The sequence below is a fragment of the Limnohabitans sp. genome (assembly GCF_031539105.1).
In the GTDB taxonomy this organism is placed as follows: Bacteria; Pseudomonadota; Gammaproteobacteria; order Burkholderiales; family Burkholderiaceae_C; genus Limnohabitans.
In genome coordinates this window covers 115088-200661 of record NZ_JAVKLM010000042.1, presented here as the reverse complement: position 1 = coordinate 200661, position 85574 = coordinate 115088, and the positions used below count along the sequence as shown (strand labels likewise).

The 85574-nt window shown below is 53.5% G+C and carries 84 protein-coding genes and 1 pseudogene (1 of these 85 cut by a window edge); 22 read left to right on the top strand and 63 right to left on the bottom strand.

All coding sequences use genetic code 11. The features are described from left to right. The first annotated feature begins 127 nt into the window (after positions 1 to 127). Positions 128 to 2134 carry an N-6 DNA methylase gene (locus tag RMR24_RS12210; protein ID WP_310615352.1) on the top strand — a complete coding sequence of 669 codons (2007 nt, stop codon included), beginning with the start codon at positions 128 to 130 and terminating at the stop codon, positions 2132 to 2134. Then, the gene (locus tag RMR24_RS12205; RefSeq protein WP_310615351.1) at positions 2131 to 2601 is read left to right on the top strand and encodes a hypothetical protein; all 471 of its coding nucleotides are present in this window, start codon (positions 2131 to 2133) and stop codon (positions 2599 to 2601) included. The genes RMR24_RS12210 and RMR24_RS12205 overlap by 4 nt, the downstream gene beginning before the upstream one ends. A 7-nt stretch (positions 2602 to 2608) precedes the next feature. Here the strand turns inward: RMR24_RS12205 and RMR24_RS12200 are convergent, their stop codons facing one another. From RMR24_RS12200 to RMR24_RS12185, 4 genes are all read right to left on the bottom strand, one after another. Further along, positions 2609 to 2977 carry a hypothetical protein gene (locus tag RMR24_RS12200; RefSeq protein WP_310615350.1) on the bottom strand — a complete coding sequence of 123 codons (369 nt, stop codon included), beginning with the start codon at positions 2975 to 2977 and terminating at the stop codon, positions 2609 to 2611. A 19-nt stretch (positions 2978 to 2996) separates the two neighbouring features. Next, positions 2997 to 3422, bottom strand: a complete 426-nt coding sequence (locus tag RMR24_RS12195; RefSeq protein ID WP_310615349.1) for a helix-turn-helix domain-containing protein — start codon at positions 3420 to 3422, stop codon at positions 2997 to 2999. Positions 3423 to 3647: 225 nt separating this feature from the next. Continuing rightward, positions 3648 to 4934, bottom strand: coding sequence for a hypothetical protein (locus RMR24_RS12190; RefSeq protein ID WP_310615348.1), 1287 nt, complete (start codon positions 4932 to 4934; stop codon positions 3648 to 3650). Then, positions 4927 to 5703 carry a SprT-like domain-containing protein gene (locus tag RMR24_RS12185; protein WP_310615347.1) on the bottom strand — a complete coding sequence of 259 codons (777 nt, stop codon included), beginning with the start codon at positions 5701 to 5703 and terminating at the stop codon, positions 4927 to 4929. The genes RMR24_RS12190 and RMR24_RS12185 overlap by 8 nt, the downstream gene beginning before the upstream one ends. 72 nt (positions 5704 to 5775) lie before the next feature. Between RMR24_RS12185 and RMR24_RS12180 the strand changes: the two genes are divergently transcribed. Further along, a complete protein-coding gene (locus RMR24_RS12180; protein ID WP_310615346.1) occupies positions 5776 to 6528 on the top strand; it encodes a phage Gp37/Gp68 family protein in 753 nt (250 codons plus the stop codon). On the opposite strand, the gene tcmP is transcribed toward RMR24_RS12180, so the two are convergent. Beyond that, positions 6525 to 7349, bottom strand: a complete 825-nt coding sequence (gene tcmP, locus RMR24_RS12175; RefSeq protein WP_310615345.1) for a three-Cys-motif partner protein TcmP — start codon at positions 7347 to 7349, stop codon at positions 6525 to 6527. The genes RMR24_RS12180 and tcmP overlap by 4 nt on opposite strands. Before the next feature lie 125 nt (positions 7350 to 7474). Here tcmP and RMR24_RS12170 point away from each other — a divergent pair, with 125 nt between their 5' ends. Next, positions 7475 to 7879, top strand: a complete 405-nt coding sequence (locus RMR24_RS12170; RefSeq protein ID WP_310615344.1) for a hypothetical protein — start codon at positions 7475 to 7477, stop codon at positions 7877 to 7879. 353 nt (positions 7880 to 8232) lie between these two features. Here the strand turns inward: RMR24_RS12170 and RMR24_RS12165 are convergent, their stop codons facing one another. The 24 genes from RMR24_RS12165 to RMR24_RS12050 form a co-directional block, all read right to left on the bottom strand. Further along, positions 8233 to 10563 (bottom strand): helicase-related protein, encoded by a 2331-nt coding sequence (locus tag RMR24_RS12165; protein WP_310615343.1) that lies wholly within the window; start codon positions 10561 to 10563, stop codon positions 8233 to 8235. A gap of 106 nt (positions 10564 to 10669) precedes the next feature. Continuing rightward, positions 10670 to 11410: a hypothetical protein gene (locus tag RMR24_RS12160; RefSeq protein ID WP_310615342.1), complete on the bottom strand. Its 741-nt coding sequence runs from the start codon at positions 11408 to 11410 to the stop codon at positions 10670 to 10672. Continuing rightward, entirely contained in the window at positions 11400 to 11792 is a 393-nt protein-coding gene (locus tag RMR24_RS12155; RefSeq protein ID WP_310615341.1) for a hypothetical protein, read from the bottom strand. The genes RMR24_RS12160 and RMR24_RS12155 overlap by 11 nt, the downstream gene beginning before the upstream one ends. Before the next feature lie 89 nt (positions 11793 to 11881). Further along, a complete protein-coding gene (locus RMR24_RS12150; protein ID WP_310615340.1) occupies positions 11882 to 12217 on the bottom strand; it encodes a hypothetical protein in 336 nt (111 codons plus the stop codon). Positions 12218 to 12285: 68 nt separating this feature from the next. Then, complete coding sequence (locus tag RMR24_RS12145; protein WP_310615339.1) at positions 12286 to 13392, bottom strand: DUF6094 domain-containing protein; 1107 nt, start codon at positions 13390 to 13392, stop codon at positions 12286 to 12288. A 62-nt stretch (positions 13393 to 13454) separates the two neighbouring features. After that, on the bottom strand, positions 13455 to 14027 hold the full coding sequence (locus RMR24_RS12140) for a DUF3275 family protein (RefSeq protein WP_310615338.1): 573 nt from the start codon (positions 14025 to 14027) through the stop codon (positions 13455 to 13457). A gap of 112 nt (positions 14028 to 14139) precedes the next feature. Next, complete coding sequence (locus RMR24_RS12135; RefSeq protein ID WP_310615337.1) at positions 14140 to 14439, bottom strand: hypothetical protein; 300 nt, start codon at positions 14437 to 14439, stop codon at positions 14140 to 14142. A gap of 729 nt (positions 14440 to 15168) precedes the next feature. Next, positions 15169 to 15444: a hypothetical protein gene (locus RMR24_RS12130; protein ID WP_310615336.1), complete on the bottom strand. Its 276-nt coding sequence runs from the start codon at positions 15442 to 15444 to the stop codon at positions 15169 to 15171. 77 nt (positions 15445 to 15521) lie between these two features. Next, the gene (locus RMR24_RS12125) at positions 15522 to 15998 is read right to left on the bottom strand and encodes a DUF3577 domain-containing protein (protein WP_310615335.1); all 477 of its coding nucleotides are present in this window, start codon (positions 15996 to 15998) and stop codon (positions 15522 to 15524) included. 579 nt (positions 15999 to 16577) lie between these two features. After that, entirely contained in the window at positions 16578 to 16907 is a 330-nt protein-coding gene (locus tag RMR24_RS12120; RefSeq protein WP_310615334.1) for a hypothetical protein, read from the bottom strand. Between the two features lie 130 nt (positions 16908 to 17037). After that, on the bottom strand, positions 17038 to 17430 hold the full coding sequence (locus RMR24_RS12115) for a hypothetical protein (protein ID WP_310615333.1): 393 nt from the start codon (positions 17428 to 17430) through the stop codon (positions 17038 to 17040). 33 nt (positions 17431 to 17463) lie between these two features. Then, positions 17464 to 17784 carry a hypothetical protein gene (locus RMR24_RS12110; protein WP_310615332.1) on the bottom strand — a complete coding sequence of 107 codons (321 nt, stop codon included), beginning with the start codon at positions 17782 to 17784 and terminating at the stop codon, positions 17464 to 17466. Further along, positions 17781 to 20033 (bottom strand): DNA topoisomerase III, encoded by a 2253-nt coding sequence (locus tag RMR24_RS12105; RefSeq protein WP_310615331.1) that lies wholly within the window; start codon positions 20031 to 20033, stop codon positions 17781 to 17783. Before RMR24_RS12105 ends, RMR24_RS12110 begins: the two co-directional genes overlap by 4 nt. 225 nt (positions 20034 to 20258) lie before the next feature. Beyond that, positions 20259 to 20648, bottom strand: a complete 390-nt coding sequence (locus RMR24_RS12100) for a hypothetical protein (protein WP_310615330.1) — start codon at positions 20646 to 20648, stop codon at positions 20259 to 20261. Then, on the bottom strand, positions 20645 to 21139 hold the full coding sequence (locus tag RMR24_RS12095; RefSeq protein ID WP_310615329.1) for a hypothetical protein: 495 nt from the start codon (positions 21137 to 21139) through the stop codon (positions 20645 to 20647). The genes RMR24_RS12100 and RMR24_RS12095 overlap by 4 nt, the downstream gene beginning before the upstream one ends. After that, positions 21136 to 21327, bottom strand: a complete 192-nt coding sequence (locus RMR24_RS12090) for a hypothetical protein (RefSeq protein ID WP_310615328.1) — start codon at positions 21325 to 21327, stop codon at positions 21136 to 21138. Before RMR24_RS12090 ends, RMR24_RS12095 begins: the two co-directional genes overlap by 4 nt. 45 nt (positions 21328 to 21372) lie before the next feature. Next, positions 21373 to 21792, bottom strand: coding sequence for a single-stranded DNA-binding protein (locus RMR24_RS12085; RefSeq protein ID WP_310615327.1), 420 nt, complete (start codon positions 21790 to 21792; stop codon positions 21373 to 21375). Between the two features lie 25 nt (positions 21793 to 21817). Further along, a complete protein-coding gene (locus tag RMR24_RS12080; RefSeq protein WP_310615326.1) occupies positions 21818 to 22267 on the bottom strand; it encodes a hypothetical protein in 450 nt (149 codons plus the stop codon). Between the two features lie 269 nt (positions 22268 to 22536). Beyond that, positions 22537 to 22974 carry a hypothetical protein gene (locus RMR24_RS12075; RefSeq protein WP_310615325.1) on the bottom strand — a complete coding sequence of 146 codons (438 nt, stop codon included), beginning with the start codon at positions 22972 to 22974 and terminating at the stop codon, positions 22537 to 22539. Between the two features lie 17 nt (positions 22975 to 22991). Further along, positions 22992 to 23432 carry a hypothetical protein gene (locus RMR24_RS12070; RefSeq protein WP_310615324.1) on the bottom strand — a complete coding sequence of 147 codons (441 nt, stop codon included), beginning with the start codon at positions 23430 to 23432 and terminating at the stop codon, positions 22992 to 22994. A gap of 112 nt (positions 23433 to 23544) precedes the next feature. Then, positions 23545 to 23958 carry a hypothetical protein gene (locus tag RMR24_RS12065; protein WP_310615323.1) on the bottom strand — a complete coding sequence of 138 codons (414 nt, stop codon included), beginning with the start codon at positions 23956 to 23958 and terminating at the stop codon, positions 23545 to 23547. Positions 23959 to 23980: 22 nt separating this feature from the next. Beyond that, entirely contained in the window at positions 23981 to 25120 is a 1140-nt protein-coding gene (locus RMR24_RS12060; RefSeq protein WP_310615322.1) for a PFL_4669 family integrating conjugative element protein, read from the bottom strand. 5 nt (positions 25121 to 25125) lie between these two features. Continuing rightward, complete coding sequence (locus RMR24_RS12055) at positions 25126 to 27129, bottom strand: hypothetical protein (RefSeq protein WP_310615321.1); 2004 nt, start codon at positions 27127 to 27129, stop codon at positions 25126 to 25128. A gap of 13 nt (positions 27130 to 27142) precedes the next feature. Next, positions 27143 to 27556 carry a hypothetical protein gene (locus tag RMR24_RS12050; protein ID WP_310615320.1) on the bottom strand — a complete coding sequence of 138 codons (414 nt, stop codon included), beginning with the start codon at positions 27554 to 27556 and terminating at the stop codon, positions 27143 to 27145. A gap of 130 nt (positions 27557 to 27686) precedes the next feature. Here RMR24_RS12050 and RMR24_RS12045 point away from each other — a divergent pair, with 130 nt between their 5' ends. Then, positions 27687 to 27872, top strand: coding sequence for a hypothetical protein (locus RMR24_RS12045; protein ID WP_310615319.1), 186 nt, complete (start codon positions 27687 to 27689; stop codon positions 27870 to 27872). Here RMR24_RS12045 and RMR24_RS12040 read toward each other — a convergent pair. The 9 genes and pseudogenes from RMR24_RS12040 to mltG form a co-directional block, all read right to left on the bottom strand. Further along, the gene (locus tag RMR24_RS12040) at positions 27841 to 28356 is read right to left on the bottom strand and encodes a hypothetical protein (protein WP_310615318.1); all 516 of its coding nucleotides are present in this window, start codon (positions 28354 to 28356) and stop codon (positions 27841 to 27843) included. The two genes, RMR24_RS12045 and RMR24_RS12040, sit on opposite strands and share 32 nt — an antisense overlap. Positions 28357 to 28421: 65 nt before the next feature. Beyond that, the gene (locus RMR24_RS12035; protein ID WP_310615317.1) at positions 28422 to 30086 is read right to left on the bottom strand and encodes a hypothetical protein; all 1665 of its coding nucleotides are present in this window, start codon (positions 30084 to 30086) and stop codon (positions 28422 to 28424) included. Next, a complete protein-coding gene (locus RMR24_RS12030) occupies positions 30083 to 30982 on the bottom strand; it encodes a ParA family protein (RefSeq protein ID WP_310615316.1) in 900 nt (299 codons plus the stop codon). The genes RMR24_RS12035 and RMR24_RS12030 overlap by 4 nt, the downstream gene beginning before the upstream one ends. A gap of 148 nt (positions 30983 to 31130) precedes the next feature. Then, a complete protein-coding gene (locus RMR24_RS12025; protein ID WP_310615315.1) occupies positions 31131 to 31631 on the bottom strand; it encodes an ankyrin repeat domain-containing protein in 501 nt (166 codons plus the stop codon). Between the two features lie 21 nt (positions 31632 to 31652). Beyond that, positions 31653 to 31811, bottom strand: a pseudogene (locus tag RMR24_RS13550) (hypothetical protein); the annotation flags it as partial. After that, positions 31808 to 32602, bottom strand: coding sequence for a TatD family hydrolase (locus RMR24_RS12020; protein ID WP_310615314.1), 795 nt, complete (start codon positions 32600 to 32602; stop codon positions 31808 to 31810). The gene RMR24_RS12020 and the pseudogene RMR24_RS13550, both read right to left, overlap by 4 nt. Positions 32603 to 32610: 8 nt before the next feature. Continuing rightward, positions 32611 to 33630 (bottom strand): DNA polymerase III subunit delta', encoded by a 1020-nt coding sequence (locus tag RMR24_RS12015; RefSeq protein ID WP_310615313.1) that lies wholly within the window; start codon positions 33628 to 33630, stop codon positions 32611 to 32613. A gap of 13 nt (positions 33631 to 33643) precedes the next feature. After that, the gene (tmk, locus tag RMR24_RS12010) at positions 33644 to 34285 is read right to left on the bottom strand and encodes a dTMP kinase (protein ID WP_310615312.1); all 642 of its coding nucleotides are present in this window, start codon (positions 34283 to 34285) and stop codon (positions 33644 to 33646) included. Between the two features lie 6 nt (positions 34286 to 34291). After that, the gene (mltG, locus tag RMR24_RS12005) at positions 34292 to 35290 is read right to left on the bottom strand and encodes an endolytic transglycosylase MltG (protein WP_310615311.1); all 999 of its coding nucleotides are present in this window, start codon (positions 35288 to 35290) and stop codon (positions 34292 to 34294) included. 50 nt (positions 35291 to 35340) lie between these two features. On the opposite strand from mltG, the gene RMR24_RS12000 reads away from it, so the two are divergent. Then, positions 35341 to 36306, top strand: coding sequence for a folate-binding protein (locus tag RMR24_RS12000; protein WP_310615310.1), 966 nt, complete (start codon positions 35341 to 35343; stop codon positions 36304 to 36306). Here the strand turns inward: RMR24_RS12000 and RMR24_RS11995 are convergent. Both RMR24_RS11995 and RMR24_RS11990 read right to left on the bottom strand, forming a co-directional pair. Further along, complete coding sequence (locus RMR24_RS11995; RefSeq protein ID WP_310615309.1) at positions 36303 to 36737, bottom strand: GNAT family N-acetyltransferase; 435 nt, start codon at positions 36735 to 36737, stop codon at positions 36303 to 36305. The genes RMR24_RS12000 and RMR24_RS11995 overlap by 4 nt on opposite strands. Before the next feature lie 10 nt (positions 36738 to 36747). Next, entirely contained in the window at positions 36748 to 37701 is a 954-nt protein-coding gene (locus RMR24_RS11990; RefSeq protein WP_310615308.1) for an alpha/beta hydrolase, read from the bottom strand. Between the two features lie 15 nt (positions 37702 to 37716). Between RMR24_RS11990 and RMR24_RS11985 the strand changes: the two genes are divergently transcribed. Continuing rightward, positions 37717 to 38874 carry an iron-containing alcohol dehydrogenase gene (locus tag RMR24_RS11985; protein WP_310615307.1) on the top strand — a complete coding sequence of 386 codons (1158 nt, stop codon included), beginning with the start codon at positions 37717 to 37719 and terminating at the stop codon, positions 38872 to 38874. A 17-nt stretch (positions 38875 to 38891) separates the two neighbouring features. On the opposite strand, the gene RMR24_RS11980 is transcribed toward RMR24_RS11985, so the two are convergent. Genes RMR24_RS11980 through RMR24_RS11970 form a run of 3 tightly spaced genes read right to left on the bottom strand, consistent with a single transcriptional unit; the run spans position 38892 to position 43391 of the window. Then, entirely contained in the window at positions 38892 to 39866 is a 975-nt protein-coding gene (locus RMR24_RS11980; protein WP_310615306.1) for a rhodanese-related sulfurtransferase, read from the bottom strand. Between the two features lie 46 nt (positions 39867 to 39912). Then, positions 39913 to 40986: a phospholipase gene (locus RMR24_RS11975; RefSeq protein WP_310615305.1), complete on the bottom strand. Its 1074-nt coding sequence runs from the start codon at positions 40984 to 40986 to the stop codon at positions 39913 to 39915. A 14-nt stretch (positions 40987 to 41000) separates the two neighbouring features. Continuing rightward, on the bottom strand, positions 41001 to 43391 hold the full coding sequence (locus tag RMR24_RS11970; RefSeq protein ID WP_310615304.1) for a Tex family protein: 2391 nt from the start codon (positions 43389 to 43391) through the stop codon (positions 41001 to 41003). A 166-nt stretch (positions 43392 to 43557) separates the two neighbouring features. Between RMR24_RS11970 and RMR24_RS11965 the strand changes: the two genes are divergently transcribed. Beyond that, complete coding sequence (locus RMR24_RS11965) at positions 43558 to 44559, top strand: tripartite tricarboxylate transporter substrate binding protein (RefSeq protein WP_310615303.1); 1002 nt, start codon at positions 43558 to 43560, stop codon at positions 44557 to 44559. 23 nt (positions 44560 to 44582) lie between these two features. Here RMR24_RS11965 and RMR24_RS11960 read toward each other — a convergent pair whose 3' ends face one another. Genes RMR24_RS11960 through RMR24_RS11945 form a run of 4 tightly spaced genes read right to left on the bottom strand, consistent with a single transcriptional unit; the run spans position 44583 to position 49992 of the window. Then, a complete protein-coding gene (locus RMR24_RS11960) occupies positions 44583 to 45005 on the bottom strand; it encodes a PaaI family thioesterase (protein WP_310615302.1) in 423 nt (140 codons plus the stop codon). Positions 45006 to 45024: 19 nt separating this feature from the next. Further along, positions 45025 to 46200 (bottom strand): acetyl-CoA C-acyltransferase, encoded by a 1176-nt coding sequence (locus RMR24_RS11955; protein WP_310615301.1) that lies wholly within the window; start codon positions 46198 to 46200, stop codon positions 45025 to 45027. A gap of 20 nt (positions 46201 to 46220) precedes the next feature. Next, entirely contained in the window at positions 46221 to 48320 is a 2100-nt protein-coding gene (locus RMR24_RS11950; protein ID WP_310615300.1) for a 3-hydroxyacyl-CoA dehydrogenase NAD-binding domain-containing protein, read from the bottom strand. 31 nt (positions 48321 to 48351) lie between these two features. After that, on the bottom strand, positions 48352 to 49992 hold the full coding sequence (locus RMR24_RS11945; RefSeq protein ID WP_310615299.1) for a 3-(methylthio)propionyl-CoA ligase: 1641 nt from the start codon (positions 49990 to 49992) through the stop codon (positions 48352 to 48354). Positions 49993 to 50110: 118 nt separating this feature from the next. Here RMR24_RS11945 and RMR24_RS11940 point away from each other — a divergent pair, with 118 nt between their 5' ends. From RMR24_RS11940 to RMR24_RS11915, 6 genes are all read left to right on the top strand, one after another. Beyond that, on the top strand, positions 50111 to 51622 hold the full coding sequence (locus RMR24_RS11940; RefSeq protein ID WP_405023339.1) for a protein adenylyltransferase SelO: 1512 nt from the start codon (positions 50111 to 50113) through the stop codon (positions 51620 to 51622). Further along, positions 51619 to 52026, top strand: coding sequence for a peptide-methionine (R)-S-oxide reductase MsrB (gene msrB / locus RMR24_RS11935; protein ID WP_310615297.1), 408 nt, complete (start codon positions 51619 to 51621; stop codon positions 52024 to 52026). The genes RMR24_RS11940 and msrB overlap by 4 nt, the downstream gene beginning before the upstream one ends. An 8-nt stretch (positions 52027 to 52034) precedes the next feature. Continuing rightward, positions 52035 to 52580 carry a septation protein A gene (locus RMR24_RS11930; protein ID WP_310615296.1) on the top strand — a complete coding sequence of 182 codons (546 nt, stop codon included), beginning with the start codon at positions 52035 to 52037 and terminating at the stop codon, positions 52578 to 52580. Then, positions 52577 to 52846, top strand: a complete 270-nt coding sequence (locus tag RMR24_RS11925) for a BolA family protein (RefSeq protein ID WP_310615295.1) — start codon at positions 52577 to 52579, stop codon at positions 52844 to 52846. The genes RMR24_RS11930 and RMR24_RS11925 overlap by 4 nt, the downstream gene beginning before the upstream one ends. 8 nt (positions 52847 to 52854) lie before the next feature. After that, complete coding sequence (locus tag RMR24_RS11920; protein ID WP_310615294.1) at positions 52855 to 53637, top strand: peptidylprolyl isomerase; 783 nt, start codon at positions 52855 to 52857, stop codon at positions 53635 to 53637. A 65-nt stretch (positions 53638 to 53702) separates the two neighbouring features. Next, positions 53703 to 55697, top strand: a complete 1995-nt coding sequence (locus tag RMR24_RS11915; protein WP_310615293.1) for a U32 family peptidase — start codon at positions 53703 to 53705, stop codon at positions 55695 to 55697. Here the strand turns inward: RMR24_RS11915 and purL are convergent, their stop codons facing one another. After that, positions 55698 to 59729, bottom strand: coding sequence for a phosphoribosylformylglycinamidine synthase (gene purL, locus RMR24_RS11910; RefSeq protein ID WP_310615292.1), 4032 nt, complete (start codon positions 59727 to 59729; stop codon positions 55698 to 55700). It lies immediately after the preceding gene. A 156-nt stretch (positions 59730 to 59885) separates the two neighbouring features. Between purL and map the strand changes: the two genes are divergently transcribed. Together map and RMR24_RS11900 are read left to right on the top strand one after the other, a co-directional pair. Further along, entirely contained in the window at positions 59886 to 60698 is an 813-nt protein-coding gene (gene map, locus RMR24_RS11905; protein ID WP_310615355.1) for a type I methionyl aminopeptidase, read from the top strand. Positions 60699 to 60709: 11 nt separating this feature from the next. Beyond that, a complete protein-coding gene (locus RMR24_RS11900) occupies positions 60710 to 63307 on the top strand; it encodes a [protein-PII] uridylyltransferase (protein WP_310615291.1) in 2598 nt (865 codons plus the stop codon). Here the strand turns inward: RMR24_RS11900 and def are convergent. The 5 genes from def to RMR24_RS11875 are packed head-to-tail and all read right to left on the bottom strand — an operon-like array spanning position 63304 to position 71246. Continuing rightward, positions 63304 to 63840 carry a peptide deformylase gene (gene def / locus RMR24_RS11895; RefSeq protein WP_310615290.1) on the bottom strand — a complete coding sequence of 179 codons (537 nt, stop codon included), beginning with the start codon at positions 63838 to 63840 and terminating at the stop codon, positions 63304 to 63306. The two genes, RMR24_RS11900 and def, sit on opposite strands and share 4 nt — an antisense overlap. After that, positions 63837 to 65984: an NAD-dependent DNA ligase LigA gene (gene ligA / locus RMR24_RS11890; RefSeq protein ID WP_310615289.1), complete on the bottom strand. Its 2148-nt coding sequence runs from the start codon at positions 65982 to 65984 to the stop codon at positions 63837 to 63839. Before ligA ends, def begins: the two co-directional genes overlap by 4 nt. Positions 65985 to 66001: 17 nt before the next feature. Further along, complete coding sequence (locus RMR24_RS11885; RefSeq protein WP_310615288.1) at positions 66002 to 67342, bottom strand: cell division protein ZipA C-terminal FtsZ-binding domain-containing protein; 1341 nt, start codon at positions 67340 to 67342, stop codon at positions 66002 to 66004. Between the two features lie 15 nt (positions 67343 to 67357). Then, a complete protein-coding gene (gene smc / locus RMR24_RS11880; RefSeq protein ID WP_310615287.1) occupies positions 67358 to 70870 on the bottom strand; it encodes a chromosome segregation protein SMC in 3513 nt (1170 codons plus the stop codon). Between the two features lie 28 nt (positions 70871 to 70898). Next, a complete protein-coding gene (locus RMR24_RS11875) occupies positions 70899 to 71246 on the bottom strand; it encodes an Hpt domain-containing protein (RefSeq protein WP_310615286.1) in 348 nt (115 codons plus the stop codon). A gap of 41 nt (positions 71247 to 71287) precedes the next feature. Here RMR24_RS11875 and dapC point away from each other — a divergent pair, with 41 nt between their 5' ends. Genes dapC through RMR24_RS11850 form a run of 5 tightly spaced genes read left to right on the top strand, consistent with a single transcriptional unit; the run spans position 71288 to position 77539 of the window. Continuing rightward, the gene (gene dapC, locus RMR24_RS11870) at positions 71288 to 72499 is read left to right on the top strand and encodes a succinyldiaminopimelate transaminase (RefSeq protein WP_310615285.1); all 1212 of its coding nucleotides are present in this window, start codon (positions 71288 to 71290) and stop codon (positions 72497 to 72499) included. Between the two features lie 32 nt (positions 72500 to 72531). Next, complete coding sequence (gene dapD, locus RMR24_RS11865; protein ID WP_310615284.1) at positions 72532 to 73368, top strand: 2,3,4,5-tetrahydropyridine-2,6-dicarboxylate N-succinyltransferase; 837 nt, start codon at positions 72532 to 72534, stop codon at positions 73366 to 73368. Between the two features lie 21 nt (positions 73369 to 73389). Then, positions 73390 to 74568, top strand: a complete 1179-nt coding sequence (dapE, locus tag RMR24_RS11860; protein WP_310615283.1) for a succinyl-diaminopimelate desuccinylase — start codon at positions 73390 to 73392, stop codon at positions 74566 to 74568. Positions 74569 to 74576: 8 nt separating this feature from the next. Continuing rightward, positions 74577 to 75473: a 50S ribosomal protein L3 N(5)-glutamine methyltransferase gene (prmB, locus tag RMR24_RS11855; RefSeq protein WP_310615282.1), complete on the top strand. Its 897-nt coding sequence runs from the start codon at positions 74577 to 74579 to the stop codon at positions 75471 to 75473. After that, positions 75470 to 77539 (top strand): ATP-binding cassette domain-containing protein, encoded by a 2070-nt coding sequence (locus tag RMR24_RS11850; RefSeq protein WP_310615281.1) that lies wholly within the window; start codon positions 75470 to 75472, stop codon positions 77537 to 77539. Before prmB ends, RMR24_RS11850 begins: the two co-directional genes overlap by 4 nt. On the opposite strand, the gene RMR24_RS11845 is transcribed toward RMR24_RS11850, so the two are convergent. From RMR24_RS11845 to RMR24_RS11815, 7 genes are all read right to left on the bottom strand, one after another. Then, positions 77536 to 78339, bottom strand: coding sequence for a hypothetical protein (locus RMR24_RS11845; RefSeq protein ID WP_310615280.1), 804 nt, complete (start codon positions 78337 to 78339; stop codon positions 77536 to 77538). The genes RMR24_RS11850 and RMR24_RS11845 overlap by 4 nt on opposite strands. After that, a complete protein-coding gene (locus tag RMR24_RS11840; RefSeq protein ID WP_310615279.1) occupies positions 78333 to 78848 on the bottom strand; it encodes a hypothetical protein in 516 nt (171 codons plus the stop codon). The genes RMR24_RS11845 and RMR24_RS11840 overlap by 7 nt, the downstream gene beginning before the upstream one ends. 533 nt (positions 78849 to 79381) lie before the next feature. Beyond that, complete coding sequence (locus tag RMR24_RS11835; protein ID WP_310615278.1) at positions 79382 to 79570, bottom strand: hypothetical protein; 189 nt, start codon at positions 79568 to 79570, stop codon at positions 79382 to 79384. Positions 79571 to 79632: 62 nt separating this feature from the next. Then, positions 79633 to 80628 (bottom strand): ShlB/FhaC/HecB family hemolysin secretion/activation protein, encoded by a 996-nt coding sequence (locus RMR24_RS11830; protein WP_310615354.1) that lies wholly within the window; start codon positions 80626 to 80628, stop codon positions 79633 to 79635. Positions 80629 to 80637: 9 nt separating this feature from the next. Next, the gene (locus tag RMR24_RS11825) at positions 80638 to 80967 is read right to left on the bottom strand and encodes a hypothetical protein (protein ID WP_310615277.1); all 330 of its coding nucleotides are present in this window, start codon (positions 80965 to 80967) and stop codon (positions 80638 to 80640) included. Positions 80968 to 81062: 95 nt separating this feature from the next. Next, positions 81063 to 81515 (bottom strand): POTRA domain-containing protein, encoded by a 453-nt coding sequence (locus tag RMR24_RS11820; RefSeq protein ID WP_310615276.1) that lies wholly within the window; start codon positions 81513 to 81515, stop codon positions 81063 to 81065. Positions 81516 to 81583: 68 nt separating this feature from the next. Then, positions 81584 to 82057 carry a hypothetical protein gene (locus tag RMR24_RS11815; RefSeq protein ID WP_310615275.1) on the bottom strand — a complete coding sequence of 158 codons (474 nt, stop codon included), beginning with the start codon at positions 82055 to 82057 and terminating at the stop codon, positions 81584 to 81586. An 80-nt stretch (positions 82058 to 82137) separates the two neighbouring features. On the opposite strand from RMR24_RS11815, the gene RMR24_RS11810 reads away from it, so the two are divergent. Beyond that, entirely contained in the window at positions 82138 to 82419 is a 282-nt protein-coding gene (locus RMR24_RS11810) for a tetratricopeptide repeat protein (protein WP_310615274.1), read from the top strand. Positions 82420 to 82615: 196 nt separating this feature from the next. Here the strand turns inward: RMR24_RS11810 and RMR24_RS11805 are convergent, their stop codons facing one another. The 3 genes from RMR24_RS11805 to RMR24_RS11795 all read right to left on the bottom strand — a co-directional run. Continuing rightward, complete coding sequence (locus RMR24_RS11805) at positions 82616 to 84427, bottom strand: ShlB/FhaC/HecB family hemolysin secretion/activation protein (RefSeq protein ID WP_310615273.1); 1812 nt, start codon at positions 84425 to 84427, stop codon at positions 82616 to 82618. A gap of 97 nt (positions 84428 to 84524) precedes the next feature. After that, on the bottom strand, positions 84525 to 84869 hold the full coding sequence (locus RMR24_RS11800) for a POTRA domain-containing protein (RefSeq protein WP_310615272.1): 345 nt from the start codon (positions 84867 to 84869) through the stop codon (positions 84525 to 84527). Between the two features lie 93 nt (positions 84870 to 84962). After that, positions 84963 to 85574: the 3' end of a glycosyltransferase gene (locus RMR24_RS11795; RefSeq protein ID WP_310615271.1), read on the bottom strand. 630 nt of this gene lie beyond the right edge of the window; the window shows 612 of its 1242 coding nt (coding positions 631-1242); the start codon falls outside the window, past its right edge; its stop codon occupies positions 84963 to 84965.

Sequence of the window (85574 nt, the reverse complement as noted above, 5' to 3'; positions counted from 1 at the left end):
TTTGAATTGTTTTAAGCGTGAGTCAACGGGTGAACAGGTTTGCGCCAATTAAATGTTTGTTGTGTTTTGGCATCAAAATTTTGCAAAACCGAAGAAATAACTTGACATCAAGAAGATGACGGAAAAAATGACTGCCAAGCCAAGCCAAGCCAAGCCAAGCCAAGCCAAGCCAAGCCAAGCCAAGCCAAGCCAAGCCAAGCCAAGCCAAGCCAAGCAGCGCAACGAGCGTAAAACCGAAAACGTAGTACGTGATGCTCTAGCAAAGCAAGGCTATCGCGATCCTCAATCTGATGTTCAAGTCGAAGAACAAAAGAGCAACATTGAGGCCGTTAAGCGATTACTCAAATCTGCCAGTAAAACAGGTGGTGGTGGAAATGGTGCTCCTGAGTTCATCATCAGCTCGCCCACATCGCCCGATTTCTTAGTCATTGTCGAGTGCAAGGCTTCCATTACAGATCATGTCAGCGATTGCGTTGCTGTCATGTGCAAAGGGGCGCTCGATACAGAAGTCAGTGAAGTTAAATTCAAACGAATTCAACGCTACGCAGTAGATGGCGCATTGCACTATGCACAGGCTTTATCGCGAGAGTTCAACGTCATTTCAATAGGCGTTAGCGGTGAAACGGCGAAATCAGCGCGCATATCCACGTATCTGTGGCCCAAAGGGGGGCATAAGCCCAAAGAGCTAAAAGCAAAGGATGGGGCCGCTCTGGGCGACTTCATTCCGTGGCTTGATTACGTTGAGCACGCCACATTTGACCCTACGGTTCAAAAACTTCGCTTCGATGAGTTGATGGATTTTGCAAGTGAGTTGCATGAGTTCATGCGTGATCACGCCAAATTGACTGAGAGTGAAAAGCCGCTACTTGTTAGTGGCACTTTGATTGCCTTGCGCAATCCCGCTTTTGCTGCTTCATATGGGCTGTATACCCCAGCACAAATCCAAAAAGAGTGGATGCGCGTCATTCATGATGAGATAAAACATGCCGACATTCCGTTGGCCAAAAAAGACAACATGACTCAGCCTTATTCAAGCATCGCGGTCCATCCCGAGCTTGGAAAAGCAACCAAGGCATACCCTAAAGGGGTTTTGCATGAGCTGATTGATCAGCTCAATGCAAAAGTTTGGCCATTCATCAGTGTCTATCACGACTTCGATGTGGTCGGTCAGTTCTATGGCGAGTTTCTCAAATACACAGGTGGAGACAAAAAAGCTCTCGGTATCGTACTCACACCTCGACACATTACCGAGCTGTTCGCCTTGCTTGCGAATGTCAAGAAGACAAGCAAGGTCTTAGATCTATGCGCAGGCACAGGTGGATTTTTGATTGCAGCCATGCACCGAATGTTCAAGGCTGCAAGAACCAAAAAAGAAAAGGCACAGATACGTCAACATGGATTGGTTGGTGTTGAGCAGCAACCCAATATGTTTGCACTCGCAGCATCAAACATGATTCTGCGAGGTGATGGCAAGGCGAACTTGTATCAAGGAAGTTGCTTTGATTCTGCAATCGCCTCGGCTTTAAAACAGCATGGTTGTGACGTGGGAATGATTAATCCGCCATACAGCCAAAGCGATAGCGATTTTCATGAGCTTAAATTCGTATCTCACATGCTTGATTGTCTGCAGGTCGGAGGAACAGGCATTGCCATCGTGCCAATGTCATGTGCAATTTCAGCATCCACTCTACGTGCAGAGCTGCTTTCCTCACACACTTTAGAGGCTGTTGTTTCCATGCCTGGTGAGTTGTTCTACCCAGTTGGTGTTGTGACCTGCATCATGATTTTTACGGCACATCACCCACACGCCACTGAAGCTCGTAAGACTTGGTTTGGTTTTTGGAAAACAGACGGTTTTGTTAAAACAAAACACAGAGGTCGATGTGACCTCAATGAGGCGTGGCCACAAATTAGAGATCACTGGGTTGAGTCTTATCGCAACAAGGAGGTCCACGCTGGTGAGAGCGTTCTTCAATACGTGACAGCGGATGATGAGTGGTGTGCTGAGGCCTACATGGAGACGGACTACAGAAAGATTGATCGAGCCGCTTTTGAGCAAACTGCAAAAGACTATGTTGTGTATCGGCTCATCGGCGTTGATCAAAACGCATCAACCTTGGATGATGAATCATGAAACTTATTGCACTGTCTGAATTGTTCGATATTACCTATGGCGTCAATCTTGAACTCAATCGTATGGTGTTGAGTTTGACAGGCCTACCATTTGTAGGTCGCTCTGATCGTAACAATGGTGTCACAGCGCGTGTTGAGAAAATTGAAGGAGTCACGCCTAACCCAGCTGGAACCATTTCAGTTGCAGGCGGTGGTTCTGTCTTGGCTGCTTTTTTGCAGCCGGAGCCTTACTACTCGGGGCGTGATCTTTTTTACTTAACTCCGCTTGTTGAGATGACTGACAGCCAGAAGCTCTACTACTGTGCTTGCATTCGAGCGAATCGCTATCGGTATAGCTATGGCAGACAAGCCAACAAGACTTTGAAAAGTCTGATGGTGCCGCGAGTTAAATCAGCCCCAGTGTGGGTAAACACTGGGCTAGAGCGTGTGGTCAATGACTTTTCTAAGCGCGTATTTGAAATTTGCTGACAACGCATCATTCACGAGCTATGACACTGGCTTGATCCATTTGAATAAGCGACAGCAATCCAGCAAGAGAATTTAAAGTTTCAGCGAGCTGTGCGAAGTCCCTTGCGATTAATGAAGCTATTCCAGTGCGATATCCCAGCACATCAATGTAAAAGAGTGGATTGCCATTTTCAGGTTTATCGTTTTTATAGATCACGATTGCGGCATTTGAGGGTGTCCGTTCAATTTCACTAGAAATTTCTGACAAATAGCCAGCAGTGGCTAGGAGCGCATAGAAATCGCTATCGGTATCGCTAGTGTCTGTGGGAATTGGATCTTTCACAGATACTAATTTTCCGTTTACCAGTTCCCAGCAGTATTGTTCATTGGTTTTCAATTTTTTTTCCAATCAGCAGTTAGTCACTTAAGGCTTGATGCGCTTGCTTTTTTGTTAGTTTGCGTACAGCGGCGATTGCAGGCAATTGACTTGATCGAGGGCGGGATTTCTCTTGCTCCCAGTGGTATACCGATTGAGCAGATACACCCACGAGCTTGCCCATATCTGCCGCAGTCAAATCTAATTTTTTGCGCAATGTAGCGAAACCACCAGCTCTAAAACGCAGTGACTGTTTTTCAGCCGGTTCGTTGCTAACCACAGTCTTCGGTTTTTGTTTCAACAGACGTGCGACAGACGTTTCAAGCGCAGAAATTCGGCGTTTAAGTGATGCAATTTCGGAGCGATATTGCGCCGAAGATTTCTTAACTTGTTTTGAATCTGTGCGAGCCTCTTTGCGAGCTATGCGTGCAATTTCATTTTTCAACTGATAGGCAAACGTTGTCATTCAAAGCTTTCAAGTTTTTGTGATTGGAGCGCATTCTGCGCAAATAAACATACTTTGTCCAATCAAACGCTTGAATGAACCAAGTGCACGTTGCTTGTGCTGGCCACATTTGTAGCAGCTCATAGTGGAAATATTGGCAGATCCACCAAACGGTGAACCACCTTGTTTGGATTTGTACCTCAATCCATTTGTTGAAATTTTGGTGATTTCTTCTCTGCTCATCATTTACTCCGTAACAGCAGTTTTTGGTTCGTGCCTACTCTGTGGGAAGTTCACGCTGCGCGTGATTGGCCATCCCCATAAACGAGCTTGTGCCGTACTCGCATTTTTCTGCGCACTATTTGAATTAAGGTTTGATGCAAACCATTGATTTGCAAGCACTACAACCTGAATTTTTTCATCTCCAGCGCTCCATGCTGTGACAATCCAAGGCCACATTAAAAGCTCTTCATAGCAAAAAATGACAGCCAATGATGTTGACCCAACTTTGATCAGTCCACTGTCAAACCAGCGCATGGGCATATGTCCGGCCGATCTCCAAGGATGCCAGCCGCCCACAGGCATCGGAATTCTTGCATGGACTGTTCTAACAGAGTTTGCTTCAAAAAGGATTGCGCTGTTCGATTGCTCATGGTCTGTATCAACGATGTCAAATCCCACGATAAGCCCATTGTCAGGGCTGGTGCTCGCGGTCGTCATGCTTTTCCACAGCCATTCGATGTTGGTTTGCCACACACCGCCCACACTTTCAGGTAAGACCACTAGGTTTGGAGAATCAGCAGCACCTAATGCGCGACTGGCAAGATTAACCAATTCAAGTTGACGATTGAAGTGCTCTGATTTGCTTGTCGGGTAGCGTGGCAGCTGCGTATCAATATTTTTGACTGCTAGATCCCCCGTGTTTTGGTTTTGTTCCCACGCAATATTTGCGACTACGGATGTTACGAATAGCAACGCAGTTGCAAAAGCTGAGGCAACTCTAATTTTTTTGTTGTCTGCTAAAAAAATCAATGCAGTGAATGGCCATGAAACGATGCAAAATATCAATCCATAAAATCTTAGATTCGGAAAAAGCCACCCAGCGCTCAATAGTGGAGAAGGGGCGTTGAAAGCTGCTAATGGAGGCAAATTTGTTACTGTCAATAGGGCAATCAAGCTAATGCACCTTGGTGCAAGTGACCTTGTCCACGTAACGGACCAGATCAGTGTCAACACGCAGATGTAGACCGTGAGCACACCAAAGCCTAGTGACTGCGACCAATCTGTGATTCGTTGCGCAGCGATGGGCAAGTCAATCCACGCAACAAAATGGTACGCCCCAATCAAAGCAACGACTTGACTGCGCGACGTACACGTTAACCAAACAAATGGGATCAACCAAGTCAATAACATTTGACTAGGTGTTTGGTCTAAGTGCCAAGCGCAATATGCGATGGCGGCTCCCACACTCATCATCAGCAGGATGCTCTGAGAGTTCTTCGAATTCAAAAACATTTTGGAGCGTTCAACCATTTGAACCAACGTTCATCAATGAGGCCATCAGGTGGACGTTGCAATCGCCGCATATCAGGTTAAGCGTTGGCTTGCCCCATGCCTGCGCTCGGCACTCAGGACATACATATTTCAATCTGTTAGATGAGTTCTCTGCGCGAATAACCAATCCAAGTGAACTGTTGACACTTGCTGGTGCCGGTGAGTGAATTTGACTAGGGGAGGGGACAGATTCGTTCGGAATATGAGAATGCTCCAATGGGCTTTGGTCGCTATCCCATTTTGGGGGCTGTGTTGCTGGATACCTGTCGTACCAACTGATTCGAAATTTAGTCGCTAAAAGTTCACGGCAAGCCTTGAGAAATGGTCCTTCAACAATGTAGTGATCCATTTGATCACCCGTAGTTTTTCCACCAGGTTGTGCAGTGCTTGAAGGATGCAGACCTATTGACAACATCTTGTCGGCCCATTCTTGATTGTGATATTTGCCCCTGCCTGGCTTGCCATGGTGTTGTTGCCATAAGTGAACCATCTCATGGACCTTCGTAGAAAGGACTTCCTCGATTGACTGAATCGCAAAGTATTCGGGATTCAAAGCGATCTCATCGGTCTTGTGTCCATGCTCATCCACAAAGCGATCAGGGCTGTAGTAGCCCATGGTTCGTTTGTTTCGTTGTAATGTGATCAAACATGCAGGCAAAGTCTCACCAAACAAACGTTGGTTGAACCAGTCATAGGCAATCTGAAGCTCTCTGTAGGTTTGCTCAGTCGGACTTCCTAAATATTTCATTCACAAATTGTATTGCACAATACAATTATTGATGTAAAATTCACCAATCGGTTTTGAAACGAGGGGAACAACATGGCAAGTCAATCGACAATTGAATGGACGGAACAGACTTGGAATCCAACGACTGGTTGTACCAAAGTTTCACCTGGCTGCAAACACTGCTACGCAGAGGTGATGGCTCGCCGATTGACCGCAATGGGGGCAAGTGGTTACGAAAATGGTTTTGAGTTAACGCCACATCCAAGCCGTTTGGATCAGCCGAAAAAGCGCAAAAAGCCAACGACCTACTTCGTTAACTCAATGAGTGATTTGTTTCACGAGGAGGTTGACGATGATTTTTTGGATCAAGTGTTTAACGTAATCCGATCCACGCCGCAGCACACCTATCAAATTTTGACGAAAAGAGCCGAGAGACTTCCTAAATATTTCTCAAGTCGTCAGTGCCCATCAAATGTTTGGCTTGGGGTATCAGTTGAAGACAAAAAATATGGTGTCCCGCGCATTGAGCATCTCAAAAAAGTTAAGGCACACATACGATTTTTATCGGTAGAGCCACTTCTTGAAGACCTTGGGAGCCTCAACCTCAATGGCATTGATTGGGTCATTGTGGGTGGCGAATCTGGGCACAAAGCACGTCCGATGATGGAAGACTGGGCGCTTGGCGTCCAAAAGCAAGCGGAAAAAGCAGGTTCCGCTTTTTTCTTTAAGCAGTGGGGGGGGTGGGGTGCTGATGGAGTGCGGCGTCACAAAAAAGCAAACGGCCGCACTCTTGGCGGTCGGACTTGGGACTCGTACCCAGTGATTCAAATAGCCGCTGCTACTTAACCAAATAAGCTTCCTTGCCCCTCAGGGTTGGAAGCGACTTCCCAGAAATCGTGAGCAAGTTCGTGTTTGGCTGCCAACAATAACCAATACAAGGGCTGATTTTTTTCACCCGTTATCAGTTTATGTTGTTGAGATGGCCAAACCCCCAAGGATTCGATTTTCGAACGCCAAAACTCAACGATGCGGCGGCGAATTTCAATGGGCGGGGCCAGCGTATCGACTGCCTCTCGCCAACCAGGTGCAAGAATGTCAAACGTAGACTCATCTGCCTTTAGGTTGCTCTCTAAATTTCTTTGCAAATCCATAGCACTTAAATGGACCAGCATATCCATTCTATTGCATGATGCAAGTTGCTGGATGATTTCAAAGTTCAGCGCTAAGTTAAAGGGGTCTACAAACGCAAAATGCAAACCGTGCGGATAGCGTTGTTTGATTTCTTTAACGATTTCGATAACGGCTTCATGAGCTGGAAGGCAATAGCCTGTAACGGGGGCTCCAAGTTTTTGAAGTTTCTCAGTACAAGCTGCTAATAAGTCGGAGTTTGAGTCGTTGATAAATATTTGCGAAAATGGGGCTCCACCTTCAACGCTAGCCTTCCAAGCGACGACCGCACTCCCATCGACGAGTTCGCTAGACCCACGAATTGAGGCTTGTCCTGAGCCACAAAAAAGATCTATATACGTAGCGCCGCCTCTGCCAAGAGGGGGCAAATATTTTTGTCGTGTTTTTCGTGCTGTATTGATATATCGTTGCAAATACGCATGTTTTTCTCGGACCCAAGGTCCGACGATGCTTTGTTCATGATTGTTCTTTGTGTTCATGCCAAGGTGTCGAATTTTTAACGATGAATATTGCGAAACAAATTTATACTATCATCGTTTTAACTAATTACTCATCATATGTTTGATGAAATGCATTCTTATGCACTGATTTACCAAGGAAACTCATGCTCACGAAAAATTTTATTTTCTTACTCTCAGTCACCGTTGCTCTTAGTGGTTGTGTCGCAGCTGCGTTTGTTCCCAGTGCAGGTATTTTGGGCGCAAATGCTGGTGGCGTAGGAACCGCTGACGAGCTGAAACTCACTGAAATTACGGCTAAAAACTTTGGTGTCGATAAAACTCAAATTTCAGTATCAAATTTACAGAAAGACTCTTCTGCTCTAGGTGGATCATCAATTTATTACGATGTCGAGATCACAACCAAAGGGCAGAAGAAGAACCTTAAATGCATGGTTTCCAGCAGTTTTGGAGTTACATCATTACCGTTGTGCGCCAAACCAGGTGAATCATTGACCGGTGGTGGCTCTGATAGCTGTAACGCGCTTTTGAAAGCTGCTGGGAAGTGCTAAATATTTAGTGCGTATTCTGGCTACTCATGGTCGGCACACGTATTGGAGTTCTACTTTCTCATAGGCTTCAATGCTGTTTAGTTCTTTTTTCACAAAAACCACATCGGCATTGCCACATACTTTATGGATGGTTCTCAGGCAATCTGATTGTGGGGAACACGCAGTCGTGTGAATCACTCGACCTGCGCTATCTCTTTCTGCAAAAAGCGAGCACCCTGCGAACAAAATAGAAACAAGGATCAGAGACGCGAAAGACTTTTTCATATAGGGAAAAATTAATTTATTCGTATTAACTATAGCAGCTCGCCCATCAAAAAATCCCCCAAGCCTTTCGACTTGGGGGGGGGGGAGAATCAGCTAACTAGCTGCTTGGCCAAGGCAACTTCAATTGAGTCACCATCTTGATTTAATACCTCTAATCCCGTTTCGGGCATGTCTCCCGAAGTAGATTGAGAAACTGCGATTTTCTTGGCCATGAGAGTCAGACATTGCTCTTGTGCACTGCCTTCGTACCCCAAAAATATGACTTCTACAGCCACCTTCTGACCAATGCGCCAACTTCGACGTGCCGCTTGCTGCAATGTATAGACGTTGTAACCCGTCTGCATGAACACGATGGTTGGAAATTCCAGCATGTCCAAGCCCGTTTTGACAAGCTCAGGATTGGTGATGATGACATCAACCCCACGTTCAACCTGATCGGCCAACCAGTCTTCACGCTTTGCAGCTTCGACCGTAGCTCGTAGCACTGCGACTTTAAAGCCTGCCTGCTCCAACATAACTTTGAGTCGTGCCGTGGTATCACGTCCACCTGTGTAGGTGGTGTAAACCAAGACTCGACGTCCGCGTTGACGCTGTTGCCTACAGATTTCTAGTAGCTTGCGCTCTTTAGGCATAAGCTCAACATCACTGTAGAGACTAGGTGCCGAAGCCAGCATGGTTTTACGGTGTGGGTGATAGACGTTTTCCTCGCGGAAACAGCAATCAGGCCACGCTAACAGCACGTTGAGCACCACGCCTAGAAGCGAATGATCTCCAGCACGCAGCGAGTCGTTCAAAATTCGGCGCAGCGTTGAAGCTAACCGCATTTCGTAGACTTGCTTTTGCATCTCATCCATAGCGATTGGAATGAAGATCTCCTCATAAGGCGGCAACACATTCCCGCCAATGTCTTTGAGTTTCAAAAACGCGGTATAGGGCACCACATAACGCATGATGCCCTTAGGTCCAAAGCCTGGCCCCTTGGTGATGCTGGTTTTATCACGGTTGCCACGCGCTGTGCGATGCGAACCTTCGTCACGCTCTTTCTGCGTTTCAATCAAAACACCGTGAGCAGCCATGAAGGCATTGCTCGCTGGCCCAATTGAATTGCGCTCGTTGTAGCTGAAACCATCCTCAATCATCATCTTGGGATTGAGGCGATAAAACAGATGAAACAAGTCATCTGCATAGCCGCCCATCAAAGTACCGGTGAGCAAAATGGTCTTGCTTGCACAAGCGGCCAACACACCCATGGCTTGCCCTTGAGCTGAACCCTCGTTCTTGTACTCATGACCTTCATCTACCAACAATGTGCCAAAGAAGCCTTTGGGCAAATACCGTTTAATGAACTCGGTGGGCTGGTAGCCCCCCTGACCAAAGCTAATTTCGTTGTTCCCAAGGAACCTCTCCATACGCTTGGCTTGTCGATCAGAAAACAACAGCTCGCCGTCTTCGTCCATCAAGTTGATGAAATTGTGAAAGTTGTCTTCCAGCATGTTGGCCAACATGGCTTCGCCAAAATTTTTAACCAAACGTTCAGCGGTTTTGTCGCCGATGCTTGGAATTTGACGAAGCGCATCGAGGACACGATCGCGTTGAGACTTCTCAGGAGCCTTGCCTCGTGTCAAAGTCCACAAGGGCTCGTGGCAATGGTTACAGGACATACGCCGACGATTGAGGTAATCGTCAGCTAGGTATACCTGCAAGGGGGCGTTTTCATCGTCATGCACAGTCTCTCCGCAATGGCCGCAAGCGGCCACCCGCAAAACTTGATAGTCACCTTCTTCACGACTGGTGCCAACGATTCGGGTGACGTAGGAGGGTTTCCAATCAAAGCCCATGCGCATGCGCACGCGCCCCAGGATGAAAAACTCAGGATGCTCAGGCTTATCCCGCATTGAGCGGATTTGCAAGAGCTTTCGCAATGTGTCAGGACCATTCAAAATCCAAACTCGTGCATGTGGCACCGTCTGAATAATTTCACGTCGCCACTTGTAGACCAAGTGAGGGGGTGAAATCACCAAAGTGCGAACAAAGCCCTCTTTGTGCAAAACAGCGGCTGTTGCAATGCCCATGAGAGTCTTGCCCGTGCCCATTTCGCCGTTGATAACGGCTCCGGACTCACCTGAACCGATCAACAACTCACCTATGGCGTGAACTACCTCGCTTTGAGCAGGGAACGGCTTGCGAAGCAAACTGTCGAGTAGCTGATCCCATTCAAGCCGACGAACCTCTTGGTAAATCGGTGGGTTTTGCTCTTGAACAGCATCCAGTAGGCCTTCGCCAAACTGACGAATGAAATCCGGCAGAGTGATGATTTGCTCCAAAGCTTGTCCGTCTGCATTACCGCTTGACTGGTTTTTTGAAGGGCTAATCTCAATTGCTTCGAGCACATCGACTTCGGGTGTTGCATATGCATTCATGGGGAAATCTCCAAAATTACGCGAAGACATCCCCTTGCGGGGATGCGTCCCCGCTAGGGTGGTTAAAAAATGTCCTGTAAACCGTCTAAACGGCCTTCAGGCAGGGTTACATGGCCAAAGCCATGGGGTTATGTGCAGGCAATGCGCCTGATGTAGTTGGAGGCACTTTTTGAGATCCAAGGTCTAAGCGTCCGGTACGCACCAGGTCTGTGACGATCTGGGCAAACTTGGATTGATCCAAAGTAACCTTCAAAACTATGAAGTCCCCGACAGGCTCAGAGAGCAGTGGATTGATGTCTTCGTGGCCACGTTGACCCATTCGCAGCAGCATGCTGTGCTCAATTGCCGCGATCACAGGATCGCGCCAGTGAGGCAACAGCGGGATGCTGGCCAAGTGGCTAATCGCTGCCCACAAACGAGTCTTGATCTTGTCCACCATCTCAGGATCGAGTTGATGGGCTTTCGTGACTTGAATGTTTGGCAACTTGGGGACTTGCTCAATTACCCATGCCACATCAGCGCCTTTTACAGGGGCCAAAATGACAGGGTTATAAAGCCACAAGTGATTCAAATTTCCGTACACGCACTTGGGCAGTCGCCCACTTAACTTGTCCAGATCTTTGACATTTCCAATAAAGACTTTTTGCGACCGCGCTTCGTTATATTGCGGCTTAAGCGTTAGCTCCTGCAAGCCATCTTGGTGCTGAGCGCCGAGTTGCATGCGAGCAAGAAGTTCCTTGATAGCAGTATCGCGCCCGTAGGCACTTAGCATCAACAAACGACCAGCTTCATCACGTATACAAGCGTCTACAAAGATGCCTTGGCAACGTTCAACTTCATAAAGCATTCGAAGCCTCCTGTTCCATGCCTTGCTTGGCCTGATTTTGTGCTTCGTAGTGCTTTTGAATTTCACATTTAAGTGCATCAAGAAAGCCTGGTGTTGTAAACACTTGGTTGTGTTGATCACGCACCACGACTTCTGTAATTCGCTTTGGCAAGTTGTGGATTAACGTCTTTGAAAAGTCACCAGCGATGCCGTATGAAAGTACATGACGTTCAAAACCACCTTCAACTTGGAATACAGAAGCTTGGGTTCGAAGACCTTTGCCTGGTGCCATTGGTTTGTAGGTTGAAATTTTGAGCACCTGCTTGGCGTTCACTTCAATGCGCGTTAATGCTTTCCATCCATTGCGCTTGTCCTTATGGACGTTAATTTCAAAATTTTCCATGGTTGCTCTCCTAAAAATACGAGAACATCCCCCATGCGGGACGTTCCCGCTGGGGTTGAAAAAAGTCAGTAAATGACGTGTCGTGAAAATTAGTGCCCTGGCGCTCTTATCCAATCATGAAAGATTTGAATGAAACGTTCTAGCACTTGGTCGCTACCTGTGAGTGATGAGTCCTGATCAATTAGCCATTCACCCAGTGGTTCAATGATTTCGTAATAAAGAACACCTGGATAAATTTCATTCACTCTTTCTGGCTGGTTCAAATACTTGGAAATGAGTTCAGCACATTCAGCGGCAAAGTAAACAAAGCCAGTGTGACCGTTCCAGGCCTCATAGTCTTTGCTGTGAGTAGGGTGCTGCAAAGCTCCCGCATACAAAAAGGCGCATATCTGCGCGCAATCCAATAAATTGGCTGCTGTGTTCATGGTGGATCTCCTAAATAAGCGAAACCACCCCCATGCGGGATAGTCCCGCAAGGGTTAAAAATTTCTAATCACTGAATCGTGACTAGATTTCCGAACATCGGTCCTGGTGTGAACTCAATCGCACGAATGACTGGAACGAACTTGTCGGTGAATGTACGGATTTCGCGCATGTCACCGTCTTTGCCCGTCTCTTCAAACGTCACTTTTAAAGCACGATCTTTGTGCGTGTCGCCCTTGACCAGCAGCATGCGGCCATCGGGTGAGCGCACAACTCCTGAAATCTGACCTGCGGCAAGCGCCAACGCTAAATGCCAATCACGAAGTGCACGCAAAGGACGTCGATGCTTTTGAACACGGCCACCAAAGTGTTGTTCAAATTGCGGCCAAAGGGTAGATCGGTGCATTCGCTCGATTTCATGAGCTAAACCATCTGTTTCGATGCGATGAGCAACGAACTGGATGGAATCTAAGACACAGTTTGGCACCTGATAGCAAGGCCAAGTCCAGTGATCTGGTAACTCGGGAGGAAGAGTTCCTGTACCCATGGCTTCAAGTTGACTGGCCAGCTCGGGATCGAGGCGATCAGCTTTTCGTTTGACACCAAACAAGACACATTGCTTAAATTTTTGCTCTGGTGCCATGAATACTCGCACATCACGATAGCTCTTGGCAATCAAGGCAGAAAATTCAGCATCAAAAACGTAGTGAGGCACAATTAAAATCAGCACACCTTCAGGCATGAGCCATGGATGTGACAGCCTGTAAAAATGCTTCTCAAGACGTTTTTTTCCACCAGTTGCAGCATCAAGCTGCGCTTGATCTGAAACCATGTCTCCGTATGGTGGATTAAGTAGCAGCAATCCAAATTGACGTACCTTTATTGCCATTTCAGCAATGTCGGCATGAGCAACTACGTCAAGCCATTGCCGAGCATTTTGTGATCGCTCCGCGTTGTATTCCACCCCAAAAGACTGGGGCTTTGCTCCAAGCTCTTGTAAGTGGTTTTTTACTTCAGCTAGTGCTGCACCTTCACCGCAACAAGGGTCAAGGATTGCTAGCTTTTGATCGAGAGAGGCATCAAGCGCTTGCAAGATGCGTCCCATAGTGACTTCATCTGTTGGGAAATATCCGTTCTTGATGAAATTGTGTGCGAGGCGCGAAAACATAAGTGCCATTGAAATCTCCTTCTGGGTTTTGAATGGAGATGCCCTAACGGCATCTCCGTTAGGGGGTGGGATTAATCTTGGACTATTGTCCAAACTTGATCTTGCGCATTGAAGCGATAGCCAGCTTCTTTAAGGCGGTCACGCTGCCTACGGAATTGCTCCCGATCAACCGTGGGGTCTAGCGCGATTTGAGCGCACTGGATAAAGGCAGAGTACAACTCGATACCAAAAAGTTCCATGTCATCGTTTTCAGTTGACTCAGATCGTTTCTTGGCAATAGGGCGAACAACTTCTTGTATCGGCGCAGACTGCGAAGTGTTTTGAAATTTTTCATCAACAGGATCTGGTTCAGCTTGCGTCGATGGAAGGTCTTGCGGTGGCGCATCAGTTTCATCAGCGATGATGAAACCACCTTCTGCAATTTTGGCGATAAGTTCTGTGAAAAATCCACCACGCCATGGCACGCCCTTGGTGTAAATTTTTTCAACAAGAAAATCACCTTCATAACTCCCACGCTTGAATTGATCAAGCGCTGGATCTTTGACTTTGAAGTCTCCAATTGAAGTTTTCAAAGTTCCTACACAAAAAAGGCCATTACGACCTTTGATTTCTTCGACGATGAGTCGGCCTGCAAATTTTTGCATGTGATCTCCAAAGTAAAAAATGGAGACCCCCGTGAGGAGAGTCCCCACGGGGTTGATGAATTGGTCAAACGACCAAAAGGTGATTTTTGAATGTATTTAGTAAGGCAAAAATTTACAGCCAACGCCCTGGCGTTATGCCTGTAAATTGAGCTTTAACTTCACTATCAAACAATGGGAGCATTTTTGTATGGTGAGAGTACACATACTTGAAGAGCCAATGAACAATATCAATACGTGAATCTTTGATTTCTTGTATTGCTTTTGCATATGCACGACTTTCACAGCATTCGGAGGCAATTTGCCACAGATCGCTAGAAACCGCATCTACATCATTGGTTTGAATCGCTTCAATTTTGAAATTTTCAAAATCTTTTAAAGCCAATGCTTGTGCACTATGAGATTGAGTCAACATGAAAGTTCTCCTAAAAAGAAAAAGGGGAACGTCACGCCCCTATGGGGAATGAAACATTCCCCAGGGGATTAACAAAAAAACAGAACATTCCTGACTCTTGCGAGCGCCGTCGAGTCTTGCATCTTGCGATGTAGAGGACTTGGAATCTAACGGCTGAAGGGTGCTGCTTGCGCAGCGTACATTGCGGTTTCCCGCGATGAATTCTTTGATCTGCTCTGCATAGTTTTCACGAATTAAAGACTATGCAGAACAGTCGCGTTCAACGCGACGGTCCTGATCGTTCAAGGGACCGAGTTAAGGGGTGGTCGGACACCCGAGAAGGAGATTGGCCGCTATCGGCCTTGCAATGAACTCTTGGGTGCATTGCAAGGCCGATAAGACCTTGGAATAGGTGCTACGGTTCTTGACGTCGTAGCGGGAGGGCGAGCCGAGACTTACTGTTACGGGAACAAACGCGCTGTGGCGCTGGGTGTGTTTGCTTGTTGATGGTGGACATCAACAATGAACTCGAAAGGGAGCTGTCAATGTGCTCAAGAAAATCCAGCATGATTTGCATCACGGCAGTCAGTCTTTCGACTTTGGACCTAACTGCTTTAAGGTTGCTGGCAAGCCAGCGTCGCCCATTCGTTTAGCCAGTGAACGGGCAAGCCTGACAAGGAACTGTGAAAAACTTTTTGCAAAACTCACTACCTACAAGGTAATGAGCAATGCGAAAGGTTTTAGCTTTCGTTACCCAAAGTGTTTCAATGCGGCTAACATGATGCCGTTAGCGGCAATGACAAAAGTCACCAGCTTCCAAGTAAGCTCGTTGATCGCTTTATGAAAACTGACTTCCAGACGGTGCTCAAGTTGAGCAGCGTCAGCTTTTGTGAACAATTGGTTTTGAATTGAATCATGGCTTGACTGAATTGCGGCTTCAACCTGCCGCTCAACGTTTCGAGCAGCTTCAGGTTTGACACCGGCATCCGTCAAAGCTTCAAAAAGATTGATTTGCATAGTGGACATAAGAATACTCCAAAAAGCAGAAATGAGGAATTCCGACTCCCTCAAGGCCGAAGCCTTGAGGAAATGCGGAGAGGGGTTTAGCCTTCAGTGCCGGTTTTGGCTGGTTGTTCGTCTTGCTGTTTAGGCAATTCGTAAACCAGATTCCAACCTGCTTGATCGTCGCCGTCATTTTTGTTTTTGACCCACGCATGAGTCACATAAAGGAGGCGGCCTTTCATCGTTAAACCTGTCTCACCGGCGCGAGCGCCAGATTGATGTTTAAAGGAGTCGATGTAAGCATCACCGATGTTGAAACGAACCATCACGCGTTTGTTTTGGTCGTTTGCATCGGCTTGGATCAGTTGCAAAACCTGTTCGGCTTGCTCGCTGACTGCTTTGACGTCATAGGGGACGTATTGAACGCCATCTTTAACGCCTTTTTCACCAAACATCGCGCTAATGGACGCTGCAAAAAATGCAGGACCTTTGCGCACTGGAACATTACGAACGCGGCGAATGTAGCCGATGCCAGTAGTGTGCAGATTGATGAAGTTGCTAGTAGATTGATTTGACATGGAAGTTCTCCTAAAAAGAAAAAAGGGGAACGCCATGCCCCAACGGGGAATGAAACATTCCCCAAGGGGTTAACAAAACAACAGAACATTCCTGACTCTTGCGAGCGCCGTCAAGTCTTACGACTTTGGAACCAAACGGCTGAAGGGTGCTCCTTGCGAAGCGTACTTGGGTGCTGATGACTCAGCGGGACAAGTGCGCGAATTCTGCACCAAAAAAACACCGATTTCTAGTCTTTAAGCCATGCTTTTTCAAAGACAAATGGCGCTGTCAAACGAATTGTGTGAACTTTAAAAATCACCACCTTCGGATACATAACCTCTGGCGTTTAAATTTTTTTTGTTGTCAAGAAAAATAATTGACATGGCTTGGCCTAAAAAAGTGAAAAAAGGCCAAAAACCCTGTTTTTGAGATGGTGAGTCTGTTCGAAAAAATGAAAAGATTAAATCTCAACTTGTAAAGGAGAAAGAAATGTTGAACGTAGTTTTGAGGATCTTGGCCTGTTTCTTGGTTTTTTCTATCATCATGCTTTTTGGCCCACGCTTTGTTTTGTTTTCGCTTGAGTTTCTCAAATTTCAGATTTAACAGGGAAAACCTACCCATGCTCGATCGCATGGGTAATGATTTTTTGCTGTTTCAACCAAGTCGTGAACATGCAAACGATGGGTGACGTTGGTGGTCCAATTTACTTCGATGAGATCTTCGGATTTCACCTCCAGTGGCCATTCATCACTGGTTAGTTCATTTGGCTTTTTTGTTACCTGGTGTTCAAAGTCAACTTCACGCCAAAAACCATCACACAGGCGAACTCGACCACGGCCGAGTTCGTTGTGCTGGACTATTGCGCCAGGTGGGCATGCGCGTTGCGCAAAAAGTTTGGAAGCATCAACAACGTTAAAGGGTAGGGACATATACACAGCTTTCGTGGATAAGTTAGGGTTATGCAGCCGCTTGACCGCATAGATACTGAGCTTCAGTACTTTGCTTAAAAATCAAGCATGAATTTTTCGGGCGCGTCCCTACCGCGTTAGAGACTCTAGTTTAACTCTGTTCCGAAGAAGTGGGAGTAGTGTTTTGAATAATGAAGAAACGCCTTTGAAAAATCAGCATGGCTTGTGATGCATGGGCATTCATCAACGCAACGAATTGCTCAGTAGGTAAAACTCTTTTTGTTCGCTTGTCAATGGTATTCAGTTCGATGAAGACCAACCCGAGTTTTTCAAACTCTCTCATCCGCAACCTGACACCTCTTTCGGTCGCAATGTCTGAACTAACCAGTTGCTTCAATGACGTTCGATCAATTTGATGGCCATTTAAGTGTGCACGCACAATTCCAAAATAAAGCGCTCGGCCTGTAACAGTTTGAAACGCTACATGGCTTTGAATTTCCCACTCGTAGATTTCAGCTAGAGCACATAAAAAATCTAAATTCATCGTGCCCACTAATCGGCTAACGAATGGGCATCTTTAACTTCTTTGGATACTTATTCCTCGATCAGTACATTGAATAAATTTTCGAGCGTCAGAAAACAATGACAACTGCGGATTGAGCACATGACCTTGGATTGGTGTGCAGTTTAATGTCAGGCCATAAACAACACGATTTTTCAAAATGCGATGACGCAAGTGTTGTCGGTGAGCAAGATTTTTAAGCGATCGACGAAGCTCTGAGCGCGAGAAACATTGCAATTCATTTTCCAGCTCTTCAACGGTCCACCAGCCGCCTTCATCACGAAGGCATAACCATGCGGCTGTTGAAGCCTCGCCCCAATGCCCGAAGCCTTTCATACAGGTTTTGTATTTTTACAATCGGGATACCCGCTGCAACCGTAGAACGGTCCACGTCCACCTTGTCGCAGTTTCATCGGTTTACCGCAGGCATCACAAACCACGGCCGTTGAATTTTTACCAGAATTTGGGATGGATTTTTCAGCAGGCAACGATTGTTGTGCACGTTCACCAGGTTTGCCATTTGCATCAGGGAGAGTTGTTTTGCATGTCGGATAACCAGAACAGCCCCAAAACGCACTAGAAGGGCCTTGGCGAAGCTTTAATGCCTTCCCGCATGCCTTGCATGCATACACAGGTGAATTCGCGTCTACGGGGCTGCCATTTGCATTGGTAGAAGATGTTGGACGCGAATCAGGGCGCTGAGGCATTGCTTTCGCTTGAACTTTAATTCGCTCGATGAGCTTTGCCAACCATGTTCCAAGATTGCGTTCGAACTGCTCCAATGTCACGGTGCCCGATTCAATTTGTCCCAGCTGATCTTCCCAAAGTGCAGTCAATACGGGGTCTGCCATTTCAGGCGCCACTTTCTCCATCAATTCGATCAAGTGCATGCCTTTATCGGTGGGTACGATCGCTTTACCTTCGTTCGCGATGTAGCTACGCTTGAACAGGCCTTCAATAATTGCCGACCGCGTGGCATCAGTTCCAATGCCTGCCTTTTCTTTGGTCTGCATGATTTTTTTCAAACGTGGGTCTTCAATCACTTTGTCGATGGACTCCATCGCCCCTAGTAGCGTGCCTTCGGTGTAGCGCTTGGGTGGTTTTGTTTTTTCGGTGGCCACATCAGCCAGTCGATTGATGCCTTGCATACCGACTTGGCAGCTGGGCAATGAAACTTCTTGATCTTCAACTTCATTGCCTTCATCGTCATACTTTTTCGACTTAGAAGGCTTGGTCTTGAATTGCTCCATGCCTTCGTATGCCAGTTGCCAACCTTGCACAAGAGGAATCTTGCCTTTTGCTTCAAATCTCTCTGCTTCGCAAACCAATTTGATGACCGTTTGGTTGTACTCAAAAGCCCCCAAGAACTGAGCTATGAATCGACGACGAATCAAGTCATAGATCAATACCTCAGTCTTCGACATATCGGCCATGCGTACATGTGCATTCCCCGTGGGAATGATCGCGTGGTGAGCTGTGACCTTAGTGTCGTTGTAAACACGACCTGGCTTGCTCAAATCGGCCAATTGTGTGAGCTTTGATAGGGATGAATCAATTTTTGCAACGGCTTGCAAAACACTTTGTGCGTCACCATGCATCGACAGCGGTAAGTATTCGCAATCACTACGGGGGTAAGTTGTCGCCTTGTGTTTTTCATAGAGTGCTTGGCACGCATCTAAGACTGCTTGTGCTTTCAGTCCGTAACGAGCAGATGCCTCACGCTGCAAACTGCCCAAGCTGTAGAGCAGGGGGGCTAGTTTGCGTTCACGAGTTGTTTCAACATCCGTCAAACGACCCGTCTTATGCAGTACCTTTGCCGCCACCGATTTGACGTAGGCTTGGTCTATACAATGCCCATCTGCATCGAGCTTATCTTTAGAGACAAGCCAAACCATCGGAACCATGGAGCCTTGAATTTCAAACGAAGTTTTCAGCACAAAATGTGTTTTAGGTTTGAAATTGGCGATCGCACGCTCACGTCGAACGATCAACCCAAGCACCGGTGTTTGAACGCGACCACAGTGCAAAACACCGTCACGACCGCCCGTTCCAAATGCTTTGGTTAGAGCCATCGTGAGGTTCATGCCAGCAAGCCAATCAGCACGCGAGCGTCCCATTCCTGAAAAATACATGGGTAATGTTTTTTCACCAGGCATGAGCTTGCCCAACGCTTTGCGCACAGAGGCATCATCAAACGCGCTTAACCATAAACGCTTGACTGGTCCACGATAGCCGTTGAGTGTCAAAACTTCACGAGCAATCACTTCACCTTCGCGGTCAGCATCGGTGGCGATGATGACTTCCGTTGCTTGCTTCAGCGCCTTGGCCACGCACTGGTATTGCTCTCTCGTTGAAGATTTGATGGCCATGTGCCACTGCTGCGGCACGACAGGCAACAGATCAATGTTCCAGCTCTTGAGTTCAGGGTTGTAGTGTTCGGGAGGTGACTGCTCCAGCAAATGACCAATACACCAGGTCACAGCTACATCAGGTCCACTGGTACACCCGTTGCCGCGTTGAGTTGCTCCAACAAATTTAGCAATGTCTTTGGCTTGGGAGGGTTTTTCGCAAATAAATAGACGCATGATTAGTTCTTTGCATGCAAATTGTTACAAGAGGGTGGGCGTTCCAGTCCATTGGCAGAATGTGGGTTCTTCACATCCAAAACCACCAAGTTAAAAAAGGAACGCCCATGAAAAACGAACTTCTGCTCCAGCTGCTTTTGGAAAAGATGGAAGCAATCCAAAAAGTTGTAGAAAACTTGATTGATCATGTCGCTTTGGATGAGTTTCAAGATGATTGGACCGAAGCTAAATTTCGCGGACAAGCTCAATTAATTCTGGATGCTCTGCCTTTTGAAGAAATTCGCAAACATCTAAAACCGTAACTCCCATTGTTTCCAACCATCCTGAGTTAAATTGAGGAAGTGATCGTTGCTTGTAAACAGCCTGCTTTGCTTTTTGGTTTAAGAGAAGTAACAAGACAGTTTTCAATCGAACATCTTCAGAAAACCCAAGAACGCCTTGCGAGTCAATGGCTGCATACGCGTTGACCTCTTCAAAGATGTAGGTCGCAATTGGGGAAGTCAGGTTCATTTGCATCTCATGTCGAACTGCAAGCAAAGTTGCATCGAAATTGTTTAATGCACTCAGAAGCAAAGCCTTGCGTCCCACACTCATTTGTGTATGCAATGAATTCATTTTTTAAATCCTAGAGTTTTCAACTCTGATGGATACCATTGAGGGTTAATTGCCTCATCGACTAGATTGGTCATCTCTGCAATTGCATCATTGATTTTTGGTTTAGATAACTTGCTGGGCAGCAACCAATGTTTCGAATACAAAGTAGAGCAAGGATGTAACTCTAAAAAATATCTCAGCTCGCGTGGTCGACGTCCTAGAATTTCTTTATCCAATCCTCGGTAACTTGGAAATCCTGCTCTGAGCCACCACGCATAACCGTGCATGGTCGCCATAACAGCGGCCAAATGGAGTCGATAAGCTATTCTTTGTGATGGGGCTCTGAACGAAACATAGGGCAGTTCAGGGAAGCTCAAAGAATTTTCCCCATGCCCAGCACAAGCTCTTTCTGGTTGCAATCCCATTGCATGAATTGCGTCGACCAATTCAGAAATACCATGCTCAACGTGTCCGGATGAAATCAAACTCGTTATGTGAGTTTTATTCATCATGATTTGCTTGCTTTCGATTCATTGAACATCTTCTCGGCTGTGATTTCCACAGGCTCAACCAAATCACCATCAACAAGCATTGCTCCATCACTGCGCGTTTCAACGACAACGATGCCGCCACAGATTGGAATTTCACGTCGATCAATGATGGTGAGTTCAGGTTGCCCCACCGTGCCAGATGAAGGCACGGTGGGTTCTTGTGGAGTCGTTTTCATATGACTCAACTGTTAGGTTTAGGCTGCTGGTGCTGCCGATTGGTCTTGCTTCGCACGCATATTGATTGACTCAATACGGTTGAGCTTCAATGCCACGTCTTCGGCGTTGCAACGCATCTCGGCACCATCTTTCTTACCAGAAGCGCGATCTTCATCAGACACAGTCCATGTGTGCAGATAGAGACTGCCTTCGATTTGCAATCGCATGCCGCTTCGCAAAGTTTTCATGACATGCTCGCCAAGACGTTCATTCCAAATCGTGATGCCGACAGGCTTTGTTTTTTCTGCGTCTTGAACCAACTCATCGTCGGGACCGCGCTTCCATGAATCACTCATCACACGCATTTCAGTGATTCGCACTTGTTTGCCACCTACTGCCACCATGCGTTGGCTTGGTGCTTCGAGTAAATTACCGTCGATTACTGCTTCAATTGCCATTTGGTCTTCTCCTAAAAAACGCAGATCAACCCAACCGAGATTCGGCTGTTGCAATTGGTCTGCTACTTGCACCGGATCTGTTGGTGCGAGATTTGGTCAAGTGGTTGCTCAGCCACTTAATCGTTTGCTGGAAAACAATGTCCAGCGTGTTGAGTTCAAGGCTGCGTAAGTTCTGAGCCTCGTAGTGTTTTTTGATCGCCAAGGGCAGGGCGTTGAGTTCGATTTGGATGTCACACCACAGGACATGCTTAAAAACTCGACCTTGCTTCAGTCGCCAGCGAAGCACCCAGTTGCCCCGTGAGTAGCGATGCAGCTCCAAGAAGATGGACGACCCTTTGACCTTGGATAGTTCCTTGAGGCGCTCCATTTCGGCATGGACCATCTTTTGTTGCGCTTCTGCTTGACGCAGTACGGCCAGAAATGCCCCACGACCTTGCAGCGCCGCCATGCCTTGAAGTGTTGGATCAGTTTGCATAGACATGCTCCAAATTGGGGCGGGAAATCCCTTCGAGTATCATTTTTATGGGTGTGTTTCGTGAAACACGCCCAGTGCAAGCGAAGCACACCCCTTCCAAATGTTTCAACCAAACGAAGGGATTTCCCATGAAAGCAAAAAATGTCATCCACCAAAGTTGTCCTGCCTGCGGTGCAGGAGTTGACTGGGATGCGAAAACCCAAGCCTGTAGCAGGTGCCTGTGCGGCACGGGGAGCAAGGCATCACACCTTGTCTCACCCAAACTTGTTTTAGTCATTGCCATGCTCACCGTCGTGGGTTTGGCTTGCTGGCCAAGTTGGGGATAGGTCAATTGCGCCAATGAGTTGAACGGTCTTGGTGCGAATAGTTGAGGGCAGCACCAGACCTTCCGCTTGGCCTAAAAGCAAATACCCGCCATCGGATTCATGCCAACCAGTAGGAGCAGCTTTTGCTGACAAGGTTGGAAAATATCCCTGCATTGACCATTTGAAGCTACCGGCCTGATTCAGGTCGAACCAAGTGCGCCACACTCGCAGTGCTTGTTCACGCGGCATCGTGAAACAAATTCGTGGCTCCATGCAAAGGTGGCCAAGACAGATTTGTCCTGGTTGTTCCACGAACACGTGCCCCCCAAGATTTCGAATAACCATGCGCAGAGAACGCATGACACCTTGATCTACAGCGGGTTGATTAAATAGTTTCATCATCAAATACTCCCTTACCCTTAAAGGCCTTTAAGTGCACTCACAGACTGACAACACGCTGTTCCCGTAGAGTTGACAGTGGCACTAGTTGCATTAAAAAATGGGTGGCAGAGGTCAAAGAACTGACTAGCCAAAAAGGGAGCACAAGTACCGATGCTGGGTGAGCTACCAAAAACCGCAACACCCCAGCACAGTTCGCTTCGAAAGAAGCTCCCATCCTGTCCTTGATCAGAGGCAGGCAGCAGTCCTGACGTTCCTTGACCTCCACCAAAACTCATCCATTTCACAAATTGAAACCAAAGGGAAAACCCTTGGTTTTGAACATCTGCTAAATTGGCGGGGGAAGTCGAGAAGCTGAACGGGGCATGGACCGCCCCTGCTGTGTCAGTAAAGGAACAATTGCCGGTTTGCTGCTTTCCGGTGGATTGAATAAGCAGAACCACACCGATCTTCGTAGCCATAGCCCTTATCCAACTCTGGCGCACGTTGACGGTTCGCTGCGCAAGCAGCACACGGCGGCACTGAAGTGCCCCCTGACATAACTTAAGCTTCAAGACTTTCCCCATAACTTTTTTAAGCTCGGCTTAAGCCAGGCAATTTGTTGTTCACAGCAACAAGCCTGTGAGACAAAGCCACCCAGTTCAAACGAAACTTGCGCGGCATGTTGCGCACTACCTGCGCTTGTTCGATCAAGTCATCGACGGTTAGGGTTCTGATTGATCGCTGTATTGAACGGTCAGTACCAATTTCTGTACCGTATTGATCGTGATAGTCTGTTGACGACATCTTGCGAAACACATCCAAACCACGCGTTTTATGAAATGAGAGCAAGTCCCAAAGGATGGTTGCCTCAGCCAATTGGCCATCGCAAACGAAGATCAGCTTGACGAAGGTTTCGCTGCTGAGATCAGCTTTAGCGAATTCGTCCCATGGAATTGCCGCAGTAAGCGGTTGATCGTCGTTCGTTGTTTCAGTGTTTGTGTTCATCACGTTTCTTTCGGTTGAGTTGTTAAACAAGACCATCTGTGACTGGAGTTGGCCCAGTCACAGATGGATTGATTTCAGTTGTTGAGGCAGCTGGAGTTGAAGTTGGGTTGGAGAGTTGACGCAACAATTCGACTTCGGCACCACTCAAACGTTCGTTTCGTAGCGAATGCCTTGGGCTTAGTTCGCCCACAAAGATTGGTTGCGGCAGCGCACCGAGTAGTTGATGCGCAGCTTCGACACGTTTTTTGGCGTCTTCATCGGCTTGCTCTAACCAGTCAGCTCGGCTTAAGCCAAGCATTTGTTTTTGCATCAGTGTCCTAACGGCACCGTTTGCGTTTTCAAACATGGAGCGAATTTCTCGCTTCATTTGCAGCAGAGCAATATGCGTTTCAGCTTTGCTAACCAAGTCACGTCGCGCAGCAGACTTGACAACGCGCACGCAGTGATCGAACAAGACGATCAGTGTGGACATCGTGTAACCGTAGGGACTGCGATATCCGAGGCTTACTGTTTGCGGATTGCTTGAAGCCAAGATGCTGTAGCTCAAGCCTTTTGCTCGCATTTCGTCCAACTTGGTTTTATGAGTGCGCTCAATTTTTTCGATGAGTGCTTTGATTTTTGCCACACGTTGATCTGTTTCGACCAGTTTCAGATCTGCATAGGGGTTGTCATTCGCGGTCAATAAAAAGAGTTGACGCAAGGCTGTTGCAGCACGTCGCGCACCTGGCACGCCAAATCGAGTTGTTGAACCAGGCTCAGGTGCTACACCCAAATACAGTCGCATTGCCTCAACCGTATGCAGTGTCATGGTGTCTTCCTCATCAACTGACAGGGCACCAATTTGTGTGGCCTTCGTTGCTTGATTGGTGGGAACTTCTAGGTTCGCTTCTTGCCGCGCATGATGAGTGCGACGCATGGAATCCAATTGGGCCAGCCGATCAAGGTACAACGTGTAACGCGCATAGAGTGGATCAGTCTCGCTTGGGTTATCACTTTCAACCAACTGAGCTACTGCCATTGATTCAGCTTCAATGTCATAGCCATCAGGAAATGGTGAGCTTTCAATCGTTGCGAATTGAATGCCTGTTGCTTCAGAACTTGTTGCATCAACTGAATCAGCTTTTTTCTTGCGTGACGTTTTTGGTTTTTGAGTCGTTGCCATGGGTGTTACCTTTTGATGATTGGCTGAGCCAAGTTTGAAGATGGCTTCTTCACACTCAAAGATCGCTTGTCCGACACCCATGCGGCTGTTGATGGTTGAGTAGTTGAAGAGTCCGAGATTGGTGAAAAAGACTGGCCTTTAATTGCTTGTCGCAAAGCTAGAAGTTTTTGGCGTTCAGCAATAACAGCCGAAGAGGGCGGGGCAAGAGGCGCAGAACTTTGTACGTCAGCATTGATGTTGTTAGCGACTTGTGCCTTCAGCAACCTTTGCTCATGTGCAAGATGCGCTTCGCGGCGCAAACGCTCATCGTGTGCAACTTCAAGAATTAATCCGCCTGGGAGTGTTGAATCCTGTTTAATGAGGAATCGCAGATACGCCACAGGTGATTTGACTTTGCCAGTCAATCTGATGTTTCCTGCCATCTCATCAATCAACTCTTGTTTGCGCACGTCACCGTTGACTTGTTGAATCAAACGTTGACATTGAGACAATGTTTCTGCATTCAGATCTTTTGGCCAAAACAAATCTTGATTCACCACAACCACAGCAGGAGGCGTTGTAGTGGTGGTGGTAGTCTTGTTATGTGTAGTCAAATCCGCGCGCGCATGTGGATCTGCTAAATCCATCCTTAGGTCTGTGCGATTTACAGCCAACTGGTCTGCTAAATCCAGCTTTCTGATCTGCGAAAAACCACCAACTGGATTTACCGTTTCGGTAAAACTGTATGGGTGGTTATCGCACACGCCATCACTGACGACTAAATTCCTTTCATTAATTTCGCTCTTTAGTGCCGCGCGACAAATTGTCGTACTGGGTGCGCCACACTCAGTACGACAATTTGTCGCGCTCGTGAGTAACTCTTTACTGCCGACGTTAGGGGTGGTCGGCAAAACTTGCCGACTGGATGCGCCACACTCAGTTGGCAGAATTTGCCGACTTGTGGATAACTGTTCAACTGAACCACTGGATGGATGGTTTTCACACACAACATCATTTCTGGCTAAATTAACGCCATTGACTTTGCCGCCTAAGTGAGTGCGAATATTTTTCGTACTGAGTGCGCCACACTCAGTGCGAATATTTTTCGTACTCTGATTTACACCATTAAGTAGAACGCCAAGTAACCCACTGGCTGTGCCAGTTCGTTGAGCCTTGGCAAGCAAGTTCTTTTCGAGTGTCTGAACCAACTTATTCATGTCCACACGCAAGAACTGACGTTTCTTAGGATGTGTTTGAATTGCTGTTTCAATGAGGCCTTCTAGGCATAACTTTTGCTTGCAGTCTCGCTGCTGCGCAATAGTCAATCCAGTCTCTTCAAACCAAGTTGTTGGTGACAAGTGAAACCACTCTGCTTCCCATGGGATTGATGGGTTGAGGGTAGGGGAGGGGTTGCTCTTGATCTTGTTTGCTTGAGCCGTTTGTATGTTGCGTTGCACGGCCAATGCTTTCGTGAGAAAGATTGCCGAGGTCAGCGATGGCGTTATTTCAGTGAAAACACGATAAAACGCTAGGTTGTGGCCGAGCAGTGTTCGAAGTTGCTGACGAGCATGTTCTGAGCGTGATCTCAAATCGAGTAGCGAAAGCTGAACTGGCGTGTCTAGAAGACGCGATAGGCCCATGCCAAGCTCCTCAGGTACAAGTCGATAACAATTGCGTGCTGGTGAGCCTATACGGGCTTCCTGCATCAATCCTGCATCAAGTAAATGTGACCTAGCAGACTCTTGTTCGTAACGTGACAGGGCTGTCTCGCCTTGCCATTGTTCTCGGGTCTTAAAAATCCATCCGCCATGGTGTTCAATGTTCACACCAACACGCGTCCAGTACACAAGCTGAGACAAGAACAAAGCAGCTTTGGCATCCCCTGTTAGCTTGGCTAAATTTACGCTGTAGGCAATGGGTCTTTCACCAGCCAAAGCACTTGTAAATGCGGCGCTTACAGCGGCATAGCCATCAACTAAAGAACTTTGCCTTGATGAATCAATGGGGCTAGTGCTTGATGAGGGCATCATGAAATATGTCCAGTCAGTGCACAGCTTTTTGAGCTGATTGGCTCATACGTCGTTGAGCAATCTCAATTAGACGTTTTGAAATTCGCTCAAAATTGACGCGAATCTCAAATCGAGCTGGGTAACCCGTGCGGTGTTCTTCGAACAAGCCCAACTCACGTAACGTTTTGCGTGCAGTAGCTTGTTCTTTACGAGAAAGGCCTGTCCGGTCTTCCCAACCTTGCGCTGAGACTTCCATCCAGCCATGCTCATTCATTGCACCTAGCACCTCTTGCTGTTCAAGGCAAGCGGATAGCAACAATGCAGCTGTAGCAGAACCGGTTAGATCGACAAACACTCGATGAAATGCGATTGGCGGCTGCGCCACCATCATTGCGAGAGAACCATTTTTTTGCAGCTCTGCCGCTAAATCAAAGTCAGATGTTCCCATCGCAACCTCCATGAAGTGATTTATGTGAAGGGTGGGAAATCTCTCCTGTATCATCAAAAACGGGTGAGGTCTTTTTGCGGAGACTCACCCATTTTTTTTGACCCCATGAAAACTTAAGGAGAGATTTCCCATGAAAAATGCGCAACCCGAACAAGCGCAAGCAGAAACTGAAGAGCTGTATGCTTTGCAGAATTTGCTGACTAATACCCTCAATTTGTTTATTGATGGACTCAATGAAAATCAAGTCTCGGACTTGATGACCGTTCTGGCTATTCAAAACAAAATCAGTCGTATGCATTTAGGCCCCCTGATGTAAGGTTTTGAGCGTCGAGGGGTTGGGTCCCTTCGATCACAATGGCCGTATAAAGGCTTGAGAGAGGCCACTGTGGAAATTCTTCGCCTAGTGCTACCCAGCGTTCGGTTTCGTGCTGGTAGCTTGCTTGGATATGCTTCCAGGCATCAAAAATTTGAATCAACTCGGTCGATGGGATGACCGTGATGTTTGTTGCTGGCAAGGGTGCTTTCAATTCATTGCGAATGATTTGAACGTGGCGACGCGTGACCGTCTTGAACAACGCTTGCAGCATTGGGAAATGCGCTTGTCGCGCAATGCAATATTGGAGTGCGGCGTAGTCCCATTTCTGCTCACCAGCGTTTCGTTGAATGTGCTGAAACTCAGTCAAATCGACGAAAACTTTCACCCGAGACAACGTTCTACCGCTTGGGTCGCTGGTGAGTGCATGTTTGATTGATGCACGCACATCATCATCAATTTCTTGGTCTGTTTGGACCAATTCCATGAGGGCGAGCTTCACCACGGCAGGTGAGTTCGCCAACCTAAAACTTTTACTTTGAGGATTGGTCTTCATTGGCGCCCCCCGTTAATTTTGGCCAGGTTGTACGAGCGACATGCCCCTACCAAAGCGATCGCGGCCTCTCCAAGTGGGTGAGTTGGATCTGTCAAGATGCCAAATGCGAAATCAACTTCGAGTAACGACTCACCACCAAGACTCTCAGCCACAGCCAAGGTCCAGAGATCTTCATTGCCCATGACATGCCTAAAACCAGCTTCACCGGTTTCTGGCAAGACTGGCTGACCGTAAGCATCTGTTGTATCCAACATGCTCACGTTCAACTGACCCGAGAGGTTGGCCAAGAACCACCACGCTTGGACTGGTAATTCCTCACGACCATCGCCAAGAACACCTGCCAAAGGTATTTCCATGAAGTAGCCATAGGGCATGCTTGGTGCGTCTGTGACGTAGCTCGTCACGGCAGCTATATCGGCAATTTCTAACAAATACCCACGTACCTGCTGAAATGCAGAGTCAAGAAATGAGACACCTGGCAATTCCTCTTGCGGTGGCACATCGTCTCCCGCGTCGTTTTCTCTACTGCCAGCCAAGCCATCAGGCTTGAGGCCGTGAGCGACACGTAACGTGTTTGGAGATTGAGTGCGCAGAGGCGGAGGAGGGGGCGTGTAATCATCCTCACTGTCATCGCTATCTGGTTCAGAAGAAGCCGCAGCACTGTTTGCCGGAACACCTCCGCCTAACGTTGCCGCTAGATTTGCAAGGCCTTGATCTGTGGCCGTAGATGCTGGATGCGCAGTTTGAGCAGTTTGACGTGGGGACATCAAATCAGCCAATTCAGCTTTAGGATTTGTTTCAAGAGCTGAGATCATTACCTCCAGCTCATCAACGGTGTAACCTAATTCTTGCGCTGCATTCGCTTGCAAATGATCATTCAGATCATCTGCTTTGTACTCAGTGTGAAGTGAGGGATACAGTGTGACCCAGTGTTTGTAAGCAACAGAAAAATCGTCTTCAGTTCTGCCTGCATGCTTGAGCCACAAAGCTTGCAAGTTGGCGTACACAGGCCGTAATAACCGAAGAACGTGCTCACGCGCTACTTTTTGAACTTGCGATCCAAGACCAGACAGCTTTTCAACACTGAACTCGTAAAGTTGCAGTGTTTGGTTGCTAGTCGCAAGCCCTTTTTGCTTCAAATACTGTTCAAACTCGCGAGAGCTTAGGGTTTGACCTGTTTCATGCTCACGCTCAAAACGCATCTTTGTGATGCCTTTGGCCGTATCCCAAAACGTCATGTTCGCTCGCTGAATGTTTTCAGCAAGGTGAGCAGCCAAAATGTCGCTCTCTGTGGTGTACGGCTTATAGACAAAGTCGTAAAACTCAAATTTCTCAGGCTCTTCCAGGCTGAGAATCTTTAAAGCTTTGAGGCGTGTACCTCCACCGGAGTGCAATACGTGACGAGGGTTAGAAGGGCGTTGCGTGACCGTCAGCAACTGACTAATTCCGTCGGCTCTGATTGAGCCCAAAAGCCCTTCAAAGTCAGCATGCTCCTCAGTACGGGGGTTTCCCTCGTAAGCATCAACATCAGCTACGCGCAGACGAATGATTTTTGTGCCATCTGAAATGGCAGGAGTTTGTGGCACCGGCTGCTGCGATTGACCACGGGCACGTGCCTTGGCCATGATTTCATCAGCAGTCAGCTTTTTAGGGGTGCTCATTGAACCACCTCATTTGATTCAATGTTTCCGTCTGCCCACACACCTTTAAGGTGTGGCAGCAGCTCATAGACCACTTGGTGCATGACTTCGTAGCCTGAATTCGACTTGCCATTACTTGGCCGGTCAAATTGATGGACAGGGCACTGATTGGTAGTTGCTTCTGCGTATGCGGCACCACGCGGCACAAATGTGTCTAAAACGCTTATGTCGGGGTGTGCGTGAATGTTTGCGTGTGGACGAAACTCGCCGCGCAGTGCCTCGGCGATCATTCGTGCATTTTTTGTACGCGGCACGTCATTCAGAAGCACGCGAACTGGGCCGGTGCCCAGTTCTGGCGATTGCTTACGCAAGACATTGAGGGACTCCAGCAGCGGCATAAGATCGCTGTAGAAGGCCGTATGGGTCAGGAAATCTGGCCTGAAGCTGGCAACCATGAAGTCGCCAGCCATCGCAGCCAAGCCTGTGAGTGTCCCCGTTGAACCTTGTGAGTCGATCACGACAACATCAAAGTTGTCCTGCACATAAGCGCCCTTCATGGCGTTTTTCAGCATGAAAATGCCGTCGAGTCTGGTTTGCAACCAGTTTTCGACGGGCACCGACTTGTTATCTGGGGCTTTTAGGTTTGCAGCAAGGATGCTCAAGCCTGGAATGGACGTTGCAGCAACATCTTCGGCCAAAATATGGCCACCACGGTAAAGCACTTCGGCCAAACCTGTTGCGCGAGGTTCGCCTGCAAGTGGGTAGTACATGGTCATTGATGCTTGCGGATCAGCATCAACAACAAGTACGCGCAGCTTTAAGGCGGCAAGCAAACCTGAGAGGTTTGCGACGAATGTGGTTTTACCGACGCCACCTTTGGTGGACACCACAGAAATTACGATTGTTTTGTTCGGCATCATTTTTCTCCTTGACCAGACCATGACCTTTATTGACCTGAGTGGAGTTCTGAGCTGCCGCTTCTTACCCTGCGTCTACTTCATACGATGTATATTATGTAAAGTTAAGAAATCAACGAAAACCGCATTACTCTGCGGATCTTGCTGCTTACCTAACTGCGCTCTCTTCTTTGATGGGGTTTTGAATAAACCAAGCTTCGGTGAATGCACGAATGTAGAAGGCACTCTGCTGATGGTCTTTGGTCAAGGCCATATCTAGGGCTGAGACGTTTGCGCTGTTGACCAAGACGGGATCGGCACCTTCTTCTAGCAACAACTTCACAGCGAGCGGCGACGCATAGTAAGCCGCCATCATCAAGGGCGTCGTTCCATTGGCAGACTCGCTGTCAATGTAGGCTTCGTTGTCCAACAACAAGCGCATCATCTCGCGGTGTCCCCGCGTTGCTGCGTAATGCAGTGGCGTCCAGCCCGGTTTGTTAACGTCTGCACCGCGCTGAATGAGAACTTTGGCCAAATCTAACTGGTTGTTGATCGCCGCCAACATGAGCGGCGTCTCACCTTGGCTGTTTGGCGTGTTGACTTGTGTCTGTGGGTGCTTGGCCAAAACCATTGCAGACTTAGGCGATTCGGATTGAATGGCAAGCAGCAAGCCAGCTACACCTTTTTCGTTGGGCGTGTTTGGGTCAAATCCACGTACCAAAAGCTTTTCAACGACTTCAGGTCTGTCAAAGTGAAGTGCCGTTATAAAGTCATCATATGAACCTGCATTGGATAAAGAATATCCAATAAAAACATATAGATAAAAGAAATACTTAAAGTACTTTCTCATTTTAAAACTGCGCTGAAAAGTTGGTCGAAGTTACGACTGGTGGTCTCGGCCACAGCCTCCACCGTCATGCCTTTGATTTCGGCAATTTGTTTGGCCACAAACGGCACATAAGACGGATTGTTGGTCTTGCCGCGGTGAGGCATGGGTGCCAAATAAGGGCTGTCCGTTTCAATCAAAATGCGGTCCATCGGCACAAACGCCGCCACATCGCGCAAGTCTTGCGCGTTCTTGAAGGTCAAGATGCCTGAAAACGAGATGTACAGGCCTAGGTCCAAGCCCGCACGGGCCACGTCCGCGGTTTCGGTGAAGCAGTGAAACACGCCCCCTGCACTGCCGGCTGAGCCATCTTCGCCCTGCTCTTTCAAAATTGCCACGGTGTCTGCTGACGAGCTGCGGGTGTGGATGACCAAAGGCAGCTGGGTTTGCTGCGCTGCTTGGATGTGGACGCGAAAGCGGTTGCGTTGCCATTCCATGTCGGCCACGGTGCGCTCGCCCAAGCGGTAGTAGTCAAGCCCAGTTTCGCCAATGCCCACCACTTTGGGCAGTTTGGCTCGGGTCAGCAGGTCATCCAACGTAGGCTCTTGCACGCCTTCGTTGTCGGGGTGTACGCCCACAGTGGCCCAAAAGTTGTCGAACTGCGTGGCGAGACCGTGTACTTCAGGAAAACGCTCGAGCGTGGTGCTAATGACCAAGGCACGTGTGACTTGGGCCTTGGCCATGTCGTCGCGGATGGTGTGGATGTTTTCAACCAGCTCTGGAAAATTCAGGTGGCAATGGGAATCGGTGAACATAGTTTTCTTTAGTCTTTGGCGCGCAAAGCCGTTTGTGCACGAGTCACCAAGGCTTCAAACATCAAACCTGCGTTGTATGGGTGCTCTGAGGTGCGTGCTGCATCCATGAGATCTTTAGACCATTGGGTGAGCGAGCTAACTGTGCCTGCAGTGGGTAAATCAGCCGCTAAAAAGAAACGTGGCTCAGCACCTGTGCGCACGGCCAGCAAATCGTGACACAGCTTTTGCAGCATGGCGATGGCCTGCGTTGGCGTGGCGTCAGACACCGCACCCACATCGCCACGCAACACAGCTTTGGGCAAACTTGCCCAATGTGCGGCTTTGAGGCCTGCGTTGGCAAGCTCTAGCGCATCTTCGGGGCGGCCGCCTGCGGCGCGCAGCAACACGGCCGCGTCTGCGACGGGCACGCCTTGGTTTTGAAGCCAACTTAAAGATTCGGCCTCGGTCGGCCAAACCATGGTGTGGGTTTGACAGCGGCTGCGAATGGTGGGCAGCAGCTGGTGTGCGGCTTCGCTGGCCAGCACAAAGCGACATTCGCCTGGCGGCTCTTCTAGGGTTTTGAGGATGGTGTTGGCCGTGACGTGGTTCATGCGTTCGGCTGGATACACAAACACCACTTTGGTGGAGCCGCCCGATCGGGTTTGCTGGCTGAAAGCCACCATATCGCGAGCGGCTTCGACGCGAATTTCTTTACTGGGCTTGCGCTTTTTGTCGTCGAGGTCTTTTTGGGTTTTCTCGTCGAGGGGCCAGCTCAGCTCTAATGCCAGGGCTTCGGGCATCAGTGTGCGCAGGTCGGCATGGGTGCGCACATCCACGGCATGGCAGCTGCGGCATTGGTAGCAAGCGCCCTGCTTTGTGGGTGCTTCGCACAGCCAAGCGCGTGCCAGTTCTAGGCCGAGTGTGTATTGCCCCAAGCCAGATGGACCCTGCAACAGCCAAGCGTGGCCGCGACGCTCTAGCAGCGTGGTGAGCTGGCCTTGCAGCCAAGGGCTCAAGACGGGCTTCGCGTGTGTGGTGGTTTCGGTCATATTGCGCTAGCGCTCAAGTTGAACTGAGCCAGCCGCGCTGCACAAAGTTTTGGTGAAGTTGCTGCCACACAGCTTCACGGGTTTGGACAGCGTCTAGGCGCACAAAGCGCTGTGCATCGGCCGTTGCACGGGCAGCGTAGCCATCAGACACTTTTTGGAAGAACTCAACAGGCTGCGCCTCAAAGCGGTCGGGCACACGCGCACCAGCAAGGCGCACGGCGGCGATGGCTGGGTCAAGCTCAAACCACACGGTCACATCGGGTTGGCGAATGCCGTTTGGAATGGCTTGAACCCATTGTTCGAGTTGATGCAACACACCCAAATCAAACCCACGGCCGCTGCCTTGGTAGGCAAAGGTGGCATCGGTGAAACGGTCGCACAGCACCACATCGCCGCGCGCCAAGGCGGGCTCAATCACGTGTTGCAAATGGTCGCGACGAGCGGCGAAGATCAGCAGGGCTTCGGTGAGTGAATCCATTGCGTCGTGCAGCACCATCTCGCGCAGCTTCTCAGCCAGAGGTGTGCCGCCTGGCTCACGGCTGAGCGTGACTTGGCGGCCCTGCGCTTTGAACGCGGCGGCCAAGCCATCGATGTGCGTGGACTTGCCTGCGCCGTCGATGCCCTCAAAACTGATGAACAGACCTGTTTTTGTCATAGTCCGTTATTTTGCCTGTTGGCGTTGGTAGCGGTTGACCCCCGCGTTGTGCTCGTCCAGCGTAGCGCTGAAGTGGCTGGTGCCATCGCCTTTGGCCACAAAGTACAGGGCGTTGCTGGGTGCTGGCTGCACAGCAGCTTTGAGGGCGTTACGCCCGGGCATGGCGATGGGGGTAGGTGGCAAGCCTTTGCGGGTGTAAGTGTTCCAGGGGTGGTCGGTGCGGAGGTCTGCACGTCGCAAGTTGCCGTCGAAGGTGTCAAACATGCCATAAATCACGGTGGGGTCGGTTTGCAGGGGCATGCCAATGGCTAAACGGTTGTGAAACACGCGACTGATGGTGGTGCGGTCGCTCTCTCGGCCAGTCTCTTTTTCGATGATGCTGGCTAAGATGAGCGCGTCCCCAATGGTCTTGACCTGAATGTCCGACTGACGCTGGCCCCACGCGGCGGCCAGTTGTTTGGTCATGGCATTGGCGGCACGTTGCATCACGTGCAGCTCAGACGTGCCTTTGCCGTAGGTATAGGTGTCTGGAAAAAATCGACCTTCGGGCGCGACGCCTGGCATACCCAGCTTGGCCATGAGCTCGTCATCGCTCAAATCTTTGGTGTCGTGCTTGAGTCCATCGGCTTTGGCCAAGGCTGCTTTAAATTGTCGAAACGTCCAGCCATCAATCAGGCTGATGGCTTTGAGGCTTTCTTCACCACGGCTGAGTTTGCGCAGCAAATCTAGCGGCGTGTTGCCTTGGCTCAGCTCATAGCTGCCGGCGCGCAGCTTGCGCGATTGGCCACTGGCGCGGAAAAACGCATACAGCACCATCGGCTGCACATTCACACCTGCATCAGTCACAGCTTGAGCAATCTCTCGCACGGGGGTTTGCGGCGCAATAGACACATCCACCGTAGCCGTGGGGAGGGACATTGGCTTTAACACCCACCAACCAGATGCAGCAGCCAGCAAGAGGACCAAAGCCAACATCGTCCAAAAGATTCGCTTGATGAGCCGCATCACAACCCTATGTTCAATCACGTTAATCAAGCGAGCATGATAATTCACCCATGTCACAGACCACCCTCTCCGCCTTCACACCCTCAGCACCGCTGAACGGCATTGCCCCCTTGCCTCACCTCGGCCTCATTCGCGCTGCGGGTGCAGACGCTGCCAGCTTTTTGCACAACCAACTCACCAACGACGTACTGTTGATGAAAGACGGCCAATGCCGCCTAGCCGCCTTTTGCAATGCCAAGGGCCGCATGCAAGCGAGCTTTGTGGTTTACAAGCGTTCGGCCGAAGAAGTGCTGCTGATTTGCCGCAAAGATCTGATTGCCCAAACCGTCAAACGTTTGTCCATGTTTGTGATGCGCGCCAAAGCCAAGCTGAGCGATGCAAGCGATGAATTTCAAATGCGGGGTTTGGCCGGCGATGCGGTGGCTCAAGCACTAAGCGGCTTGTCCTCTGAGGCCGCATTGACGGTTGAGCCATGGCAACGCCACACAGCGCAAGCCGCGGATGTGCTAACCCTCTACCCCGCTTTGGGCCACGCACGCGCTTTGTGGATTGCGCCAATAGACGTCGCCTTGCCCACAGGCCCAGCACTTGGTGCCGAGCTGTGGCAAGTGGGAGAAGTGATGAGCGGCATCGCGTGGGTTGAATTAGCCACTTTCGAAGCCTTTGTGCCGCAAATGCTCAACTACGAATCGGTAGATGGCGTGAACTTCAAAAAAGGCTGTTACCCCGGTCAAGAGATCGTGGCTCGCAGCCAGTTCCGTGGCACCTTGAAGCGCCGTGCTTTCATTGTGCAAAGCCCCGTCGTGATGACGGCTGGTCAAGAAGTGTTTTCGAGCTTAGATGCCACACAGCCTTGCGGCCTGGTGGCGCAGGCCGCCAGCGATGGTGCCGGGCATGTGGCAGTGGTTGAATTGCAACTGAGTGCCACAGAAAACAGCAGCTTGCATTTGGGTGCCGCAGATGGCCCTGTGCTGAGCTTGCTGCCGTTGCCTTACGCGTTGCGCGACGACATTTAACTCAGGTTCAACCGCATCTCCACATGCGGTATGCCCACCTCATCAAACGGTTCTCCGTACACGCTGAAACCTTGGGACGCATAAAAGCCCTCGGCTGTGCGTTGCGCACTGAGCCGCACTTCCTTGTTGCCACGTCTTCTGGCCTCTAGCAGCAAGGCTTGCAGCAATCGGGCGCCATAGCCGTGACCGCGCTCATGAGCCAACACAGCCATGCGCCCTACTTTGGCCACGTTGGCCAAAGGGTTCAACAATCGGGCATTGCCAAGTGCTTGGCCATTCACATCAAACAGCACGGCGTGCAAAGCCGTCGCGTCATCAGCGTCCCATTCATCTTCGGGGGCAATCCCTTGCTCATGCACAAACACGGCAGTGCGTACTTCCTGAGCTGGGGATTGCATGAAGAGCCACTCGCCAATTTCGATGTAAGTCATGGCCTTCAATTCACGAACCAAATGCGTGTCGCAACGCACGCGCAGCATCCATGTGTGCAGTCAGCGCTTCAGGGATGACACGGCCCATTTGAATGAAGCTGTGCACCACACCTTTGTAAATTTCCAAGTCCACAGGTACACCGTTCAAGCGCAGGTGGTCGGCATAGGCGACGCCCTCATCCACCAATGGGTCACACTCGGCCAAGCCTAGCCAGGCGGGCGCAACCCCCGATACATCGGCGAGCATGGGTGAAAAACGGGGGTCTTGTCGATCTTCAAGCTTGGGCACGTAGTGAGCGTAGAAGTATTCGATGCTGGCTTTTTCCAGCAAGAACCCTTTTTCAAAGGTGTGAGCCGATGGCAAGTACTCAGGCGAGCAGCCGGGGTAGAACATGAGTTGCAGTTTGAGGTCCATGCCTGCATCGCGCGCCGTAATGGCGGTGGCCGCTGTGAGGGTGCCACCCGCGCTGTCGCCGCCAATGGCGATTCGCGTGGCGTCTAGCCCAAGGCTGGCTGCGTTGATTGTCAGCCATTGCAGGGCGTCAAACGCATCATTGTGGGCTGTGGGGAACGTGTGCTCGGGTGCGAGCCGATAGTCCAACGCCACGACCGCACAGTTGGTCAAATGGGCCAAGTGTTTGCAAAGCGCCTCGTGTGTTTCGGGGCTACCCACGGTAAAGCCACCGCCATGAAAGTACAACAGCACTGGCAAGTTGGGCTTGGCATGTTCGGCCCACAGCTTGGCTCGCAGAGTGGCTCCGTCTCGGGTGGGAATGAGCAAGGTATCGTCGCGCGCCATCTTGGGTGCATTGATTTCCAGCACGCCTGCGCCCAGTGCAAATGCTTGTTTGGCTTGCAGTGGGGTCAGCAGTGCCATCGGCGGGCGGCCGGCTTTGGCAATGGCATGCAGCACATCGCGCATGGCGGGGGTCAACAAGCTTTGCGGGTTACGTGGGTGACTCATGTTTTATAGTGTGCCATGGCTCAAATTTTCTACCTCACCAACATCCAGATTGACTTTGGCGTGCTCGCGACCCTTGGGGCAGAGTGCGAAAAAGCCAACATCAAACGCCCACTCATCGTGACCGATCAAGGCGTCAAAGCCGTGGGCATTTTGCAAAAAGCGCTGGATGCTTTGCACGGGTTAGAGGTGGCAGTGTTTGACCAAACCCCATCCAACCCCAACGAAGCTGCGGTTCGCGCAGCGGTGACGGTGTATCACGCGCACCAGTGTGATGGCCTCATTGCGGTGGGTGGCGGCTCTTCCATCGACTGCGCCAAGGGCGTTGCCATTGCGGCCACCCATAAAGGCCCGCTCAAGACCTACGCCACCATTGAAGGCGGCTCGCTCAAAATCACGTCCGCTGTGTCGCCCATCATTGCTGTGCCCACCACGGCGGGCACAGGCAGCGAGGTGGCGCGTGGGGCCATTCTTATCGTGGACGATGGTCGCAAGCTGGGTTTCCATGCTTGGCACTTGGTGCCCAAAGCTGCGTTGCTCGACCCCGAACTCACGCTGGGCTTGCCCCCTGCCCTGACCGCGGCCACCGGCATGGACGCCATTGCGCATTGCATGGAAACCTTCATGGCGGCTCCGTTTAACCCACCCGCTGACGGCATCGCACTTGACGGCCTCACACGCGGTTGGGCGCACATCGAGCGCGCCACTGCCAACGGCCAAGACCGCGATGCACGCCTGAACATGATGAGCGCGTCGATGCAAGGCGCGATGGCATTTCAAAAAGGCTTAGGCTGTGTGCATTCGCTCAGCCACAGCTTGGGCGGCGTGAACCCACGGTTGCACCACGGCACTTTGAATGCAATGTTTCTGCCTGCGGTGGTGCGTTTTAACGCCGAAGCCCCATCGGTGCAAAAAGAACGCCGCATGGAACGCATGGCCTACGCCATGGGCTTGGTCTCAGCCGCTACATCGGCGCAAGCCGCAGAAGCCATCGCGCAAGCCATCACCGCCATGAACGCCCGTTTGAATTTGCCCAAAGGCTTGGCCGAGATGGGCGTCACGCCCGATTGCTTTGACCAAGTGATCGCAGGCGCCATGGCCGACCACTGCCACAAAACCAACCCGCGTTTGGCAACTGAGCAGGACTACCGCGAGATGCTGAACGCGGCCATTTAAAGCGACATGCTTCGCGCTTAGTCGGCTTTTGAGTGGTTGTGGTCGTGGCTGTGCTCAGGCATCTTGGCGCCCACATGAAGTTCGCCCCGCGCCTCTGCCAACTCCACCTGACGTTGGCGCTCTGCCATTTGTTGCTTTTGCTCAGGCGTGCGTTGGTCGTGGCAGTGTTCGCAGCTCACGCCCAGCACGTAATGCGGCGACAGTTTGTCTTGCTCGCTCAACGGCCAGCGGCAAGAACGGCATAAGGCGTGATGGCCCAAGCCCAGACCGTGCCCCACGCTCACGCGCTCATCGAACACAAAACAATCGCCTTCCCACATGCTTTGCTCAGCCGGAATTTCTTCCAGGTATTTGAGGATGCCGCCTTCGAGGTGATACACCTCGTCAAAGCCACGCATTTTCATCAGCGCGGTGGATTTTTCACAGCGGATGCCGCCTGTGCAAAACATGGCTACTTTGGTCTTTTTGGCAGCGTCACCTTGCAGGGCTTCTTGGCCGTCTAGCCAAGCGGGTAACTGAACGAAGTTTTTAAGCTTGGGGTCAATCGCCCCCTTGAAAGTGCCAATCGCCACTTCGTAATCGTTGCGGGTGTCGATCACCACCACGTCGGGGTCGGCCAGCAGCGCGTTCCAGTCTTGGGGTTTGACATACTGGCCCACCGTCTTAGTGGGGTCCAGCCCTGGCACACGCAAGGTGACGATCTCTTTTTTCAGCCGCACCTTCATGCGGGTGAACGGCGGCTTGGGGCTCCACGATGCTTTGTGTTGTAAGTCGGCCAGACGCGGGTCTGCGTGCAAAAACGCCAGCACAGCGTGAATACCTGCTTCTGGGCCCGCAATCGTGCCGTTGATGCCTTCGTGCGCCAAAAGCAGCGTGCCTTTGACGTCGTTGGCTTCGCAACAGGCTTGCAGAGGCGCTTGCAGCTCGGCGAAATCGGGCAGCGCGACAAATTTATAGAGGGCAGCGGTGAGGTAGGTACGGGCGGAATCCATGGTCTGATTATCGTTGCGGCTGCGCATGCGACGCAGCCAGATGGCGCTAAAGCTGTTGCACCGAATGAAGGCTAGGCGCCATCAACCATTCAGAAAAGTCATGTGCCATTTGCTCACTCGCACTGACCGCCGTTTGCCAAACCTTCACCCGCGCTGGGAAATCAGCGGCATACGTCACAAAGTCGCTGCGGTCCGGCAGCTTGCCATTGGGCAAGGTTTTGACCCACTCGGGGTTGGGGGCCAAGACGATGGTGTTGTCTAAAAACGGCGTGGACTTGTGGCGCCACTTCAGGGCTTTGTCTAGCCAGCCAGGCACCACAGCTTTTTGAAAGTGCGGGTAAAGCACCAGAGGGCTTTTGGCCAAGCCGTTGTAATTGAGGTGCAGGTGGTAGTCGGTGATGCCGCCGTCCCAATACGCGCCCGTGGGTGCATCGGGAATGTCGTGCACGGCTTGCAGCACAAACGGGATGGAGCAACTGGCTTGCAGCGCGGCCATGAAGTTGCGCTCGTTCAGCGCCATGTGTTGGGTGGCAAAGTCAGCCGCATCAAACGGCAGGTCGCCACGACTTGAAAACACCACACGCTCTAGCCACACGTCCATGGCTTTGCGTTGCAAGGCATTGCACAGATACGCACCTGCGTAGCCCAAGGGCGTGAGCAGCGGGTGCTCGCGGTGCAAGATGTGTTTGCCACGCGAGGTCACCACATGCAAGCGATAGCGCGGGTTATTCAGCACTTCGCTGACATGGCCGCCATAAAACGCTTGCAGCGTTTGGCTGAATTCGTCACTCACTTGGCTTGCACTGGGGCGCTTTTGACCTTCGGGTACTTTGTACTCTTGGTGGATGTAGTCGTGTGACAGTCGATCAAAGCCTTGCACGGGATTGTCCAAACACGCCGTGGCCATGCGCCATGCGCCGATGGAGGCGCCAACGAGGTCGATGGGCTGTGTGCTTTGCGGCAACCACTCACCAAACAAAAAGCGGTCCAACGAGCCAAGGATCAAGCCCTTAGGCCCACCCGCCGCCGCAGGAATCACGCCGATGTGCTCAGGTCTCAAGCCATTGGCCTCGATGTGGGCCATGGCTTTGGGGCCGGCGTAGATGTGCAGGGCTTTCAAAGCGGGCCTTTGTTTTACTTCTTCAAACCTTGCAGCTTTGCAAAGGCACTTGCCATGGCTGAGCCCGCCGCCGCTTGCGGTGGTGCGGTGTAGCTACCGCCACCTGCGCCACCGCGCTGGCGGTTGTCACGACCCGCATGCTCAAAGCGGTTGTCGCGCGGTCCATCGCGCTTGGCAGGTGCGCCATCCATCTTCATGGTCAAGCTGATGCGTTTGCGGGCCACGTCTACTTCCAGCACTTTGACTTTGATGATGTCGCCGGTCTTCACCACTTCGCGTGCGTCGGTGATGAACTTGTTGCTCAGTTGGCTGACGTGAATCAGGCCGTCTTGGTGCACGCCCAAGTCGACAAACGCGCCAAAGGCAGCCACGTTGCTGACCGTACCTTCGAGCACCATGTCGACCTTCAGGTCTTTGATGTCTTCCACGCCGTCTTGCAGCTTGGCCACTTTGAAGTCGGGGCGCGGGTCACGGCCTGGCTTTTCGAGTTCGCTCAAGATGTCTTTGATGGTGATCACGCCCACGGTGTCGTTGGCAAACAGCTCGGGCTTCAAAGTTTTGAGCATGTCGGCGCGGCCCATCAGCTCAGCCACGGGCTTGCCCGTTTGCGCCATGATGCGCTCCACCACGGGGTAAGTTTCGGGGTGAACCGCGGTCATGTCCAGCGGGTTGTCGCCGCCTCGGATGCGCAAGAAGCCCGCGCTTTGCTCAAACGTTTTCGCGCCTAAGCCTGTGACCTTGAGCAACTGCTGACGGTTGGCAAACGCGCCATTGGCTTCGCGCCAACGCACCACGGCTTTGGCGGTGGTGGTGCTCAGGCCCGACACGCGGGTGAGCAACGGCACGCTGGCGGTATTCAGGTCCACACCCACTTTGTTCACGCAGTCTTCGACCACGGCTTCGAGTGTGCGGGCGAGTTCGCTTTGGTTCACATCGTGTTGGTACTGGCCCACGCCGATGGATTTGGGGTCGATCTTCACCAACTCAGCCAAGGGGTCTTGCAAGCGGCGCGCAATGCTGGCTGCGCCGCGCAGGCTCACGTCCACATCGGGCATTTCTTTGCTGGCATATTCACTGGCGCTGTACACCGAGGCGCCGGCTTCACTGACCACCACTTTGTCGATGACCTTGGATGCATCGTGTTTGGCCATGAGTTTGATCAGTTCGCCAGCCAGTTTGTCGGTCTCGCGGCTGGCTGTGCCGTTGCCAATGGCAATCAAGTTCACGCCGTGTTTCTCGGCCAGTTTGGCCAAGGTGTAAAGCGAGCCATCCCAATCTTTGCGAGGCTCGTGGGGGTAGACGGTGGATGTTTCCACCAACTTGCCCGTGGCATCAACCACCGCCACTTTCACGCCAGTGCGAATGCCTGGGTCTAGGCCCATCACCACGCGTGGGCCAGCGGGTGCTGCCAGCAGCAAGTCGCGCAGGTTGTCGGCAAACACTTTGATGGCGACCTTCTCGGCTTCTTCGCGCAGTCGGGTGAACAAGTCGCGCTCAGTGGAGAGGCTGAGCTTCACGCGCCAGGTCCACGCCACGCATTTGCGAATCAGATCGTCCCCTGCCCTGCTGGAATGGCTCCAGCCGAGGTGCAACGCAATCTTGCCCTCGGCCAAGCTCGGTTTGCCCGGCTCAGGCTTGGCATTGATGCTCGCCTCCGGCTCGGGCAGCACCAGTTTGGCATCCAGCATTTCCAGCGCACGGCCACGGAACACGGCCAAGGCACGGTGCGAGGGCACGCGGCCAATGGGCTCGTCGTAATCAAAGTAGTCGCGAAACTTCGCCACGTCGGGGTTATTTTCGTCTTTGCCAGCGGCCAATTTGCTGCGGAACAAGCCTTCGGCCCACAGCCATTCGCGCAAGGATTGAACCAGCGATGCGTCTTCAGCCCAGCGCTCGCTCAACAGATCGCGCACGCCATCTAGCACAGCTGCGACTGATGAGAAGTCGGCTCCTTCAATCTTGTCTGCGGGGAGGATGAAGGCTTCAGCTTCCACAGCGGGATTAAGCGTGGGGTCGGCAAACAGCTTGTCGGCCAGTGGCTCCAAGCCTGCTTCTTTGGCAATCATGCCCTTGGTGCGGCGCTTGGGCTTGAAGGGCAAGTAAATGTCTTCCAGCTCTTGCTTGGTGGGCGCAGCTTCGATGGCGGCCAGCAGTTCGGGCGTGAGCTTTCCTTGTTCTTGAATGCTCTTGATGACGGCAGCACGGCGGTCTTCTAGCTCACGCAGATAGCTCAGGCGGGCTTCGAGTTCGCGCAGCTGAATGTCATCCAAACCCCCGGTGACCTCTTTGCGGTAACGGGCAATAAATGGCACGGTGGCGCCGCCATCGAGCAGCTCGACAGCAGAGCGCACTTGGGCTTCGGAGATCTTGATTTCGTCCGCCAGTTGGCGGGTAATTTTTTGCATGTTTTCAGTCAGTCGAATTCGCTAAAGCCGGTAATTTTGCCTGAGCGTGCGATCAACACCTCTTTGCAATCTCGGAATGTTATGGGAAGGCGCCATAAAAGGTATTGGACCCAGCGCTTTCAGTGACCTACTCTGCACCCACAACAACACAAGTAGGAGACATGAAATGGAATTTAAAAAGCAAATGGACCGCAGGTCATTCGTCTTAGGTATGGGTGCTGGTATGACAGGCGTGATGGCCGCACCCAGTGTTTTTGCAGCAGACCCTTATCCAAACAAGGCTGTGCGCGTGGTTGTCCCTTTTCCACCTGGCGCCAACGTCGACGTGGTGGCGCGCATCTTTACCGACAAGCTCACCAAGGAGATGGGCCATCCATTTGTGGTCGAAAACAGGCCTGGTGCCGGTGGTGCCCTTGGTTGGGATACCGTGATGCAGCGTCCTGCTGACGGCTACAGCCTGTTTTATTCGGTGCGTTCCATCATGGGCATCACGCCGCACGTGTATCCCAAAAGCAAGTTAGATCCAGTTAAAGATTTCACGGCCATTTCGCAAATCTGTACGCTGCCTCACGTGTTGATTGCCACGCCCAAAGCGCCCTTCTCAAACATGAAGGAACTGGTTGAATATGCGCGTGCAAATCCTGGCAAACTTGATTACGCATCGCTTGGTGTTGGTTCTCACCCCCATTTGGCAGTCGAATATTGGGCCCAGCAACTGGGTATCAAGATCAATCACATCCCTTACACCGGAAACCCAGCCATCGATGTGATGTCAGGCACTGTGAGCATCTTCCTAGAAGGATCCGGAACGGCCGTTCCGCGTGTGCAATCGGGGGGCGTCAAGGCTCTGGCGATCACTGGCGGCAGCCGTATCGACTCGCTGCCAAACGTTGGCACTGTCAACGAATACAAAGCAGGACTAGACGAAGACGGCATCATTGGTAGCACTTGGCACGGCTTTTTTGCTCGCAAGGGAACGCCAGACAGTTTCGTTGCCGAACTCAACAAACAGATGACAAAGATTGCTCAGGACCGCGACACCGTGAAACGCCTCACGGAGTTTGCCGCCGTCGGCACAGGTACATCAGCCGAGTCGCTCAACGCCGTGATCGCCAAAGACTATGAATTCTTTGGCAATATCGTGCGCAACCTAAAGATTGCGACCTGAGTCTCAAAAATACCGATGCGGCGTTAATCCGTCGCAACCTCGTTCATGTTTGTGTCACCAACTTCACGTGACACATATTTGAACGTACCGGTTGCATGTGCGCACACTCGGCCTTGCGCATCGAGCACTTTGCCCTCCGTGAAAGCCATGTTGCGCGTGCGGTGCATCAATCGCCCCTCGGCGGTCAAGGGACCGCGCGCGGGTTGCATGAAAGACGTTTTCATCTCAATGGTGACCACGCCCATACCTTTGTCTACGCTGCGTGCTGCGGTGGCCAAGGTCACGTCTAACAGCGTCATCACTGCGCCGCCATGCGTCACATTGAACGAGTTCATGTGCTCAGCTTCGGGGGTGTAGCGCAGCTCAGACCGTCCCTCATCAAAGAACACCAGCTCAAAGCCCAAGTGATCGACAAATGGAATGTAGGCGCCAAAGCTTTCCTGCATGGTGTTCTCCTTTGATGCGTTAGAGCACTTCAAAAATACCCGCTGCGCCCATGCCGCCGCCAATACACATGGTCACGCACACGCGTTTGGCGCCACGACGTTTGCCTTCAATCAGCGCATGGCCCACCAAACGTTGGCCACTCACGCCGTAAGGATGGCCCACCGCAATGGCGCCACCATTAACGTTCAGGCGGTCATCGGGAATGCCCAGTTTGTCGCGACAGTACAGCACTTGCACTGCAAAGGCTTCGTTGAGTTCCCACAGGTCAATGTCGCCCACGCTCAGGCCCAAACGCTTGAGCACTTTGGGAATGGCGTACACGGGGCCAATGCCCATTTCGTCAGGCTCGCAGCCTGCTACGGCAAAGCCGAGGAAGCGGCCCAAGGGGTTCAGGCCACGTTTGCTGGCGAGCTCTTCGCTCATCACCACGCAAGCGCCTGCGCCGTCTGAAAATTGGCTGGCGTTACCGGCGGAAATCAAGCCGCTGGGCATGGCAGATTTGAGGTTAGCCAAGGCTTCGACGGTGGAGCCTTCGCGAATGCCTTCGTCTTTGCTGACCGTGACTTGCTTGGTCATCAGGCCCATCACTTTGTCGGCAATACCCGCTTTGACGGTGATGGCGGCGATCTCGGCATCAAACAAGCCAGCGGACTGCGCAGCAAAAGCGCGTTGCTGGCTGCGTGCGCCGTATTCGTCCATGGCTTCGCGACCAATGTTGTATTTCTTGGCCACATGTTCAGCGGTTTGCAGCATGTTCCAGTAGATCTCGGGCTTCTTTTTGTTGAGCGCCAAGTCCATCAGCATGTGCTGGTTCATCTCTTGTTGCACACACGAGATGCTTTCCACACCACCGGCCACATACACATCGCCCTCGCCCGCGATGATGCGTTGGGCAGCTGTGGCAATGGTTTGCAAGCCTGAGGAACAAAAACGGTTGATGGTCATGCCCGACACCGACACCGGGCAGTCAGCCATGAGTGCGATTTGACGAGCAATGTTGGTGCCGGTTGCCCCTTCGGGCAAGGCGCAGCCCATGATGACGTCGTCCACCTCGGCGGCTTCAATGCCGGCGCGTGCAATGGCGTGTTTGACGACGTGACCACCCAAGGTTGCGCCGTGGGTCATGTTGAAAGTGCCCTTCCAGCTTTTGGCAAGCGGTGTGCGGGCGGTAGAGACGATGACAGCGTGGGTCATAGGTTTTCCTTAAATTCAATTCAGTTGAAGGTCTTGCCTTCGGCGGCGAGTTTGGCGAGCAAAGGTGCTGGCTTCCAAAACTCAGCGTCATCGTGTGGGTTGGTGGCAAAGCGCTGCATGGCTTGCACCACGTTGAAGAGGCCCAACTCGTCGGCGTAGTTCATGGGGCCACCACGGAAGATGGGGAAGCCATAGCCGCTGATGTAGACCATGTCAATGTCGCTGGCCTTGCTGGCAATGCCTTCTTCTAAAATATGCGCGGCCTCATTGACCAAGGCAAAGTTCAGGCGCTGCACGATTTCTTCGTCGCTGATCTTGCGGGGCTTGATGCCCATCGCTTCGCGGTGTTTGGCAATCATGGCCTCCACGTCTTTGTTCGGAATGGCGTCGCGTTTGCCCGGCTTGTAGTCGTACCAGCCCGCGCCTGTCTTTTGACCAAAGCGCCCTTGTTCGCACAACAGGTCGGCTGTTTTGCTGTAGCGACGCGTGGGGTTTTCTGCGTACTGGCGTTTGCGAATGGCCCAGCCAATGTCGTTGCCAGCCAAGTCGCCCATGCGGAATGGGCCCATGGCCCAGCCAAATTTCTCAAGGGCTTGGTCCACCTGTGCAGGCGTGCAACCTTCGTCGAGCAAGAAGCCGGCTTGACGACCGTATTGGTCAATCATGCGGTTGCCAATGAAGCCATCGCACACGCCCGACAGCACGGCAATCTTCTTAATTTTCTTGGCCACGTCCATCGCCGTGGCCAGCACGTCTTTGGCGGTGTCTTTGCCACGCACCACTTCGAGCAGTTTCATCACGTTGGCAGGGCTGAAGAAGTGCAAGCCCACCACGTCTTGGGGACGCTTGGTGAAGTTGGCAATTTTGTTCAGGTCGAGCGTAGAGGTGTTGGACGCCAAAATCGCGCCCGGCTTCATCACGGCATCAAGTTGTTTGAACACGGCTTCTTTGACACCCATGTCTTCAAACACGGCTTCAATCACGAGGTCTGCATCCTTGATGTCGTCGTAGCTGAGTGTGGTGCTGAGCAACGCCATGCGCTCGGCCATCTTGTCTTGCTTGAGTTTGCCTTTTTTGACACGGTCTTCGTAGTTCTTTTGAATCGTGGCCAAACCTCGGTCTAAAGCCTCTTGTTTGGTTTCAATCATCTTGACCGCAATGCCTGCATTCAAGAAGTTCATGGCAATGCCGCCTCCCATCGTGCCCGCGCCGATGACGGCCACCATTTTGATGTCGCGCACCGGCGTGTCGCTTGGTACATCGGCAATTTTGCTGGCGGCGCGTTGTGCGCCAAACAAGTGGCGTAAGGCGCGGCTCTCAGGCGTCCACATGAGGTTGATGAACTGTTCGCGCTCGAACATCATGCCGTCGTCAAACTTTTTCTTGGTGGCCATTTCCACCGCGTCCACAGCCTTGGGGGGTGCGGGGTAGTTTTTGGCCATGCCTTTGACCATGTTGCGGGCGAACTGAAAGTACGCGTCGCCTTGTGCGTGCTTGCAAGGCAGGTCGCGCAATTTGGGCAATGGACGCACATCGGCCACTTCGCGGGCGTAGGCCAAGGCCTCGTCCATGAGGCTTTTGGGCGACATGGCCATTTGGTCAAACAGTTTTTGGCCGGGCAGCATGCTGAGCATGTCGCTCTTAATCGCTTCGCCGCTCACAATCATGTTCAACGCGGGCTCTACGCCCAACGCGCGCGGTAAACGTTGTGTGCCGCCTGCGCCGGGGATCAGGCCCAGCTTCACCTCCGGCATGCTGATGCTGGTGCCCGGCGCACAAATGCGGTAGTGGCAACCGAGGGCCAGCTCAAGGCCACCGCCCATGACCACCGTGTGCATGGCGGCCACCACAGGTTTGCTGCAGTTTTCCACGCAAGAAATCACGCTGAGCAAGTTGGGCTCTTGGAATGCTTTGGGTGAACCAAACTCGCGCACATCCGCACCACCCGAAAACGCTTTGCCATGGCCGGTAATCACCACGGCTTTGACCGCAGCATCGGCTTGCGCATGCGCAATGGCGACGACGACGGCGCGTCGTGTTTCTAAACCCATGCCGTTGACGGGTGGGTTGTTCAAGGTAATCACAGCCACATCGCCGTGTACTTGGTAGTCTGCACTCATTGCATTTCCTTCATTAAACGAATCGGGAGGGTTAGGCGCTTGGCAGCTTGTAGTCTTTGAGCTGCTCGCGTAATTTGGTTTTGAGCATCTTGCCGGTGGCCCCAATCGGAATGGCATCGACAAACACCACGTCGTCTGGAATTTGCCACTTGGCGGTTTTGCCCTCGTAGAAAGCCAGCAGTTCTTCACGGCTCACTTGGGCGTCGGGTTTTTTCACCACAGCCACGATGGGCCGCTCGTCCCACTTGGGGTGGGCCACGCCAATGCAAGCCGCCATCGCCACAGCGGGGTGAGCCACGGCAATGTTTTCAATGTCGATGGAGCTGATCCACTCGCCACCTGATTTGATGACGTCTTTGCTTCGGTCCGTGATTTGCATGAAACCATCGGCATCGATGGTGGCCACGTCGCCTGTGGGGAACCAGCTTTGACCGTCTTTGTCTTTCACGAGCGGGTTGCCCTCGCCTTTGTAATAGCTAGACACCACCCATGGGCCGCGCACCAGCAAGTCGCCATAGGCTTTGCCGTCGTGCGCTTGTTCTTCGCCCGCGTCGTTGACGATTTTCATGTCTACGCCATAAATCGCGCGGCCTTGCTTCATCAGCAATTTCATTTGCTCTTCTTTGGACAGCTTGAGGTGCTTATTTTTCAAGGTACACAAAGTGCCCAAGGGGCTGAGTTCTGTCATGCCCCAGGCGTGCAACACCTCAACGCCGTAGTCATCGCGGAAGGCATCAATCATGGCAGGGGGGCATGCCGAGCCGCCGATGACGGTGCGCTTCAGGGTGGAGAACTTCAAGCCATGGGGCAGCATGTACGTCAGCAACATTTGCCACACGGTGGGTACACCGGCTGCGTAGGTGACGCCCTCGTTCTCGATCATCTCGTACACCGACTTGCCGTCCATGCCCGGGCCTGGAGACACCAGCTTGGCACCCGTGAGCGCCGCGCTGTAGGGGATGCCCCAAGCGTTGACGTGAAACATAGGCACCACGGGCAAGATGGCGTCACGCGCGGAGATGCACATCACATCGGGCAGCGCAGCGGCGTAAGCGTGCAAAGTGGTGGAGCGGTGGCTGTACAGGGCCGCCTTGGGGTTTCCTGTGGTGCCACTGGTGTAGCACATGCTGGATGCGGTGTTTTCGTCAAACACAGGCCATGGGTAGCTGGTGCTTTGTTTGCCCATCCATGCTTCGTAGCTGATGAGGTTGGGGATGCCAGTGTCTGCGGGCAATTTATCGGCATCGCACATCGCCACCCAGTGCTTCACCGTGGTGCACTTGCTGTGCACGGCTTGGACGATGGGCAAAAACGTCATGTCAAAGCACAGCACTTGGTCTTCGGCATGGTTGGCAATCCACGCAATTTGTTCAGGGTGTAAGCGCGGGTTGATGGTGTGCAGCACGCGGCCTGAGCCGCTGACGCCAAAGTACAACTCAAGGTGGCGATAGCCGTTCCAAGCGATCGTAGCCACACGGTCGCCGAATCCCAACTTCAGGCCATCCAAAGCATTAGCCACTTGGCGTGAACGGCGTGCCACGTCTGACCAGGTGTAGCGGTGAATGTCGCCCTCTACGCGTCGCGACACCACTTCACCATCGCCATGGTGTTTGTCTGCAAACTCAATCAAGCTTGAGATCAACAGAGGTTGGTCTTGCATCAGTCCTAGCATGGTGCCTCCTTGCTGGTTTGTTTTTTCGCACGGTCGTGCTTTTTTATGTATTGTGCCAAGTCTTTGTGTCGATTTGCGTAAAGCCCACAAAAAACCAGCCTATGGATAACCCGAGACAATGGGGTCTATGTTTGATATTGCCGCCACTCCAACTGCTGACTTGCCTTGGCTACATACGTCTGAAAAGGGATTTGCGTCACTGGGCGAAACATTCGCCACGCCGACCGATCCCACTCCCCTGCCAGCAGCACATTGGGTAGGCTGCAACGATGCTTTGCGTGATGGTCTGGGCTTACCCACAAACTTGTGGGAACAACAAGAGGCTTTGGATCTTTTCACTGGCAACCGACGCACAGCAGACCACCTCACTTATGCCAGCGTCTACAGCGGCCACCAGTTTGGCCAATGGGCGGGGCAGCTCGGCGATGGCCGTGCATTGAACCTCGGGGCAATCCAAACCCCAGCAGGCCTGCAAGAGCTGCAACTCAAAGGCGCAGGTCCAACGCCCTACTCACGCCGCGGTGATGGACGCGCTGTATTGCGTTCCAGCATTCGCGAGTTTTTAGCCAGCGAAGCCATGCATGGTTTGGGCATTCCCACCACACGCGCTTTGTGTGTCACAGGTTCACCCGCTCATGTACGCCGTGAAGAGGTCGAAACTGCCGCCGTGGTCACCCGCGTAGCACCGAGCTTTGTGCGCTTTGGCCACTTTGAGCATTTCGCATCCAACGGCCAAATCGATGAGCTGCGTGCATTGGCCGATCATGTGGTGACAGCGCATTTCCCTGAGTTGCAAAACAAACAAAGCACTGAGCGCTATGTCGCGTTGTTGCAGGAAGTCACCCAGCGCACCGCCACTTTGATGGCCCAGTGGCAAGCCGTGGGGTTTTGCCATGGCGTGATGAATACCGACAACATGAGCGTGCTAGGTCTCACGCTCGACTATGGGCCATTTCAGTATTTAGATGGCTTTGACGCCAACCACATTTGCAACCACTCTGACCACCAAGGCCGCTACGCCTATGCGCGGCAGCCGCAAATTGCTTACTGGAACTTGTTCTGCCTCGGTCAAGCCCTGATGCCGCTGATTGACGAACAAGCACTCGCTTTGGCTGCACTAGAAAGCTACAAAGAAACTTTCCCAAGTGCTATGGACCAAGGCATGCGCAACAAACTGGGGCTGAATGGCGTGCACGAGGGCGACCGCGCATTGGTGGAAGACCTACTGCAAGCACTGCAGCAAGACCGTGTGGACTACACCGTGTTTTGGCGCCGTTTGAGCTTGGCTGTGCGTGAATCTGCTCACAGCACCCATGCGTTTGAGCCCGTGCGTGATCTCTTCATGCACCGCGAGGTGTTTGATGCATGGTGCACCCGTTATCTAGACCGCCTAGGCTCAGTCAACCGCCTGTCAGCAGGCGACGCCATGCTGTGCACCAACCCTAAATACATTCTGCGCAACCACTTGGGCGAACTGGCCATTCGCCAAGCCAAAACAGGCAACTTTGCGATGGTGCAAGACCTGTTGCATGTGCTGCACGCGCCCTTTGACGAACACCCCACTTACGAAGCCTGGGCTGGCCTTGCGCCAGATTGGGCTTCATCCATCGAAATCAGTTGCTCCTCATGACCCTCCAAAAAACCGAACAAGAATGGCGCGCCCTCCTCGCCGCCAAAAACGCCGAGCCCGTGGCATATGAAGTGACGCGCAAAGCTGCCACTGAGCGCCCGTTTACCGGCAAATATGAAGACCATTGGGAAAAAGGCAGTTACCACTGCATGTGCTGCGACGCCAAACTGTTCGACGCGTCTACCAAGTTTGATGCGGGCTGCGGCTGGCCCAGCTTTCACACCGCAGTCACTGAAGAAGCGATCACCGAGCATCGCGACACGACACACGGCATGGTGCGGGTGGAAACGGTTTGCAGCCAATGTGGCGCTCACCTCGGCCATGTGTTCAACGATGGGCCTGCGCCTACTGGCTTGCGCTATTGCATGAACTCGGCTTCGTTAGACTTCGTGCCAAACAAATAATTGCGCTTATGAAATTACTGCTCGACTTCTTCCCCATCATCCTGTTCTTCGTGACCTTTAAAACGTGGGGCATCATGGCCGCCACGGCTGTGGCCATTGCAGCTACCGTGCTGCAAATTGGCTACCTGTGGCGCAAAAACGGGTTTGTCGAACCCATGCAATGGGTCAGCCTTGGCGTCATCGTGGTGTTTGGCGGGGCGACGCTCCTGACGCAAGACGAAACCTTCATCAAATGGAAACCCACCGTGCTGTATTGGCTCATGGCCAGTGCCTTGTGGCTGGGCCATTACGTGTTCAAACGCAACTTCATCCAAAAGCTCATGAGCGCACAGGTGGCGTTGCCAAACCATGCATGGGGCGTGCTTTTGCACAGCTGGGCATGCTTTTTTGCGGTCATGGGCTGCGTCAACATTTGGGTGGCCAACCACTTTGACACTGATACGTGGGTGAGTTTCAAACTCTTTGGCGGCTTGGGCCTGATGCTGGTGTTTGTGGTGGCCCAAGGCATGTACATGAGCCGCTTCATCAAAGAGCAGCCTGAGGACCAAGCATGAGCATCACCTCACACCTGCTGACACAGCGATTACAAGAACGCTTAAATCCCGTTTTTGTTGAAGTTCTAGACGAAAGTGCGGCCCATGCAGGCCACGTTGGCGCCAACGACAGCGGCTTTGGCACACACTTTCGCGTGCGCATTCAGAGTGACATCTTCACTGGCAAATCCCGCGTTTCGCGCCATCGCCTTGTGTATGATGCATTGCAAGAATATATCGATCAAGGCTTGCATGCCTTGGCCATTGAAGTCATAGAAACCCCCTGAGAGCTGACATGAAAAAACAAATGATTTGGACCGCTGTGGCAGCCGCTGCACTCGCTTGCTTGAGCATGGGCGCCAATGCCCAAAACATCGCCATCGTCAACGGCAAGGCTGTGCCTTCAACACGTGTCGAAGCACTGGCTCAACAAGTGGCCCGCTCTGGTCGCCCTGTCACTCCCGATGTGGAAGCCCAAATCAAAGAAGAAGTGATTGCGCGCGAAATCTTCATGCAAGAAGCGCAAAAGCGCGGTTTAGACGCCACGCCTGAGTACAAAACACAAATCGAGTTGGCCCGTCAAACCATTTTGATTCGCGAGTTGTTCGCTGAATTCCAAAAAACTTCTGCTGTCACCGACGCTGACGTGCAAGCCGAATACGACAAATTTGTGGCGGCCAACGGCGGCAAAGAGTACCGCGCTCGCCACATTTTGGTGGAAACACAAGCCCAAGCTGATGCCATTCTTGCCAGCCTGAAAAAAGGCGGCAAGTTTGAAGACATCGCCAAGAAGCAATCCAAAGATCCAGGTTCAGGCGCCAATGGTGGCGATCTCGATTGGGCCGCTGCTGGCAACTACGTCAAAGAATTCTCAGACGCCATGGTCGCTTTGAACAAAGGCCAAGTGTCTGCGCCTGTGCAAAGCCAGTTTGGTTTCCACATCATCCGTTTGGACGACGTGCGTGAAGCCCAGTTGCCAAAGATTGAAGACGTGAAGCCACAAATCGTGCAACAAATGACGCAACAACGCATGGCCGCCTTCCAACAAGAACTGCGCGCCAAAGCCAAGGTCGAGTAAATCACCTTCGCGTCACTGACACAGCGGCCTTCGGGCCGCTTTTGTTTTTCTAGATAATTCACGCTATGTCTTTGCTTAACCACCAACTCGAACTCCTAGCCCCCGCGCGTGATGCCGACATCGGCATTGCTGCCATTCACCACGGCGCAGACGCGGTGTACATCGGCGCTCCTGCCTTTGGTGCGCGAGCCAGCGCCTCCAACACGCTGCAAGACATTGAACGCTTGTGCAAAGAGGCGCACCGCTTCAACAGCAAAATTTTCATCACCCTCAACACGATTCTGCGCGACGACGAGCTGGAAGCCGCGCAAAAAATGGCGTGGGATGTGTACCGTGCAGGCGCAGATGTGCTGATCGTGCAAGACATGGGTTTGCTTGAGCTGGACTTGCCGCCTATTCAACTGCACGCCAGCACACAAACCGACATTCGCACGCCCGAAAAAGCCCGCTTCATGCAAGACGTTGGCTTCTCACAAATCGTGTTGGCCCGCGAGCTGACGCTGCCGCAAATCAAAGCCATCCACGATGTGTTAGACGACGAGCGCTGCAACTTAGAGTTCTTTGTGCACGGCGCTTTGTGCGTGGCCTACAGTGGCCAGTGTTTCATCAGCCATGCCCACACCGGTCGAAGCGCCAACCGTGGCGACTGCAGCCAAGCCTGCCGCCTGCCCTATCACGTGACCGATGCCGAAGGCCGCTTCATCGCGCATGACAAACATGTGCTCTCGATGAAAGACAACAACCAAAGCGAGAACCTCGCGGCTTTGGTCGATGCCGGAGTGCGCAGCTTCAAAATCGAAGGCCGTTACAAAGACATGGCCTATGTGAAAAACATCACCGGCCATTACCGCGTGTTGATGGACGAGCTGATCGAAGCCCGTCAATACTCGACCGACCCGGAGCGCCCACCCCTCAGCCGCGCATCGAGTGGCAACACCACGCTGTACTTCACGCCCAACCCAGAGCAAAACTTCAACCGCGAGTTCACCGACTACTTTGTGCAAGGCCGCAAAGAAGACATTGGCGCATTTGACTCGCCTAAGAACCCAGGCATCGTGTTGGGCGAAGTGATGGGCACTGGCTCCAATTGGCTCGAAGTGCAGCCATACGACAAAGCGGCCGTGCTGCACAACGGCGATGGCCTTTGCTACTACGATCTACAAAAAGAACTGGTGGGCGTGGCCATCAACCGCGCCGAGCCAAGCCCCAAAAAAGGTGTGTGGCGTTTATTCCCCAGAGACCCGATTGAAGGCTTTCGCGATTTGCGTGCAGGCATGGTCATCAACCGCAACCGCGACATGGATTGGGTGCGTGGACTTGAGAAAAACTCAAGCGAACGACGCATTGGCGCATGGGTCGAGCTTGCAGAAACTCCGCAAGGCTTTGCGCTCAAGCTCACCGACGAAGACGGCCACACGGCCAGCGCCACCCTCGCCTGCTCCAAAGAACTCGCCAAAGACGCTGTGCGCAACGACGCCAGCCTGCGCGAGCACTTGAGCAAATTTGGCGCAAGTGTGTTTGAAGTGCTCAACCTTCAAATCAACATCAGCCAAGCTTGGTTTGTTCCCGCCTCGTCACTCAACGCCTTGCGTCGCGACGCGGTGGAGCAGTTGGAACTCGCTCGTCTAAAGGCTTATGACCGTCCCCAACGCGCAGTAGCCGTTGAGCCCCCCGTGAGCTACCCCGAAGATTCGCTCACCTACCTTGCCAACGTGTTCAATCAAAAGGCACACGACTTTTATGCCAAGCACGGCGTGAAAGTGATTGAAGCCGCTTATGAAAGCCACGAGGAGCTAGGCGAAGCCAGCCTGATGATCACCAAACACTGCGTGCGCTTTAGCATGAGCTTGTGCCCCAAACAAGCCAAAGGTGTGACGGGTGTGCAAGGCACAGTCAAGGCCGAGCCGCTGATGCTCATCAATGGCAGCGAAAAGCTCACCCTGCGTTTTGACTGCAAGCCCTGCGAAATGCATGTAGTGGGCAAGATGAAAAAGTCGGTGCTCAACCAGCGCATCAAAGAGATGGCCGAGTCACCGATCACGTTTTACAAAACGCGTTGATCAACCCACCCACTTGCGTGCATTGCGCCACATGCGCATCCAAGGGCTGAACGCATCCACGCCTCCTGAAGCAGCCAAGTCGGTCCAGCTCATTTGCACGTTGCGGAACACGCGCTCGGGGTGCGGCATCATGGCGGTGAAGCGTCCGTCTGCTGTGGTGACCGCAGTCAGACCTGCCAAGCTGCCGTTCGGGTTGAACGGGTACTGCATCGTCGCTTGGCCGTTGTTGTCCACAAAACGCATAGCGCCAATGGTTTGGGCAGCATTGCCGCGAGCTTGAAAGTTGGCGAAGCCTTCGCCGTGCGCCACGGCGATCGGCAAACGTGCACCCGCCATACCTTCGAAGAACAAAGATGGCGACTTCAACACTTCCACCATGCTCAGACGCGCTTCAAAACGCTCGCTTTGGTTGGTGGTGAAGCGTGGCCAGTGCTCAGCGCCAGGAATGATGTCGGCCAACTCGGCAAACATTTGGCAACCGTTACACACGCCCAAACCGAAGGTGTCGGTACGTGCAAAGAACTGCTGCATTTTCTCAGACAACACGGGGTTGAACGTGATGCTGCGCGCCCATCCAATGCCAGCGCCCAAGGTATCGCCGTAGCTGAAGCCACCGCACGCCACCAAACCTTTGAAGTCTTGCAGCTTGGCGCGGCCTGTTTGAAGGTCGGTCATGTGCACGTCGTACGCGTCAAAGCCGGCTTCGGCAAACGCATAGGCCATCTCAACGTGTGAGTTCACGCCTTGCTCGCGTAGCACGGCGACTTTGGGTTTAGTGGCCACGTTGATGAACGGTGCTGCCACGTTGTCGGTGATACCCGCTGGCAAATGCACGTGCATGCCGGGGTCTGTGGGGTTGCCCGCTGCGGCGTGCTCTGCATCGGCACACGCAGGGTTGTCGCGTTGTTGGCAAATCTTCCAGCTCACGCTGTCCCACACTTGGTGCAGGTCGGCCAACTTGGCCACAAACACTTCTTTGGTGTCGCGCCACACGCTGATCTCGCCCTTGCCTTTGGCTATGGTGGATGACTGTGGTCGTGTCTTGCCCACAAAGTGGCTGTGCTTGGACAAGCCATGCTCACGCAAGGTTTGCATCACTTCGTTGCGCTCAGATGTGCGCACTTGCAGCACCACACCCAGCTCTTCGTTGAACAAGGCTTGCAGCGTCAGCTCTTCGCGACGAGCACCGACCTGTGAAGCCCAGTTTTTGGTGTCGCCATACTCAGCGCGGCTGTCGTGGATGCCGTCGCCTTCGGTGATGAGCATGTCCACATTCAGCGCCACGCCCACTTGGCCTGCAAAAGCCATCTCGCACACAGTGGCTATCAAGCCACCATCGCTGCGGTCGTGGTACGCCAAGATCTTGCCTTGCGCGCGCAATGCGTTCACCGCGTTAACGAGCTTAATCAAGTCTTGCGCATCGTCGAGGTCTGGCACTTCGTCGCCAGCCTGGTTCAGCACTTGGCCCAAGATGCTGCCCGCCATACGGCGCTTGCCCTCGCCCAACTGCACCAACACCAAGGTGGTGTCTTCGGTGTTGTTGAGTTGTGGTGTGAGCGTGCCACGCACATCGGGGATGGACGCAAACGCGCTGATGATCAGGCTCACGGGTGAGGTGACTTTTTTGGTTTCGCCGTTCTCACTCCACTGCGTGCGCATGGACAAACTGTCCTTACCAACAGGAATGGAAATTCCCAGGGCTGGACACAGTTCCAAGCCCACAGCTTTGACGGTGTCGTACAGCGCAGCGTCTTCACCAGGCTCGCCGCAAGCGGCCATCCAGTTGGCGCTGAGCTTGACGCGAGGCAATTCAAACGGTGCGGCCAACAAGTTGGTGATGGCTTCAGCCACAGCCATGCGGCCAGAGGCCGGTGCGTCTAGTGAAGCAAGCGGCGTGCGCTCGCCCATGCTCATGGCTTCACCCGCGAAGCTTTGGTAGTCGGCCAAGGTCACGGCCACATCGGCCACAGGCACTTGCCAAGGGCCCACCATTTGGTCGCGGTGCGTCAGGCCACCCACGGCGCGGTCACCGATGGTGATGAGGAATCGTTTGCTGGCCACGGTGGGGTGGCTGAGCACGTTGATGACGGATTCTTGCAAGCTCACGCCTGTGAGGTTCATGGGGGCGCTGGTGCGCTCAACGCGCGTGACGTCGCGGTGCATCTTGGGTGGCTTGCCCAGCAGCACGTTCATGGGCATATTGACTGCCGCCTCTGCACTTTCACCTATGTGGTGAGCTAGCACCGCATCTTCATTGGCAACAGTCAAATGACGCTCTTCAGTCGCCACACCCACCACCGCAAATGGACAACGCTCGCGCTCGCAGAAGGCTTTGAATTGCTCCAGCGACTCTGGCGCAATGGCCATCACATAGCGCTCTTGGCTTTCGTTTGACCAAATTTCTTTAGGGGCCAAGCCCGATTCTTCGAGGGGCACTGCGCGCAAATCAAAGCGTGCGCCACGGCCTGCGTCGTTGGTGAGTTCTGGAAACGCGTTGGACAAACCGCCCGCGCCCACGTCGTGAATGGCAAGGATGGGGTTGTTCTTGCCTTGGGCCCAGCAATGGTTGATCACCTCTTGCGCACGACGTTCAATTTCGGGGTTGCCGCGTTGCACCGAATCAAAGTCCAGCTCAGCCGCGTTGGTGCCGCTGGCCATCGAGCTGGCGGCACTTCCGCCCATGCCAATGCGCATGCCGGGGCCGCCCAGTTGAATCAACAGGCTGCCTGCGGGAAATTCAATCTTCTTGGTTTGTTCGCTGTCAATCACGCCCAAGCCACCCGCAATCATGATGGGCTTGTGGTAGCCGCGTGTCACACCGGCCACGTCTTGCTCGTACTCGCGGAAGTAGCCTGTCAGATTGGGACGGCCAAACTCGTTGTTAAACGCCGCGCCGCCTAAGGGGCCCTCGGTCATGATTTGCAAAGGGCTGGCCATGTGTGAGGGACGGCCCAAACTTTTGCCATCCGTGCTGCCCCACAGCTTAGACACCGTAAAGCCCGACATACCGGCCTTGGGCTTGGAGCCTCGGCCTGTGGCACCCTCGTCGCGAATCTCGCCGCCGTTGCCGGTGGACGCACCGGGGTAAGGCGAAATGGCGGTGGGGTGGTTGTGGGTTTCGACCTTCATCAACACATGGTTGGTGGCGGATACTTTTTCGTACTGAGGCAGATCTTTGCCATTGTTGGTGGCCAAAAAGCGTTCGACTTGGTGGCCTTCCATGATGGAGGCGTTGTCCGAATAAGCCACCACAGTAAATTGCGGGCTGGTTTTTTCGGTGTGGCGAATCATGCCAAACAGGCTGTGCGATTGCGCTTCGCCGTCGATGGTGAACTCGGCGTTGAAAATCTTGTGCCGGCAGTGCTCGCTATTGGCTTGCGCGAACATCATCAGCTCCACATCGGTGGGGTTGCGCTTGAGTTGGGTGAAGGCGTTTACCAAATACGCAATCTCATCCTCAGCCAAAGCCAAGCCCCAACGCTTGTTGGCGTCATGCAAGGCGGCCTCGCCACCTTGGAGCACGTCCACTTGTTCCATCGGTGCGGGGTGCAATTCGGTGAACAAACCCAGCGCCTCATCGCGTGTGCGCATCACCGACTCGGTCATGCGGTCGTGCAACACATCGGCCACGGCCAGCAATTGTTCGGGTGTGAGCGTGGCTTTGCTCAGCAAGCCGTCTTTGAGTTGAATGTGGAACTCGGTGATGCGCTCAATGCGCTTGAGCTGCAAGCCGCAGTTGTGTGCAATGTCAGTCGCCTTAGACGCCCAAGGCGACACCGTGCCAAAACGTGGCGTGACCACCAGCAAAGTGCCTGCGGGTGATTTGTGCGCAGGCTCGCCATAGGTCAGCAAAGCAGCCAGTGTTTGCTGCTGCGCGGCATCCAGCTTGGCCTCGGTCGCAGCCAAATGCACAAAACGCGCGCTCAGACCATGGATTTGCGGGGAGATGGCCGCCAAACGGGGCAAGAGCTGTTGAACACGGAAATCGCTGAGGGCGTTGCCGCCTTCGAAAATGCTGAGGTGCAGGGACACGAGGGAGCCTTGAGAAAAAGACGGAAATCGAATCGGGCCGGGCCGCTGACTGGGGCTGGTCGGCAAAGGTTAGATTTTACGTGTCCGCCGAGGGTATTTTGTACACAATTCAAAGCTGGAAACAGGTGTTTTGCCCTGGATGGGATAATCATGACCATGACCACATCCATCAAAGACGCCCAAGGCGCACAAGGCATGCGCATCGCGGGCAAACTGGCCTCCGAAGTTCTTGATTTCATCACCCCGCACGTGGTGCCGGGCGTGACGACCAACCAGCTCGACAAGCTGTGCTACGACTACATCACAGAAGTTCAAAAGGCCATTCCCGCCCCGCTGAACTACAACCCCAGCGGTGACAACCCTTACCCCAAATCCATCTGCACCTCCATCAACCACCAGGTGTGCCATGGCATTCCCAATGACAAGCCGCTGAAAAAAGGCGATGTGGTGAACATCGACATCACCGTCATCAAAGACGGTTGGCATGGTGACACCAGCCGCATGTTCTCGGTGGGCGAGGTGTCCATCGCGGCCAAGCGTTTGTCTAAATTGACGTACGAAGCCATGTGGCATGGCATCGTCAAGGTCAAGCCGGGCGCACGTTTGGGCGACATTGGCTTTGCGATTCAACGTTTTGCCGAGAGCCACGGCTTTTCGGTGGTGCGCGAGTTTTGCGGCCACGGCATTGGCCAGGTGTTCCACGAAGAGCCGCAAGTGCTGCACTACGGCAAAGCTGGCACTGGCGAGACGTTGCAAGAGGGCATGACCTTCACCATTGAGCCCATGATCAACGCGGGCAAGAAAGACATCAAAGAATTGGGCGACGGCTGGACCATCGTCACGCGCGACCACTCGTTGTCAGCCCAGTGGGAACACACCATCCTCGTCACGCCCACGGGCTACGAGGTGTTAACTCTGTCCGACGGCAGCCCCGCCCTGCCCGACTTTGTGACCACCACCTGCTGTTAAGCCCCCCCGCAATGAACACCTTGGCCAACCTGTACCGAAAGGACAAGGCGGCATTGCTGCTGGCCGCGTCCAGCTCGACCACCCCACGCAGTGTGAAAACCTTGTTGCACAAGCTGTGCAGCATGACCGACGACACCTTGCGCACCCTGTGGGACGCTGCGGGCTTTGACAACAACCTGTGCTTAGCCGCTGTGGGCGGCTATGGCCGTGGCGAGTTGTACCCGTATTCAGATGTTGACGTGCTGCTGCTCATGCCCGATGGCACATCGCCCGAAAAAGACGATGCGCTCAAAGCCCAAATTGAAAAGTTCATTGGCAGCTGCTGGGACACGGGGCTAGAAATTGGCTCCAGCGTGCGCACCGTGACCGAATGCGTGCAAGAAGCCTCGGCCGACATCACCGTGCAAACCTCGTTGTTGGAAGCACGCTTTTTGATGGGCAGCGTCAAGCTGTTTAAAACTTTTCAAAAGCACTACGCGATCGCACTTGACCCCAAGGCTTTCTTCTTGGCCAAGACGCTGGAGATGAATCAGCGCCACACCAAATACGAAAACACGCCCTACTCACTTGAGCCCAACTGCAAAGAGTCGCCAGGCGGTATGCGTGACTTGCAAGTGGTGTTGTGGGTCGCCAAAGCAGCCGGCTTGGGCGACAGCTGGGAAAGCTTGGGGCGCAAAGGCTTGGCCACCGAATTTGAGGTCAAGCAACTGAAACGCAACGAAGACGCGCTGGCCCTCATCCGCACCCGCTTGCATTTGGCCGCCAAGCGCCGTGAAGACCGCTTGGTGTTTGACTTGCAGCACGCCGTGGCCCAAAGCTTGGGTCTAGGGGTTGAAGAAGACGGCACGCTCAACGCGCGCGTGGCCAGCGAAGCCTTGATGAAGCGCTACTACTGGGCCGCCAAAGCAGTGACCCAACTCAACCAAATTTTGTTGCTCAACATCGAAGAGCGTCTGACGGGTAACACCCAAGTGCCACGTCCTATCAATGATCGCTTTGCCGACAAGGCGGGCATGTTGGAAGTCACCAGCGACGACGTGTATGTGAACAACCCACACGCAATTTTGGAAACCTTTTGGTTGTACGAATCCACGGTGGGCATCAGCGGGCTATCAGCCCGCACGCTGCGCGCGCTTTACAACGCCCGCACCTTGATGGATGGCAAATTCCGCGCAGACCCTGTGAACCGCGAGATGTTCATGCGCATCTTGCAAGCGCCCAGCGGCATGACACACGCCGTGCGATTGATGAATCAAACCTCGGTGTTGGGTCGCTACCTGTGGCCCTTCCGCCGCATCGTGGGCCAGATGCAGCATGACCTGTTCCACGTTTACACCGTGGACCAACACATCTTGATGGTGCTGCGCAATGTGCGCCGCTTCTTCATGGCCGAACATGCACACGAATATCCGTTCTGCTCGCAACTCGCAGCAGGCTGGGACAAGCCCTGGATTTTGTATGCAGGTGCGCTGTTTCACGACATTGCCAAAGGCCGCGGCGGCGACCATTCGCAGCTAGGCCGTGGTGAAGTGCGTAAATTTGCGCGCGACCACAACGTTGACAAAGAAGACGCCAAACTCATCGAGTTCTTGGTGGGCGAACACTTGACCATGAGCCACATCGCGCAAAAGCAAGACTTGAGCGACCCCGATGTGATTCAAGCCTTTGCCAAACGCGTGGGCAACGAGCGCAACCTCACAGCGCTCTATCTGCTGACCGTGGCCGACATTCGCGGCACCAGCCCCAAGGTGTGGAACGCATGGAAAGGCAAATTGCTCGAGGACTTGTACCGCTACACAGCCCGGGCTCTTGGCGGCCGCGCCCCCGATGCCCATGCAGAAGTCGAGATTCGTAAAACCGAAGCCCTCACCATGCTTGCGCTCTATGCGCTGCCGTTTGAAGCGCACAAAGACCTGTGGGCCATCTTGGACGTGGGCTACTTCATGCGCCACGATGCGGCTGACATTGCTTGGCACACACGCCAGCTCTCGCGCAGCTTGTCTGTTGCCAAATCGCAAAACACCGCCATGGGTGTGACCGTGCGTGCACGCTTGTCGCCCGTGGGTGAAGGCTTGCAGGTCATGGTGTATTCGCCGGACCAGCCCGATTTATTTGCCCGCATTTGCTGTTACTTTGACCAAGCGGGATTCAACATTTGGGACGCCAAAGTGCACACCGCCAGCAATGGCTATGCGCTGGACACCTTCCAAGTGGTGAGCACCCATCTTGCCGAACACTACCGCGACCTCATCAACTTGGTGGAAACCGGTTTGACTGAGGCCATCAACGAGGCCAAGCCATTGCCAAGCGTTGGCAAAGGCCGCGCATCACGCCGAGTGAAGAGCTTCCCCATCGCACCCCGCGTGAACCTACAACCTGACGAGCGCGCCCAAAAGTGGCTGCTGAGCATCTCCGCCAGCGACCGTGTGGGCTTGCTCTACAGCGTAGCGCGTGTGTTGGCCAACCACAAAGTGAACTTGTTGCTGGCCAAAATCAGCACCTTGGGCGAACGTGTGGAAGACACCTTCTTGATTGATGGTGCGGCTTTGCAGCAAAACAAAGCGCAGCTGGAGATTGAGACAGAGTTGCTGGCTGCTTTGCAGGCTTAATCGTCGGCGTCGTCCAAACCTGGAAACAGCACATCGGTGTAGCCAAAGCGCGAGAAGTCCTGCACCCGCATCGGGTAGAGAACACCCACCATGTGGTCGCACTCGTGCTGCACCACCCGCGCATGGAAGCCTTCTACCGTTCGGTCAATCGGATTGCCCAGCGGGTCAAAACCTTGGTAGCGCAAACGCTTGAAACGCGGCACCATGCCTCGCAAGCCTGGTACCGACAGGCATCCTTCCCAGCCTTCTTCTTCCTCGTCGCCCATAGGCGTGAGCACAGGGTTAATCAGCACGGTGTAGGGCACCACCGGTGCATCGGGGTAGCGTGGGTTGAGCTCACCCGAGCCAAACACCACCACTTGCAAGTCCACGCCAATTTGTGGGGCAGCCAAACCTGCGCCATTGGCGGCCAGCATGGTGTCGTCTAGGTCTTTGAGCAGTGCTTGCAACTCTGGCGTGTTGAAAGCCTTCACGGGTTGAGCCACACGAAGCAGACGTTCGTCACCCATTTTTAAGATGTCTCGAATGGTCATGGCTCGGTCTTTTGTGTGTGCGCTTGATGGGAAGCAATCAAAGCAAGCAAGCCTTCTTCATCCATCACGGGAATGCCTAAGGCTTGGGCTTTCTCTAGCTTACTGCCCGCCTCTGCGCCGGCCACCACGCCATGTGTCTTCTTGCTCACACTGCCCGCCACTTTGGCACCCAAAGCTTCAAGCATGTCTTTGGCTTCATCGCGGCTCAAAGTGGGCAACGTGCCAGTCAGCACAAAAGTTTGGCCGGCCAAGGGCAAGCTCGCACCAGCAGTGGGCTCGCCCTCAGTCCATGTGACGCCGCAGGCACGCAGTTGCTCCACCACTTCGCGGTTGTGCGGCTGGTCAAAGAATGTGCGCAGGCTCAGGGCCACGATGGGGCCCACGTCGGCGACTTGTAGCAACTGATCGACGGTGGCATCCATGATGGCGTCCATCTTGCCGAAGTGGCGAGCCAGTTCTTTGGCCGTGGCCTCGCCCACATGGCGAATGCCTAGGCCAAACAAGAACCGTGGCAGCGTGGTTTGTTTGGATTTCTCAATGCTGGCCAACACGTTGTTGGCAGATTTTTCTGCCATGCGCTCGAGCGTGACCAAGGCGGTGAAGCCCATGCGGTAGAGGTCGGGCAAAGTTTTGACCACGCCTGCGTCCACCAGTTGATCGACCAGCTTGTCGCCCAAGTCTTCAATTTCTACCGCACGGCGATGCGCAAAGTGCAGGATGGCTTGCTTACGCTGGGCGCTGCAAAACAAGCCGCCAGTGCAACGGTAATCGGCCTCGCCTTCTTCACGCACGGCGGGGCTGCCGCACACGGGGCATGCGTGCTGCATGGTGAAGATTTGTGCGTCTTGCAGGCGTTTTTCTAAAACGACCGACACCACTTCTGGAATCACATCACCTGCGCGGCGCACCACCACGGTGTCGCCCACCCGCACGTCTTTGCGGCGGGCTTCGTCTTCGTTGTGCAGCGTGGCATTGGTCACAGTCACACCGCCCACAAACACGGGCGCAAGTTTGGCTACGGGGGTGAGCTTGCCCGTGCGGCCCACTTGCACCTCGATGGCTTGCACAGTGGTGAGTTGTTCTTGCGCCGGGTACTTGTGCGCCACGGCCCAGCGGGGTTCGCGGGTGACAAAGCCGAGCTGACGCTGCGCGGCCAAGCTGTTGACCTTGTAGACCACGCCATCAATGTCAAACGCCAGCGCATCCCGCGCTTGGCCCATGCGTTGGTGAAAGTTCACCAAGCCCGCAGCGCCTTGCACACACGCGGTTTGCTCAGCCACAGGAAAGCCCCATTGTTTGAGCGCCATCAACAAATCGAAATGTGTGTTGAAGGACGGGCCGCCGTCTTCCAGGGGCGTGATGTCGCCCAAGCCATAGGCGAAGAAGCTCAAAGGGCGTTGCGCAGCAATGGTGGGGTCGAGCTGACGCACCGCACCGGCTGCGGCATTGCGCGGATTCACAAAGGTCTTTTCGCCCTTCTCGCCTGCCGCGATGCGGGCCCGTTGCCGCTCGTTCAAGGCTTCAAAGTCGCCACGGGCCATGTAAACCTCGCCGCGCACTTCTAGCACTTTGGGCGCGTCAGCTGACAAGCGCAAAGGAATTTGGCCAATGGTGCGGATGTTTTGTGTCACCTCTTCGCCCATTTCGCCATCACCGCGTGTGGCGGCTTGCACCAGCACACCGTGTTCGTAGCGCAGGCTCATGGCGAGGCCATCAAACTTCAGTTCAGCCACGTAATCGATCAACGGGTCGGCTTCGGTCAGACCCAGCTCTTTGCGAATGCGTGTGTCAAAAGCTTCTGCGCCGCTGGCTTCGGTGTCTGTCTCGGTGCGGATGCTAAGCATGGGCACCACGTGTTTGACGCTGGCAAAGCTGTCGAGCGGCTTGCCACCAACGCGTTGGGTGGGTGAATCGGGTGTGAGCAGCTCGGGGTGAGCGGCTTCTAGCGCTTGCAGTTCTTTGAACAAGCGGTCGTATTCGGCATCGGGAATGGTGGGCGCGTCCAGCACGTAGTACTGGTGGCCGTGGTGGTGAAGTTGCTCGCGCAATTCTGCGACGCGTGTGGCCACATCTTTATGACCCTTGGCATCGCTGCCGTCATTGGAGTTAGCGGCAGAGCCGCTAAATAAGTCAGCGGTGCTCATGCTGCGTGACCTTGAAATTAGCTGAACAAGCGGCGCGCTTGCGGCGAGCCTGCCGACAAGTCACGCGCATCAAGCGTGTCGTACAAAGCCAGCAAGTCACGGGCAATGGCACCGATGGCGGTCTCAGACAAGGGCTGGCCGTTGTCATCTGAGATCGCACCGTCCATCACGCGCGCCAGTTCGTAGGCGGTTTGAATCATGCGGGCGTAAGGCTCTTCTTTGCGGTCCACCTGTGGCACATCGAGTGACAAGGCGAGTTCGTAAATGGCCGATTGCGTGGGGTCTTCAGACATCGCGGCTTGCGAGTCAAATGTCAAACCCAGAATGGGCGGCAAGCCATGCACGGGAGCAGGCACCACCATGCGGCCTGGCAAGACGCCAGCAATAAAGCCCAAACGCGCCGCGTTTTGCTGCACGTAGCCTGGGCTCCAGACTGCCTTGGTGGCTTTGAGGGTAAAGCTCAGTTGAGCGTCGTGGGCGCTGGCAAAGTTGTCGAGCTCGCGCGCACGTGCCACGGCTTCGAGCATGTCTGGAAACTCAGGCGCACCATTGATGGCGTCAGCAAAGTGTTGAGTTTTGGTAACGAATTCAGAGAACTCAATTTCATTCAAGGGGCCGATGCGGTTGGCCAACTGCACGCCCGATTGAAACGCGCTGTAGCGCTGGCCGTTGCGTGGGTGTTCCCACAACCCGGTTTCGGTGTTGAGGCCTTCCAAACTGAACAACTTGCTGCCCACGCGGCGTGTGGCGGGCATGGCCTGCAAAGCGGCATCGCCAGAGGCGGGGTGGTCAATTTCAACAGCGGCGATGACGTCAATCAAGGCATCCAAGGCTGGACGCTTTTCAAGTTGGGGTAAATCAGAGGTGGCTGAATCCATGACCTTGGCCACGGCTGGCGTCATGGCGGGCGAATGAATCGGGTGAAGAGCCGCTTGCTGCGCAGCGCGTTCGGCGGCTGCTTTGGCTGCAGCGGCTTTACTCGCTGCAATTTGGGCCATCTCGGCTTCGTCTGGCACACGTTGGGCGTGGGCCGTGGCCTCTTCCATCATGCTGCGGGCCATGTCTGTGACGGGGTCAAGGCTGCCTGTCGTTTGATATGTGGTTTGGTACGTTGGTGGATAGCTAGGGGCGGCAACTTCTGGCTCGTGATGGGCATCGTACGAAGGGGCGGCATCAAACGACGGCTCTTGCTGCTGACCATAGTTGGGCTGATAAGTCACGGGCTCAACCGTTGTTTCTTGCGGCAGTGGTTCGGCCTGACGGGGTTTGTTTTTGCGTGAAGTCCACGTGCTGTGTGCCACCACGCCCGCGAGGACAACGCCACCTGCAATCGCTAAACCAATTTGAAGAGTACTCATGTTTTTATTTTGATATCAAGCATCGACCATGGACACAGCGGACTCCATGTCCACTGCAACGATACGTGAAACGCCTTGTTCTTGCATGGTCACGCCAATGAGTTGCTCGGCCATTTCCATCGCAATCTTGTTGTGCGAGATGAAAAGGAATTGTGTTTCTTTGGACATGCTCGACACCAGCTTGGCATAACGCTCGGTGTTGGCGTCGTCGAGCGGCGCGTCCACCTCGTCCAGCAAACAGAAAGGCGCTGGGTTGAGTTGGAAAATCGCAAACACCAAAGCAATCGCAGTGAGCGCTTTTTCGCCGCCCGAGAGCAAGTGGATGGTTTGGTTTTTCTTGCCAGGTGGCTGGGCCAGCACTTGCACGCCAGCATCCAAAATTTCGTCACCCGTCATCACCAAGCGTGCATTGCCACCACCGAACAACTCGGGGAACATGCGGCCAAAGTGTTCGTTGACGACCTTGAACGTGCCGCCCAAGAGCTCGCGGGTTTCGCCGTCGATCTTGCGAATGGCGTCTTCCAGCGTGTTCATCGCGTCGGTCAAGTCTTTGGTTTGCGCGTCCAAGAACAGCTTGCGTTCGCTGGCACTGGCCAGTTCTTCCAACGCCGCCAAGTTCACAGCACCCAAAGCGGTGATGTCGCGGTGCAAGCGGTCAATCTCGCCCTGCAAACCCGCCAAACGTACGTTGTTGGCAAGGATGGAAGCTCCCACGGCTTCGAGGTCGGCCTCGGCGTCTGTGAGCAGTTGGGTGTATTGCTCCAAACCCAAACGAGCGGCTTGCTCTTTGAGCTGGAAGTCGGTGATACGTTGGCGCAAAGGCTCCAGCTCGCGCTCGAGCTGCAATCGGCGTTCGTCGCTGGCACGCAGTTTGGTGGTGAGGTCGTCGTACTCGCTGCGCTTAGCGCCTAAAGAGGCTTCGCGCTCCATCTTGATGTTGAGGGCGTTTTGCAAACCGGTTTGCGCGGCGGCATCGGTGAGGCGTGTGAGGTCTTCTTGCACACGCGCTTCTTCAGCAGACACCGAAGCGGCTTGTTGCGTGGCGGTGTCGATGATGCGTTTGAGTTCAGCCTCGCGGGTGGCCAAGCTACGCTGGGCAAACTGGGCTTCTTGAGCTTGACGCTCTAAGCTGCGCTGTTGCTCGCGGCTGTCGTTCAAGCGGCGCTCAGAATTGATGACGGCCTCGTCCAACTGGGCATGTCGCTCTTGGCTGTCAGCCAATTGCATGTCCAACTCTTCAAAGCGGGCTTCTGCCGTGACTCGGCGCTCTTGTAAGTCGGCCAATTGGGCTTCGACCTCAGACAAGTCCCCGCTGATTTGCTCACTGCGTGCGCGGGTTTGCTCAGCCAATTGGCTCAGGCGCAAGGTTTCAACTTGCAGCTCGTGCGCGGTGGCTTGTGCGGCAGTGGCTTCAGCACGAATGCTGACCAAGCGTTGCGAAGACTCGCTGTACGCAGCCTCGGCGCGAATCAAGGTGTTGCGGGCTTCATCGGCGATGAAGATTTGGGCCTTGCTGCTCTTGTCGAGGTTTTCAATTTCTTGGGCACGGGCCAACAAGCCCGACTGCGCATTGTCTTGTGCGTAAAAGCTCACACTGTGTGCGCTGATCGCATGGCCGCTGGGCACATAAATGACTTGGCCTGGTTGCAAAGTGCTGCGCTTGGCCAAGGCTTCGTCTAGGTCAGGTGCTGTGAAGCAGCCGTTGAGCCAATCCGTCAACAAAGCTTTTTGGCCTGCATCGTTCAAACGCAACAAATCAGACAAGCGAGGCAAGCTGCTTGGTGATTCAGGGCCAGATGCACTAGGCGCTGTGTAAAAAGCCAATTTCGCGGGTGGCGCATCCGTTTGGAACGCGCGCACGATGTCTAAGCGAGACACTTCGAGCGAAGCCATGCGCTCGCGTAAAGCGGCTTCCAATGCGTTTTCCCAGCCCGCTTCGATGTGGATGCGGCTCCACAAGGCTTGCAAACCATCCAAGCCGTGCTTAGCCAACCAAGGCTTGAGCTTGTCGTCGGTCTGCACTTTTTCTTGCAAGGCTTTGAGGGCTTCCAAACGGGCCGACAAATCGGCTTGCTTGGTTTGCTCGGCGTTCACCGCTTGTTGGGCTGTGCGGCGTGCGTCGTCGAGCACGGGCACATTCGCTTGCAACTCTTCCAGTTGCGCCGCCGTGACTTCTGCTTGGGCTTGCGCTTCTTGGAGTTGCTCTTTGAGGTTGTTCAGTCGCACGTCATCGGGTGCGGCCAAGGCGTTTTTGTCGGCGCTCAGGCGCTCTTGACGCGCGTTGAGGTTGCGGCTTTGCTCTTCGATGTTGCGCTGGTCTGCAGCCAACACCTGAATTTGCTGCTGCACTTGCACCACACTGCCTCGTTGCTCATTGCTGCGCTGTTGGGCGACGCGCAAGGCATCTTCCAAATCGGGCAGTTGCATGGCCTGCTCTTCGACTTGCGCGGCAAGCATGACGGCTTTTTCTTCGCCGTCCATGGCCATAGAGGCCAAGTTTTCAATCTCTTGCTGCGCTTGTTCGCTTTGAGCTGCCCAATGCGCAGTTTGTTCTTTGATTTGAATCAGGCGGGCTTCGGCGCGTTGGCGGCCTTCCACCACAAAGCGAATCTCGGCTTCTAAACGGCCCACTTCGGCGCTGGCTTCATATAACGAGCCTTGTGCCTGGTTGACCTGGTCACCCGCTGCATAGTGGGCTTGGCGCACGGTCTCTAGGTCGGCTTCGATGTGGCGCAAATCGGCAATGCGCGACTCAAGGTCGTTCACCGCTTTGTCCGCTTGGGTTTTGATGCCCACTTGGTCGGCTTCCGCCTCAGCGCGGCGCAAGAACCACAGCTGGTGCTGCTTCAGCGTCACATCGGCATTGAGCGCGTGGTAACGCTGGGCCACCTCCGCTTGCTTTTCGAGCTTTTCAAGGTTGGCGTTCAACTCGCGCAAGATGTCTTCCACGCGGGTCAAGTTTTCGCGGGTGTCGCTCAGGCGGTTTTCGGTTTCGCGGCGGCGCTCTTTGTACTTGGAAACACCAGCAGCTTCTTCGAGGAACAAACGCAGTTCTTCCGGCTTGGATTCAATGATGCGGCTGATCGTGCCTTGGCCAATGATGGCGTAGGCGCGTGGGCCTAGGCCTGTGCCCAAGAACACGTCTTGCACGTCACGGCGACGCACGGGTTGGTTGTTGATGTAGTAGCTCGAACCACCATCACGCGTGAGCACACGTTTGACCGCGATTTCTGGGAACTGGCTCCATTGGCCGCCGGCACGGTGGTCGGCGTTGTCGAACACCAGCTCCACGCTGGAGCGGCTGGCCGCTTTACGTGTGGTGGTGCCGTTGAAAATCACGTCTTGCATGGACTCGCCACGCAGCTCGGAGGCTTTGGACTCGCCCAGCACCCAGCGCACGGCATCCATGATGTTGGATTTGCCGCAACCGTTGGGGCCTACCACGCCGACCAATTGGCCGGGCAATAAGAAATTGGTGGGTTCCGCAAACGACTTGAAACCCGATAATTTGATTGAATTCAGACGCACTGAAAAGCCTCTCTAGACACAACCTGAATCATAAAGCGCTGAGGCATGTGTGAACTTCGACCAGCAAGATCTCCAAACTGGGTACTAATGCAGTAAAGATGGGTCCTGTCACATCCAGCGGTTTGTCGCGGCTGGTTTGGTACAAGTCTGTCATGGCTTGTGCCAAAGAGGTTGTGGCAAACAAAGGCATAAAGCCTTTCAACGCGTGCAAGGAGTGCTCCACCTTTAAAGCGTCGCCCGCAGTCAAACCCGCTTGGATGACGGCCATTTCTTGAGCCAAGCTTTGCTCAAACGTCACCACCAGCTCGCGCAGCTGATCTGCCTCAAAAGCGAATTCTTTGGCACGGGTCAGGTCAAGCAGGGAATAAGTAGACATAGCGTTTAGTTTGAGAGGCAAGCGCGGGGATAATATCAGTCATGAACCCCCTCCTTTCGAGTCTGCAGCCCTATCCTTTTGAGCGGCTGAAGCAACTTTTCTCCACCGTCACGCCCAACCCCGCGTATGCGCCCATCAGCTTAGGCATTGGCGAGCCACGCCATGCCACGCCACAGTTGGTGCTCGATGCCTTGGCCAAAGCCACGGCTCAGTTGGCAGCCTACCCTGCCACCGCGGGTTTGCCTGCGTTGCGCGAATCGTGCGTGAATTGGATACAGCGCCGCTATGGCCTGAAGCTGGACGCCGCCACACAAGTGCTGCCCGTCAACGGCTCACGCGAAGCCTTGTTTGCCTTTGCCCAAACAGTGATTGACCCCACCCGTGAAGCGGTGGTGGTCTGCCCCAACCCCTTCTACCAAATCTACGAAGGTGCCGCGCTGTTGGCTGGTGCCCAAACTTATTACGCGCCCAGCGACCCGGCGCTCAACTTCAACGTCAACTGGGACAACGTGCCTGCCGATGTGTGGGCCAAAACACAGCTGCTGTTTGTGTGCTCCCCCGGCAACCCCACAGGCGCGGTGATGCCCTTGAGCGACTGGGAAAAGCTATTTGCTTTGAGCGACCAATACGGTTTTGTGATCGCCAGCGACGAGTGCTACAGCGAAATCTATTTCCGTGAAGAAGCGCCTTTGGGGGGCTTAGAAGCAGCCGCTAAGCTAGGCCGCAACGACTTTAAAAACCTGGTGGCCTTCACCAGCTTGTCCAAACGCAGCAATGTGCCGGGCATGCGCAGCGGTTTTGTCGCGGGTGACGCCCACATCCTCAAACAGTTTTTGCTCTACCGCACCTACCACGGCTCTGCCATGAGCGGCATGGTGCAAGCGGCCAGCATTGCCGCGTGGGACGACGAAGCCCATGTGGTGGCCAACCGTGAGCAGTACCGCCAAAAGTTTGCGTCCGTCACGCCAGTTCTCGAAACGGTGATGGATGTGCGCTTACCGGACGCTGGTTTTTACCTCTGGGCTGCAGTTCCGGGTGGAGACGATGTGGCTTTTGCCCGAGACTTGCTGGCTCAATACAATGTGACGGTGTTGCCGGGCAGCTACCTTGCTCGTGAGGGCCAAGGCCTTGGCGGAGCCAATCAAGCAAATCCCGGCGCCGGTCGAATTCGCATGGCCTTGGTGGCCGACACTGCTGAATGCTTAGAAGCCGCGCAACGTATCGTGGCGTTTATCAAAAACACCCATTCCTAAATTTCTAATTTTTCAACGTAGAGAAGACAACCATGACTCAACACCAACTCCAACACGTCATCGACAACGCTTGGGACAACCGCGCCAACATCAACGCGACCGATGCCTCCAAAGAAGTGCGCGATGCCGTCGACCACGTCATTGCTGAATTGAACGCTGGCCGCTTGCGCGTCGCTACTCGTGAAGGCGTGGGCCAATGGACGGTTCACCAATGGCTGAAAAAGGCTGTGTTGTTGTCTTTCCGCCTGAATGACAACCGCGTCATGAAAGCTGGCGACTTGGCCTTCTACGACAAAGTGGACACCAAGTTTGCACACCTGAGCGAAGAAGAAATGAAAGCCGCTGGCGTACGCGTGGTGCCTCCAGCTGTGGCCCGTCGCGGCAGCTTTGTGGCTGCGGGCGCAATTTTGATGCCCTCTTACGTGAACATCGGCGCTTATGTGGACAGCGGCACCATGGTCGACACCTGGGCCACCGTGGGTTCATGCGCACAAATCGGCAAGAACGTGCACTTGTCTGGCGGCGTGGGCATTGGCGGCGTGCTGGAACCCTTGCAAGCCAACCCCACCATCATTGAAGACAACTGCTTCATCGGCGCTCGCTCTGAAGTGGTGGAAGGCGTCATCGTCGAAGAAAACTCTGTGCTCGGCATGGGCGTGTTCATCGGTCAATCGACCCCCATCTTCGACCGCGCCACAGGCGAAATCAGCTACGGTCGCGTGGCTTCTGGCTCTGTGGTGGTGGCAGGCAACATTCCTAAAGTCGCTGCCAATGGCGCGCCTTACAGCATGTACGCCGCCATCGTGGTCAAACGCGTGGATGCTCAAACCCGCTCGAAGACCAGCATCAACGACTTGTTGCGCGACTGATCTTTTTAAAAGTACGTTTCGATGTCTCGCACACTCCAGCTCACCGAGCAACTCATCTCGCGCCCTTCGGTCACACCCGAGGACGCGGGGTGTTTGGACATCATCACCGCACGGTTTAAGCCGCTCGGTTTTGAGTGTGAGCGCATCGACAGCGGGCCAGACACCTTTCGCGTGAGCAATCTGTGGGCTGTGAAGCGCAGCGCTCACGCCCACGCCAAAACACTGGTGTTTGCAGGCCATACCGATGTGGTGCCCACGGGCCCCATTGACAAGTGGACCAGCGACCCCTTCACCCCAACCCACCGCGACGGCAAATTGTTTGGCCGTGGTGCCAGCGACATGAAAGCGTCGTTGGCAGCGATGGTGGTGGCGTGTGAAGAGTTTGCAATTGCTTGCAAAGACCCATCCATCAACATCGCCTTCTTGCTCACCAGCGACGAAGAAGGTCCAGCGTTAGATGGCACGGTGAAGGTTTGCGAAGCCCTCACAGCACGTGGCGAAAAGCTCGACTGGTGCATCGTGGGCGAACCCACCTCGGTTGAGCGCACCGGCGACATGATCAAAAACGGCCGACGCGGCACGATGAGCGGCAAGCTCACCGTCAAAGGCGTGCAAGGCCACATTGCCTACCCGCAACTCGCCAAAAACCCCATCCATTTGCTCAGCCCCGCATTGGCAGAGTTGGTGGCGATTGAGTGGGACAAAGGCAACGACTTTTTCCCACCCACCAGCTGGCAAGTGAGCAACATCCACGCTGGCACGGGTGCGAGCAACGTGATTCCGGGTGAATGCGTGGTGGACTTCAACTTCCGCTTCTGCACCGAATCCACGCCTGAGCAACTGCAACAACGCCTGACCGCGGTGCTGCACAAACACAGCCTAGATTTCGACCTCAAATGGACCATCGGCGGCCTGCCCTTCCTCACCACGCCAGGTGACTTGGTCGGTGCCGTGCAACGTGCCATCCACGACGAAACTGGCATTGACACCGAGCTGTCCACCACCGGCGGCACCAGCGACGGGCGCTTTATTGCGCAAGTCTGCCCACAAGTCATTGAGCTTGGCCCACCCAATGCCACCATTCACAAAATCAACGAGTTTGTGGCCGTGGCTGATTTGGAACCCCTCAAAAACATTTACCGCCGTGTGCTGGAACAGCTGCACGGCTTGGCCTCACAGGCCAACACCTCCGCCCAATGAACCCATCCATGACACTCAGCGCGCTCATTGCACAGAGCGCGCAGCAGCTTGACGCTGCCCACACTGCAGGCAACTTGAGCTTTGGCCACGGCACCACCAACGCCGCCGACGAAGCCGCATGGCTGGTGCTGTGGAAACTGGGTTTGCCGCTAGACACTGATGTGTCAGACGAGGTGCACAACCTCGAGCTGCCCGCCACCCAAGTGGCCAGCGTGCAAGCCTTCATCGAACACCGCATAGCCAGCCGCAAGCCTGCGGCTTACCTCACGCAAGAGGCGTGGTTGCAAGGCGTGTCGTTTTATATCGACGAGCGTGCCATCGTGCCGCGCTCGCTCATTGCCGAGGTGTTGGCCGAAGGCAGCATCGACCCTTGGCTTGACCCCAACACCACGCGCGTGCTCGACCTGTGCACGGGCAACGGCAGCCTTGGCATCTTGGCAGCGCTGGCTTTTCCCGACATCACGGTGCTTGGGCTTGACTTGTCCAAAGATGCTTTGGCTGTGGCCAACATCAACATCGAGCGTCACGGCCTTGAAGGCCGCATGACGTTGGCCGAATCGGATGGTTTGGCTAAGGCCGATGGTGTGTTTGACCTCATCTTGTGCAACCCACCTTATGTGAACGCACAAAGCATGTCCGAACTTCCCGCCGAATTCAAAGCCGAGCCCGCGCTCGCTCTGGCTGGTGGCGATGACGGCATGGACTTTATTCGCCAAATGCTGCGCGACGCCCCAGCACACATGAGCGAGCACGCGGTTTTGGTTCTAGAAATTGGCCACGAACGCGATTACTTTGAAGCAGCCTTCTCCAACATAGATGTCGTGTGGCTATCGACCAGTGCTGGTGACGACCAGGTCTTACTCCTCACACGCCAGGCGATTGTCGAAGGCGCACATAAAAAATGATCACGATTAAAAATGTCACCTTGCGCCGCAGTGCCAAGGTGTTGCTCGAAGGCGCCACCGTCACCCTCAACCCCGGTGAAAAAGTAGGCTTGGTGGGCCGCAACGGCGCAGGCAAATCGTCGCTGTTTGCGTTGCTCAACGGCAACTTGCAAGAAGACACAGGCGAGTTTTACATTCCCACGCAGTGGCGCATGGGCCAAGTGTCTCAAGACATGCCCGAGACCGAGCAGAGTGCCACCGAGTTCGTGATTGAAGGCGATACCGTCTTGAACGACGCACGCGCCGAAGTTGCCGCCGCAGAAACCACCGAAGACGGCGAACGCTTGGGTAACGCCTACATGGCGCTGTACGACGCGGGCGAGCACGATGCGCAGTCACGCGCACAAGCGCTCATCTTGGGGCTGGGCTTTAAAACGACTGAGCTCGACAACCCTGTGAACAGCTTCTCAGGCGGTTGGCGCATGCGTTTGCAATTGGCGCGTGCGCTGATGTGCCCGTCTGATTTGCTGTTGCTGGATGAACCCACCAACCACTTGGACTTGGACGCTTTAGTGTGGCTCGAAGCCTGGCTGAAGCGCTACGAAGGCACTATGGTTGTTATCAGCCATGACCGAGAATTTTTGGATGCGGTGACCAACGTCACCCTGCACATCGACGCAGGCAAATTGGTGCGTTACGGCGGCAACTACAGCAAGTTTGAAGACATGCGTGCCGAGCAAATGGAGCTGCAACAAAACGCCTTCTCAAAGCAGCAAGACAAGATCGCGCATTTGCAAAAGTTCATTGCACGCTTCAAGGCCAAGGCCAGCAAAGCCAAGCAAGCGCAAAGCCGTGTCAAGGCTTTGGACCGCATGGAAAAAATTGCGCCGTTGCTGGCAGATGCCGACTTCAGCTTCGAGTTCAAAGAACCCGCCAACTTACCCAACCCCATGCTGAGCATGCAAGGTGTGAGCGTGGGCTACCCAGCACCTGCCGATGCGCCTGCGGGCACACCGCCCACCGTCATTGTGCAAAACGTCAGCCGCTCGGTGCTGGCGGGTCAGCGCATTGGTATCTTGGGTGCCAACGGCCAAGGTAAATCTACGCTGGTGAAAACCATTGCGCGTGACTTGGGCGCTTTGGGCGGTGAAGTGACCGAGGGCAAAGGCCTGAACATCGGCTACTTTGCCCAGCAAGAACTCGACGTGTTGCACCCCGCAGACAACCCGCTCGACCACATGATTGCGTTGGCGAAAAAACTCACCATCGACGGCAAATTGGCCGGCCAAGCCACACGCGAGCAAGACTTGCGCAGCTTCTTGGGGCAGTTCAACTTTGGCGGCGATATGGTCAAGCAAGCCGTAGGCAGCATGAGCGGTGGCGAAAAAGCCCGCTTGGTGCTGTGCATGTTGGTGTGGCAACGCCCCAACCTCTTGCTGATGGACGAGCCTACCAACCACTTGGACTTAGCGACCCGCGAAGCACTGAGCATGGCGCTGAACGAATTTGAAGGCACCGTGATGCTGGTCAGCCATGACCGTGCGTTGTTGCGTGCCGTGTGTGACGAGTTCTGGATGGTGTCACGCGGTGGCGTCGAGCCCTTTGACGGCGACTTGGACGACTACCAACGCTACCTGCTGGACGAAGGCAAACGCTTGCGCGCCGAAGCTGTGGCAGCTGCGAATGCAGCGACGCTCAAGCCTGCTGTTGCTGCGCCTGCGGTTGAAGTGGTGGCACCAGTTGTGCAAGCTGCGGCGCACGTAGTGAACACGAATTCGCCTGCGGCGAAGGCAGCTGCACCTATTGCTTCGCGTGACCAACGCAAAGAAGACGCTCAGCTGCGCAAAGACATCAACGAGAAAAAACGCCCGTTGAAAAAAGAGATGGAGGCCGTCGAGAAATCAATGGCCACACTCGAGTCTGAAAAAACCGCGTTGCACGACAAACTCGCCACGCCCCTGCCCCCTGCTGACATTGCCGAAGCAGGCAAACGCCTTAAAGCGGTAGAAGACGAACTGGCTTCGCTTGAGTTGCGCTGGCTTGAGCTGACGGAAGCGATGGATGCGATTGAAAGCGCGATGGCTTAATTCATTGAAGTGAAGCGCGCACTGAACTGCGCGCTGCACCACATGATGGCAGGGAACGAACACAGCCACGCCCAGAAGAATCGGTTCAGGCCAAAGAACCAAAACACCAAGAAGTGAAAGAACGCCGCCACGGCGCAAAACACCGCCGCCAGTCGTGGGTCAAGCAGGCTCACGGGAAACAAGATTTCCCACACGACAAAGCCCCACGAGCCCATCATGGCCAGCCACTTGTTGCGCAGCGGGTGCTTGGCAGACAGCGGCCCGTAAATAGCGCCATTCAAGAAGATGGTCATGGCCGAACCATTGCGCCACTCAGGGCGCAGCAGCTTCACCGCCCCTGACATGAAATATGACGTGATGGACTGAATGGCGATGTACCAAAAGCACGCTTGCCAACCCATTTGCGCATGACTCAACGCACCAACAACTTGCGAGATGAGCAAGCCCATCAGCACCACCAAGGTCATGAAGTCGCTGCCACCGTTGAAGGCCCCGCGCCAACGAACAAGGATGAGCAAATTACCCACAAACAAAAAACCAATCAATGGCAAGGATGCGCCCTGCACTGCCAGAACCACAGCCGCAGTCAAGCGCAGCCACAGGTGCAACTGATGCATGCGCGGCTTGAACAGCACATCCAGCAAAGCACGCACAGGTGCGTTGGGAATATCTGCCCGCTGCAACTGCCAAGACCAAAACGCATCGTCTGCGGTGTACTTGCTCAAGCGCAAATACTCAAGCGTTTGAATGAGCAAGCTCAATGCAAACAACATTTCAGTGGCGCGAATGGCTGTCAACATGCGGCCTCCACCGGCGACGTCATCATCACTTGCGTGTCCACATGGGCATGGCGGCCATCGAGCACCATGCGCAGCTCAAACTGACTGTGCGTGAAGTTCACATCACGCGCGCGCAGCACTTGGTCGGTCAGGCGTTGCATCATTTGGTAACTCACCAAACCACGCGGATCTTCGCCCTCAGGCAAGTCGTGCAAGTCGGCCCAAAAGTGATCAAACATGTTTTGTTGGGCCAGGCCAATGTTGGTGTCGGGGTTGTGCACCAAGTGGCTTAGGCGGCGAACACGGCGTGGGTAAATCAACACCCAGTCAGACCATTGCAATTCACCCGAGGCCAGCTGCACTGCAGAGCGTGCATACAGGTGAGGCACATAGCCCACCGCGTGAAAAAACTTCCAGTTTGGAAAAAATGCGCGTAGCAAAAACAGCCACGGCCCTTTGATGATGGGGGTCTTGATGACAAGCGTGGCGATGAGTGCCAAGAAATACAAAACGAAAAGGACTTCGGTCATGGCGAAATTCTAGGGGCCAGCCACAGGCTTTACTTGCTAGCTGGCTTTTCGTTGATCACCATCAGCGTCTCCACGCCGCCAATCCCCACTTTGAGCTGTAGTGGGAACGCACCCGGTGGCACGACGGTCGCCACAAAGGTTTTGGTGCTTGCTTCATAACCAAAAGCCCCGTCAGCTTAAGAACTGACGGGGCTTTAAGTATTTAAATTTGCTAAGAGTTATTCTTTATGGGTGTAGACGTAGTAGCCGCCAACCGCAACAACAATGCAAAAACCAAACAGGAAATAGGCAAGCGGCGTCATGTATTTCTCCGAATTAAAAGCATTGTCGTGAATGTTATCACCGCGGATGAGAGCAGTCCAATCTCTTCATAGATTGTCACACTGTGTGGCCTTGCGATGCCAATGCTAAATCCAACAATTGAAGACGCAGCCAATGTGCCAAGTAATCTTGCAATGTCGTCAATTTGTTTTTCGTTGAACTTCATTCAGAAATTCTAGTTCTGCATATTTGATTATTTATAACTAATTTAGCTAGAAAGGCACCGTAACTTGCAGCCAAAAACGGTTGCGGTCGCGCGTGCCGTCTTGGTCGTTGCCGGTTTGGGTGGGGTTGGGGTTTTGCCCGCTCTTACGCGCCCAAGTGGCTTTGAAGTTCACCCCATCGTCGTTGGTGTAACCCATGCTGGCGCCAAAACCTTGGTAGGTGTTTGGGTTATGCATGGGGCCGCCGGGGAAGTTGGGGTCGTGCTGCAGCCAGACTTGGCCCCAGTCATAGAAGGTGGCTAGGCTGATACCCGATTCCAGCTGATGCCGCAGCTCAAGGTGCCGCCTGTGTTGGGGCCATTTTTGTCGGTTTGTTGGCTCAGCGAGCCGTCTAGGTTGATATGGCCATTGGTCAGCTGCGCCGAGTAGGTGCCCGTGCCGCCGCCCGGGTTGAGGTCGCGGTAAAAGCCCGAGACCTGCGCGGCCAAGACTTGGGCTTGGTAGTCATACATCAGCAAGCCTTGGGCCGAGGTGTTTTGAAACTTCTTGGTGTCCGCTGTGAGGGTGACGGTGGCGCTGCGGTCATCCGCACGCAGCAACGGGTAAACCCACTCCATGCCTTGGGTGATAGCTCGGCCAACGGCACCCACCATGCCCTGCTCGCCCACCACCACTTCGTAGTTCATGACCGATGTATTGAGTCCGACGCGCCAGCCATCGGTGCCAACGGGCAGGCTGTATGCCAAGCGGGCGTAGTCGCTGCCACGGGTATGCACGGCCACGACGTTGAGCATGTCGGCCAAGTCGTTGGGATTGAACCAAGTCAGGCTGGCCATGACGCGCATGAAGCCGGTGGAGCGCGAGCCGGCGTTGTCCACGGTCAGCTCAGCCTGACGGGTGCGGCCTTGGTACAACTTAAGCAATAGTTCGGTCTCACCCGCGTCGCGGCCTTGGCGCAGCGAGCCCTGGGCGCTCATGCCGGGCAAGTCGTTGGCCAGCGCCAAAGCGCGGTCCAGCGACTGGGTGTTCAAAGGCTGGCCGGTGGGTTGCTGGGCTTGGATGATGGCTTCGACATGGGCTTGGGTGTTGGGCAGGTCGGCCAGCTCTTGCTCGATCTCGACTTTGGAGAACACCGATTCGATCACGTCAACCGTCAAAACCCCGTCAGTCAGGTCTTGCGGCGGCAGGATGGCGCGGGCCAAGTAGTTGTTTTTGCGGTAGTACTGCTCGACCACCATGCCGATTTCGAGCATTTGCTCGTAGGTCATGGGGGTGTTGATGAAGGGCTCGACGATGCCTTTGAGCTACATGTCGCCCAAAATGGTGACGCCGGTGAACTGAATATTTTTGAGGCTAATCAGCGCTTTGGCGGCTTCTTCAACCTCTTGCTGCTCCAGCATTTTGTCCATGGCGGCATCGACCAAACCGCGTGGTCGGGCGCTTTTGGGCTTTGCATAGGGTGTGCCGGTGATGGTTTGAGCCCACTCGATCACGGGCAGATCGGTTTTTGCCTCAATCGCGCGCAGCACGGTACCTGCGTCTTTGGGCAACAAGGGGTCGTAGATTTCTAACGACCCGGCCAACAGACACAGGAACGCAATCGCGGCAATGATTCGCGATCTGCTTAACTTCACAAAATGAGTACTAAAACAACCATAAGGGTTGTCTCATTGCAAGATTTGTGCCTTACAACTTTATTGACGGTTTTTCTGGGGGATTTGGGGGCTACTTATTGGCCCGGTCTGCTGGGAGGAATGCTCTCTATCACTTGCACTGTCAGCTCTGCACGGCTCAGGTCTTGGCGCGGGATATAGGCCTGCATCACCCAACCGGCTTGACGGTAGGCCTCGGACACAGCGTGGGTCAGCTGCTGCAGGTCAGGCTGCTTCAAAGGTCGATTGGCAAACGGCACGGCCACCGCTTGCAGCTGACCCGTGGTCAAGAGCTGGTTGCCCATGAATTTGAAGCGCTGCGCGGTGACCACCGTGGTGTCGTTCATCACCTGTTCAGGCGGCAAAGATGCCCGCTGCGGCTGGATACGCTGCATTTGGCTTTGCTTGAACATTTGCTCGCTTTGACGCATCAACGCCCCCGCGTCAGGCATGGTTTGCGCTCCAGCGCTGGGGCCTAGCAACAGGGCTAAAGTGGCTAGAGCAGCTAAATTGGATTGGCTTGAGCGCATAAAAACTCCAAAAATTCGAGCGTCTGGGACAGCCTGAGCATAGCGTGGGCTGGCTTGAGGCCTTTGAATTACTCAGCCAACGCTTTCTTCTTAAACGCCTCAGGCAAATTGCATTCAGCCAACTCGGCTTCCAATTGGGCGTCGCCCATGATGTAGTCGCGCCGTTTGGCGTAGTTGTCTTTCATGCGCTGGCTGTAGACCTCGGACACATGGGCCACCGAACGGTTGACGGTTTTCATGGTGTCTTTGCTCTTTAAGCCACGCTTTTTGTCTATCTCGCGCTCGTTGGCTTCGGACAACACCATGTAGTGCTGAGCCAAGCTCTCGAAATCTTTGGCCCCCTGAATTTGTCCTTTGCGCTGCAAAAGCGCCGACACATTGAGCTGCAATGCAGCGCAGCGGTTGTACAAATATGACAAGCGGGTGCCGTCGCGATAGGCATGGTATTGGGCCCGAACCTCATCAAACGTGGAGAGCTCAGCCGCATGAGTTGGCAGCGCACACATCAGCAACGGCAGGGCTAGGAGGATAGAACTCTTCATATTTGTAACTTGTACTGTCAATTTTATGCTGGCACAAATTATGCATTGATAGAAAACATATAGATTTTCAGGAGCACAACATGTCAAACCATCACTTATCAGGCGCCAAGTTGACCAGTTTCACCTTGCAAGAACTCACGCAAGCAGCAGATATGTTGCAAGCCGCGGGTCAATACCAAGAGGCCATCGACTTATACCGCCAGTGGCTCAAGCACGGAAATGACGATTGCAAACATGTGGCTTGGTTCAACTTCGGTTGGCTGCTGCAAAAGCAAAACAAGTTCGATGAGGCTGCCAGCGCCTACAACGAGTTGACCGACAACTACGCAAACTACTTGTCTGGCAATACAGCAATGGCTTGATCCGCTAGCTACTCCGTCAATCCAAAAGGCAGGTCCAGTTTTTATCTTGACCTGCCTTTCAGGCGTTTTTGTTTTTCTTAGTCCTGCCAATTATTTACATAAGATAAATCGTATGGCTATGAAAATGGTCAAAAAAAATGCCATCAAACTTTACAGTGTTGATGGCAGCTTTGAATTCCTTAAGACTTCACTTCAATCAGAAGCGTGACTCCATGGACATCCATAAACGGTTGCGGTCGTAATGCCCGTCGTGTCCGCGCGGCATTGCTGCCGTGTTGACTTCGTTACCCAATCGGTGTGCCCAAGTACCCTTGAGCGTGATGCCTGAATCAAGCTTGGTCGCCAAGCTCAAGCCATAACCATGAAGAATTGCAGAGTTCACAGCGGGCGCGCCTGCTGCGCTGCCGTTGTGCCATGGGCGAACATGACCCCAGTCATAGAACTCTGACAAGGTGGTACCCGCGGTGAGCTTGTGCCTGAACTCAAGCGTCGCCAACTCGCCATCACTGCCCATGCCCTCGCCAACGCCATAGGCACGAACACCCATAGGGCCACCCAGGTAGATCTTTTCGGAACCATCCAGGTTTTTGTTAGCGCGTTGGATCGTCAAGCCGCCATAAACAGAGTTGATGCCGCTCAAAGGTTGGAGAATCGTGCCGTTGAAGCGCAGCTTAGAAAATGCACCGTATGTTTTCTCTCCACTCAGATCTGCAGCTTGGTTTGGCGAACCGTTCATGTCCACGTTGCCACTCGAGTAGATCGCGTCATAGGTCACCACAGCACCACCGGGAGCCATTTCGCGCTCAATGCCCTTGAACTCGATGCCCATCACCTTGGTGTCATAGTAGGCAGAATCCGCAAAGTTGATGGCTGTGGTGTTCAAACTCTTCACGTTGTAGTGCAGGCCAAGGGTGCTGACTTCACCCGGGTTGTTGACCAAGTCATACGCCAGAAGAAGGCTCTTTTTGACGGCATCTCCACCCACATTGACTGCGGTTTGTAGGCCATTGACCACGTCGTAGTTGAAAGTTGAAACACTCGCACCCAGCTTGAGTCCTTCAAGACCAGTAGCCCACTCGTAGGCAACATGCATGAAGTGACTTCCTTGTGATTTCAACCCTTGTAAAGAGAGCTTGTCGTCGCGCAGCAAGGCGTTGTTCCATACCAGCCCTGCCCCAACTCGACCTCGGCCCGTTGCGCCATAGCCATAGTTGTCCACCGAGAGTTCGTACTGACGTGAGCTCTTTGCGTAGCGCTTCAGAATGAACTCAGTCTCTTGCTCCTGCGTCAGCTTCTCATCCAGTTTTGGCTCAGGCATAGGGATCGAAGGAGACATTTCCGCGAACCTTGTCGCCACACTGGCGTCCTCACGAACTTCCAGCTTGGCCACGTTTGAGACAGGAATAGGAGCCGGACTAGTAGGCACATCAACCTTCGGCGCCTCCAGCTTGAGCTCTGCAGGCTTGGGCGCTGCAACAGCAATTGCCGTCAAATCCTTGTCGAGTTGAGCCTGCTTGACCTTGGTCTCGATCACACCGATCTTGACCAAGCCATCGCGGGTCAACGAACCCACCAAAGTGGCACGTGCAACGAGGTTGTGGTCTTTGTAAAACTTAGAAACTTTGGCAGGAATCGCGAATGCCTGCTCGACGGTGAGCTCTTGGCCCACAAACTCACTGACGACCCCATTGAGCTCGTCGTGGCTGAAAGCGGTCACGCCATCAAACTTGATCTCGCGGATCGTGAGCTTGACATCTGCAGGCTTCATAACCTCAGCAACTGGCAGCTTGCGGACCACCTGGGCGGGTACGACCGCAGCGGCCACCGTCGGCTCTGCTGGCTTTTGTGCTTCTTCAACAACTTCTTCCTCATCCTCCTGCGGACTCGATGCTGCCTCTTGAGGCATCACGATTGCGACAGGCACGCTGGGCTCATACAGGACATCAAACGCGAAGTAAATGCCTGTGCTTGCTGCGACAAAAGTCAGAAGTGTTAAAAATTTATTCATGTGTCAGGACTCAGTACGGCAAGGACTTAGCACGCCCCATGCCAGAGCGCGTGACGGTAGATCGACACGAGCGCGTTTTTCTGTAGCGTCAAGTGGCTCAGCGGCTTGGCTTAGCCTCGATCACCTGCACAACCAAGCGGCCATAGGCAAAGGATTGGTCTGGGATATAGGCTTGCACCCTGTAACCTGAATCTCTGTAAGCACGTGTCACCGCAGCGCTGACCGAAGATAGCTTTTCAACCATGAGTCGCTTGCCCACGTAACTTTTGACGGCAACTTGCAGCTTGTCCGTCGGCATTAACTCGTTGCCTTGGATCGTGATGCTGTCAACTTTGATGCTGAAGTCGTCCGTCCAACGCAACCTTGGGTAGTACTCAATAGGAAAGGCTTCCAACGATTTCACTTCGCGCGCCGAAAAGGTATCTTGGGTGTTGCTGAGCATGCTGCCCGCGTCTGGTGAAAACCCATTTGCGCTTGAAGCCATGTGAGCGGCGGCTAATGATAGAAAAACCAACGAATTAGAAAGTTTCATAAATTAGCTCCGAACATGAGATAAGAATTCAACCCATCTCACCAGCTTAGGCAAGCAAATTGAGTGCAGGTCGTAATAGAACTGGATCTTTTGCCTTGCTTCGCGACCCAGCCGCTTGCGCAAATCGGGATCGTCTAGCAGCTTGACGATGCTGTTGTGAAGTTGTTCTTGGTCAAAAAATGGCGTGATCAAACCGTGCTTGTCGTGTTCGATGAACTCTTTGACGGGGTCTGTGTCACTGCCCACAATCGCACACCCAACGCTCATCGCCTCCAGCAAACTCCAGCTGGCAACAAATGGGTAGGTCAGGTAAACGTGCACTCTGCTGACCTGCAGCAGGCTCACAAAATGGCTGTGCGCCAGATGCCCGACGAAATGAACACGCGCCCAATCTTTGTCGTCGATCTGAGACCGAACCTCATCAATGAACACCTGTTTCCAAGTTGTTTTACCAGCGGGAGGCTTGCCATAGCTCACGCTGTCGCCACCCACGATGATCACTTGGGCGTTGGGGCGATCTTGCAGCAGCTTAGGCAGCGTTCGCATGAACACGTGATAGCCGCGGTAGGGCTCAAGGTTACGGTTCGCAAAGGTAATGACTTCGTCGGAACGACT

Coding starts and splice junctions, on each gene's coding strand:
- RMR24_RS11810 (WP_310615274.1), top strand. CDS start 82,138: ATGTCAAACCATCACTTATCAGGCGCCAAGTTGACCAGTTTCACCTTG.
- tcmP (WP_310615345.1), bottom strand. CDS start 7,349: ATGAACACAAAGAACAATCATGAACAAAGCATCGTCGGACCTTGGGTC.
- RMR24_RS11950 (WP_310615300.1), bottom strand. CDS start 48,320: ATGAGTGCAGACTACCAAGTACACGGCGATGTGGCTGTGATTACCTTG.
- RMR24_RS11885 (WP_310615288.1), bottom strand. CDS start 67,342: ATGAGTACTCTTCAAATTGGTTTAGCGATTGCAGGTGGCGTTGTCCTC.
- RMR24_RS12115 (WP_310615333.1), bottom strand. CDS start 17,430: ATGAATTTAGATTTTTTATGTGCTCTAGCTGAAATCTACGAGTGGGAA.
- RMR24_RS11820 (WP_310615276.1), bottom strand. CDS start 81,515: ATGCGCTCAAGCCAATCCAATTTAGCTGCTCTAGCCACTTTAGCCCTG.
- RMR24_RS12000 (WP_310615310.1), top strand. CDS start 35,341: ATGTCACAGACCACCCTCTCCGCCTTCACACCCTCAGCACCGCTGAAC.
- dapC (WP_310615285.1), top strand. CDS start 71,288: ATGAACCCCCTCCTTTCGAGTCTGCAGCCCTATCCTTTTGAGCGGCTG.
- RMR24_RS12035 (WP_310615317.1), bottom strand. CDS start 30,086: ATGAGCACCCCTAAAAAGCTGACTGCTGATGAAATCATGGCCAAGGCA.
- RMR24_RS11955 (WP_310615301.1), bottom strand. CDS start 46,200: ATGACCCACGCTGTCATCGTCTCTACCGCCCGCACACCGCTTGCCAAA.
- RMR24_RS11965 (WP_310615303.1), top strand. CDS start 43,558: ATGGAATTTAAAAAGCAAATGGACCGCAGGTCATTCGTCTTAGGTATG.
- msrB (WP_310615297.1), top strand. CDS start 51,619: ATGACCCTCCAAAAAACCGAACAAGAATGGCGCGCCCTCCTCGCCGCC.
- RMR24_RS11840 (WP_310615279.1), bottom strand. CDS start 78,848: ATGACCGAAGTCCTTTTCGTTTTGTATTTCTTGGCACTCATCGCCACG.
- RMR24_RS12070 (WP_310615324.1), bottom strand. CDS start 23,432: ATGGCTACGAAGATCGGTGTGGTTCTGCTTATTCAATCCACCGGAAAG.
- RMR24_RS12170 (WP_310615344.1), top strand. CDS start 7,475: ATGCTCACGAAAAATTTTATTTTCTTACTCTCAGTCACCGTTGCTCTT.
- RMR24_RS11900 (WP_310615291.1), top strand. CDS start 60,710: ATGAACACCTTGGCCAACCTGTACCGAAAGGACAAGGCGGCATTGCTG.
- RMR24_RS11990 (WP_310615308.1), bottom strand. CDS start 37,701: ATGAGTCACCCACGTAACCCGCAAAGCTTGTTGACCCCCGCCATGCGC.
- RMR24_RS11945 (WP_310615299.1), bottom strand. CDS start 49,992: ATGCTAGGACTGATGCAAGACCAACCTCTGTTGATCTCAAGCTTGATT.
- RMR24_RS12195 (WP_310615349.1), bottom strand. CDS start 3,422: ATGACAACGTTTGCCTATCAGTTGAAAAATGAAATTGCACGCATAGCT.
- RMR24_RS12015 (WP_310615313.1), bottom strand. CDS start 33,630: ATGACCGAAACCACCACACACGCGAAGCCCGTCTTGAGCCCTTGGCTG.
- RMR24_RS12100 (WP_310615330.1), bottom strand. CDS start 20,648: ATGAATTCATTGCATACACAAATGAGTGTGGGACGCAAGGCTTTGCTT.
- RMR24_RS12160 (WP_310615342.1), bottom strand. CDS start 11,410: ATGCTTTATGAAGTTGAACGTTGCCAAGGCATCTTTGTAGACGCTTGT.
- RMR24_RS12110 (WP_310615332.1), bottom strand. CDS start 17,784: ATGAAAGGCTTCGGGCATTGGGGCGAGGCTTCAACAGCCGCATGGTTA.
- RMR24_RS12190 (WP_310615348.1), bottom strand. CDS start 4,934: ATGGTTGAACGCTCCAAAATGTTTTTGAATTCGAAGAACTCTCAGAGC.
- RMR24_RS11980 (WP_310615306.1), bottom strand. CDS start 39,866: ATGGATTCCGCCCGTACCTACCTCACCGCTGCCCTCTATAAATTTGTC.
- RMR24_RS11920 (WP_310615294.1), top strand. CDS start 52,855: ATGAAAAAACAAATGATTTGGACCGCTGTGGCAGCCGCTGCACTCGCT.
- RMR24_RS11835 (WP_310615278.1), bottom strand. CDS start 79,570: ATGCATAACCCAAACACCTACCAAGGTTTTGGCGCCAGCATGGGTTAC.
- RMR24_RS12075 (WP_310615325.1), bottom strand. CDS start 22,974: ATGATGAAACTATTTAATCAACCCGCTGTAGATCAAGGTGTCATGCGT.
- prmB (WP_310615282.1), top strand. CDS start 74,577: ATGACACTCAGCGCGCTCATTGCACAGAGCGCGCAGCAGCTTGACGCT.
- RMR24_RS12040 (WP_310615318.1), bottom strand. CDS start 28,356: ATGGAATTGGTCCAAACAGACCAAGAAATTGATGATGATGTGCGTGCA.
- RMR24_RS12140 (WP_310615338.1), bottom strand. CDS start 14,027: ATGCAAAAATTTGCAGGCCGACTCATCGTCGAAGAAATCAAAGGTCGT.
- RMR24_RS12105 (WP_310615331.1), bottom strand. CDS start 20,033: ATGCGTCTATTTATTTGCGAAAAACCCTCCCAAGCCAAAGACATTGCT.
- RMR24_RS11915 (WP_310615293.1), top strand. CDS start 53,703: ATGTCTTTGCTTAACCACCAACTCGAACTCCTAGCCCCCGCGCGTGAT.
- dapD (WP_310615284.1), top strand. CDS start 72,532: ATGACTCAACACCAACTCCAACACGTCATCGACAACGCTTGGGACAAC.
- RMR24_RS12055 (WP_310615321.1), bottom strand. CDS start 27,129: ATGATGCCCTCATCAAGCACTAGCCCCATTGATTCATCAAGGCAAAGT.
- RMR24_RS11960 (WP_310615302.1), bottom strand. CDS start 45,005: ATGCAGGAAAGCTTTGGCGCCTACATTCCATTTGTCGATCACTTGGGC.
- RMR24_RS12095 (WP_310615329.1), bottom strand. CDS start 21,139: ATGATGAATAAAACTCACATAACGAGTTTGATTTCATCCGGACACGTT.
- RMR24_RS11925 (WP_310615295.1), top strand. CDS start 52,577: ATGAGCATCACCTCACACCTGCTGACACAGCGATTACAAGAACGCTTA.
- RMR24_RS12185 (WP_310615347.1), bottom strand. CDS start 5,703: ATGAAATATTTAGGAAGTCCGACTGAGCAAACCTACAGAGAGCTTCAG.
- RMR24_RS11985 (WP_310615307.1), top strand. CDS start 37,717: ATGGCTCAAATTTTCTACCTCACCAACATCCAGATTGACTTTGGCGTG.
- tmk (WP_310615312.1), bottom strand. CDS start 34,285: ATGACAAAAACAGGTCTGTTCATCAGTTTTGAGGGCATCGACGGCGCA.
- RMR24_RS12030 (WP_310615316.1), bottom strand. CDS start 30,982: ATGCCGAACAAAACAATCGTAATTTCTGTGGTGTCCACCAAAGGTGGC.
- RMR24_RS12205 (WP_310615351.1), top strand. CDS start 2,131: ATGAAACTTATTGCACTGTCTGAATTGTTCGATATTACCTATGGCGTC.
- RMR24_RS12125 (WP_310615335.1), bottom strand. CDS start 15,998: ATGTCAAATCAATCTACTAGCAACTTCATCAATCTGCACACTACTGGC.
- RMR24_RS12180 (WP_310615346.1), top strand. CDS start 5,776: ATGGCAAGTCAATCGACAATTGAATGGACGGAACAGACTTGGAATCCA.
- RMR24_RS11970 (WP_310615304.1), bottom strand. CDS start 43,391: ATGCAAAAAATTACCCGCCAACTGGCGGACGAAATCAAGATCTCCGAA.
- RMR24_RS11875 (WP_310615286.1), bottom strand. CDS start 71,246: ATGTCTACTTATTCCCTGCTTGACCTGACCCGTGCCAAAGAATTCGCT.
- RMR24_RS12130 (WP_310615336.1), bottom strand. CDS start 15,444: ATGTCCACTATGCAAATCAATCTTTTTGAAGCTTTGACGGATGCCGGT.
- RMR24_RS12210 (WP_310615352.1), top strand. CDS start 128: ATGACTGCCAAGCCAAGCCAAGCCAAGCCAAGCCAAGCCAAGCCAAGC.
- RMR24_RS11805 (WP_310615273.1), bottom strand. CDS start 84,427: ATGAATAAATTTTTAACACTTCTGACTTTTGTCGCAGCAAGCACAGGC.
- RMR24_RS11800 (WP_310615272.1), bottom strand. CDS start 84,869: ATGCTCAGCAACACCCAAGATACCTTTTCGGCGCGCGAAGTGAAATCG.
- RMR24_RS12165 (WP_310615343.1), bottom strand. CDS start 10,563: ATGAATGCATATGCAACACCCGAAGTCGATGTGCTCGAAGCAATTGAG.
- RMR24_RS12065 (WP_310615323.1), bottom strand. CDS start 23,958: ATGAACACAAACACTGAAACAACGAACGACGATCAACCGCTTACTGCG.
- RMR24_RS11815 (WP_310615275.1), bottom strand. CDS start 82,057: ATGAAGAGTTCTATCCTCCTAGCCCTGCCGTTGCTGATGTGTGCGCTG.
- map (WP_310615355.1), top strand. CDS start 59,886: ATGACCACATCCATCAAAGACGCCCAAGGCGCACAAGGCATGCGCATC.
- RMR24_RS12135 (WP_310615337.1), bottom strand. CDS start 14,439: ATGTTGACTCAATCTCATAGTGCACAAGCATTGGCTTTAAAAGATTTT.
- RMR24_RS11940 (WP_405023339.1), top strand. CDS start 50,111: ATGGGGTCTATGTTTGATATTGCCGCCACTCCAACTGCTGACTTGCCT.
- def (WP_310615290.1), bottom strand. CDS start 63,840: ATGACCATTCGAGACATCTTAAAAATGGGTGACGAACGTCTGCTTCGT.
- RMR24_RS12145 (WP_310615339.1), bottom strand. CDS start 13,392: ATGGCACTTATGTTTTCGCGCCTCGCACACAATTTCATCAAGAACGGA.
- RMR24_RS12120 (WP_310615334.1), bottom strand. CDS start 16,907: ATGTCCCTACCCTTTAACGTTGTTGATGCTTCCAAACTTTTTGCGCAA.
- RMR24_RS12045 (WP_310615319.1), top strand. CDS start 27,687: ATGAAAAATGCGCAACCCGAACAAGCGCAAGCAGAAACTGAAGAGCTG.
- RMR24_RS11845 (WP_310615280.1), bottom strand. CDS start 78,339: ATGTTGACAGCCATTCGCGCCACTGAAATGTTGTTTGCATTGAGCTTG.
- RMR24_RS12020 (WP_310615314.1), bottom strand. CDS start 32,602: ATGTTCACCGATTCCCATTGCCACCTGAATTTTCCAGAGCTGGTTGAA.
- ligA (WP_310615289.1), bottom strand. CDS start 65,984: ATGAGCACCGCTGACTTATTTAGCGGCTCTGCCGCTAACTCCAATGAC.
- mltG (WP_310615311.1), bottom strand. CDS start 35,290: ATGCGGCTCATCAAGCGAATCTTTTGGACGATGTTGGCTTTGGTCCTC.
- RMR24_RS12060 (WP_310615322.1), bottom strand. CDS start 25,120: ATGGCAACGACTCAAAAACCAAAAACGTCACGCAAGAAAAAAGCTGAT.
- RMR24_RS11850 (WP_310615281.1), top strand. CDS start 75,470: ATGATCACGATTAAAAATGTCACCTTGCGCCGCAGTGCCAAGGTGTTG.
- RMR24_RS11930 (WP_310615296.1), top strand. CDS start 52,035: ATGAAATTACTGCTCGACTTCTTCCCCATCATCCTGTTCTTCGTGACC.
- RMR24_RS12050 (WP_310615320.1), bottom strand. CDS start 27,556: ATGGGAACATCTGACTTTGATTTAGCGGCAGAGCTGCAAAAAAATGGT.
- RMR24_RS12080 (WP_310615326.1), bottom strand. CDS start 22,267: ATGCAAACTGATCCAACACTTCAAGGCATGGCGGCGCTGCAAGGTCGT.
- RMR24_RS12150 (WP_310615340.1), bottom strand. CDS start 12,217: ATGAACACAGCAGCCAATTTATTGGATTGCGCGCAGATATGCGCCTTT.
- RMR24_RS12155 (WP_310615341.1), bottom strand. CDS start 11,792: ATGGAAAATTTTGAAATTAACGTCCATAAGGACAAGCGCAATGGATGG.
- RMR24_RS12085 (WP_310615327.1), bottom strand. CDS start 21,792: ATGGCAATTGAAGCAGTAATCGACGGTAATTTACTCGAAGCACCAAGC.
- dapE (WP_310615283.1), top strand. CDS start 73,390: ATGTCTCGCACACTCCAGCTCACCGAGCAACTCATCTCGCGCCCTTCG.
- RMR24_RS11995 (WP_310615309.1), bottom strand. CDS start 36,737: ATGACTTACATCGAAATTGGCGAGTGGCTCTTCATGCAATCCCCAGCT.